Origin of the sequence: Nocardioides flavus (ex Wang et al. 2016) (assembly GCF_014653115.1) — a bacterium.
Taxonomy (GTDB): Bacteria; Actinomycetota; Actinomycetes; order Propionibacteriales; family Nocardioidaceae; genus Nocardioides; species Nocardioides flavus.
Genome location: NZ_BNAD01000004.1, coordinates 1 through 115044, shown reverse-complemented (window position 1 = coordinate 115044; position 115044 = coordinate 1). Strand labels below are relative to the sequence as shown.

Below are 115044 nucleotides of genomic sequence, written 5' to 3'. Positions count from 1 at the left end.
TCGGGCCACGCGTGCAGGTCGCGCGAGGAGAACTCCCACGACCCGTTGGTGGCGCGATCGGGTTCCAGGAAGCCCACCGCGACGCGGCTCGGGATGCCGATCACGCGCGCCATGATGGCCATCGCGGCTGCGAACTGCTCGCAGTAGCCGACGCGCTCGTCGAGGAAGGCCAGCAGGTCGGCGCCGCCGTCGCCCGCCGACGGCACCTGGCCGAGGTCGTAGCGGAAGCCGCCGTCCTCGCGGAACCACTGCTGCAGCACCTGCGCCTTCTGGAAGCGGGTCGGCGCCTCGGCGGTCACGCTCGCCGCCAGCCGCCTGATCTCGTTGTTGAGGGTGCTCGGCACCTCGCTGAAGATGCCCGCCACGGCGCCCGCACCTGAGACGGCGGAGTTCATCGAGTCGGCGTCGTAGGTGAGCTGCACGCCGGTGAAGTCGTACGTGCTGTCGGCGGTGGTGACATCCTCGCGGGCGGCGATGACGTCGCGGGTGTTGACGTCGTAGCGCCAGTCGGTGCCGGCGGCGATCCGGGTCGTCTGCGCCGCGGTGGGCAGCCACGCGGAGGAGAAGTCGGGGCCGACGCGCACGTCGTACTTGAACTCGCGGCGTGGCACCTCGAGGCTGACGCCGTCGAGCGGCGGGAGCGCACCGGTTGCCGACTGCGACTCCGGGATCTCGCGGTCACCGGGGGTCCACTCCGACCCGCTGAAGCGGGAGAGGACCGAGATGCGGAGGTACGACGGCTTCGGCCCGGACGTCGTGACCCACAGCAGCGGCACGTCCTCGCCGCGACGCAGGTCGCGGCGCAGGTCGACCATGGGGTCCTTGACCTCCACCTCGCGGGTGCCGGGCCCGTTGCCCTCGAACACGCTCATGCTCATCGTCGGCACCGCCACGGGGACCACCACCGCCAGCGCGATGGCCGTCGCGCCGAGGGCGAGCGCGGTGTTGCCGATCGCCCCGGTGCGGACGGAGAACGAGCCCTTCTCGCCGTCGGGGGCGCGTCCCCAGCCCGCGACGTAGCTGCTGTGCTGGAGGAAGACCAGGGTGAGGAACAGGCCGGCGACCACGGCGAACAGCCACCACGAGACCGCGTTGCCGGTCACCGCGACCGGGAGGGTGTAGGCCGCGAGCAGCACGAGACCGGCCACCGGCGCGCGACGCAGCGTGCAGGCGACGACGTCGACCAGCAGCACGACCAGCGTGCCGCCGATCAGCAGCAGGGGGTGCACAGGTGGTACGCCGAGCTGGACCGGCGCGGCGTAGGCGCGGGAGCTCTCCAGCGCGCCCTGCAGCGCGGCCGCGAAGACGTCGACGTTGTCAGGGGTCAGGACGGGCGAGCCGGTGGTCGTCCCGAGCACCAGGAGCGCGCCGATCACGAGCTGGGCGGCGACGATGCCGGCCGCGGGCAGCCGTTGCCAGCGGGCCAGCGCGCCCGACCCGGCGAGGACCACACCGATGAGCAGCAGGGGCATGCCGACCTCGGCGAAGCCCTCGGTCAGCACCCGCCAGGACAGGACCGTGGCCCAGGCGGCGAGCAGCGCGACGCCGGCCAGCCGGAGCTGCTGGGGGAGCGTGCTCCACGGGGCGTTCATCGTGCGGCCCCCGCGGAGGCGGTCGCCCGGCTCTGCAGCAGCCCGAGCTCCTGCCAGGCGGTGTCGAGCCGGTCGCGCGGTCCGACCGTGACGGACCGCCATCCCGTGGACGTGAGGTGGGCGGCGGCACCCGGGCCGGGCTGGGCGGGCAGGTGCGGTGCCCACGCGTCGACGTCGAGGGCGATCGCCAGGCTCGAGGAGGCATGGTGCTGCAGGCGCCGCAGGAACGGCAGGTCGGTCTCCCCGAGACCGCCGAAGACACCGATCGTGAGTCCGCCGTGCCCGGGCTCGGCGAGCCACTGGGTGTCGGGGGCGGGGGAGTGGTCGAGCTGCACGACCGCGAGGGACTCGAGCAGCGGGATCGTTCCGGCCTCGGCGGTGTGCGAGTGCCACTCGGTCTCGCGGCTGTCGCCTGAGGCGGTGACCAGACGCACGGTGTAGCCGTGGTGGGCGAGGTGGACGGCGATCGAGGCGGCCGCCGACACCGCGCCCTCCAAGGAGCTGGCCGCGCCCTGACCACGGTGCGAGGTGCCGCGGTTGTCGAGGAAGACGGTCGCCCGCGACTGCCACGGCTGCTCCTCGCGACGCACCATCAGCTCGCCCACGCGTGCCGAGCTGCGCCAGTGGACCCGACGCAGGTCGTCGCCGCGGCGGTACTCGCGGACCGTGACGTCCTCCGCGCTGCCGGTGGCGAACGCGCGGGGCCGGTTGTCGCCCGACCCGGTCCACGCACCGCCCAGCGGGATGCTCGGCAGGGAGATGGTGCGTGGCGTCACCGTGAGCCGGGCGGTGGCGTGGAACGTACGTCCGAGCTCGACGAGGCCGAACGGGTCGGTGACGCGCACCGACATCGGTCCGATGTCGAACTGCCCGCGCAGCTCCGAACGCACCTGGTAGGTCGCGTGACGGCGCCAGCCGTGGCCGAGCCCCTCGAGGACGAAGCGGGGACGCGTGCCGAGGACGTAGGGGAGCCGCTCCTCCAGCAGCAGCACACCGGTCGGGGTGCGCGACTCGTTGGAGACGGTGAGCTCGACCGTGGCCGGCTGGCCCGCGACGACGAGCTGCGGCGAGACCGTACGCACGAGCGAGAGGCGGTAGCGGGACCGGCCGACCCACCACGCGGTGAGAAGGGGCAGCACAGCGACGAGCACGCCGATGCGCACCACGGACGAGTGGCCCACGACGATGGCCGCGACCACGGTCGTGATGCCCGCGGCCAGGAAAGCCCGTCCGCGGACGGTCAGGGCGCCGAGTGCCTCACGCACGGCTGCCGCGGGAGTCGGATGCCGAAGGCACGGGCACGGACTCCACGATCCCCGACAGGATCGAGGAGGTGGTGCGTCCGCTCATCGTCGCCTCGACGTTGGGGAGCAGCCGGTGCGCGAGGACAGGCGAGGTGATCCCGTGGATGTCGTCGGGCAGGACGTAGTCGCGCCCCTGGGTCGCGGCCACGGCCTTGGCGGCCCGCACCAGGTGCAGCGTGGCACGGGGCGAGGCACCGAGGTGCAGGTCGTTGCTGGTGCGGGTCGCGGTCGTGAGCGCCACTGCGTAGCGGTGCACGGCCGACGACACGTGCACCCGGCCGACGATCTCGATGACCTTGCGGACCTCGCCGGCGTCGGTGACCGGCTCGAGGTCGTCGAGCGGGTTGTGGGAGGTGTGCCCCTCGAGCATCGCGATCTCCGCCGACTCGACGGGGTAGCCGACCGAGACCCGGGCCATGAACCGGTCGCGCTGGGCCTCCGGCAGGGCGTACGTGCCCTCCATCTCGATCGGGTTCTGCGTCGCGATGACCATGAACGGCTTCTCGAGCTGGTAGGTCGCGTTGTCGACGGTGACCTGGCGCTCCTCCATGCACTCCAGGAGCGCCGACTGCGTCTTGGGCGACGCACGGTTGATCTCGTCGCCGACCACGACGTTGGCGAACACGCCACCGGGCCGGAACTCGAACTGACGGGTGTCCTGGTTGAACACCGAGACCCCCGTGACGTCGGAGGGCAGCAGGTCCGGGGTGAACTGGATGCGGCGCACCGAGCAGTCGATGCTGCGGGCGAGCGCCTTGCTGAGCTGGGTCTTGCCGACGCCGGGCACGTCCTCGATGAGGAGGTGGCCCTCGGCGAGCAGGACGACCAGGGCCGCGTTGACGACGTCGGGCTTGCCGGCGATCACCCGCTCGATGTTCTGGCGCACGGCTCCGGTCACCCGGCGCACGGTGTCGAGGTCGGGTGCCTGCCCGGAGAGCCCTGTCGTCACGTCTGTCCGTTCCCCTCGCTCGTGCTGCTCACGCTCGCCACCACGGTATGTGGTGCGCGCAACATACCCGTCCGGGCGCCCGCTTCCTCCACTTCGCTCCACCAGCGATGGCCGTCCCTCCCCACCGGCGCTCCACCCGCGCCCCCCACGACGCGTCCTGAGCGTGGATCCGGCGGGTTCCACGCCTGTGACCGCTCGGTGGTGGCGACCGCTGTGCGGCGCCGATCCGCGCCGGACGATCGAAATTCGTGCGTGAAACACGCGTGATCTGGTTGACGGTGGAGTGAAGTGGAGTACTGTGGTGCGAAGTGGGGGACAGGGTCGATCTGCCCGCCGAGCAAGGGGAGGTGCCGGATGTTCTTCGGCACCTACACGCCCAAGCTCGACGAGAAGGGCCGGCTCTTCCTCCCGGCGAAGTTCAGGGACGAGCTGACGGAGGGACTCGTGGTGACCAGGGGTCAGGAGCGCTGCCTCACCGTCTGGTCGATGGAGGACTTCGCCAAGCTCACCGACCGGCTCCGCGAGGCGCCGGTCACGCAGAAGAACACCCGCGACTACGTCCGCATGCTGTTCGCCGCCGCCAGCCAGGAGGTGCCGGACAAGCAGGGACGCATCAACATCCCGGCACCGCTGCGGGAGTACGCCTCGCTCCGCAAGGAGTGCGTCGTCATCGGCTCGATGAACCGGATCGAGATCTGGGACCCGACCGCCTGGGCGACCTACTCCGAGGAGCAGGAGCAGAAGTTCTCCGAGCTCAGCGACGAGGTCTTCCCCGGCATCTGAGCACCACCCGAGCGTCACCACCCGAGCGTCACCACCCGAGCGTCACCACCGACAACTCCACAGCTGACATCGCGACCCGCATCACCAGGTCTCGAGCCCGCTCCTCGCGTGGCCATCTGGGGCACTTCCCCGGCACCAGAGGGCCATCCCATGCAGGGAGCGGGCAGGGACCTGGTGCGGCGGCTCACCCCGTGCCACACGACGGGGGGTGTCAGCCGCACCGCCAGCCAGCACACGTCAGCAACCAGCAGCAACAAGTGGGGTCGAGACCATGAGCACCACCCAGCCCTTGGGACGCAGCGCAGCGGCACCGCCGCTGCGGGTGCGCGACCAGGCGCGCGAGGCGGCCGCGCTGATCGCGTTCTCCGCAGCCACGGCGTGCAGCCTCGCCCTGGCACTCCTGCTGCTGACGCACCTGGGCTCCCAGGGCTGAGCAGATGACGACTCCTCGCCACGCCCCGGTGCTCCTCGACCGGGTCGTCGCCCTGCTGGCGCCTGCGCTCGAGGCACCCGGCTCGGTCTACCTCGACTGCACGCTCGGTCTCGGCGGCCACAGCGAGGCCGTCCTCGAGCGCCTGCCGCACACCCGCGTCATCGGGATCGACCGCGATCCCGAGGCCTTGCGGATGTCGTGCGAGCGGCTCGCCGACCACGGCGAGCGGTTCACCGCCGTCCACGCGGTCTACGACGAGCTCCCCGAGGTGGTCGCCTCCCTCGGCCTCGACCACGTCGACGCCGTCTTCTTCGACCTCGGCGTCTCGTCCATGCAGCTCGACGTCCGTGAGCGCGGCTTCGCCTACGCCGAGGACGCCCCGTTGGACATGCGGATGGACCCCACGACCGGCATCACCGCCGCCGAGCTCCTCAACACCGCGACCGCCCAGGAGCTGACCCGCATCCTGCGCGAGTACGGCGAGGAGAAGTTCGCCAGCAAGATCGCCCGCGAGGTGGTCCGGCGACGCGAGACCACGCCGTTCAGCACGAGCGCCGACCTCGTCGAGCTGCTCTACGCGACCATCCCCGCACCGGCACGGCGAACGGGCGGCCACCCGGCCAAGCGCACCTTCCAGGCGCTGCGGATGGCGGTCAACGACGAGCTCGCCGTGCTGCGCCGCGCCATCCCCGCCTCGCTGGAGGTGGTCGGCGTCGGCGGTCGCGTGGTCGTGGAGTCCTACCACTCGCTGGAGGACCGCCTGGTCAAGCGCGCGTTCGCCGACGCCACCCGCCTCGACGTCCCGCCGGACCTGCCCTTCGTGCCCGAGGGGGCGGAGCCGGCGTTCCGGCTCGTCACCCGCGGTGCCGAGCAGGCCGACGAGTACGAGATCGCCGAGAACCCTCGCGCCGCCTCCGTGCGCCTGCGCGCCGTCGAGCGCGTCCGCCCCCGATCCGCCACCCGCTCCACTTCCCCAGGAGTCGCCCGATGAGCAGCCCCGCCCTCCAGTCACGCACGCGTGTCACCCGCATCGCCCAGGAGGCCGTCGACCGGGCCCGGCTCACGGTCGTGCCGCGGGTGCGGACGCGGGCGCCGCGGGTGCCGTTCGTGACGCTCGTCAGCCTCGTCCTCGTCGGTGGCATCGTCGGCCTGCTCCTGTTCAACACCTCCATGCAACAGGCCTCCTTCACGGCGTCGTCGCTGGAGACCCAGGCCGACACGCTCGCCGCGCGCGAGCAGACCCTGCGCCTCGAGCTCGACGAGCTCCGCGACCCGCAGCGCGTGGCGCTGCAGGCGCAGCAGATGGGGATGGTCATCCCCTCGGCGCCGGTGTTCCTCGACCTCGCGTCGGGCACGACGAGCGGCGTGCGCACCCCCGCCACCCGGGAGAACGCCATCCAGCTCCAGCCGCCCGCTCCGATCAAGCCGGCCAACCTGGCCCCGGCGCCCGTCGTCGTCGAGGTGCCGGCCGCCCCGGAGGCGACCGCCGCCACCACCCCCGCCGCCCCCGCCGCCCCCACGACCAAGCCGCGCAAGAACCGCAACCGTTGACGGCGCGCTCACGCCGACAGGCGTGGTTGCGGCCCTAGATTGTCGAGCAGGCCGGCTCCAGGCGGAGCCGTCCGGAGAAGAGGGAGACCAGTGTCGAGCACCCGCACCAGGCGTGGCGCCTCGCGCGGCGCGCCTATGCTGCGACTGCGGATCGGCTTCGTGCTCATCGCGATGGTCCTCTCGTTCTTCGGCGCCCGGCTGGTCCAGCTCCAGGGGGTCGACCCCCAGTCGTACGCCGCGATGGCCGCGGCCGAGGGCGCGGCGCGGGTGACGCTGGTGGCCGAGCGGGGCGACATCCTCGACCGCAACGGCGTCCCGCTGGCCGACTCGATCAAGGGCAAGATGGTCATCGCGGACCCGGCCCTCACGGCGGACCGGGCGCCCGAGCTGGCCCGGCTGCTCTCGGAGCGGCTCTCCGTCGACTACTTCAAGGCCCTCACCGCCCTCCAGGGGCGTACGGAGGGCAGCCGCTACGAGTTTGTCGCCCGCCGCGTGCCCAGCACCCTCGCGACCGACACGCTCGCCGCCGTCCAGGAGGCCGGGTTCGAGGGCGTCTTCCTCCAGGACGACCCGATCCGGGCCTATCCGGCCGGCGACGTCGCGGCCAACCTGCTCGGCTACATGGGCACCGACGAGCCCCTCGGCGGGTTCGAGCGCACCTTCGACGAGCAGCTCGCCGGCGTCGACGGCGAGGCCACCTGGCAGTCCAACTCCGGCAAGGGCGTCCGGATCCCGCTGCGCGAGAGCACCCTCGAGGCCGCCCGCAACGGCGAGCCCCTGCGCACCACGATCGACCGCGACCTGCAGTGGTTCACGCAGAAGGTGCTGGCCCAGACGGTCCAGCAGTACCGCGCCGAGAGTGGTGCTGCGGTGGTCATGGACACCCGCACCGGTGAGGTCCTCGCCCTCGCGGACGTCCCGACCTTCGACGCCAACGCGCCCACCGAGGCGCAGTCCACCGACGACCTCGGCTCACGCGCGATGAGCAACACCTATGAGCCGGGCTCGGTGGCGAAGGTGCTCACCGCCGCCGCGCTCATCGACGCCGACAAGGCCTTCCCGCGCCAGCGGTTCCGGGTCCCGCCCAACCTCGCGCGCCAGGACCGCGTCATCGGCGACTGGTTCGACCACGGCAACATCCGGCTCACCCTGGCCGGCATCATCGCCAAGTCGTCCAACATCGGCACCGTGCTCGCCGCCGACGCGTTCACGCCGGTCCAGCTCGTCGACTACCTGAACAGGTTCGGCCTCGGCCGGCGCACCGACATAGGCGTACGGGGTGAGACGCCCGGCATCCTCACGCCCGGCGAGGCGATGACGTCGCAGACCAAGGACCGCGTCGCCTTCGGCCAGTCGCTGTCGGTCAACGTCGTCCAGATGGCCGCCGCGGTCAATACGATCGCCAACGACGGCGTCCGGGTCTCCCCGAGCGTCATCTCGGGCACGGCCGTCACCGACGACGGCGTCACCGTCGGCACCGACGTCGCGACCCGCGAGCGCGTGGTCAGCAAGCAGGCGGCCCGGGGCACGGCGAAGATGATGGAGAAGGTCGTCGACCCCGAGGACGGAGTGGCTCCCCGCGCGCAGGTGCCGGGCTACCTCGTGGCCGGCAAGACCGGCACCGCGCAGCGCGTCGACGGCGACTGCGGCTGCTACGACGGCAGCACGTCGGTGTCCTTCGGCGGGTTCGCGCCCGCGGACGACGCCCGCTTCACCGTCTACGTGGTGGTCCACGCACCCAAGGTCGACGGGGGCGGCGGCTCGGTCGCCGGGCCCGTCTTCTCGCGCATCATGGGCTACGTCCTGGGCCGCTACGGCGTCGAGCCGACCGGCGGCACACCGTCGCGGCTCCCCGTCGAGTGGTGAGCCGATACGCTCGGCCGGTGGACGACAAGCCAGCCGACCCGGCCACCGCGACGCGCCCGCGCACGGCCCCGTCGATCCCTGCGGCCGAGCTCGCCGACTGGCTCGACGGCACGCTCGGGCACGGAGCGGAGGTCGCCCGGCACGGCGACCTGTCCGTCGTCGTCTCCGGCCTGTCCCTCAGCACCGCCCGGCTGCGCCCCGGTGACCTGTACGCCGCCCTCCCGGGTGCCCGCGCCCACGGCGCCGACTTCGCCGGCCAAGCCCTCGCGGCCGGCGCCGTCGCGGTGCTGACCGACGCCGCGGGTGCCGACCGTCTGCCGGCCGGGACGCCGGCGATCGTGGTGCCCGACCCGCGTCGCGTCCTCGGTCGTCTCGCGGCCCACCTGCACGGCGATCCCGCCACCGCGCTGCGCGTCATCGGTGTCACCGGCACGCAGGGCAAGACGACCACGACCCGCGTCCTCGAGCAGGGCCTCACCGCCACCGGGATCACGTCGGCGGTGATCGGCACGGTCGGCACGCGGATCGCGGGGGAGGACGTGAGGACGCAGCTCACGACGCCCGAGGCTCCCGACCTGCACGCCCTCTTCGCGGTGATGCGCGAGCGCGGCGTCGAGACGTGCGCGATGGAGGTGTCGAGCCACGCGCTCGTGCTGGGCCGGGTCGACGGCGTGGTGTTCGACGTGGCCACCTTCCTCAACCTCGGCCGCGACCACCTGGACTTCCACGCCGACCTCGACGACTACTTCGCCGCGAAGGCCAGCCTCTTCACGCCCGAGCACGCGAAGCAGGGGCTCACCAACGTCGACGACGAGTTCGGCCGGCGGCTCCTCGACGTCGCCGCCATCCCGATGTCGACCTACTCCTCCGCCGGCGCCGACGCCGACTGGCGCGCCGTCGACGTCGACCTCTCGCCCGGCGGAGCCACCTTCACCGTGCTCGGCCCCGGGGTCGAGGTCGCAGCCGCGGTCGGCATCCCCGGAGAGTTCAACGTCTCCAACGCCCTCGCCGCCATCGCGTCGGCGGCCCTTGCGGGCCTCGACCCGGTCAAGGTCGCCGACGGCGTCGCGCGGGTCGGCGGGGTGCCCGGCCGCCTCGAGCCGGTGTCGGCCGGCCAGGACTTCACGGTGGTCGTCGACTACGCCCACAAGCCCGATGCGCTCGAGGCCGTCCTGGCCACGCTGCGGCCGTTGACCGACGGCCAGGTCATCGCGGTCGTCGGCGCCGGCGGGGACCGTGACACGGCCAAGCGGCCGATGATGGGGGAGATCGCGGCCCGGCTGGCCGACGTCGTCATCGTCACCGACGACAACCCCCGCACCGAGGACGCTGCCTCGATCCGCGCCGCCGTGCTGGCCGGCACCCGCGGCGGCTCCGCCGAGGTGCTCGAGATCGGCGACCGCCGCCTGGCGGTGCGCGAGGCCGTACGTCGCGCCCGTCCCGGCGACGTCGTGCTGATCGCCGGCAAGGGCCACGAGACCGGCCAGGAGGTCGACGGGGTCGTGCACCCCTTCGACGACCGGGTCGTCGCCGCCGAGGAGATCGCGGCGCTCGGGGGTGCGCGATGATCGAGATGACCCTGGCCGAGGTGGCCGACGTGGTGGGTGGCGTCGCCCACGGCACGGCCACCGTCACGGGCGGCGCCTTCGTCGACACCCGTACGCCGGAGCCGGGCGGCCTCTTCGTCGCGATCGCGGGGGAGCGGGTCGACGGGCACGACTTCGCCGAGGCGGCCGGTGCCGCCGGCGCCGTCGCCGTCCTCGGCAGCCGGCCGACCGCGTTGCCGACCGTCGTGGTCGAGGATGTCACCGCGGCACTCGGCGTGCTCGCGCGCCACGTGCTGGACCGGCTCCCCGACGTCGTCGTCCTGGCGATGACCGGCTCGCAGGGCAAGACCGGCACCAAGGACTACCTCGCGCACGTGCTCTCCGAGGCCGGGCCGACGGTGGCGACCCGTGGCAACTTCAACAACGAGCTCGGGGTGCCTCTGACGGTGCTGCGCGCGACGCCCGAGACCCGCCACCTCGTCGTGGAGATGGGCGCGCGCGGTGTCGGTCACATCGCCGAGCTCTGCCGGATCGCGCCGCCGCACGTCGCAGCCGTCCTCAACGTCGGGACGGCCCACATCGGCGAGTTCGGCGGCCGCGAGGCCATCGCCCGCGCCAAGGGTGAGATCGTGGAGGCGCTGCGCCCGGACGGGACGGCCGTCCTCAACGCCGACGACGACCTCGTCGCCGCCATGGCCGCCCGCACGAACGCGACGGTCGTCACCTTCGGCGACGGCTCCGGGGGTCGCGCCCCCGACGTCGCCGTCGGGGAGCTGACCACCGACGAGCTCGGCCGCCAGTCCTTCGAGCTGTCCCACCGTGGGTCAGGGGCCACGGTGCACCTCGCGCAGGTCGGTGCCTTCCAGTGGCGCAACGCCGCGGCTGCCGCCGCGATGGCCTTCGCCGCCGGGCTCGACCTCGACACCGTCGCCGAGTCGCTCGCCGATGCCGGCCCGGCCAGCCGGTGGCGCATGGAGGTCACCGAGCGCGCCGACGGCCTCGTCGTCGTCAACGACGCCTACAACGCCAACCCCGAGTCGATGCGCGCGGCGCTCGACACCCTCGCCGGGATCGGCTCCGGCAGCGGACGGCGTACGGTCGCCGTGCTCGGCGAGATGCTCGAGCTCGGCGACGAGGCGCCCGAGGCCCACCGGGGCGTCGGGGCGTACGCAGCCGGCCTCGGCATCGACGTCGTGGTCGTGGTCGGGCCAGCCGCCGCGCCGATCGCGGAGGGTTTCGACGCCGGCACGTCGGGCGGGGTGACCATCACCACGGCGGGCCGTGCCGAGGCCGCCGACTGGCTGCGGCACAATGTCTCGGCTGCTGATGTCGTCCTGGTGAAGGCATCACGGGGAGCGGCGCTGGAACTGATCGCCGACGACCTCCTCACCGGGAGCGGCAACGAAGGGAGAAGCACGAGATGAGAGCCATCCTGTTCGGAGGAGGACTCTCCCTGCTGATCTCGCTGCTCGGCACGCGCTACGCGATCCGCTTCTTCACCCGCCAGGGCTTCGGCCAGCCGATCCGTGACGACGGCCCGACGACCCACCACGTCAAGCGGGGCACGCCCACCATGGGCGGAGCGGTGATCATCCTCGCGACCGTGGTCGGCTACTTCGCCGCCAAGCTGATCACCCAGACGCCCCCGACAGCCTCCGCGCTGCTGCTGCTCTTCCTGCTCGTGGGCATCGGCGCGGTCGGGTTCCTCGACGACTTCCTCAAGGTCAGCCGCCAGCACAACCTCGGCCTGCGCAGCCGCGCCAAGATGATCGGCCAGACCGTCGTCGGGCTCGTCTTCGGCTTCCTCGCGCTCTCGCCCGTGCTCGAGGACGAGCGCGGCTGGCGGCCGGCCTCCGACCACCTGTCCTTCATCCGTGACTACGAGGGCATCACGCTCCCCACGGTCGTGGCGATCCTGCTGATCTGGCTCATCGTGACCGGTGCGAGCAACGCGGTGAACCTCGCCGACGGCCTCGACGGCCTCGCGGGCGGCGCCTCCATCCTGGTGTTCGCGGCCTATACGCTGGTCAACATCTGGCAGAACAGCCAGTCGTGCGCCCTCGAGGCCGGGCCCAAGTGCTACGAGGTCCGCGACCCGCTCGACCTCGCCGTCGTCGCCGCCGCCATCACCGGAGCGTGCTTCGGCTTCCTGTGGTGGAACGCCTCGCCGGCCCAGATCATGATGGGCGACACCGGCTCGCTGGCGCTCGGCGCGGCGATGGCCGGCTTCGCGATCATGACCCGCACAGAGCTGCTGCTCGTGATCATCGGCGGGCTGTTCGTCGCGATCACGGTCTCGGTGATGATCCAGGTCTCGGTCTTCAAGCTGAGCCGGGCCAGCGGTCTCTTCCGGAGCGTCTTCAGGGTGCAGCCCGGGCACCGCGTCTTCCGGATGACCCCGCTGCACCACCACTTCGAGATGCTCGGCTGGGAGCAGGTCACGATCGTGATCCGCTTCTGGATCGTCACCGGGCTGGCCGTCGCCACCGGTCTCGGCATCTTCTACGCCGAGTGGGTCGCCGGAATTGGCTGAGACACCTGACGTCGGCTCGCTCGGTCGCACCAGCGACTGGTCGGGCGTACGCGTGGTCGTCGCCGGCTTCGGCGTCTCCGGGTTCGCCGCCGCCGACAACCTGCTCTTCCTCGGCGCGCAGGTGACCGCCCTCGACGAGCACACCTCCGCCGAGAAGACCGAGAAGGCCGAGCTCCTCGAGACCCTCGGCGCGACGATCCGGCTCGAGCCGGGCGCCACCGCCGTGCTGCCGGACGGCACCGACCTCGTGGTCACCTCGCCGGGCTGGCGCCCCGACGCGCCGCTGCTGGCGCAGGCCGCCGATCGAGGCGTGCCGGTGTGGGGCGAGGTCGAGCTCGCCTGGCGGCTGCGCGACCCGGAGCACGCAGCACCGTGGCTCGCGGTGACCGGCACCAACGGCAAGACCACGACCGTGCAGATGCTGCAGTCCATCCTCCTCGCGGCCGGTCTGCGTGCGGTCGCCGTCGGCAACGTCGGCCTGCCGATCGTGGAGGCCGTGATGGACCCCGAGCCCTACGACGTCCTCGCCGTCGAGCTGTCGAGCTTCCAGCTGCACTACGCCCACTCGATGTCGGCCGAGTCCGCCGTCGTGCTCAACCTCGCCGAGGACCACCTCGACTGGTACGACGACGACCCCCACGACCAGCCCGGCGCGCGCACCGGGATGGAGAAGTACGCCGCCGACAAGGCGCGCATCTACGAGCGCGTCCAGCGCGCCTGCGTCTACAACCTCGCCGACCCCGCCACCGAGGCGATGGTCCGCGAGGCCGACGTCGTCGAGGGTGCGCGCGCGGTCGGCTTCACCCTCGGCATGCCCGGCCCCGGCAACCTCGGCGTCGTCGAGGACCTCCTCGTCGACCGCGCGTTCATCGAGGAGCGGGCGACCAGCGCCGCCGAGCTGTGCACGCTGGGCGACCTCGCCTCGCCCGCGCCCCACTTCGTCGCCAACGCCCTCGCGGCCGCCGCGCTCGCGCGCGCCCACGGCGTCAGCCAGCAGGCGGTCCGCGACGGCCTGCGGGCCTTCCGCCCCGACGGCCACCGGATCGCCCACGTCGCCGAGGCCGACGGGGTCACCTGGATCGACGACTCCAAGGCCACCAACCCGCACGCGGCACAGTCCTCCCTCGCGGCCTTCGAGGACGTGGTCTGGGTGGCCGGCGGGCTCGCCAAGGGCGCCCGCTTCGACGACCTCGTCCTCGCGGTCCGCGACCGGCTGCGCGGTGTCGTCCTGCTCGGACGCGACCGGCACGTGGTGGCCGACGCACTTTCGCGACACGCGCCCGATGTGCCGGTCATCGATGTGGGTGCCGACGAGACTGGGGACCCGATGGAGCGCGTGGTCGACGCGGCCGCCGGGCTCGCCAGGTCCGGTGACACGGTGTTGCTCGCGCCGGGCTGCGCCTCCATGGACATGTTCACCGACTACAGCGCTCGCGGCGACGCGTTCGCCGCGGCCGTGCACCGCCGGATCGCCCGCACGGACTGACCACCGCCATCGACAGAGGGGAGCGCGACCGATGACCACCGCGAACCCCGAGGACGTGCAGGTCGGGTCCTCCGCCGAGGCCGGTCCCGTCCCGGTGCCGCTCAGCGGTAGGCCGCCGCTGGGCTCGGGCGTCGCCGCCGCCTGGCAGGGCGGGCGCGACGGCGTCGTCGGCAGCTGGCGCGCGCTGCGCGAGGCCGTCGACAAGCCCCTCGCCTCCTACTACCTGCTGCTCGGCGCCTCCGCGCTGCTGCTCACCATCGGCGTGATCATGGTGCTCAGCGCGTCCAGCGTCCGGTCCTACCTGCTCTACGACGACTCCTACGCGGTGGTCAAGCGCCAGCTGATGTGGGTCGTGCTGGGCGTGCCAGCTGCGTGGGTCGCCTCGCGGATCCCCGTACGACACGTGCGCCGCCTGGCCTATCCCGGCTTCATCGTGGCGCTGGTGCTGCTCGGCCTCGTGGCCCGGTTCGGCGTGCTCATCAACGGCAACAAGAACTGGCTGGCTCTCGGCCCGGTCAACATCCAGCCCGCCGAGATCGCCAAGCTCGCGATCGTGCTCTGGGCCGCCAACATCTACGCCCACAAGGAGCGGCGCCTGCGCGAGCTCCACCACCTGCTGGTGCCGGTCGTGCCCGGGCTCTTCGCCGTCATCGCGCTCGTGCTGGTGGGCCGCGACCTCGGCACCGCCCTCGTCCTCGCCGCGATCCTGCTCGGGATGCTCTGGGTCGTGGGCGCGCCCCTGCGGCTCTTCGGGCTGAGCCTGTCGGTCCTGGGTGTCGCTGCCGTCGCGCTCGCCGCCACCGACCCCGAGCGGCTCAACCGCATCACGCACTTCACCGACCCGTTCAAGGACTACACCGACGCCGGGTGGCAGCCCGCCCACGGCCTCTACGCACTCTCCAGCGGCGGCTGGTTCGGACAGGGGATCGGCGCCTCCACCCAGAAGTGGGGCGACCTTCCCGAGGCCCACACCGACTTCATCTTCGCCGTCCTCGGCGAGGAGCTCGGCCTGGTCGGCACCCTCCTGGTGGTCGGGCTGTTCTTCACGATCGCCTACGCCGCGATCCGGGTCGCGCTGAGCACAGCGGACCCCTTCGTGCGCTACGCCACCTTCGGCATCGTGGTGTGGATCCTGGGCCAGATGATGATCAACGTCGGCATGGTGCTCGCCGTGCTGCCCGTCATCGGCATCCCGCTGCCGATCGTGTCGTACGGCGGCTCGGCGCTGCTGCCCTCGCTGGTCGCCCTGGGCCTGCTGATCGGCTTCGCCCGACGCGAGCCCGAGGCGGCCGCCGCCCTCGCCGCGCGCCGTCGCGACCGGTCCGCTGGCCTCTCCGCTGCTCCGTCCCACGACCGCTCTCGATAGATTCCTCCCCGATGCGCGTACTCCTCGCCGGCGGCGGCTCCGCCGGCCACACCTCGCCCCTGCTCGCCACCGCCGACGCCCTGCGTCGCCTGGACCCGGCGACCGAGATCACCTGCCTCGGCACCCGTGAGGGCCTCGAGGCCCGCCTGGTCCCCGAGGCCGGCCTGCCGCTGGAGGTCGTCCCGCGCGTGCCGCTGCCGCGGCGCCCGGGCCCCGACCTGCTCCGTACGCCGACTCGCCTGCGTGCGGCGCGTGCCGCGGCGCTCGAGGTGCTCGACCGCGTCCGCCCCGACGTGGTCGTCGGCTTCGGCGGCTACGTGTCGGTCCCGGCCTACCTCGCCGCCCGTACGCGCAAGGTGCCGATCGTGGTCCACGAGGGCAACGCGATCCCCGGCATCGCCAACAAGCTCGGCGCGCGCATGACGACGCACGTCGCCACGAGCTTCCCCGACACCGCGCTCCCGCACGCCGTCTGCACCGGGCTGCCGATCCGTCGGCTGGTCTCGACCATGGACCGTGCCGCCCTGCGCGCCCAGGCCCTGGCTGCCTTCGGCCTGCGCGACGACCTGCCGACGCTCCTGGTCACCGGCGGCTCCCAGGGCGCGGCGCGCATCAACGCCGCCGTGTCCGGTGCGGCACCCGCCCTCTCCGCCGTCGGCGTGCAGGTGCTCCACGTCATCGGACCGCGCAACGAGCTGGAGGTCCCCTCGGGCGAGGTGCCCTACGTCGTGGTGCCCTACGTCGACCGGATGGACCTCGCCTACGCCGCTGCCGACGCGGTGCTGTGCCGCTCGGGCAGCAACACGGTGACGGAGGTCTCCGGCGTCGGGCTGCCCGCGATCTACGTCCCGCTCCCGATCGGCAACGGCGAGCAGGCGCTCAACGCACGTCCCGTGGTCGACGCCGGGGGAGGCCTGCTGGTCGCCGACGCGGCGCTGACCCCGGAGTGGGTCGCCGCGAGCGTGCCCGGCCTGCTCACCGACGCCGTCCGGCTGGAGGCGATGGGTGCCGCGGCGAGGGGCGTCATCCCGCTCGATGGCGACGACGAGCTCGCCCGCATGGTCCTCGACGCAGCGGCGGACAGGACCGCGCCGTGAGGATCCCGGTCCCCGACGAGATCCTCCCGGCCGCCGACCTCGGTCGCGTCCACTGCATCGGCATCGGCGGGGCCGGCATCTCGGCGATCGCGCGGATCATGGCCCGGCAGGGCGTCGAGGTCACCGGCAGCGACGACCACGACACCCCGTTCCTGCCGGCCCTGCGCGAGCTGGGGGTGACCTGCCACCTCGGCTACGCCGCCGCCCACGTGGGTGACGCCGACACCGTCGTCGTCACGACGGCCGCCCGCGAGGACAACCCCGAGGTCCTCGAGGCCCGGCGCCGCGGCCTGCGGATCCTGCCCCGCTCGGCCGGTCTCGCCGCGGTCATGGCGGGCTCGCGCGTGCTCGCCGTGGCCGGCACGCACGGCAAGACCACGACCACCGGCCTGCTGACCTCCGCCTTGCTCGCGGCGGGCGTCGACCCGTCGTACGCCGTGGGCGGGGTGCTGACCGCCACCGGCCGCAACGCCGACGCCGGCGCCGACGACCTCTTCGTCGCCGAGGCCGACGAGAGCGACGGTGCCTTCCTCCACTACCGCCCGTTCGCGGCGATCGTGACCAACGTCGAGGCGGACCACCTCGACAACTGGGGAACCGAGGAGGCCTACCACCGCGCGTTCGAGGAGTTCGCCGACACGATCGACCGGTCCGGCTTCCTCGTGTGCGTCCTCGACGACCCCGGTGCCGCCGACCTCGCCCGGCGGGCCCGCGCCGAGGGGCTCGAGGTGGTCACCGTGGGGGAGTCGCCCGGCGCCGACCTCCGCATCCACGACCTCGCGCTCGACGGCGCGACCTCCTCGTGCCGGGTCTCGCGCGACGGCACCGACCTGGGCGAGCTCCGGCTGCGGATCCCCGGGCGCCACTACGTCCTCGACGCGGTCGCCGCGCTGGCGACGGGCCTGCGTCTCGACCTTCCCTTCGACGCGCTCGTCGACGGGCTGGGCCGCTTCACCGGCACCGGTCGCAGGATGGAGCTCAAGGGCGAGGTGGGCGGCGTGCGCGTCTACGACTCCTACGCCCACCACCCGGTCGAGATCCGCGGCGACCTCGAGGCTGCTCGCGCGCTGGCCGGTGCCGGCCGCGTCGTGGCGGCCTTCCAGCCGCACCTGGTCTCCCGCACGCGCATCTTCGGCGAGGCCATGGGCGCCGAGCTCGGTGCCGCCGACGAGGTCGTGGTGCTCGACGTCTACGTCGCGCGCGAGGAGCCCGACCCCGCCGTGACCGGTCACCTCGTCGCCGACGCGGTCCCGCTCCCGGCCCAGCACGTCGCCTACGTCGACGGGCTCGACGCCGCCGCCCGGGCGCTGGCGGAGCGCGCCCGTCCGGGCGACCTCGTCATCACGCTCGGCGCCGGCGACGTCACGACCGTCGGGCCGCAGGTGCTCGACCTGCTCGGGGGTGCGTGAGTGGCAGCGGGGACCCGGTCCGACGCCGGCCCGGAGCCGACGGGGCAGGTGCCGGACCGGCACGACCGTACGACCACGCGCACCCGGCGTCGCTTCGCCAGGCGCCAGTGGGCGCGCCGCTGGCTCTCCCTGCGCTACGTGCTGGCACTGCTGCTCGTCGTCGCCCTCGCCGGCACCGCGGTCCACATGCTGCTGTTCTCCGCGACGATGCAGGTCAAGCGCGTCGAGGTGGTGGGCAACGCGCTGCTCAGCGACGGGCGGGTCCGGGAGATCGCCGACGTCCCGCTCGGTGACCAGCTCGCCCTCGTCGACCTCGGCCGTGCCGGTGCCCGCGTCGGCTCGCTGGCCGAGGTGAGGTCGGTCGACGTCACGCGGACCTGGCCCGACGCCGTACGCATCGAGGTCGTCGAGCGCACCCCCGTCGCCGTCGTCGAGCTGGCCGGGCGTCTGCGCGGCCTGGACGCCGACGGGATCGTGTTCCGCGAGTACGACCGCGTGCCCGACGGCATGCCGCGCATCCGGCCCGGCGCAGCAGCCGGCACCGACGCGCTGAAGGAGGCGGCCACCGTCGTGTCCGCGCTGCCCGAGGACCTCGCGACCCGGGTCGACCACGTCGAGGTCACGACCATCGACCAGATCACCCTCGTCATGCGCGACCGCCGCCAGGTGCTGTGGGGGAGCGCGGAGGACTCCGAGCTCAAGGCGCAGGTCGTCGACCGGCTGCTGGCCGCGCAGCAGGCGTCGTCGTACGACGTCAGCGTCCCGGGGAACCCGACCTACCGTCCCTGACCGGCTGCGTACCACCGAGGCAGCTCGCGCCGCATCGAGAAAACTGCACGACGCGCCGCCCTCCGGCGTGTCCGGCGGAGTTTCGCGACGCGTGCTCCCTATGGTCTAGCGAAAGGCGAGGTTGACATAACTATAACCCTCAGGCTCACGGTTAGGGTTCCGCGAGGCCCGGGGGACAGACCGATCGGCCCGCACACCCCTACGTGACACAGACACACAGACCCCACTCAAGGAAGGCCCCGGAGCCGTGGCAGCAGCGCAGAACTACCTGGCGATCATCAAGGTCGTGGGCATCGGCGGCGGTGGCGTCAACGCCGTCAACCGGATGATCGAGGTCGGCCTCAAGGGCGTCGAGTTCATCGCGATCAACACCGACGCCCAGGCGCTCCTCATGAGCGACGCCGACGTCAAGCTCGACATCGGCCGCGAGCTCACCCGCGGCCTCGGTGCCGGCGCCAACCCCGAGGTGGGGGCGAAGGCGGCCGAGGACCACGCCGACGAGATCGAGGAGGTCATCAAGGGCGCCGACATGGTCTTCGTGACCGCTGGCGAGGGTGGCGGCACCGGCACCGGCGGCGCGCCCGTCGTGGCCCGCATCGCCCGCTCGCTCGGCGCGCTGACCATCGGTGTGGTGACCCGCCCCTTCGCCTTCGAGGGCCGTCGTCGGGCCAACTCCGCGGAGGAGGGCATCAGCCAGCTCCGCGAGGAGGTCGACACCCTCATCGTCATCCCCAACGACCGGCTCCTGTCGATCACCGACCGCAACGTGTCGATCCTCGACGCCTTCAAGCAGGCCGACCAGGTGCTGCTGCAGGGTGTCTCGGGCATCACCGACCTGATCACCACGCCCGGCCTGATCAACCTCGACTTCGCCGACGTGAAGTCCGTCATGGCCAACGCCGGCTCCGCCCTGATGGGCATCGGGTCGGCGCGTGGCGAGGACCGCGCGGTCGCCGCCGCCGAGATGGCCGTCTCCTCGCCCCTGCTCGAGGCGAGCATCGAGGGCGCCCACGGCGTCCTGCTCTCGATCGCCGGCGGCTCCGACCTCGGACTGTTCGAGATCAACGAGGCCGCCGCGCTCGTGTCCCAGGCCGCGCACGCCGAGGCCAACATCATCTTCGGTGCGACGATCGACGACGCCCTCGGCGACGAGGTGCGCGTGACGGTCATCGCGGCCGGCTTCGACGGTGGCATGCCCAAGCGTCGCTCCGACGGCAACGTGCTGCGCCAGGGCCAGCCGGCCCAGACGCAGGAGCAGACCCGCGCGGCCGCCCAGCAGATCGCGTCGAAGCCCACGTCCCCGGCGCGGTCGGAGTCGCCGGCGTCAGGCACGACGACCTTCGCCCCGTCCTCGCCCCAGCAGCCCGCGCAGCAGCCGGCTCCGTCCCAGTCGTCCCAGTCGTCCCAGTCGTCGCAGCCCGCCCAGCAGCCCGTGCAGGCGCGCCCGGCGCGCCAGGTGCAGTTCGACGACGACGACCTCGACGTGCCCGACTTCCTCAAGTGACCCTGCTCCGCCACCGCGACCGGATCGAAGGCGACCTCGTGATCGAGGTCGCCTTCACCGACGTCTCCCTCGAGCTCGGTGACGCCGCGCCGGATGACGTACGGAGCGCCGCGCTGGCCGGGGTCGCCGCGGAGACCGGGGCCGTCCCGGTGCTGATGCACCAGGTCCACGGAAGGGTGGTGCACCACGTCGCCGACCCCGGCACGGACGGTACGGCGACCTGCGACGCCATGATCACCTCCCGGGCCGGCGTGGCCCTGTTGGCCCGCGCCGCCGACTGCGTGCCCGTGCTGCTGGCGGATCCCGCCGGCGGGTGGATCGCGGCGGTCCACGCCGGCCGCCCCGGGCTCGCCGCGGGCGTGGTGCCGGGAGCCGTCGCCCGCCTGCGCGAGCAGGGGGCCCGACCGAGCGTGGCGTGGGTCGGCCCGCACGTGTGCGGCTCCTGCTACGAGGTGCCGCAGGACTTGCAGGACGAGGTGGCAGCGATCGTGCCCGAGGCCCGCTCGACCACCTCGTGGGGCACGCCCGCGCTCGACCTCGGCGCCGGGGTCCGCGCGCAGCTCGCAGCGGCGGGCATCACGGACGTGCGCGTCGTCGACGCCTGCACCCGCGAGGACGTCTCCTGGCCGTCCTACCGTCGTGACGGAGCCCGGGCCACCCGCTTCGCGGGCGTCATCTGGAGCCACCCGTGACGAGTCGCGGCGACGAGGTCGCCGCCAACCTCGAGGTCGTGCGGCGTCGCATCCGCGAGGCCTGCGCCGACGCCGGGCGTGCAGAGGACGACGTCTCCCTGGTGGTCGTCACCAAGTTCTTCCCCGCCTCCGACGTCCGCCTGCTGGCCGACCTCGGCGTCACCGACGTCGGCGAGAACCGCCACCAGGAGGCCGAGGCGAAGGCCGCCGAGTGCGCCGACCTCGGGCTGCGCTGGCACTTCATCGGGGGCCTGCAGTCCAACAAGGCCGCGGCGGTCGCGGCGTACGCCGACGTGGTCGAGTCGGTCGACCGCGCCAAGCTCGTCGCGCCTCTCTCGCGCGGCGCGACCGCGCGTGGGGCGCAGGTCGACGTGCTGCTGCAGGTCAGTCTCGACCCGCCGGGGGCGGACCACCGCTCGGGCGCGGCGCCGGGCGAGCTCCCCGACCTCGCGCGCCGGGTGGTCGAGGCCGAGTCGCTGCGGCTGCGGGGCCTGATGGCCGTCGCGCCGCTGGGGGAGGACCCCCGTACGGCCTTCGCCAGGCTCGCCGAGGTGCACCGCGAGCTCGAGCGCGAGCATCCCGACGCCACCGTGCTGTCCGCGGGGATGAGCGGAGACCTCGAGGCGGCCATCGCGTGCGGTGCGACACACGTGCGTGTCGGCTCCGCGGTCCTCGGTCCGAGGCCTGCGGTCCAGTAATGTCCACAACAGTCAACAGGTGTCCCGGACGGGGCGCCAGGTCTAGCGGAGGAACAGTCTCATGAGCGGCGCGATGCGCAAGATCGGCGAGTACCTCGGCCTGCTCGAGGACACCGGCCACTACGACGACTACGACGGTGACACCGAGACCACGACGCACGACGCTGTCGACCAGCGCCCCGTCGCCCGGGAGCGTCGCCCAGCCCCAGTGTCCGACCTTGCCGAGCGCCGTCGACCGGCGCCGGTCCAGACGGGAGTCGTGGCCGAGTTGAGCCGCATCACCACCCTGCACCCCCGCAACTACAACGAGGCCCGCCTGGTCGGTGAGAACTACCGCGACGGCACGCCCGTGATCATGAACCTCAGCGAGATGGACGACAACGACGCCAAGCGCCTCGTCGACTTCGCCGCCGGCCTGATCTTCGCCACTCGGGGCTCCATCGAGCGCGTGACCAACAAGGTCTTCCTGCTCTCGCCGCCCAACGTCGCGGTCTCGGCCGAGGACAAGCAGCGGATCGCCGAGGACGGCTTCTTCAACCAGAGCTGACGGATACTCGTCTCGTGCAAGCCATCGGTCAGATCCTCTACATCCTCCTGTTCCTCTTCATCGCGCTCCTGTGGGTGCGCTTCGTCGTGGACTGGGTGCAGGTCTTCGCGCGCCAGTGGGAGCCCCGTGGCGTCCTGCTGGTCGCGCTGGAGGGCGTCTACACGACCACCGACCCGCCCATCGTGGCGCTGCGCAAGGTCGTGCCCCCACTGCGCATCGGCTCGGTCGCGCTGGACCTGAGCTTCCTGCTCGTGATGGTGGCAGCATGGCTGCTGCTCAACGTGGTCGCGACCATCTTCGGGCTCTGAACCATCCGCCACACGGGTCACTGTGCCCCGTGGCTTCCCGGGCGCTATTGTCTCCTGACAGCAGAGCCACCGTGAATCGAAGAGTGAAAGTTTGGTGACGTCATGCCGCTGACGCCTGAGGACGTGAGCAACAAGCGCTTTACGCCTGTCCGCCTCCGTGAGGGCTACGACATGGGCGAGGTGGACCAGTTCCTCGACGAGGTCGAGGCGGAGCTCGCCCGGCTGACCAAGGAGAACGACGACCTCCGGTCCAAGCTGGCGGCTGCTCAGTCCGGCGGTGGTTCGACGTCGGCGCCCGCTCCCGTGTCGTTCGCACCCGAGCCGGAGCCCGAGCCCGAGCCCGAGCCGGAGCCCGTCGCCGCTGCCCCGGTCGCTGCCGCACCCGTGCAGACGATGCGCGTGGAGACCATCGCCGACGCGTCCAACGCGGCCGCCCGCCTGCTGGAGATCGCCACGCGCAACGCCGACGAGCTCGTCGAGGACGCCAAGAACGAGGCCGACCGCATCGTCGGCGCCGCGCGCACCAAGGCCGAGCGCCTCGAGGCCGAGTCGAAGACCAAGGCCGACCGCATGGAGGCCGACGCCCGTCAGCGCTCGCAGATGCTCGACTCCGAGACCGCCGAGCGCCGCCAGCAGATGTTCGGTGACCTGGAGAAGGAGCGCGACAAGCTCAACAGCGACGTCGAGACCCTCCGCCAGTTCGAGCGCGAGTACCGCTCCCGCCTGAAGACCTACTTCACGCAGCAGCTGGAGGCGCTCAACACCGGCAGCGAGACGCAGGCGCCCGTCGACAGCGGCAACGCGCCCAAGCGGCTGCGCTCGGTCCTCGGCGACGACGAGGGCTGACGCCCGACGGGGCCCGTGCCCCCGGCCTTCGAACAGGCCTGTGAAAAGCGAGAACGACCGCCCGTGAGGGTGGTCGTTCTCGCATTTCGGCGAGCCACGGTTGGCTCGTCAGGCAGCAGCGGCTAGCCTCCCTGCCACCGTGTGGTTCCCGCCACACCCGACGCATGCTGGAGGCCCTCGGATGGCTCGCACCACGCGCAAGTCCCTGGCCGGTACGGCCGCCGCCGCGGCCAAGCGGGTGATCGGCCGCAGGGGTGCGGCCGCGGAGGAGCCGAGTGCGCCGGAGGCCCCGGCCGCGAAGGCGGCTGCGAAGAAGGCGGCCGTGAAGAAGGCTCCGGCCACCAGGACGGCTGCCAAGAAGGCCCCGGCCACGAAGGCTCCCGCGAAGAAGGACCCCGCGAAGAAGGCAGCCGCGAAGAAGGCGCCTGCGAAGAAGGCCGCGCCGGCTGACAGGGCTCCGGCCACGAAGACTGCGGCGAAGAAGTCCGCACCGGCCGCGAAGGCCGCCACTCCGACGAAGAAGGCTGCATCCGTGACCAAGGCTTCTCCTGCGCCGGCCAAGAAGGCCGCGCCCGCCAAGAAGGCCCGCAAGGCCACCCCGTCCACCCTCGTCGTCCTCGAGGGCGAGGATGCCTGGACCCGTGGCGAGCTCAACGAGGTCGTCAAGGAGCTCAAGGAGCACCAGGAGCGACTGGCCACCATCGTCGGCCAGTCCGAGCAGGAGCTCGCCGGGCTGATGCGCGACGCCGGCGACGGCGCTGGCCAGGACCAGGCCGACGTCGGCGCGACCAGCTTCGAGCGCGACCACGAGTTCACCGTGCTGGCCAAGGAGCGGGAGACGCTGGCCCAGATCGAGCGGGCGCTGTCGCACATCGACGACGGCACCTACGGGGTGTGCGACTCCTGCGGCACCGCCATCGGCAAGAATCGGCTGATGGCGGTGCCACATGCCACACTGTGCATGTCATGCAAGCAGCGCGAGGAGCGTCGCTGAACCCCAGCGACCAGGCCGATCCCGACCCGGACCGCCGACGCGTCGACACGCGTCTGGTCCTCGCAGGGGTGGCGCTCGTGGCGTACGCCGCCGACCTCGGCACCAAGCAGTGGGCCCTGTCCGCGCTCGCGGACGGTGACATCCCGGTCCTGGGTGACTGGTTCACCTTCCACCTGACCTTCAACCCGGGTGCGGCGTTCAGCACGGGGACCGACTTCACCATCGTGTTCACCGCCCTGGCGATGGTCGCCGTGGTGGTCGTCCTCTGGCTGGGCCGCCGGGTCGCGAGCACCGGGTGGGCCCTTGCGCTGGGCCTGCTGCTCGGCGGGGTGGGGGGCAACCTCACCGACCGCATCGTGCGTCCGCCCGAGCCGTTCCACGGCCACGTGGTCGACTTCCTGATGCTGCCCAACTGGCCGGTGTTCAACATCGCCGACGTCTGCATCAACGTCGCGGCGGGGCTGATCATCCTGCAGACGTTCCGCGGCATCAACCTCGACGGCACCCGCGAGGGCGCCGAGGACGCCGCGGGCGAGGACTCCGGGGCGGCGGCATGAGCGCGCGGGCCGAGCAGCGCACCGTCTTCGTGCCCGATGGCCTGGCCGGCGAGCGGGTCGACGCCGCGATGGCGCGGATGTTCGGGTTCTCGCGCACCAAGGCGGCCGACCTGATCACCCAGGGCCATGTCCACGTGGACGGGTCCGCCGTCGGCAAGAGCGACCGCGTCGACGCCGGCGCGATGCTCGACGTGACGATCCCCGCGGAGAGCGACCCCCTCGAGGTCGTCCCGGAGGTCGTCGAGGGGATCCGGATCATCCACGACGACGACGCCATCGTTGTGATCGACAAGCCGGTGGGCGTGGCCGTGCACCCGTCCCCGGGCTGGCGCGGCCCGACCGTCGTGGGCCACCTCGCCGGTGCCGGCTTCCGCATCTCCACCAGCGGCGCCAGGGAACGCGAGGGCATCGTCCAGCGCCTGGACGTCGGCACGTCCGGCGTGATGGTCATCGCCAAGTCCGAGCACGCCTACTCCGTGCTCAAGAACGCCTTCCGCCACCGCACCGTCGACAAGACCTACCACGCGCTGGTCCAGGGCCACCCGGACCCGCTCTCGGGCACCGTCGACGCGCCGATCGGCCGCCACCCGCACCACGACTACAAGTTCGCCGTCATGGCCGACGGGCGGCACAGCATCACCCACTACGAGACCCTCGAGGCCCACCGGTTCGCCAGCCTGCTCGAGGTGCACCTCGAGACCGGCCGGACCCACCAGATCCGCGTGCACATGAGCGCCCTCAAGCACCCCTGCGTCGGTGACCTGACCTACGGCGCCGACCCGACGCTGGCAGCGCGGCTCGGTCTCCAGCGGCAGTGGCTGCACGCGATGCGCCTGGGCTTCGAGCACCCGGAGACCGGCGAGTACGTCACCTACGAGTCCACCTACCCCGACGACCTCGCCCGCGCGCTCGAGGTCATCCGGGACGAGCACTGAGGCACGGGCGCTGAGGCGAGCGATGGACGCTGACGTCGAGCTCCGGCGGGCCTCCCCGGCCGACCTGCCGGCGATCGCCGAGGTCCACCTCGCGGCACGCGCCGGCGCCGGCGCCGCGTTCCCGCCGGGGGTCCACGGCGACGACGAGGTGCGGGCGTGGGTGTCGGGCTGGGACCTGGCGGCGTACGAGGTGTGGCTGGCCGAGCGCCGCGGCGAGCTGGCCGGCTACGCGCGCTGGACGGCGACCTGGCTCGACGACCTCTACGTCCACCCTCGCCACCAGGGGCACGGCGTGGGGGCGGCGCTGTTCGACCTGGTCACGTCGATGCGCCCTGGGGGCTTCTGCCTCTGGGTCTTCGAGTCCAACGCGCCGGCGCGCGCCTTCTACGGCCAGCGCGGCTGCATCGAGCTCGAGCGCACCGACGGGTCGGCCAACGAGGAGCGGGCGCCCGACATCCGGGTGGCCTGGCCGGGCGCGGAGCCGCTGACCTTCCTGCGTGGCCTGATCGACGAGACCGACCTCGTGCTCGGCGACGTCCTGGCGCGGCGCACGGCCCTGACCCGCGCGGTGCAGGCGGTGAAGCCGACCGCGCAGCGCGACCCCGGGCGCGAGGCGGAGGTCGCGCGCCGGGTGGCTGCCGTCGTGCCGGAGCTCGGGCCCGAGCGGGTCGCGCGCATCGTCGACGTGATCATCTCCGAGTCGCTCGACGCGGCGCGCTGACGTGCTGCCGCGTCGCGGGGAGGTCCTCCACTTCAGCGAGGACCCGTCGATCACGCGGTTCGAGCCGCACGTGGCCGCGACGGCGCAGCAGCCGGAGGCGTACGTCTGGGCCGTCGACGCCACCAACAGCCCGTGCTACTGGTTCCCGCGGCACTGCCCGCGAGTGTGCTCCTGGGATGAGGGCGTGCCCCGGATCCATGCGATCGAGGACCGCTGGCTGGAGGCCGTGCGGACGACCCGGCTGTACGCCTACCGCTTCGCCGCCGACGACTTCGAGCCGTTCGGTGAGCGCCCGCACGCCCACGTCGCCACTCGGCCGGTGTCCCCGCTGGCACCACCCGAGGAGGTCGGCGACCTCGTACGACTCCATGCCGAGCACGGCATCGAGCTGCTGGTCCTGCCCGCCCTGGGCGACCACTTCGCCGATGTCCGCGCGCGCGGGCTGGAGTTCTCCGCGATCCGGATGGGCAACGCCGGCATCGGGCCTGCCGGCCCGTTCCCCACGCGCCGCTGACGACGGTCGGGACGCGCCGGGGCAGGATGGGCCCATGCTGCTCCACGCCGACGTGATCGAGGAGTACCGCGACTTCGCGTCGTACGCCGCCGGCGACTCGCCCTGCTTCGAGGAGTGGGCGCTCGCGGTCGCGGAGGACGCCGAGGTGCTCGCCTGGCTCGGCACGCTGCCGACGATCAAGCGCCAGCCCAACCTCGTGTTCGCCGCCGCGCGCTGGCACGGAGCGCCCGCTCCGGGACCGTACGACGGCTTGCGCCGCGTGCTCCGAGAGCAGGAGCCGGCGGTGCGCGAGACCGTCATGACGCGGGCGACGCAGACCAACGAGGCGGGACGGCTCGCCACGCTGGCCCCGGTGCTCGGCCTCGTCGACGGCCCGCTCGCGCTGGTGGAGGTGGGTGCCAGCGCGGGCCTGTGCCTGTTCCCCGACCGGTACGACTACGACTGGCCGTCCGCGGGCACGCTGCGGGGGAGCGGCGGGCCGCGCCTCACCGCGCGGGCGACGGGCCGGCTTCCCGTGCCGACCGCCCACCCGGACGTCGCCTGGCGCGGAGGGGTTGACCTCAACCCGCTCGACGTCACCGACCCGGACGCGACGGCGTGGCTGGAGAACCTCGTGTGGCCCGAGCAGGACGAGCGGCGCGAGCGGTTGCGCGCGGCGATCGAGGTGGCCCGACGAGAACCACCCGAGGTGCGGCGCGGCGACCTGTTCGACCACCTGCCCGGCCTCCTGGGCGAGGCGGCTCGGCACGGCACGCCCGTGGTGTTCCACTCCGCGGTCGTCGCCTACCTCGAGGAACCCGGTCGCGAGCGGTTCCACGACCTCATGACGGACCTCGTGGCAGCCGGCAGGTGCCGGTGGATCAGCAACGAGGGACGCCGGGTCCTGCCCCGGGTCTCGGGCGACAGGGACGTCCCGGCGGGGCGCTTCGTGACCGCCCTCGACGGCGTCCCGGTGGCCCACAGCCACGGCCACGGCCACACGATCGACTGGCTGTGAGCGCCTCCCGGGGAGGCGAGTGTCCTGTCGGTGGGGCCCGGCACACTGACGTAGGCTGGCTGCTCTTCCCCGCTTCCTGATCAGCACGGCCCCGCTGAGCAGTCAGCACCATCCGGTCGATCTCCGATCGACCTCTGATCGACCCTGTCAGCGACCCCACGAAAGGCGCGGAAGTCTCCTCCATGTCGGCCGGCTCCTCCACCAGTTCCACGGGTGACTTCGTGCACCTGCACGTGCACACCGAGTACTCCATGCTCGACGGCGCGTCGCTGCTCGACGGGCTCTTCAGCCGGACCAGCGACCTCGGCATGCCGGCCATCGCGATGACCGACCACGGCAACCTGCACGGCGCCTACGACTTCTACTCCAAGGCCCGTCGCCACGGGGTGAAGCCCATCATCGGCATCGAGGCCTACATCACCCCCGGCACGCAGCGCGGCGAGCGTCGCCGCGTGCGGTGGGGCCAGGGCGACCTGGCCGAGGAGGGCGGCAACGACGTCGCCGGCGGCGGCGCGTACACCCACATGACGATGTGGGCCGAGACCACCGAGGGCATGCACAACCTGTTCCGGCTGTCCTCGCGCTCGAGCCTCGAGGGCTACTACTTCAAGCCCCGCATGGACAAGGAGATCCTCGCCGAGCACAGCAAGGGAATCATCGTCAGCACCGGCTGCCCCAGCGGGGCGATCCAGACGCGGCTGCGCCTGGGCCAGTACGACGAGGCGGTCCGTGAGGCCGCCGAGCTCCAGGACATCTTCGGGCGCGACAACGTCTTCCTCGAGCTCATGGACCACGGCATCGACATCGAGAAGCGCGTGCGCGACGACCTGCTGCGCCTCGGCAAGCAGATGGGGCTCCCGCCCATCGCCACCAACGACTCCCACTACAACAACCCCGAGGACGCCGCCGCCCACGACGCCCTCATCTGCGTCGCGTCCGGCAAGCGGCTCGCCGACACCGACCGGCTCAAGTTCGACGGCGGCGGCTACTACATCAAGTCCGCCGCCGAGATGCGCGAGCTGTGGGCCGACCGGTTCGGGATGCCCGAGGCGTGCGACAACACCCTCGCCATCGCCGAGCGCTGCGAGGTCGAGTTCACCGAGTCCACCGGCGGCTACATGGCGCGCGCCGACGTGCCGGCCGGCGAGACCGAGGAGAGCTGGTTCCGCAAGGAGGTCTGGCGCGGCATCGAGGCGCGCTACCCCGGCGAGCGGACGACCCAGGAGGTGCGCGACCGGGTCGAGATGGAGCTCGCGATCATCTCCCAGAAGGGCTACTGCGGCTACTACCTGGTGGTCGCCGACTTCATCAACTGGGCCAAGGACAACGGCATCCGCGTCGGTCCCGGTCGTGGCTCCGGTGCAGGATCGATTGCGGCCTACGCGCTGCGGATCACCGACCTGTGCCCGCTCGAGCACGGGCTGTTCTTCGAGCGGTTCCTCAACCCCGAGCGCCCCTCGATGCCCGACTTCGACATCGACTTCGACGACGCCCGCCGCGGCGAGGTCATCCACTACGTCAGCGAGAAGTACGGCGCCGAGCGGGTCGCGCAGATCGCGACGTTCGGCCGTCTCAAGGCCAAGGCCGCCATCAAGGACGCCGCTCGCGTCCTCGACCACGGCTTCGCCATCGGCGACCGGATCACCAAGGCCTACCCCGCCGACGTGATGGGCAAGGGGGTCGCGCTCAAGGACATCTTCAACCCCGACCACAAGCGCTACAACGACGGCGGCGAGTTCCGCGCGCTGCACAGCCAGGACCCCGACGTCCGGACGATCTACGAGACCGCGGTCGGCCTGGAGGGCCAGATCCGCAACTGGGGCGTGCACGCCGCGGGCGTGATCATGTCGAGCGAGCCGCTGATCGACATCGTGCCGATCATGGCCCGTCCCCAGGACGGCGCGGTCATCACGCAGTTCGACTACCCGATGTGCGAGTCGCTCGGGCTGGTCAAGATGGACTTCCTCGGCCTGTCCAACCTCCGCATCCTCGACGACGCGGTCAGCAACATCGAGGTCAACCGGGGCGAGAAGGTCGTCCTGGAGGAGCTGGGCTTCGAGGACCGCGCGACCTACGAGCTGATGGGCCGCGGTGACACCCTCGGCGTCTTCCAGCTCGACGGTTCGGGCATGCGCTCGCTGCTCCGGTCGCTGCAGCCCGACGCCTTCGCCGACATCACCGCCGTCAGCGCGCTCTACCGCCCCGGCCCGATGGGCGCGGACTCCCACAACAAGTACGCCCGCCGCAAGAACGGGCGCGAGGAGATCGAGCCGATCCACCCGGCGCTCGCCGAGGCGCTCGAGCCGGTGCTGGGGGAGACCTACGGCCTGATCGTCTACCAGGAGCAGGTGATGGCGATCGCGCAGGTGCTCGCCGGCTTCACCCTGGGTGCCGCCGACAACCTGCGCCGCGCGATGGGCAAGAAGAAGAAGGAGGAGCTCGACAAGCAGTACGCCGGGTTCCAGGCCGGCATGCTCGAGCGGGGCTTCCCCCAGAAGGCCATCGACAAGCTCTGGGAGATCCTGCTCCCGTTCTCCGACTACGCCTTCAACAAGTCGCACTCCGCCGCCTACGGCGTCATCACCTACTGGACCGCCTACCTCAAGGCCAACTACCCGACCGAGTACATGGCTGCGCTCCTCACCTCGGTGAAGGACGACAAGGACAAGATGGCGATCTACCTCAACGAGTGTCGCCGGATGAAGATCCAGGTCCTGCCGCCCGACGTCAACGAGTCCCACGCCAACTTCACCCCGGTCGGCACCGACATCCGCTTCGGTCTGACCGCCGTGCGCAACGTCGGCCACAACGTCGTCGCCGGCATCGTGGCCGCTCGCGAGGAGAAGGGCCGCTATGCCGACTTCAACGACTTCATGGAGAAGGTCCCGGCGCTCGTGTGCAACAAGCGGGTCGTGGAGTCGCTGATCAAGGCCGGCGCGTTCGACGACATGTCGCACAAGCGGCGCGCGCTCGCTGCGGTCCACGAGACGGCGGTCGACCAGTTCGTCGACCTCAAGAAGAACGAGGCCATCGGCCAGGACTCGCTCTTCGGCGGCCTCGGCGACGGTGACGACGACGCGGGCTTCGGCGTCAGCGTGACCATCCCCGACATCGACGACTGGGACAAGATGACCCTGCTCGGCCACGAGCGGGAGATGCTCGGGCTCTACGTCTCCGACCACCCGCTCCTCGGCCTCGAGCACGTGCTGTCCCAGGGCACCGACTGCACCATCGGCCAGCTCCTGCTCGACGAGGAGCGCGCCCACAACTCCACGCTCACCGTCAGCGGTCTCATCACCTCGGTCTCCCGCAAGATCACCAAGCGCGGCGACCCGTGGGCGACCATCACCCTCGAGGACCTCGACGGCGCGATCGACGTGCTGCTCTTCCCCAGCGCCTACACGCTGGCCTCGACCCTGCTCGTCGAGGACAACATCGTCCGGATCAAGGGCCAGCTCTCCCGTGACAAGGACCAGCCGGAGCTGCGCGCCCAGGAGGTCACCGCCCCCGACCTCACCCAGGGCCCGGCCGGTCCCGTGGTCATCAGCCTGCCGTCGACGCGCTGCACGCCGCCGGTGGTGGCCCAGCTGCGCGACGTCCTCGGCACGCACCCGGGGATGACCGAGGTCCAGCTGCGACTGCTGACCCGGAGCTCGACCAAGGTCCTGCGCCTCGACGACAACCTGCGGGTCAGCCCCAGCCCGGCGCTGTTCGCCGACCTCAAGCAGCTGCTGGGCCCGGGATGCCTGACGGGATGAGCGAGGTCGCCGACGTCCGTACGACGCCGCTGCGTCGGGTGCTGGCCGTGCTGGCGCTCTTCGTCGCGGGAGGCGCTGGCGGCGGTGTGCTGTGGGAGCGGCTCTGGCAGGCGCCGACCGGGCTGGCCTTCGAGGGCCGCTGGTACCTCGAGCCCGCCGGGCCCGACGTCTCCTTCCAGGCCATCGCGCTGTTCGTCGTGATCTCCTTCCCGCTGGGACTGGTGCTCGCGTTGCTCTCGGGGATGTGGCGCGGGCACGAGACGGCGACGCTCGTCAGCGTGGTCGTGGGGGCCGGCGTGGCCGCCTTCGTGATGTACGCCGTGGGCCACGCGCTCGGGCCCGGCGACCCGCAGGTGCTGGCAGCCGGGCAGCCCGACTACACGCCGCTCCCCGCCGACCTCGGTCTGACCGCACCCGACCCCGGTCGTGTGGCCTGGCACTCCTCCGCCCTGCTCGCGCTGCCCGCCGGTGCGATGACCGGGCTGGTCGCGACCTACCTGTTGGGAAGTCGGGGGTTGGAAAGGCGCCCACGCGGGTAGGCTCAGCACGCCCACAGGGGGGCAACCCCGGCGTCTGCCGGGAACCGCGCGACGGGGGAGCAGGACCAGATGAGCATGACACCGGGTGGCCCGACCAACGGTCCGGAGTACCTCGACGGGCCCGGGCCCGCCGACATGGCGCCCGCCGACTCCGGCGTGCCCGCCGACGACACCAGGAAGCGGCTGATCGCCCTCGGTGCCGTCGTCGCCGGCGGCGCCGTCATCGCGGGCGGCGCCTGGGCCGCCACCAGCTTCTTCGCCACCGGCGCGCAGCCGGCCGAGGCGCTGCCTGCCTCGACGGTGGGCTACCTCAGCGTCGACCTCGACCCGAGCGGCGGGCAGAAGATCGAGGCGATCCAGACCCTGCGCAAGTTCCCCGGCCTCCGGGAGGAGATGGACCTCCAGGCCGACGACGACCTGCGCGAGCGACTGTTCGAGGAGGTCCTCAAGTCCAGTGCGTGCGAGGGCATCGACTTCGCCGACGACATCGAGCCGTGGCTCGGCTCCCGCGCAGCGTTCGCCGCGGTCGACCTCGGGGACGACGAGCCGGCCCCGGTCGGGGTCATCCAGGTCAGCGACGCGGGTCAGGCAGAGGACGGCGTGTCCAAGCTGGTCGAGACCTGCGGCGCCGAGACCGACGGTGACGCCGGCGGTTGGGTCGTCGACGGCGACTGGATGGTCGTGGCCGAGACCGAGGAGATCGCCCAGCAGGTGGTCGACGCGGCCGAGGGCTCGACGCTGGCAGCCGACTCGTCCTTCCAGCGGTGGACCGGCGAGGCGGGCGACGACGGCTTCATGTCGATGTACGTCGCCAAGGGCGTCACCAAGTACGTCGAGGACCTCGGCGGCATGGGCCTGATGGGCCTGCCGGGCGCGTCCCTCGGGATGACGCCCGATGCCGCAGGTTCCGCGGCCTTCGACGAGGAGTGCCTCGAGGAGGCCACCACGGCCGAGGAGATCGACGCCTGCTTCTCGGCGACCGACGACACGTCGTCCGACCCGGGCGCCGAGGAGGTCCCCGAGGAGCTCCAGCAGATGATCAACGACTTCGACGGGGCTGCCGCCACGGTCCGCTTCGACGACGGCGCGGTCGAGGTCGAGTACGCCATGTCCAACTACAACAGCGACATGACGCGCTTCATGGACAGCGCGGAGGGCGTGGACATGCTCGCCGGCCTCCCCGACGACACCGTCGCCGCCTTCGGGTTCGCCCTCGAGGAGGGCTGGGCCGAGGCGATGCTCGACTACGTGAAGACCCTCGCGCCCGACGAGGCGGCCACGATCGACGAGCAGCTCGCCCAGTTCGAGACCGAGACCGGTCTCGCCTTCCCGGAGGACGTCGAGACCTTGCTCGGCGACGGAGTCACCGTGTCGATGGGCGGCGGTCTCGACCCCGACGCCGTCGCCAACGGCGGCCCCGAGGAGGTGCCGGCCGGCATCCGGATCAAGGGCGACGCCGACGAGATCCAGGCCGTCCTCGACAAGATCAGCGCCCAGGCCGGGCCCGAGGCCGCCGAGTTCCTCCAGGTCACCGAGGGCGACGGCTTCGCCGTGCTCGCCCTCCAGGACGACTACCGCGGCGCGCTCGAGTCCAGCGGCAGCCTCGGCGACAGCTCGGCCTACTCCGAGGTCGTGGAGGACGACGAGGCGCAGTCGGTCCTCTACGTCGACTTCAACGCCGACGACGACTGGCTCGTGCGCCTCACCGGTGACTCGCCCGACGTCAGCGAGAACCTCGAGCCGCTGGGCGCCTTCGGCGTCAGCGGCTGGGTCGACGACGAGGTCGTGCACGGCCTGGTCAAGCTGACCACCGACTGATCCGAGGGCGCCTCAGCGACCGATGGTGGCGGTCACCGCTCCGGTGACCGCCACCAGGTCGCGCGGCGCGAGCTCGATGTCGAGGCCGCGCCGACCGCCCGACACCAGGATCGAGTCGTGGTCGAGGGCGGAGGCGTCGAGGACGGTCGGGTGCGGCCTCCTCTGCCCGATGGGGGAGATCCCGCCGGCGACGTAGCCGGTCGCCCGCTCTGCCGCGCCGACGTCGGCCATCACCGCCTTGCTGCCGCCCAGCGCCCGGGCCAGTGCCTTCAGGTCGAGGTGCCCCGACACGGGGACGATGCCGACGACGAGCTCGCCGTCCAGCGAGGCCATCAGTGTCTTGAACACCCGGGTCGGATCGGCGCCCAGCGCCTGCGCCGCCTCCATCCCGTACGACTCCGCACGGGGGTCGTGCTCGTAGGCGCGCAGCTCGAAGGCGATGCCGGCACGGGTGAGCGCGACGGTCGCCGGCGTACCCCCAGCCGCGCGCGACTTCTTGGCCATCCCGAACCGCGTCAGTTGGGCGACCAGGCCGTACGGGCGACCTGGGTGGCGGGCAACGACGGGATGACGTTGATGGCGCGGAGCTCATCGGTGAGCAGCTGGGTGACCAGGATGAGCCGCTCGGTGGCGCCCTCGGCCTCCAGCAGGGACTGCCGCTCCGCCACCGGCAGGGGCGCAAGGGCCGACAGCGTCCAGGCGAGGTAGTCGGGGTCGCGGGGGAGCGTCCCGCTGTAGGGGTCGCCCTGGAGCTCGGTCATCGCGGCGCGGAAGGCGGTGAAGGTCGCGCGAGCACGGTCGAGCAGGTCCTCGGGCACCTCGACCTCCGGCTCCGGCAGCACGCTCGCCACGCCCTGGGGATAGTCGGCGCCGCGCTGCATCTCCTCGAGCACCAGCCGCTCGCGGGCCACCGCGACGATGTCGAACGTGCCGTCGTCACGTCGCTCGACGTCGGTGAGCTGCAGCATGCAGCCCACGCGGTAGACCGACTGCGCGCCGTGGTCGCCGACCTCGTAGCCCTCGCGGATGGCCACGGTGCCGAACACCCGCTGGACGGGGTCGTCGACCTCGAGCAGGTGGCGCACGAGCATCCGGTAGCGGTCCTCGAAGACGTGGAGCGGCACGCTCATCCCGGGGAACACCACGGTGCTCAACGGGAACATCGGCAGCGGCTCGCTCACGTCTGTGACACTACCGAGCGCTGTCCACCCTGCACCCGCGACTTCGGCCCGACCCGCCGGGGAACCTAGAATCAGGAGCATGTCCCTGATCCGTCGCATCGACCTGAGGGGCGCCGACGCGGCGTCCGTCGACTACCGCACGAGCGTGCCTCGCGCCGAGTTCGACGTCGAGGCCGCCACGCATCAGGTGCAGCCGATCATCGACGCGGTGCGCGCCCGCGGGGTGGAGGCCATCGCCGAGCTCTCCGAGCGCTTCGACGGCGTGCGTGTCGAGGACATCCGGGTCCCGCGCGAGGCCCTCGACCGCGCCCTCGCCGAGCTCGACCCGGCCGTGCGCGCGGCGCTGGAGGAGTCCGTACGCCGGCTGCGGGAGACCAGCGAGGCCGAGCTCGAGCGCGACGTCACCACCGAGGTGGCGCCGGGCGCGACCGTGACCCACCGCAAGGTCCCGATCGACCGCGTCGGGCTCTACGTCCCCGGCGGGCTCGCCCCGCTGGTGAGCAGCGTCGTGATGAACGTCGTGCCCGCCCAGGTGGCCGGCGTGCGCTCGATCGCCCTGGCCAGCCCGCCCCAGAAGACCCGCGGCGGCCTGCCGGAGCCCACGATCCTGGCGGCGTGCGCGCTGCTCGGCGTCGACGAGGTGTACGCCGTGGGTGGCGCCCAGGCGATCGCCATGTTCGCCCACGGTGCCGGTCCGTGCCGTCCGGTCGACCTCGTCACCGGTCCCGGCAACATCTACGTCGCGGCCGCCAAGCGGCTGGTGCGCGGCGTGGTCGGCATCGACTCCGAGGCCGGCACGACCGAGATCGCGATCCTCGCCGACGACTCCGCGGACCCGGCCTTCGTCGCGGCCGACCTGATCAGCCAGGCCGAGCACGACCCGATGGCCGCCTCGGTGCTGGTCACCGACTCGCTCGCGCTGGCCGACGCCACCGAGGTCGAGCTCGACAAGCAGGTCTTCGCCACCCGCCACACGGAGCGGGTCCGGACCGCCCTCGGTGGGCCGCAGTCCGCGATCGTGCTGGTCGACGACGTCGACCAGGGCGTGCAGGTCGTCGACGCCTATGCCGCCGAGCACCTCGAGATCCAGACACGCGACGCAGCAGCCGTCGCTGCCCGCGTGCGCAACGCGGGTGCGATCTTCGTCGGGCCCTGGGCGCCGGTGTCGCTCGGGGACTACGCCGCGGGCTCCAACCACGTGCTCCCGACCGGAGGGTGCGCGTGCCACTCCAGCGGGCTGTCGGTGCGTGCGTTCACCCGGTCGATGCACGTCGTCGACTACTCCCGGGCCGCGCTCGCCGACGTCGCCGACCACGTCGTCACGCTCGCCGAGGCCGAGGACCTGCCGGGTCACGGCCAGGCCGTCGGCGTGCGCTTCGAGCCGGGCCGGTCGGCGCAGTGAGCGCCGCCTTCCCACCCCTGCGCCAGGAGCTGCAGGGGATCGAGCCCTATGGCGCGCCGCAGCTGTCGCTGGAGCAGGCCCCGGTGCAGCTCAACGTCAACGAGAACCCGTACGGCCCCTCGCCGGAGGCGGCGGCCGACATCGCGCGATCGGTGGCGGAGGCGGCGGCGTCGTTGAACCGCTACCCCGACCGCGAGTTCGTCGAGCTCCGCTCCGCGCTCGCGGCGTACCTCGACACGTCCGGCGGCACTGGGATCACCCCCGACATGGTGTGGGCCGCCAACGGCTCCAACGAGGTGATGCTCCAGCTGCTGCAGGCCTTCGGCGGTCCCGGGCGAGTGGCGCTCTCGTTCGCCCCGACCTACTCGATGTACCCCGAGTACGCCCGCGACACGATGACCGAGTGGGTGGCCGGCCACCGGGCCGAGGACTTCTCCCTCGACCTCGACGCCGCGCGTGACCTGGTGCTGGAGCGGCGCCCGTCGGTGGTCCTGCTGCCCAGCCCCAACAACCCGACCGGCACGGCGCTGCCGCCGGAGGCGGTCACGATGCTGTGCGAGGCGGCCGCGTCCTACGAGCCGGGCGGGCTGGTGGTCGTCGACGAGGCGTACGGCGAGTTCCGTCGCGCGGGCACCTCGAGCGCGCTCGAGCTGCTGCCGCGCCACCGCAACCTCGTGGTGACCCGCACGATGAGCAAGGCGTTCGCCGCGGCCGGCCTGCGGCTGGGCTACCTCGCCGCGGACCCCGCGATCTGCGACGCGATCCGCGTCGTCCGCCTGCCCTACCACCTCTCGAGCGTCACGCAGGCGACCGCGCTGGCCGCGCTGCGCCACGCCCCCGAGCTGCTCGGCCGTGTCGACGACCTCCGCGCCGAGCGCGACGCCACCGTCACCTGGCTGCGCGAGCAGGGCTTCGAGGTCGCCGACTCCGACGCCAACTTCGTGCTGTTCGGCCGCTTCGCCGACCGGCACGCGGTCTGGCAGGGACTGGTCGAGCGCGGCGTGCTGATCCGCGAGACCGGCCCCGACGGGTGGCTGCGGGTCTCGGTGGGCACGCCGGAGGAGATGACAGCATTCAAGAAGGCACTCACGGACGTGACCAAGGAGCAAGCATGAGCCGCACCGCCAGGATCGAGCGCACCACCAAGGAGTCGACCGTCCTCGTCGAGGTCGACCTCGACGGCACGGGCCGCGCGGAGGTGTCCACCGGCGTCGGGTTCTACGACCACATGCTCGACGCGTTCGCCCGTCACTCCCTCGTCGACCTCGTGGTGCGCACCGAGGGCGACACCCACATCGACGCCCACCACTCGGTGGAGGACACCGCGATCGTCCTCGGCCAGGCGCTGCGCGAGGCGCTGGGCGACAAGTCCGGCATCCGCCGGTTCGGCGACGCCACCGTCCCGCTCGACGAGGCGGTCGTGCAGGCCGTCGTCGACGTGTCCGGCCGGCCGTTCTGCGTCCACTCGGGTGAGCCCGAGGGCCAGCAGTACGTCGCCATCGGCGGGACGGGCGCGGCCTACATGGGCTCGCTGACCCGCCACGTCTTCGAGTCGATCTCGTTCCACGCACACCTCGCGCTGCACGTACGGGTCCTCGGTGGCCGCGACCCGCACCACATCGTCGAGGCCCAGTACAAGGCCTTCGCGCGCGCGTTCCGCGACGCGATCGCGTTCGACCCCCGGGAGACGGGTGTGCCGTCGACGAAGGGTGCTCTGTGAGCAAGGACGTCGTCGTCCTCGACTACGGGTCGGGCAACCTCCGCTCGGTGGTGCGCGCCGTCGAGCGGGCCGGGGCCTCGGTGACGCTGACGAGCGACTTCGACACCGCGCTCGCGGCCGACGGGCTCGTCGTCCCGGGCGTCGGGGCCTACGCCGCCTGCATGGCCGGGCTGCGCGCGATCAAGGGCGAGCGGATCATCGGCCGACGTCTCGCCGGCGGCCGCCCGGTGCTCGGCATCTGTGTCGGGATGCAGATCCTCTTCGCCGGCGGCGTCGAGCACGGAGTGGAGACCGAGGGCTGCGACGAGTGGCCCGGCCTGGTGACCCGGCTCCAGGCCGACGTCGTGCCCCACATGGGTTGGAACACCGTGGAGGTGCCGGCAGGCACGCGCCTGTTCGCCGGCGTCGAGCACGAGCGGTTCTACTTCGTGCACTCCTACGCCGCGCGCTCGTGGGACCTCGTCACCAACGACCGGACGACCGCCCCGCTGGTGACCTGGGCCGAGCACGGGGGCGACCGGTTCGTCGCCGCCGTGGAGAACGGTCCGCTCTCGGCGACGCAGTTCCACCCGGAGAAGTCCGGCGACGCCGGCGCGGCGCTGCTGCGCAACTGGGTCTCCTCGCTGACCTGACGGGGAGGGGGCCGGGCACGGACAATGAGCCATGCCGAATCCCGCCGGCACCGGTGCCGTGCCGTACGTCACCGCGTCGGCGGTGCTCGTGACGGGCGTGCTCGCGGTTCGTGCCTGGCAGGCAGACCTGTCCGTCCCTGGAGCGACGGCCGGGCGCGCGGCACTCGACGTCGGCGTGGGCGTCGGACTCGCCTGCGCAGCACTCCTCCTGCGCTCCCACCCTGTCCGAGCGGCGCTCGTGGGCCTGACGGCCGCGACCTGGCTGCTGGGGTCTGTGCACGCGCTCGGGACGCTGCACCACGGGTTCCTGGTCCTGGCGCTGGGGACGACGACGGCGTCGAGGCCGTGGACGGGGCGGTCGCTCACCGCCGCCGCCGCCGCGGCGGTGTGCGCGTGGGGAGGCGGCGGCCAACTGGTCTCGGGCACGCTGTGCGTCGTCGTCGCAGCGCTCGTGGCCACCGGTGCCGGGCGAGGACGCGAGCGAGCCCTCACGGCGGCCGGCGGGATCGTGCTGGGGATCGTCCTCCTCGCGTCGTGGGCCCTCGAACGCTTCGCCTGGGCACGGATCGACCCGCAGGCGCTGCCGATCACCCATGACCTTGCGGTGGTGGCGGTCGCGGGTTGCCTGGTTGCTGCGAGCCGTGGCTCGGGTGACCCCGTGTGGCGCGTGCGACGAGGTCTCCTCGCGCCGGTCCCGCCGGGACAGGACCGGCGACAGGTGCTGGTCGAGGACCTGTTGCGCACCGCACTGCGCGACCCGGACCTCTCCCTGGTCCTCCACGGACCCGGCGAGCCGCCGGTGGAGGGTCGGCCCGTGCACGTCGTGCGTGCCGAGTCCGGCGAGGAGGTCGCCGTCGTCCTGTCGTCCTCGCCCCTGCTCGAGGACGCCGGGGTGGCGGCGGCCGTCGCGGAGGCCGTACGCCCGGTGGCCGCGTCGGCACGGCTCCAGCACGAGCAGGAGCACCAGCTGGAGGAGCTGCGGCGCAGCCGGACCAGGCTGATCGCGGCCGTCGACGACGAGCGCGCGGCGATCGTCGAGCTCCTCCGCAGCGACGCTCTCCGGCGTCTGGACGAGGTCATCGAGGCGCTGGCGCCGCTGACCGGCGCCCGAGCGGTCTCGGCGGACGTCGAGACGGCGCTGGAGCAGCTGGCGCGGGCGCGCGCGGACGTGCTCGCTGTCGCACAGGGGGCTCCGCCGGCCGACCTCGGCGACGGAGCGATCGAGCACGCCGTGCGGGCGCTGGCCGAGGCCAGCCCGCTCGACGTCGACGTCATGGTCGACGGCTCGGTGGCGGCTGAGCGCTCGATCGAGGCGGCGGCGTTCTACGTGTGCTCGGAGGCCTTGACGAACGCCGCGCGGCACAGCGGGGCCGGGCAGGTCCGGGTCTCGCTCTCCGAGCAGGGCGGTTCGCTGGTGCTCGAGGTGAGCGACGACGGACGGGGAGGGGCGGACCCGTCCGGTTCGGGCCTCCGCGGGCTCGCCGACCGGGTCGAGGCGGCCGGAGGGTCTCTCACCGTCACGTCGCCCGAGCTCGGCGGGACCACGGTCGTCGCGCGGCTGGGTGGCGTCAGTCCTCGATCCGCTGCCACGGCTTGACGACGTACTGCCAGGTGCCGATGTCGGCGACCAGGTCCGTGAGGGTGAGCCGCGCGCCGTCGAAGGACCACCGGACGCGGTCCACGGTGCGTGGGTAGCACGACTCCCGGTCGAGCTGGATGCCCGCTGGGAACGTGCAGTCGCTGCGCGCCCGGGCGAGCTCCGGGTCATGGACGAAGTACGCGACATCGCCGTCACCACTGACGCGTCCCGCCATCATCGGGTTGACGTCGAAGCCCGTGCCGTGGAGGCCCTCGGTGTTGTCGCAGTCGGTCCCGGTGCTGTCCCTGTGCGGCACGCAGTCGAGCTCGTACGTCCCGTCGGCGACGCGCAGCGTCCAGACCCCGGCCGTCGACTCCTTGCCCGGACCGAGCGCGGCGAGCACCTCCTCGGTCGAGACCGAGACCCGATAGGTCCCGTCAGGGATCGCGGAGACCGTGCCGGGAACGCGGATGTCGGACCGCACCTCGTAGGTGGCACGGGGCACACAGGCCGCTGCCTCCAGCGAGGCGGGCTCCGGGTGCCGCTCGGCGACCGCCTGCACGTCGGCCCACAGTGGGTCGTCGGCGAGGTCCGCGAGGACGGGCCTCAGGGCACGGACCATGCGCCCGCGCGCCCGCTCGCCGGCCGCGTGCCCCCGGACCCCGCGCGAGCACAGCTCGCTGAACGCGGCACGATCGTCGTGGTCGGCCTGCACCGAGGCCTCGCGCGCGAGCTCGGCGGCACGCGTCACCCACCCCCGCTGCAGCTCGGTCATCGAGTCCCATCGGGCCTGCGACAGGACCGGCACGAACACCTTGGGCCACAGGACCACGCCGGTGGTCAGGTGTCCGGCCTCGGTGCTGTGGCCGTTGGCGTGGTACTGCGCGACGTCCATCTCGACCGCGTCGAGCTCGCCCTGCCCGACCATGCGGAGCCAGCCGGTCCCGGCCCGCACCGGGGTCGCGCCGAGCGCCTCGAGGGCCGCGTCCTGCACCGGTGAGTTGTACGAGCGCACCCGTCTGCCGGCCCACGTCTCCGGACCGAGGAGCGGCTCTCCAGTGGCGAAGGGACGACGGAGTGGCCCGGCGGTCAGGCTCAGGCCGACGACCCCGGACCCCCCGAGACGCGCGAGCAGGTCGTCGGCGACCGGCGAGGTGACCAGGTCCCGCACGGCGGCGTGGCTGGTCAGCGTCATCGGGGCCTCGACGACCTCGAGCCCCGGGATCCCGGCCGCTGCGAACGCCCGGGTGGCCGGCCAGCCCCCGTCGACGTCGCCGGCGGCGATGGCCGCGACCAGGTCGGACTCCTCGTCCGCGGCGTGGTCCGCGAAGGACTCCGTGTCCAGCTCGACCCGGATCCGCCCGTCCGAGACGACCTCGAGCTGCTCGGCGAACGTGGCGGGGCCGACGTACTGAGGGTTGTCGGCGGGATCGCCGATCGCGGCGAGCCGGAGCACGACGACCTGGCTCCCGGACTTCCCGCCCGTCCCGACGCCGGGCGTGCACGCGGCGAACGCCAGCGCACCCGCCAGCGCCAGCACCACTGGGAGCAACACTCTGCGTGCCATGGCTCAACGACCTCGAGGCCGACTCTACCTGCGCGCGCGGTCGGCGACGTCGCGCACGGCTGCCGCGATCTCGTCAGGCACGAACGGCTCCATGAAGTGCGGGGCGTCCACCCATCGCAGCTCGCCCGGCGCGAAGCGCCCCACGTAGCCCTCGAGCGCCGCGATGATGTTGTCGTCGTACTCCGGTATGCCCAGGCCGCCCCACGGTTCCTGCGCCGATGCGAGGTAGGTCACCGGGATGCGGGGCTCTCTCCCGATGTGGCGCGCCGCCTTCTTCATCGCCTTCCAGTGGCTGATGCGCTCGACCTCGCAGCACATGTCGGAGCGGTGGAAGGACTGGTAGCGGTCGAGGCGCGGGAAGTACCGGTCGAACTGGAGCTCGTCGGGGAACATCGAGTCGAGGAGCACCATGCCCGCGACCTGGTCGGGGTGCTCGTTGGCGTACAGGTAGGACAGCAGGCCGCCGAACGACGCGCCGAGCAGGACGTACGGCGGTTCCACGCCGGCTGCGCCCAGCAGGCGCTCGAGGTCGCGCAGCGCGTCCTTGGGCTGCTGGACGGCGTCGACGGTCTCGCTCAGCCCCACGTTGCGCCGGTCGTAGAGACACACGTGGTGGTCCTCGTCGAGCAGGTCGCGGATCGCGAGGGCATTGGCGTGGGGGACGGTGTCGGCGTCCCAGACCGCTCCGTGCATGTAGACCACTGTGGGCGAGCCGGAGCCGGAGCAGGTCAGGAAGAGTCGGTGCCCGCCGACGTCGTGGAGACCCTCGACGACGGTGTCCTGCGCACCTGCCGCGGACGGGGTGGGCGTGGCGAGGGCCGTGCTCGCAGCAGTGACGAGCGCGAGGGTGACGGCGGCAACACGCGGAGCGATGTTCTTCATGGTCGACCTCCTGGGTGGGGGACTCCACGGTCCGGCGACGGACTGTCCGAGCGCCATCGAGCCAGCACCAGGTCGTTGCGGATGACCGCAGGGCAGGACGGGAGCACAATCGGTCCATGCACCCGGACGTGATCGCCTCGCTGGTGGTCGCGGGCCTGTCCGGCGCCGTCGGACTGGCGGCCGTGGCGTGGGCGGTGAGCAGGCGCGCCCGGCTGGTCGGCTGGGCGCTCGTCCTGCTCGTGGTCTGCGGTGCCTCACCCGTCGCGGCGGGGCTGCCCCAGGTGCCGGCAGAGCTGGTCGTGCCACTCCTGGCGCTGGCCCCCCTGCAGTCCGTCGCTCCCGTGCTCCTGCTCGACGGGTGGCTCGGTGGCGGCCCGTCCCGCGCAGCGCTGCTCGTCGGCCTGCTCGCCCTCGCGTCGGCCGTGGTGGTCGCTCTCGCGTACGCCACCTTCGAGGACCCGCGGTGCGTGATCGCGTGCGACGCGCGGGGCGAGCCGCTGGTGGGGACCGCCGTCGAGGCCGCCGCGAGGACCAGCACCGGCTTGCTCGCGGGCGCCGCGGCCGTCGCGCTCGCGGCCGTGACCACCAGCGAGGGACCTGGCCCGGTCCGTGCGGGCGCGATGACGGCCACCCTGGGGGTCCTGGCCGTCGCGGCCGCGCGCTGGACGTCGTGGGGAGTGGGCCCCCGGCTGGTCGAGAGCGCGGGGTGGCTGCTCCTCCCCGCGGCCGGGGCAGGGGCCGGTGTCCTCCTCGCCGCTCTGCGGACGAGGGTGGTGCGGCGACGGCTCGAGGCGGCGGCCCGCCGTCTCGAGGACCTGGTGGTCTCGCCCGTGCCGTCGAAGCAGCCCGAGGTCCCGCTCCCGCCCCCGGACGACGGACCCGGTGCGTCACTCGTCGACGAGATCCTGCGCGACAACCTGCGGACTGCTGCGGGCATCGCGGCGCGCAGCCTCGAGGTGCGCCAGTCCCAGGCCCGCGTCGTGGATGCGGCCGACCGCGAGAGGCGCCGCATCGAGCGGGACCTCCACGACGGGACGCAGCAGAGGCTGGTCGCGGCGACGTTCTGCCTCGCGCTTGCCGAGGGCAGGGCGACCCCGGACGATCGGGCGGTCCTCCGGTCGGCCGTCGAGCAGCTGCAGGGCGTGCTGGACGGGCTGCGCGCAGTGGGGCAGGCGGTCTTCCCGCGGCTGCTCGAGTCGGACGGCCTGGTCGCTGCTCTGCGGGGTCTTGCTGCCACGGCTCCCGTCCCCGTGCGGCTGGTCCCACCACCCGAGCTGCCCGCCGTGCCGCGGGCCGAGGCGATGTCCGCGTACGCCTGCGTGCGCGCGCTGGCCGTGCCGGACGCGCGGCACGTCGAGGTCGAGGTCGACGTGAAGGAGCGTGCCGACCTTCGGCTTAGCATCCTCTCGGGGTTCACCGCCGAACGCGCCCGGTCCGTGGTCGACGCGGTGCGGGACCGCGTGGGTGCGGTCGGGGGGAGGATCGACGTCACGGCTGCTGACGAGGGATCGGTCGTCGAGGTGGTGATCCCGTGCGGGTCGTGATCGCCGACGACGTCATGCTGATCAGGTCCGGCCTCTCGCGGCTCCTCCAGGAGGCGGGCGTCACGGTCGTCGGTGAGGCGCGCGACGCCGAGGAGCTCCTGCGGCTCGTCGGCCTCGAGCAGCCCGACGTGGCGATCGTCGACATCCGCATGCCGCCTCGCCAGACGGACGAGGGCCTCGTGGCGACGCGCCGGATCCGTCAGGAACATCCCGCGACGGGCGTGGTCGTGCTGAGCCAGCACCTCGAGCCGCTCTATGCCAAGCAGCTGCTGACCGAGCAGCCCTACGGTGTCGGCTACCTCCTCAAGGAACGGGTGTCGGACATCGCCGTGCTGGTCGACGCCTGTCGGCGGGTCACGGAGGGAGAGTGCGTCATCGACCCGACGATCGTCACCATGGTGCTGCGCCAGCAGGCCCCCGACTCACCCGTGCAGTCCCTGACCGATCGTGAGCGTTCGGTGCTGGCGCTGATGGCGGAGGGCTGCTCCAACGCCGCGATCGCCAGCCGGCTGCATGTGAGTGAACGCACGGTCGAGGCTGCGTGCGCTGTGGTCTTCCGCAAGCTCGGGCTCGAGCCCTCGTCCGAGGTGAATCGACGCGTGCTGGCCGTTCTCGCCGTGGTGCGTGGCTGACCGTACGTCCCACGAAATGGGGTCGTCCCCGGCCGGGCGCCGCGTCTACCGTCACGTCATGGCCGACACGCTGAGCATGAACCAGGTCATCCACGCCGCGGTGCGCCGGGACGTGGCTCGGACCGAGCGGGCACTCCGTGACCTGCGGGCCGGCGACGTCGTTCGCGCCCGGCAGGTCCGCACCGCCTGGCGGAACCTGGTCCGCGAGCTGACCCACCATCACGAAGCGGAGGACAGCATCGCGTGGCCGTTCCTGGCCGCGCGTGGCTTCGACGCCTTGCTCCTCGAGCAGATGGAGGCCGAGCACGTCGCGATGAAGCACGCGCTCGCCGCGTCGTCGGCTGCCATCGACGACGTCGTCGCCGCGCCGACCGAGGCGACGGCCGCTGCGGCCGCCGACGAGGTCGCCCGCGCGAGTGAGGTCATCAACGGCCACCTCGCACACGAGGAGGCCGACGTCGAGGGCATCATGGGAGAGCTCGAGGACGATCCCGAGTGGAAGAAGGCCGCCGGCAAGATGCGCCCCGCGAGCATCGTCGACGCCGCGAACGCCTTGGCGTGGATGCAGGACGGTGCGGGGCAGCGGGAGCGGTCGTCGCTGCGCGCCACCGTCCCCGGCCCGGTCGTGACGGTCCTGACGCTGCTCCTGGCGCGCCGCTATCGCCGCGAGGTCGCACCGGTCTGGCGTTAGCGACCCGCCGCGTCGCGCTCAGCCAGTGCCTTGAGGGTCAGCAGCTGCTTGCGCGCCATCACGAGGTCGCCCACCGACAGCAGGGGCGCCAGCCAACGGCTCGTCGAGGCGACGATCTTCAGCAACAGCCGGGTGTCGCGCGCGCCCGGCACCACGGCGTACGACATGTGGGCGCCCATGATCTCGGCGGTCAGCTCCCGGCCGGGGTCGACCGCCACCACGCGGCCCTGGTCGCGGCCGAACGCGCGGGTGAACGGGTCCCCGACCCGCGGGTCCGGCACGTCGAGCAGGGCGCGGGGAGAGCGCCGCCCGAGGTTGTCGACCAGGTCGTAGGAGTACGGCGCCACCCGTACCTGCCGCACCCGCTCCCACACGGCCTCCGCCGGGGCGTGGACCGTGACCCCGCGCCAGGCCTCCAGCGTCGGTTCCGGGACGAGGTCGTCGCAGCCGTAGCGACGCTGCACCTCCGCGTCGCTCACGCCCCACTGGTCCCCGATCACAGTGCCACGCTAGCCCGGCCGTGGAACGGCGAGCGAAACTCTTGTTGGCCGCACCCCGTTGGTCGAGGAGGGACGGAGTCCCGTCACGGGACCCGATCCCCGCTGGTCGCGTATCCCCTTCTCGCTGGTCGAGTAGCCCGCGAGGAATGAGCGGGCGTATCGAGACCCCCTCCACGCGCTGGTCGAAGAGGGACGGAGTCCCGTCACGAGACCGCCCCCGGGAGCCACGAACATCATCAGTGTCGGTGGGCTCCCGTATGGTCGAACACATGATCGAAGTAGCGGCAGGACCCGGGACCGTTGAGGCAGAGGACCTCACCGCCTCCGGCCTGCTCGCCGCGATCCGCTCCGCCCGCGAGGCCGAGAACCAGGCAGCCGCCGAGCAGCTGGACCTGGCCGCGCGGTGGGCCGACCTGCACCCGCCGGAGTCCATCCACTCCGCCGCCTCGTTCACCGTCCCAGGATGCGAGCACGAGGAACCCATCGCCGGCGAAGGCACGCCCCTGGTCGCGGAGTTCTGCATCGCCGAGCTCGGCACCGTCCTCGGCATCTCGACGGTCGCGGCGAAGAAGCTCATCGGCCACGCGCTCGAGCTGCGCCACCGCCTCCCCCGCCTGTGGGCGCAGGTGCACGCCGGTGCCATGCCGGCGTGGCGTGCCCGTGCCGTTGCAGAGACCACCATCCACACCAACCCCGTCCTGACTCGTGAGGCTGCCGGGTTCGTCGACGCCCAGGTCGCCGCCGTCGCCGGCAGGATCGGGCCCGCGCAGCTCGACCGCCTCGTCGCCGAGACCATCAAGCGCTACGACCTCGCCGTCGCCGACCCCACCCAGGACCCGGAGGACGGGTACCTGTCGGTGGACCCGCGCCACGTGACCATCCATGACGACGACGTCCACTTCGCCGGCACGATGCGCATCGAGGCCGAGGTCGACCTGGCCGACGCCCTCGACTTCGAGCGCGCGGTCGCCCACGGCGCCGAGGCCCAGAAAGCCCTCGGGTCCGACCTGCCGCTCGACGCGCGGCGGGCCAAGGCGCTCGGTGACCTCGCGCGTACCCAGACCGCGCTCGATCTTGCCGGTCCCGGTGCCGATCGCGAGGACCTCCCGGCCGCACGGGAGGTCGTGATCCACGCCCACTTCGACGCGTCCGTGTCCGGTGACGCCACGGTCTTCGGCCCGACCGGGCGGCTCGAGAACGGCCGACGCCTCATCCTGCTCGAGCAGCTCCAGTCCTGGTGCGGCGACACCCGCACTCAGGTCACCGTGAAGCCGGTGATCGACCTCAACGTTCCGCTGACCGCGCAGGGCTACGCGATCCCCGACCAGATCCGCGAGCAGATCATCCTGCGCGATCGCACGTGCGTGTTCCCTCATTGCCCCCGCCCGGCTCGGGGCTGCGACATCGACCACGTCGTGCCGTGGGACCCCGACGCCGAAGCCGAGGGCAGACCCCAGCCCGGGCACACGACCACCAGCAACCTCGCCGCATTGTGTCGGTTCCACCATCGCGTCAAGACCCACTCACCTTGGCACTACGAGACCACAGCGCCCGGGGTGTTCGAGTGGACGTCGCCCCACGGTTACCGCTACCGCTGCGACCACACCGGCACCACCGAGGTGCCGTCCGACATCCCACCCGGCATCCCGCGACCCCGCCGACGATGACCCCGCCCCACACCCCGCCAGGCCACGCGCTGACGGGGCCACAGGCATGCTCGTCGGTCAGCTGTGTGGTGCGACCGCGTCGAGCGCGGCGCGCACCTGCGCGGCCAGCCAGTCCGCATCCACCGCGCTCGTCGTGTCGACCCGGATGACGTAGCCGAGGCCCATCGGGCCGCGGGCACGTGCCGGCAGGCGACGGAACGACTCGTGCACCTCGCGGGGTGACCGTGTGTCGTCGTGATGGCCGGGATGGCGACTACGCGAGACGAACCTCGATGCCGCCGTTTCGGTTGGACAGGCGCAGAACACCTCCACGACCGGCAAGCCGATGTCGCGCAATCTCGCCGGAGCCGAAGCGTGATCCCACCAGTTCACCAGGATCGCAGCCGAAGAGGTGGCTGCCAGCACGTAGAGCACCTCGTCGCTCGCCCGGCTGAGTCGGGCGCGCTCCTGCGTGTCCGGGCAGCCGAGGTTGTCGAACAGCGCCTCGAGAACTGCGTCCTTGTCGATGAGCGGCAACGACAGTCGCTGGCTCAGGAGCGTGCCGACCGTCGTCTTGCCGCTCGCCGGAAGACCGGACACCACCACTAACCGCGACCTCACCGTGACAGCCTTCCATCCGGCACGGGGCAGACGCGACGACCCGACCCGCGCGCCGCGCCCCCGAATGGTCGGCCCTGGTGAGCCCCGTCTCGCCGCGCCACCGCGAGGTGGGGGAGACACCGGACCACTCCTAGGATCGACCCATGCCCAGCACCCCCGAGCAGCCCTACCTCGAGCTCCTGCCCGCCGTCGACATCAAGGGCGGCCAGGCCGTCCAGCTGGTGCAGGGCGTGGACGGGTCCGAGAAGCGCTTCGGCGACCCCGTCGAGGCCGCCCTGCGCTGGCAGGACGCCGGCGCGGAGTGGATCCACCTCGTCGACCTCGACGCCGCGTTCGGCCACGGCCACAACCGCGAGCTCCAGGCGAGGATCGTCGGCACGCTCGACATCCAGGTCGAGATGAGCGGCGGGATCCGCGACGACGAGTCTCTGGAGGCCGCGATGGCCACCGGCTGCCGTCGCGTCAACATCGGCACGGCGGCGCTCGAGCAGCCCGAGTGGTGCGCCCGCGCCATCGCGACGTACGGCGACCGCGTGGCCGTGGGTCTCGACGTCCGTGGCACCACCCTCGCGGCGCGCGGGTGGACCCGCGAGGGCGGCGACCTGTACGAGACGCTCGCCCGCCTCGACTCCGAGGGGTGCGCGCGCTACGTCGTCACCGACGTCAACAAGGACGGCATGCTCCAGGGGCCCAACCTCCAGCTCCTGCGCGACGTCTGCGCCGCCACCGACAAGCCGGTCGTCGCCAGCGGCGGCGTCACCACGCTCGACGACATCCGCGCCCTGATGACCCTCGTCGACGAGGGAGTGGAGGGCGCCATCGCCGGCACGGCGCTCTACGAGGGCCGCTTCACCCTCGAGGACGCGCTGGCGCTGACGAGGCCGGCGTCATGAGCCTCGCCATCCGTGTCATCCCCTGCCTCGACGTCGACGGCGGGCGCGTCGTCAAGGGCGTCAACTTCACCGAGCTGCGCGACGCCGGCGACCCCGTCGAGCTGGCCCGGCTCTACGACGCCGAGGGCGCTGACGAGCTGACCTTCCTCGACATCTCCGCCTCCCACGAGGGCCGCGCCACCACGATGGAGGTGGTCAGCCGGTGCGCCGAGGAGGTGTTCATCCCCCTCACCGTCGGCGGCGGGGTCAGCAGCGTCGCCGACGTCGACCGCCTGCTGCGCGCCGGTGCCGACAAGGTCGCGGTCAACACCGCGGCCATCCACCGTCCCGAGCTCGTCGCGGAGATCGCCGACCGCTTCGGCAACCAGGTGCTGGTGCTGAGCGTCGACGCGCGCCGCACCACCGGTGAGGAGCGCACGACCAGCGGCTTCGAGGTCACCACGCACGGCGGCCGCAAGAGCGCCGGGCTGGACGCGGTCGAGTGGGCCGTACGGGCCGCCGAGCTCGGCGCAGGCGAGATCCTCCTCAACGCCATGGACGCCGACGGGACGACCGACGGCTTCGACCTCGAGCTCATCAGGGCCGTGCGGAGCGAGGTGAGCATCCCGGTGATCGCGAGCGGGGGAGCGGGCGCCGTCGAGCACTTCCCGCCGGCCGTCGAGGCCGGCGCCGACGCGGTGCTGGCAGCAACCGTCTTCCACTTCGGCACGCTCAGCATCGCCGACGTCAAGGCCGGTCTGTCCGCGGCCGGTCACCCCGTCCGCTGAGAGCGGGCGGAGTCGTAGGATTCCGGCATGCTGAAGACCACCCGGCGCGCCCCGAAGCGCCAGCTCGCCGCCGCCGCCCTCGCGGCCGCCACGCTCGCGCTCACCGCCTGCGCCCCGACCGACGAGGCCGACACCGCCGACGACACGTCCAGCGACACGTCGGCCGACTCGTCCTCGGAGACGCCCGCCGCCGAGGAGTGCACCCCGGACTCGCTGGAGACGATCGCCGACGGCACGCTCACCATCGCCACCGACGACCCGGCCTACGAGCCGTGGTTCGTCGACAACGACCCGACCAACGGCGAGGGCTACGAGTCGGCCGTCGCCTACGCGATCGCCGAGCAGCTCGGCTACACCGCCGAGCAGGTCACGTGGGTCAAGGTGCCCTTCAACAAGGTCGTCCAGCCCGGCCCCAAGGACTTCGACCTCGACATCAACCAGGTCTCCATCACCGAGGCCCGCCGCAAGGCCGTCGACTTCTCCTCCGGCTACTACGACGTCGTGCAGACCGTGATCACCAACGCCGGCAGCTCGATCGACGGCGCGACCACGCTGGCCGAGCTCGCCGACGCCAAGCTCGGCGCGCAGGTGGGCACCACGAGCTACACCGCGATCACCGACCAGATCCAGCCCTCGGAGGAGCCGGCCGTCTTCGACACCAACGACCAGGCCGTCCAGGCACTCAAGAACGGTCAGATCGACGGCATCGTCGTCGACCTCCCCACCGCCTACTTCATGACCGCCGTGCAGCTCGACGACGGCGTGATCGTCGGCCAGCTGCCGCTCGCCGGTGGCGAGCCCGAGCAGTTCGGCGCCGTCCTGGCCAAGGACAGCCCCCTCACCGACTGCGTCTCGCAGGCCGTCGACACGCTGCGCGAGGACGGCGTGCTCGACCAGATCGGCCAGGAGTGGCTCGCCCAGCAGGGCGCTCCCGAGCTGTCTTGATGCCGCACCAGCTGGACACCGCCTGGCAGCCGTCGGAGGTCCAGCGCGAGCGTGACGAGTGGCGTCGTCGCCGTACGCTCCGCAGCGCGGCGATCGCCGCGGTCAGCACCCTGCTCCTGGTGGGGGCGCTGGCCGTGGCGGTCGTCAGCTCGCCGGGGTGGGAGCGGGTCCGCGAGACCTACTTCGACTGGGACAAGGCGGTCTCGTCCTTCCCGGCCGTCGTCGACGGGCTCTGGCTCAACATCCGCGTGATGCTGGTCTGCTGGGTGTTGATCCTGCTGCTCAGCCTCACGATCGCGATCGTGCGCACGCTCCGCGGTCCGGTGGCCTTCCCGCTGCGCCTGCTCGGCACGGCGTACGTCGACGTCTTCCGCGGCCTGCCGCTGCTGCTGGTGATCTTCCTGCTCGGCTTCGGCGGGCCGGCGTTGAGCCTGCGCGGGGTGCCGACCTCGCCGCTGTTCTGGGGCGGCGCGGCGCTGGTGCTGTCCTACTCCGCCTACGTCGCGGAGGTCTTCCGCGCCGGCATCGAGTCGGTGCACCCCAGCCAGCGCCTCGCGGGACGCTCGCTCGGGCTCTCGTATGGCCAGACGCTGCGCCACGTGGTGATGCCCCAGGCGTGGCGCCGGGTCATCCCGCCGCTGATGAACGACCTCGTCTCGCTGCAGAAGGACTCCGGCCTCATCGCCGTCCTCGGCGTCTACGACGCGATCCGCCGGGCGCAGATCGAGACGTCGCTCGACTTCAACTACACGCCGTACGTCGTGGCGGGCTTCCTGTTCTGCTGCCTGACCATCCCGATGGCGCGGCTCACCGACCGGTACGCCCGCAAGCGCGGCTACCACGGCGCGGGAGGACACCTGTGAACGAGCCTGTCGGCGACACCGCGACCGAGCTGCTGCGCCTCCAGGGCGTGCGCAAGTCCTTCGGCGACAACGTCGTGCTGCGCGAGGTGGACCTCACCGTCGAGCCCGGCCAGTGCGTGGTGCTCATCGGCGCCTCGGGCTCGGGCAAGTCGACGCTGCTGCGCTGCGTGAACCTCCTCGAGGTCGTCGACGACGGCGTGATCACCTTCGACGGCCGCGACATCACCGACCCGCGGGTGGACGGCGACGAGGTCCGTGCGCGCATGGGCATGGTCTTCCAGGCCTACAACCTGTTCCCCCACCTCGACGTCATCGGCAACGTGACCCTCGCGCTGCGCCTCGTCCACGGCGTGGGCGCGGAGGAGGCGCGTACGCGGGGGCTGGCGATGCTCGACCGCGTCGGTCTGGCCGAGAAGGCCGGCGCCCGGCCCGACGACCTGTCCGGCGGCCAGCAGCAGCGCGTCGCCATCGCCCGTGCCCTCGTGGCCAACCCGCGGCTGATGCTGCTCGACGAGGTGACCAGCGCCCTCGACCCCGAGCTCGTCGGGGAGGTCCTCGACCTGCTCACCGAGCTGAAGGGCGAGGGGGTCACCATGCTGCTCAACACCCACGAGATGGGCTTCGCCCGCGACGTCGCCGACCAGGTCTGCTTCCTGCACGACGGCCGGATCCACGAGCAGGGCCCCCCGGCCCGCGTGCTCGGGGACCCGCAGGAGGAGCGCACCCGCGCGTTCCTCTCCCGCATCCGCGCCTGAGCCGCTCGAGGGCAGGGGCTCCCGTGCGATTCGCCCGCTGTCGGTGCCGAGGAATAGCCTGACCGGGAGGTTGGTTGCGCTCGGCAACCGACGGGGCCGTCACCGGCCGTACGACGAGGAGGCGGGCGACACCTGTGGGCACGGACGCGGGGCTGCGGGGCACCACCACACGCGACGGCTTCCGGGTCCTGTGGGTCGGCATCAAGCGCGAGCCGCGGGTGTTCACGATCGCCACGCTGGGCGCGGTGCTGTTCGGCGTGCTCACCGTGGCCGACGCCTGGGTGCTCGGCTGGTCCACCGAGCACGTCCTGATCCCGGCCTTCGAGACAGGCGAGGTCCGCACCAGCCTGCTGGTGTGGGTGGTCGCGCTCTTCATGGGCGTGGCGATCCTGCGGGCGGTCGGCATCGTCGCGCGCCGTCTCGGCGGCGGCATCATGTACTACCGGATGCAGTCCCACACGCGCCGCGGCGTCACCCGCCAGTACCTCACCCTGCCGATGGAGTGGCACCAGCGCCACCCGACCGGCCAGCTGCTCTCCAACGCCTCCTCCGACATCGAGGCGGCTTGGTCGCCCATCATGCCGCTGCCGATGGCGCTGGGCACCGTCGTGATGATGGTGATCGCGGTGGTGCAGATGTTCGTCGCCGACGTGGTCATGGCCCTGGTGGGACTGCTCGTCTTCCCGGCGGTCGTCGGTGTCAACCTGCTCTACCAGCACTACTCCTCGCCGCTGATGACGCGCGCGCAGGGCCTGCGCGCCGAGGTCAGCGAGATCGCCCACGAGTCCTTCGACGGCGCGATGGTGGTCAAGACCCTCGGCCGGGAGGTCGAGGAGACCGACCGCTTCCGCGCCAAGGCCCACGAGCTGCGCGACGTCAACATCCGCGCGGGCCGGATCCGCGCGGTGTTCGACCCCGCACTGGCCAGCCTCCCGAACCTCGGCGTGCTGGTCGTCCTCGCGGTCGGCGTCTCCCGCGTGGCCAGCGGCGCGACGGAGCCCGGCGACGTCGTCACCGTCGCCTACCTCCTGACCATCGTGTCCTTCCCGATCCGCGCCATCGGCTGGTTGCTGGGCGAGTTCCCGCGCTCCGTCGTGGGCTACCGCAGGGCCAAGGCCGTGCTCGACGCCACCGGCAGCATGGAGTTCGGCGACGACCGGCTGCCGCCCAGCACGACCGGCGCGCTGCTCGAGGTCGACGACCTCCACTACTCCTACGACCCCGACGCGCCCCTGCTGCGGGGCGTGGACTTCGACGTCCAGCCCGGTCGCACCGTCGCGCTCGTCGGCGCCACCGCCTCCGGCAAGAGCACGCTGACCAGCCTGATGACGCGGCTCGTCGACCCCGACTCCGGCGTGATCCGCGTCGACGGCCACGACGTCAAGGGGCTGCGCAAGGGCGAGCTGCCGCGCGCCGTCGCCCTCGTCCCGCAGACCGCGTTCATGTTCGACGACACGGTCCGGGGCAACGTCACCCTCGGCGCCGACGTCCTCGACGCCGACGTGTGGGCCGCGCTGCGCACCGCGCAGGCCGACGGGTTCGTCGCCGCCCTCCCCGAGGGCCTCGACACCCGCCTGGGGGAGCGCGGCACCTCGCTGTCCGGGGGACAGCGCCAGCGGCTCTCGCTCGCCCGCGCCCTCGTACGCCGCCCCCGCCTGCTGATCCTCGACGACGCCACCTCCGCGGTGGACCCCGAGGTCGAGGCGCGGATCCTCGCCTCGCTGCGCGACGACCGTGACGGCGGCGCGGCCGCGTCGCTGGTGGTCGTCGCCTACCGCAAGGCCACGATCTCGCTGGCCGACGAGGTCGTCCACCTCGACGCGGGGCGCGTCGTCGGTCGCGGCACGCACGCCGACCTGCTCGACTCCAGCCCCGCCTACGCGCAGCTGGTCAATGCCTACGAGACCGACGCCGACGCTCCGGGGGGCCGCGCATGACCGTCACGACCGACCCCACCGCCGCGACGTCCGGCACCCGGATGGACTCCGGCGAGACCATCGGCGCGATGGCCACCATCCGCCTCGGCATGAAGTACTCACCCGAGCTCCGCGAGGGCCTCCGCGCCACTCTCGTGCTGGCCGTGCTGGCCTCGTGCGGCCAGATCGTCGTGCCGATCGCGGTGCAGCAGACCCTCGACCGCGGGCTCAACGCCCCCGGCGGGCCCCGCCTGGACTACGTGCTCTGGATGGGGGTGCTGGCGGCGCTCGCCATCGCCGTCACGAGCTGGGCCTCCTACCTCATGACCGCGCGCCTCTTCACCACCTCCGAGCGCGGGCTCGCGACGCTGCGCACCAAGGCGTTCCGCCACGTGCACGACCTGCCGCTCCTCACCCAGAACACCGAGCGCCGCGGCGCCTTGGTCTCGCGCGTGACCAGCGACGTCGACCAGGTCAGCCAGTTCCTGGTGTTCGGCGGGCTGATCTTCGTGGTGAGCATCGGCCAGATGCTGGTGGCCACCGTCCTGATGGTGGTCTACAGCTGGCAGCTCGCGCTCGTCGTCTGGCTGGCCTTCGCCCCGCTGTTCGTGTCGATCCGGTGGTTCCAGCGCAAGCTGTCGGCCGCCTACACCGTCGTGCGCCGCCAGGTCGGCGTCCTGCTGGGAGCCATCTCCGAGCCCGTCGTCGGCGCGGCGGTGGTCCGCACCTACGGCGTCGAGGCCCGCACCCAGGAGCGCATCGACACCGCGATCCAGGACTGGCAGGACGCCTACACCCACGCCCAGACCTACACGGTCACCTCGTTCTCCCTCGGCGGCCTGTCGGCCGGACTGGCCAACGCCGGCGTGATCGTGATCGGCGTGCTGCTCGGGTTCACCGGCGACATGACGCCCGGCAAGGTCCTCGCCTTCGCGTTCCTCGTCACGCTGTTCGTCGGGCCGGTGCAGATGGGCACCCAGATCCTCACCGACGCCCAGAACGCGATCGCCAGCTGGCGTCGCGTCCTCGGCATCCTGGAGACCCCGGCCGACCTCGTCGACCCCGGCCCGGACGGGGAGGTGCTGCCGCGGGGGCCGATCGACGTCAGGTTCGCCGACGTCGGCTTCTCCTACCCCGACGGACCGCCGGTGCTCCGCGAGATCGACCTCACCATCGGTGCCGGCACCCGCGTCGCGATCGTCGGCGAGACCGGCTCCGGCAAGTCCACCTTCGCCAAGCTGCTGACCCGCCTGATGGACCCCGTCGACGGCGCCGTGCTGCTCGACGGTGTCGACGTGCGCCGCATCGACGCCCGTTCGCTGCGTCGCAGCGTGGTGCTGGTGCCGCAGGAGGGCTTCCTGTTCGACGACACCATCGCGGCCAACGTGCGCTACGGCCGGCTGGACGCCTCCGAGGACGAGATCCGCGCCTCGGCGGTCGAGCTCGGCGTCGACGACTGGCTCGCAGCGCTCCCGAAGGGCCTGCACACCCAGGTGGGCCAGCGCGGCGAGTCACTCTCGGCGGGTGAGCGCCAGCTCGTCGCCCTGCTGCGCGCGCACCTGGCCGACCCCGACCTGCTCGTGCTCGACGAGGCCACGAGCGCGGTCGACCCGGCCCTGGAGATGCAGATCGGTCGCGCGCTCGAGCGACTGATGCAGTCGCGCACGTCGGTGACCATCGCGCACCGGCTCTCGACGGCCGAGAGCGCCGACGAGGTGATCGTGGTCGACAAGGGTCGCGTCGTGCAGCGCGGCCCCCACAGCGAGCTCGTCACCCAGGCGGGCAGCGTCTACGCAGGCCTGCACGCCAGCTGGGTGTCCCAGCACTCGCGGGCCTGAGACACCCCGTACGGCTGCCGCAGGCGGGGCCTCAGGATGCCAGGAGCTGGGTGATCAGGAGGTCGGCGTCGAAGGCGTCGGACTCCGCACCGGGTGCCACCACGGCCGCGGTGCGGGCGAGGAAGTCGCTGACGTCGCCCGCGCGCGCCATCAGCACGAGGTGTCCGTCGGGCGAGGTGAGCTCGATGGCGACCATCGCGCGGCCGCTCAGGCCGATGGCCGGCGAGACGTGCACGTCACCGTCGCCGACGGGCGCCTCGGCCCCGCGGATCAGCAGGTCGCGCCCGAAGGTCCACACCAGGTCCCCGTCGGACGTGACGAAGGTCATGGCCACGGCGAAGGGGTCGGAGCCGGCATAGCTGAGGACGGTGTCGATCTCGTGGCGGATACCGCGGTCGTCCAGGCACTCGACGGTGACGTCCAACGCCACGTCGGACAGGGTGTGCCCGCTACCGGACAGGTTCATCGAGAGCTCCTTCGGGTCGCCCGGGGCGGGGGAATCCCCGGGTTGCGTTGCTCATGAGACGGCATCCGGACCCGACCGTGATGCCAAACGGCAAAATATGACCCGAACCGGTCCAGACCGGATCTTGAGCCCCGCTCATGGCGGACTTGACGGTAACCCGTGCCTTCGCCGGTCGCGAAGTCTCTGGTGCGGCCCGATAGGTTCTTCCCATGACGGGGGCAGCCAAGCGCATCGGTCTCGAGATCCTGGGGTGGACCCTGCTGCTGCTCGGCGTGGCCGCGATCTTCCTGCCGGGGCCGGGCCTCCTCGGGATCTTCGCCGGCCTCGCGCTGCTGTCCCAGCAGTACGACTGGGCGGAGAAGCGGGTCGAGCCGGTCCGGCTGCGCGCCCTGCTCGGCGCCGCGGAGGGTGTCGAGACCTGGCCACGGATCGTCGCCTCGGTCCTCGGGGCCGTCGTGCTGGCCGCCTGCGGGGTGCTGTGGATCATCAAGCCGCCGGCGCCCGGGTGGTGGCCCTTCGACGAGGCGTGGTGGCTGCCCGGCGGTGTGTGGACGGGAGTCACCCAGGTCGCCTCGGCGTTCATCGCCGTCGCGCTCATCGTGTACAGCTACCGGCGCTTCCACGGTCACCCCGAGAAGGCCGACGAGCTCCGGCGCGAGATCAAGGGCGACCGGACCAGCGAGGACCGGCCCGGCATCGGGGCCGACACCTGACCCGATTCCGGATCGCAGCAGGGGATGGGATACGGTTCTGCCGAGCTCGGGCGATTGGCGCAGTGGTAGCGCGCTTCGTTCACACCGAAGAGGTCACTGGTTCGAACCCAGTATCGCCCACCCGAGTAACTGCAGGTGAGAGGCCCTTTCCCATCTGGGGAAGGGCCTCTCGTGCAACATACGTGCAACAAGGCCGACGCTGATCCGGCCGATGATTGGCATGACTTGTTGTGTCGTTCGGCGGTCCGGCCGCTTTCAGCGGGGCCCACCGATCGTCAGGAATGCCCGGCGGGAATTTGCCGAGGGGTGGCCTCGAGGTCCTCGAGCTTGATCCGGATGGCGCGCTTGCCACAGCGGTACGCCGGGAGGGTGCCGGCGGCGATCCAGCGGCGAATGGTCTTGGTCGAGACCGACATGGCCTCGGCGGCTTCCTCGAGGCTGAGGTAGACGGGGATGGTGCGTCGTTCAGCCATCGGAGCCCACCTCCGTGTGCGTGACGGTGGCTGAGGCGAGGAAGCGTCGGGCTTCGGCGACGGTTATGTAGAGCCGCCCGACGCCTTGGAAGCGGGTCCACCTGGGGCCGACGCCACGTCGGCGCCAGTCGCGGACGGTGCGTTGGGGTGTGCGGATGAGGTCGCAGAACTCTTCGAACAGGATCAGGTTGTTGTCGTCCCAGTCGTCGGGGATGCCGATGGGTGTCACCATCACGTCGCCTCTCGTCGTGGCCGTCGACGGATTCGAGGGCCTTCTCCCGGAAAAGCAACGGCCTGCTGTGCGGATCGGACATCTGCTGGCCATCCGTTGGTCATGCGATGGTCATCCGTGTCGAGGTCGGCGTCTCCGTAGTCACCTATGTCGTCGCTGGTCCCTTGAGCGATCACCCTGGGGGAACCGGGTCAGCGACCGATCCCGCGGGACGGCGGCACGGTGGATGGGACCGGCGGGGTTGGGCGCCGCGGCCCGTCGCGCAGTGCCGCAGCCTGCAGTGCGGCCGCGGGTGAGGGCGCCGGTGTGGTTGCGGGTGGGGGCGTGTTCGGTCCATACCGGTCGATGTTTTCCGCGGCCCTCTGGGCGGCGTGGGCGGGTCCGAGGTCGGCACGGTCACGGCTGAAGACCTCAACCCACTGGCTGCGGGCGTCGTCGATCGTCGCGGCGACGAGGTGGGCGACGTTGTTGTGACGGCCCCGGGTCATAGCGACGTACGCCGACGCCGCGCCGGTGGTCTCACCGAGGGCGAAGTGTGCCGAGTCGACGGTCTCGCCCTGAGCCCCGTAGGCAGTGGTGGTGAACGCCAGCTCGACGTGCTTGCGGACGTACTCGGCGGGAAGCGCGCGCTGCCCGGCGCGACCGACCACCAAGAGGCTGCCGTCCTCACCGACACCGGCGACGGTCCAGGTGTCGCGGTTGGCGACCTCGAGGTCGCGGTCGTTGCGTCGGGTCGCGACTCGGTCGCCGAGACCGATCCGCTCACCACGACGCGTGACAGGCTCGCCAGCGCTGTCCCCAGCCCGCTCACCAGATGGCTCACCAAATCGTGCGTCAGAGTCGTGCCGCCGGTCGCGGATGGCTGCGTTCAGGGCACTCACTTGGTCGCGGGTGTCAGCGATAACGAGTCGGTCACCATCACCGCTACTGACATTGGCACGGTCGGCGCCAATGTCGGCCAGGGCTGCGGTGCGTTCGACCTCGCTGGCGTGGAGGACGATCTGGCCTCGCTCCAGAAGGTCGTCGAAAACTTCACCAGAGCGCTCGCCGGTGCGCATGAGAAGCGAAAGGTCGGCGTATGCGGGGTCGGTGAACCGGTGGACCGACTCGAGCTCCAGGTGGGCTGCGGGTGACACCCACCTTATTGCGAGGTCGAGGACGCCGCCACGCCCAACAGCTGGGAGCTGGTGGCGGTCACCAAGAAGCGCCACCCTGGCGTGTGCTCGGTCGGCGATCGCGAACAGTGCGCGAGCGGTGTCCTGGTCCAGCATCCCAGCCTCGTCGACGAGCAGCACGTCACCGGGAGACAACCGCGCACGCAGCGCATTACGAAGCTCGGGTACGGCGTCCGGGCCAGTGTCGACTCGCGTCCAGCGGCCGTCCTCATCCCACCGGTACCCGTGCTGGTGGACCATCCAGGCTGCGGAGAACGCGTCGGCACCGACCTGATCCTGCGCCGCCTGAGCGGCCTTGAGGGTGGGGGTGACGACCACGAGTCGACGGTCGTACGCGTCGAGTACGTCGCGTGCTGCGGCCAGCGTGGTGGTCTTCCCGGTGCCGGCGGCGCCCTCGATGACGATCAGACTGGTGTCGCTGGCCAGGGCGGCGACGACGTGCTGTTGTGCGGGGTCGAGGTGGTCGATGCCCCGGAGTCCGACGGCGACGGTGGCTGGCTGCGCTGCGCGCTCGTCGATGCTGTCGACAAGGTCGGCCTCAACCGCAAGGACCCGCTCGGACGTCAGGCTCCGGACATGCTCGGGGGCGTCGTCGCGTTCCAGCAATGGCACGCATCGTGTTTGGGCGCGCTCGGCGATGTCTTCGACCAGCTCGTGCCGGACCGCACGGTCGGCGACGACGCCGACGGAGGCGATCAGTCGTTCGACCTCGCCACGGATGTCGGGTGCGTTCCACGCCGACCGCTTGGACCCGAGCCGGGTGAGCACGAGATCGGCGGCGGCGTCGCGGTTGATCCGCCCGATCTGTAGCCCTGGTTCGGTCGCGGAAGCGGTGGGCGGGGTGAAGCCAAGGTCGTGCAGCTCGGTGTTCCACGCCGCGACGAGGTCGGCGCCGCTGCGGGGCACGACCTTGTCCGGTCGCGCGTCGGCCCACGCACAGCGGTCCCACGTCTGGCGCAGTCGCGGACCCGGCTCTTGGACGGGGTGCTCGGCCCGCCAAGCGGCCTCGTAGCGGTCGACGTTGCGACCGATCTGCGCGGCGCGCTGGCTGAACCGTCCGACGTACGGCGCGAGCTGCTCGATCTCGCCGTCGTTGTCCAGCGTGTACCCACGCGCAGCGAGAGCCGTCCGGAACTCCGGGTCGCACATCACCGCCGCGTGCCCGATCCCGTTGAGCGCCTCGATGCTGTCCACCACACCGACCGAGTGCAGACCACGCCACGCCCCGGACGCGAACACGCGAGCGTTGATCTGCACGTGCAGGTGACGGTGCGGGTCACCTGCACGCGAGGTGTAGTGCCGCACGACAGCTGCCTCGAGCTTCTCCACCGGGACCTGCACCTGCCGCCCACGTGGCCCGACGCGGGTGGTGGCGTGCTCGCCCATCCACCCGATGACCTCACCCGTCGCGCGGTCCATTGCCGCGTCGTACGCCATCGCAATCTCGGGGTGGAGTGCCGCGGCGAGCGACCAGGACTTCGGCCCGTTCACGACGACCTCGACGAACCGCAACGCACGCGCGTCGTCGCGCAGCCGACCCCTCGCTGCGCCTGTCTCGACGTCGTAGCCGGCGACCCACCGTTCGTAGGCGTCACCGTCGAGCGTCCCCCCGCCCTGAACTGCGGTAACACCGCGTCCCCCCTCTACCAGCGAAGTCGCGGCGACGTACCGCTCGGCCACCCCTGTGCCCTCTGCGAGGTAGTAGTCGTCGACTCGGGAACGGTCGGCCTCGACGTAGGAGCGCGCGGCGGACGCCGATCCGCGGTAGAACTTCACCCCACCGCGCATCCCTCGTCACCTCCCGTCAGCACTCGTCACCTAGCCTCGAAATGACGCTCGGCCCGCCCCGAGGGGCGGACCGATCTACGAACCTTCGTAGCATGCGTGCCGCTCAGTATTGAAGGTCTTCGGAGGCGTCCAGGGGGAGCGGATCTTGGACTCGTCACTCTTCGTCATCGCATGACAATGAGGTTGGAAATGAAGCGGTAACGAGTCTGACTGGAGACGTCGGGCTCGAGGGTTCGCTACTCGGCTGCGTACTCCATCTCATCGACGAGGTTCGGCTCGACCGTTCAGTACCGGAAGTCCGCATTTCCGGCGGCGGACCCAAGAGGTGGGCCTCGCATTCTCGCTGCTGCATGTTCCGCGCGACGCCCCCGTCCCGGGGACGCCTCCGGACAGGGCTAACGGGACGAACCCGTCATCGCCACTCAGGGTCAACAGGGCTCGCCGCATACGGTTCCCGCTGCGGTCATTCCATGCGTGGGTATGCGACGCCGGCAGCGCCGCGTTGGTCGACGTACCTCGAGGCGAGGATGGCTGGGCTACGAGTGGTCGATTGACCCGGGCGACGCGGTGGCGTGGATTGCAACTTGGCTCACGTCCATTTGACATGCGCGGTAGGATTCGCGTGATTTGCTACGCATTGGAAGTGAGTTCAACACTGTGCCATCATCATTCCGGCCTGCATCTCCGCCCCAGTTTTCCGCCTCGACCGATCGACGTCGGGAGGACCTTACGAGACCGTCAGGAGCAGTGTCGATGTCCTTTTCGATCCGGCCAGTCAGGCAGCGCCAGTTGCCTGCGAGGATGGCAGTACTCATCGGCACCCGGACAGAGCTTGCCGCGCCGCTGATCGCGGACCGCCATTGCCTATCAGCGGCCGGGCGCGCTCAGAGTCTTGCTCTCAGCCTGTGAGCGCAGTCGACGTCGCTCTTGTGGCGATCGGGCTGGTCATCTTGGTCGGTGGCGGTGAGCTTCTGGTGAGGGGGGCATCGGATCTCGCGGCTCGTGTCGGCCTCTCCTCGCTGGTCATCGGGTTGACGGTGGTGGCCTTCTCCACGTCGTCGCCAGAGATGGCCGTCACTGTCGGCGCGGTCTTGGAAGGGCAACCCGACCTGGCGGTCGGCAACGTTGTGGGCAGCAACATCGTGAACGTCCTACTGATCCTGGGTGCCTCCGCGCTGCTCCTACCGTTGACGGTGCGCGCACAGTTGATTCGTCTGGACGTGCCGGTGATGGTCGGGGTGTCAATGTGCTTGTTGCTGCTGTCGCTGGACGGCCGCCTGAGCCTTGCTGACGGGTTCTTTCTGGTCACGGTGATAGTCGTCTACACCGCGGTGTCGGTCGTTGTGGGGCGACGCAGTGCGCCGTATGTCCGCGAGTCAACAGTGGGCGAGAAGGAACGACCGGTGTGGCTGCTCCTCCTGGCGGTGCTCGGCGGGGTGGCGCTGTTGGTCGTCGGAGCGCAGCTGCTGGTCGAGGGTGCGGTCGGCATCGCTGAGGGGTTTGGGGTGAGTGGCCTGGTGGTCGGGCTCACGGTGGTTGCGGTAGGTACCTCGCTCCCTGAGCTGGCGACGTCCCTCATTGCTGTTCGACGCGGTGAGCGCGACCTGGCGGTCGGCAACATCGTCGGCAGCAACATCTTCAACATCGCTGCTGTGCTGGGCGTCGCCGCCTTGGTGGCCGATGACGGGGTACCGGTCGCAGACGCGGCCGTGGCCCTCGACATCCCGCTCATGATCGCCGCAGCGGTCGCGCTGCTGCCCGTGGCTTTCACCGGGATGGCTATCGCCCGTTGGGAGGGCGCGCTGTTCGTCGGGTTGTACGCCGCGTTCACCGCTTACGTGGTGCTGGCAGCCACCGAGCACGACGCGCTCGGGGGCTTCACGGCCGTGATGATCTGGTTCACCTTGCCGTTGGTCGCGATCACCTTGGTCGTCCTCGGGGCCTACGAGATTGGTCGGCGTCGCGCGGCTCGCGAGCCGCTGGCGCCGTCCTGAGGCTCCGGATGTCCGACGAGCGTCACGACCCGAGGAGGCCGACGTGCTGCTCGCCCTGAGCGCCTTGACGGTCTTGGCCGTCCTGGCTCCGCTCCTTGCCCGCTTGGGCTTGGGCCGGGAGCTCGGCTACGTGTTCGCCGCTGGTTTCGCGGGGGTCGCGATCCTGATCGCGTTCCACGTGCCGCAGATCCTTGACGGGGGCACGGTCGAGACCTCCATGGACTGGTTGCCGTCGTTGGGGGTCTCGTTCGCCCTGCGGCTCAACGGACTCTCGTCGCTGTTCGCGTTGATGGTGCTCGGCGTAGGCGCCTTGATCATGGCCTACTGCCCTCGCTACTTGAGCTCGCACGATCCCCATGGGGCCATCTACGGACTGCTCACGCTGTTCGCGGCCGCCATGCTGGGGCTGGTGCTTGCCGCCGATGTTGTGCTCCTCTTCGTGTTCTGGGAGGCCACCACCTACTGTTCCTTCCTGCTGCTCGGGCTGGCCGGGGGCCGGGCCACCCGGCCGGCCCGGCGGGCTCTGCTGATCACCGCAGCCGGCGGTCTGGCCCTGCTGGTAGCCGTGGTGCTCCTCACCGTGGTCACCGGGAGCACGGCAATCAGCGACATCCTGGCCGACCGCGAGGTGATCCTCGCGTCACCGCTGGCATTGCCGATCGGCGCCCTGATCGCGTTCGCCGCGTTTACCAAGTCGGCCCAGGTGCCGCTGCATTTCTGGCTACCCGGTGCGATGGTGGCGATGACCCCGGTCAGCGCCTTCCTGCATGCGGCGACGATGGTCAAGGCCGGTGTGTACCTGCTGATGCTGGTCTCGCCCATCTTCTCGGGCGTGCCCGCATGGTCGGCGCTCCTGGTCTCGATCGGATTGACCTCGGCGTTGTGGGGCGCCTTCATGGCCCTGCGCCAGCACGATCTGAAGGCCATCCTCGCCCACTCGACCGTCAGCCAGCTCGGGCTGCTGGTTGCCGCCATCGGCGTCGGCACCCCGATCGCTCTTGCCGCCGCTATGCTCCACACCATCGCCCACGCGCTGTTCAAGGCGACGTTGTTCATGCTCGTCGGAATCATCGACAAGGAGGCAGGTAGTCGCGACATCCGGGAGCTGTCCGGGCTGTGGCGGGTGATGCCGGTGACCGCGACGATGACAGCGCTGGCCGGACTCTCGATGGCCGGCATCGTGCCGATGCTCGGCTTCGTGAGCAAGGAATACCTCTTCCAAGGAATCTTCCAGGCCGACTTCGCCCCAGCGGCGGGGCTGGTCGCCGGCTCGATCGCAGTCGCCGCATCGGCGCTGACCACGGCCTACGGGCTGCGCATCGTCTACGGCGCTTTCGGCGGCAGCATTCACCAACCCGGCCTCTACGAGCCGTCGCCGGCGTTCCTGGCCCCTGCGGCGATCGCGGCGTTGGCCGGGTTGGTCCTGGGCGCCGGCATCGACTTGTTGAACCCGCTCGTGGCACGAGCCGGCGCCGATGTCGTGCCTGGCGAGCCATTGGGGGCGTTCCAGTTCTGGCACGGACTCAGTCCTGAGATCGTCATGTCCGTCATCGCATTCAGCTCTGGGCTGATGCTCTTCCTGCGTCGACACCAGGTGGACCGACTGCTCGACCGGGTCGTGGTTCCCGACGCCGGGGCAGCGTTCGACCGGGCCCACGCCGGACTGATTGCGTTCGGATACCGGGTCGGGCAGCCGGACCGCGCGGGCGGGACGATGAGCCACCTTGTCCGGCCCCTTGGTGGCGTCGTTTTTCTCGCGGCAGTCGGATTCGTGACGCTGCGCAACCTCCCGCCGGTGCGACCCGCCGACACGGTGGGTGACTGGGTGGTGGTCGGCTTGTTCGCTCTCGGCGTCGCGGCCGCCGTGGTCGCCCGTGACACCCTCGCGGCCGTTGCTGCGCTCGGGTTCGTCGGCTTGCTGATGGCGGCCCTGTTCGTGACCGCTGGCGCGCCGGACGTCGCGCTGACCCTCGTGCTGGTCGAGGTGTTGACCGCCGTCGTCGTGGTCTGGGTGCTGCGTCGGCTGCCGGCGCGGTTGCCCACCGGGGACGGGCCGCGAGTGCCGTGGTCGGTGCTGCTCGCGCTCGCCTGCGGGCTCGCCGCCGCATCGGCGACGTACGCCCTGACCGGGCGGCGAGGTCCGTCAACCGCCTCGTCGTTCTTTCTCGACAACGCCGAGGCGGCGACCGGAGGCACCAACGTGGTCAACACCATCCTGGTGGACTTCCGGGCGATGGACACCCTTGGCGAGGCAGTCGTTCTCGGCGCGGTCGCGCTCGGGCTGCTCGCTCTGCTCGGCTCCACCGCCGCAGATGATCACACCCCGGAGCCACCCGCCGACGCCGACCATCTCAGCGCCGCCGCATCGGTGTTCCTCCAAGTGAGCGCACGGCTGGTCGTGCCGGGCGCGGCGCTGGTGGCTGCCTACCTGCTCTACGTCGGCCACGACGCCCCCGGCGGAGGATTCATCGCCGCCCTCGTCGCAGGCGCCGCGGCCGCGACCCACCAGATCGCACACGGACGGCTACCGAGGTGGTCGCGACCTGAGCTGCTAGTCGGGAGTGGGATCTTGGTCTCCCTCGGCACCGGACTGCTGGCGAGCGCCAAGGGCGAGGCTGTGCTGGCGCCGTTCAAGCTGCCCGGACTGGACGCGGTCGGTGTCGGCTCGGCACTGCTGTTCGACATCGGTGTCATGCTCATGGTCCTCGGTATGCTGACGGCCGCCCTCGACCGCTTCGCGGCGCGCACCCACCGGCCCGAGTCGTCAAGGGTGCACCCGTGACCGCGGCGATCATCGTCGGCCTGCTGGTGGCCGGCGGGGTGTGGTTCCTCGCACAGCCCGGGCTCCTGCGCGTGATCCTCGGATTCGTGCTCCTGGGCCATGGCGTCAACGTGCTGTTGCTGGCGTCGGGTGGTCTCGATCGCCGCCGGGCGCCCTTCGTCGGCGATGGTGCCGGGGACCCCGCCGCCTTGGCGGACCCGCTGCCCCAGGCCTTCGTCCTGACCGCCGTGGTGATCACGTTCGGGGTCAGCGTCTATCTGCTGGCGATCCTGCGCGCGGAGTCCGTCGAAGACCCGGACGTGAGCGCAGCAGATGACATGGACGAGACGGACGAACCGAGCGCGGGCCGATGAGCCCGATGCTGCTGGCGCTGCCGGTCTTCGCTCCCTTGGCAGGCGTCGGAATGGTCCTGCTCCTGTCCCGACGCGGCGCGGGCTCGGCGGGTGCCCCGCCAAGGATCGCTCGAGCGGTCGGGTGGGGCGTCACGGTCGTTGTGCTGGTGGCGTCCATGGTGTTGCTGACCTCCGCCCTCGACGGGGACATAGCGACCCTGCGGCTCGGGGGCTGGCCGTCCGGCATCGCGATCGTGCTCGTCGCCGATGTCCTCGGCGCCCTCATGATGGCGGTCACGTCGCTGCTGGTGCTGCTGAGCCTCGTTTTCGCGGCTGCGACAGGCGAGGACGACGGCCACTTCGTCGCGTTGGCCCTGGTGCTCTCCACCGGTGTGTACGGCGCGATGCTCACCGGCGACCTGTTCTCGTTGTTCGTGTTCGTCGAGGTGATGCTGGTTCCGAGCTACGTGCTCCTGATCCGATCCGGAGGGCGGCGTCGGCTGGCGGCCGGACAACGCTACGTCAGCGTCAACCTGCTCGCCTCCACCCTGTTCCTGGCTGGCGTCGGCCTGCTCTACGGCGTCACAGGCACCGTCGACCTCGGCGAGCTGGCAGGTGCTGCCCGCAACCCGGCGGCTGCGCTCGCGACCGCAGTGGTGCTGTTGGCCCTGGGGATCAAGGCCGCGATCGTGCCCCTGCACAGCTGGCTCCCGAGCAGCTACGCCGTAGCCGGCCCCGCCGTGGTCGTACTCTTCTCCGGTCTTCTCACCAAGGTTGGTGTCTATGCGCTGTTCCGGATCTATGCCGTCGTGTTCGACGGCGACCGACGCTGGTTGTGGATCTTCCTCGTCCTCGGGCTGCTCACCATGGTGGTCGGCGTCCTCGCTGCACTGGGGGAGCGCTCCGTTCGATCTGTGTTGACCTTTCACATGGTCAGCCAGATCGGCTACATGCTGCTCGGCCTGGGGTTGTTCACCACCGCCGGGTTGGCGGCCGGCATCTTCTTCCTCGTCCAGTACGTCCTGGTCAAGGCAGCGCTACTGATGTGCGCCGGCGCCATCGAGGTCCGCCACGGCACCGACGAGCTGCGTCTCTTGGGCGGAATCGGCCGCACGGAACCCGTGCTCGCGGGGGCATTCGGGATCTCCGCACTGGCACTGGTCGGTGTCCCGCCGCTCTCCGGCTTCGTCGCCAAGCTGAAACTCGTGCAGGCAGCCGTCGCCGAGCACCAGTACGCCGCAGTGGCAGCGGTGGCGGTCGTCAGCCTGCTCACCTTGGTCTCGATGCTGAAGTTGTGGAACGCCATCTTCACCCAGCCCGAGCCCCAGCCCGAGTCCCAGCCCGTGACGAGACCGGGTGCTGGCCCGTCGACCGAAGCAACGATCATGGTGGTCCCGTCGCGCTCTGGTCCGATCCTGCCCCCGGCCGGTGCGATCGCGTCGCGGCCGCTGCTGCTGGCCCCCGCGGTCGTCCTGGCCGGGGTGGCGGTGTCGCTCGGCCTCGCTGCGGAGCCGCTGCTCGTTGTCTGCGAGCGGGCGGCCGATGGTCTGGTCGACGTCGGAACGTATGTCGAGGCGGTGACCTCGCCATGACCGGGGCCCGTGCTCCTCGTCCTGTCCGCATGGCTCTGTTCGTGGTGGTCTACGGGTGGCGCTACCTGAAGGCCAACGTGCAGGTCGCAGCGACCATCCTGACGGGCCGGCCCCGGCTCGCGCCGGCCCTGGTCGAGGTGCGGCTGCGGTGCCGGACCGACGCAGAGGTGGCCGCCTACATGGGCTTGATCACCCTGACTCCCGGCACTATGGCCGTCTCCCTCAGTCCTGACCGCGCGCGGCTGATCGTGCACGGCATGCACGCCTCCGACACGACGGCATTTCGCGCAGACCTGGCGCGGCTCGAGGCGGAGCTGCTTGACGCCGTCCGCCGGCTGGAGCGGGGCGGCACGGCCCCCAACGGAATGGAAGAAGGGTGAGTGACGTGGAGCCGTCTCTGGGCTCGGTGCTGGACCTTGCGCTGTTGGTGCTCGCAGGCACGCTCGTCGCGGCCATGGTGCGGATGGTGCGCGGCCCCACCGACGCCGACCGGGCACTGGCGGCCGACGTTGGCTTCGCGGTTCTCATCGCCGCCGTGGCGCTCCTGGCGGCGCGACTCGACGAGCCGACCCTCTACAGCCTCGTCATGGTGGCAACCCTGGCCGGATTTCTCACCACCGTCGCGCTTGCGCGGCTGGTCGATCGGCGTTCGCCGTGAGTGCCCAGGAGCTGGCCGCTGGAGTGCTGGTGCTCGTGGGCGTCGCGCTGTTCGCGAGCGCCGCGGTAGGACTGCTGTGGCTGCCCGACGTATACGCCCGAATCAACGCGGCCGCGAAGGCCGCCGGACTTGGCGTGGTCAGTGTGTTGCTCGGTGTCCTGATCCTCGACCCGAGTCCGGCCTCGGTGATCACTCTCAGCCTCGCGATCGTGCTACAGCTGCTCACCGTGCCTATTGCCGGCATCGCCATCGCCGAGGCGGCCTGGCTCTCGAGAGCCCCTCGGACACCAAGCACCCAGGACGAGCTCGAATCTCCACCCTGAAGGTCGTGCAGCCCGTGAGGGGCGAGTTGGTGGTCGACGAGCGAGTGGGCCAGCGCGGGAACTGACGTAGCCACGCTCGCGGAGTGCCGTGATGACTTGGCCGTCAATCGCTGACCTGGGTCAGGTTGGGTACGACAGCCGAGTCCTTTCGGCGGCCAGGACGGAGAGCACGATTTTGAACGAACCAGAGTTCGTGATAACGTTGTCGCATGTGGGCTTGGGGGGTCCATCGCTGGATGAGACGCTCCTGACGCGTTGAACGTGCCCGGCTCGGGCTTCACTCCGGTGGCGGCTCGACCCGTTGATCCGGTTCCCGGCCGGCGCCCGCGCCTACTGCGACGGTGGTGATCTGCATGGTTGACCTTCGTGTCCTCGGCTGGCGAGCGATCCGGTCTCGTCGGTGGTCTGCTCGTGTCCTTGGTGTTGGGCGGGGATGGACCTGACATGAGCACAGACGAAGTTCTGATGGTCGCCGTGGGCTGGGTGCTCTTCGGGCTCGCCGTCGGGCTGTGGATGGCTCGTCGCGGACACGACCCCAGGTGGGCGGTCATCGCGGTGGCGTTCGGTCCGATCTTCGTCCCGATCGCGTTCGAGCGGGTCGAACGGCGTCCCCGTCTGGTCGTGCCGGGCCCGGCGTCACCCGGACAGGAGGCTGAGGCCGCGGACGGGCCCCGGGTGCTAATCGGTCTGGATGGCTCGGTGGAGGCGCAAGCGGCTCTCGACCGGGCGAACGATCTCCTCGGGTCTCATCTCGGACTGCTCGTGCTGGCGGAGGTGGTGTGCCACGACGCGACCGAGGATGCCAGCTACGCAGACATCGATGCCGCAACGCATCGGTTGAGGTCGTCAGCCGCACGGGTCCGCGGCGTCGGTGGCCAGGTAGGTTTCGCGGTGTTGGCCGGTCCGCCTGGTGAAGCCCTGCTGTGGTTTGCCGAGGACCGGGGCATGGATCTGATCGTGGTGGGACGCCGGGGTCGTGGACTGTCCACACGCCTGCTCGGCAGCGTCTCGTCGTGGTTGGTTCGCCACTCCCGTCTGCCGGTCCTGGTGGTCGAGTCTCGCTCACAGGCAGGCCGCGCCCGCTGGCAACGGCAGCGGCCGGGGGGTGCTCGTCGAGGTCGCTTGGGGTAGGCCGCTTGGGATGGGGGTGCGACCGGTGACCCCCTGGATTGGCGCGTGGGCTGCGTCCCGAGGCCGGCGCGCGTCTCTCGACTTGATCTGTCCGTGCAGCGACGTCCCGCTGGCATGATGAGATTTCTCCGACCCACGACAAGCCGCCCGATACGCTGGCAGGCTTCTGGCGCCGCTCAGTGCTCTCGCGGCCCCTGTGGTCATTGAAGGCCTTTCGCCGATGATGCGGTGGCAAGTGCGTCGTCGCACGGCGGCACCGTCAAGCCGATCCACGGCGCACCCCTTTGCAGCAGTCCGTATTCCGCCGCACCATCCTCAACCCCTGGTTTCGAGTCGTCCTCAGGTCGAATCCTTCCGTGCCGAACCCTTGAAAACGATGACGAAAGCATGAATACTGGTTCGTGCAATGGGGAGTATCCCCGTGGCGGGCTTCGTCAACACGGTGCCAACGGCTCCCGGAGCCCGGTCCCGCCAGGGACGGGAGAGACCATCCGCAGCGAGACGTAGGAACGGCTCGCCGAGATTCGGGGGGCGTCCATGATGTTCAAGATTCAGGTCTCCGGTCGGACCCAAGGGGCGTGGCCAACCTGGTTCGCCTCTCCAGGTGGTCGTCTCGTCAGTGCGGTCCGACGCATGGTCGTAGCGACCAAACCGCGGACGCCCCGCCAGCGGTGGATGTGACCGCCCCGGCGAGCGGCTCCGTCATCCTTGGCGTCACTGGCGGGCGAGGGCCGAGAGGGGTACTGCGATGGCCTGGACCCTGATGGCGTGGGCCGTCGTCCTCCTGCACCTGGCGTTCCTGGTCTTCCAGATGCTCGGCGCCCTGCTTGCCCTCGTGTCGCGGGTGTGGTTCGTCCCGCACCTCGCCGTGGTGTCGTGGGGGGTCGGCATCGTCATCACTCAGGGCAGCTGTCCCCTGACGGTGCTCGAGAAGGACCTGGTCGAACGCGCCGGTGGCACGCCGTACTCCGGTTCCTTCCTCGACCACTACGTCTTCGGGATCCTGCTCCCCGACGGCACCCAGACCTTCGTGTACGCGACCCACCTGGTGGTCATCCTCGCGACGTACGCCTACGTGGTGTTGCGGCTCCGACGGCGTGCGGAGCAGGGTGCCGGCGAACGAGCCGCGACGGCGAGCGCGAGCTCACCAGGAGCCGAGCCCGGGTGATGGACACCGCGCTGGCGGACCGCCCGGCAGCGCCCGGTCCCGCGAATCGGCCCGGTCGTTCGTACGACGAGCGCGTCACCACGCGTGTCCTGTGGCTGACCTGTGCGGCTGTAGTGGCGGTTCGCTCGGTCTTCGTGGCCCAGCCGATTCGTTCCGATGAGGGTGGGTACCTGCATGCTGCGCGCCACTGGGCGCCGGGCGAGGGCGAGTTCATCTACGGCGACTTCCACGTCGACCGGCCGCCGTTGCTGATGGCGTTCTTCCGCCTGGCGGCCCTGTGGGACACCGACGCGGCGATCCGGGTCATCACGATCCCGGTGGTCGTGGCGATCGTGCTGGCGACCGCTCGCGCCGCCGGCCTGCTGGCCGGCCCGGTCGCGGCGAGGTGGGCAGCGGTGGTGACGGCGGCTCTGATGTGCTCCCCGGCGCTGGCGGCCGATCAGGCCGACGGCGTGATGTTCGCGCTCCTCTTCGTCACGGGTAGCATCGCCGCGATTCTGCACGGTTGGCGAGCCGGTGACCTCCGCACGACCGTCGGCTGGGGGCTGGTCGCCGGTGTGCTCGCTGCCGCTGCGCCGTTGGCGAAGCAGAACTTCGTCGACGCGTTCGCCTTCGCCGGGGTGCTGATCGCGGTCTCGGCGCTGCGGCATCCGGGGTCTCGGACGCGGCTCGGCACGCTGGCCGCCGGCTTCGGTGCGGGCACCGTCGTCGTCGTCGCAGCGCTGGCGGCGTGGGCCCACCTCAAGGGGGTCGCGATGGACGTGATGTGGGAGGACGTGATCGCCTTCCGTGTCGAGGCGGGACAGGTGCTGGCCGCGTCCCACCACTCGGCACCGATGGAGCGCGCTCGGCTCCTCGTGCTCGCCGCCGTGGCCAGTGCGGCTGTGCCTGTCGTGATGACCTGGCTGGTTGGGTTGCTGCGTCGGCCTCGCCCTCTCGCGGCCGAGCAGTGGGCATTGCTCGCCCTGCTCGGGTGGAGCGCGATCGGCATCGTGGTCGGGGGGAGCTACTGGCTGGACTACCTGCAGGCGTTGGCTCCCGCTGCGGGCCTCGCGGCGGGTCTGGTGAGCGCCGGCCGTGGCGCCGGGCGGCGGCTGATGCGCGGCTTGGCGCTGTGGGCGGCGGTCGCGTCGCTGGGGGCAGTGGCCACCACCACGCTCGCCTACCAGGCCTCGCCGCGGCTGTGGTACCCCCAGCTCATCGGCGGGTGGGTGGCCGACTCCGCCGAGGAGGGCGACACGATGGTGGTCGCGTACGGGAACTCGCAGGTCGTGGAGGCGGCCGACCTGCCCACTCCCTACCCCTACCTCTGGAGCCTGCCGATGCGGACCCTCGACCCGGACCAGCAGCGCCTCGAGCGCCTGCTCGACGGACCCTCGCGGCCGACCTGGTTCGTCGTGTTGAACGGGGTGAACTCGTGGGACATCGATGACGACGGCCGACTCCGCTCCATGATCGAGGAGCACTACGAGCCGGCCGCCACGATCTGCGGGTACAACGTCCTGGTCCGCGCCGACGTCGAACGGCGACTCGCCGACGCTCCGAACTGCGGCAGCAGCCAGTGGTGAGCTCCAGTGGTGAGGTCAGCTGGCAAGGGTGCCGGCGAACACCTGCCAGGACAGCGCTGACTTCGCGACGAGGCTGAGCAGGATGTAGACCCGTTCGCCGAACAGGTAGTCGCGCCACCGTCCGAGGCCGCGGTACTGCAGCCATTGGTTGAGGGCGAAGACGTTGAAGAAGGCGAAGAGCGACACGAAGATGCCGTAGACGAAGGCGGGCGGCTCGGCCCCGGAGGTGGACTGCGGTGACACCAGGTAGACCGTGATCGCGAGCCACGGCACGATCCCGGCGGCACACCCGAAGATGAACGGCAGCCAGCCGCGCGAGCCCGGGTCCTCGTAGTGCTCTTGGAGCCACCCGAACAGGATCATCGAGGCGTTGACGCCGAACAGCGCCAGCAGGGCCGCGACGTCGGAGATCCCGACCAGCTGGGCGATCAGCACGATCATCAGCGACGAGGACACGGAGTACTCGATCCAGCGAGCCCGGTTGCGGCGTCGGGCGAGGTCGGCCCGGTAGCCGGCCCCCCAGGTGGTGGTGACGACGACGTGGGCCAGCGCGGACAACAGGAGGAACGCTGCCACCGCGGCACCGGTTGGGACGTCGAAGAGAACGACCTGCTCCTCCGGCGTCGTTCCGGGTGGGCCGGCGAGGTAGGTCCCGGTGACTGGGAGTGCGAAGCTGGTGGCCAGGGCGAGGACCGCGACGGCCTGGGCGAGGTGGAGCACGGCTGCTACCAGGTTGTCGCGTCGCAGTTTCGGAGCCAAGGCTTCCACCTCGGGAGCAAGCGGATCGGGAGATGGTTCGCGGTGCTGGCCGGACATGGTCGCTCCTCGTGTGCGGGACTTGACTTCCGAAGTGTGCTTCGTGAATACTGTAGCGCATGAGGGGAGTACCCCACCCTCGCTGACATCGACAGTTCGACCGGCCCTGCCCGGTCCGGTGCGGCGGTCGCCAGGTCCACGGACCGGGCGGCGGGGGAGACCTCCAACGTCACGCTCGGCTGTTGGTCGAGTGGTCACGCTGGAGGTATAGCTGTCATGGATGTTCCCTTCTGGGCCTGGGCGGCGGTGCTGGGCGTCATCGTCGTGATGCTGGCGATCGACCTGTTCGCCCACCGCACCGCTCACGTCGTCGGTGTCAAGGAGGCTGCCGCCTGGTCCGCGGTCTGGGTCAGCCTCGGCCTGACGTTCGGCGGCATCGTCTGGTGGGCCTACGGCGCCCAGGCCGGCGGCGAGTACTACGCCGGGTACCTGATCGAGAAGTCGCTGGCGGTCGACAACGTCTTCGTCTTCGCGCTGATCTTCACCTACTTCGCCGTGCCGCGGGAGTACCAGCACCGGGTCCTGTTCTACGGCGTCCTCGGGGCACTGGTCTTCCGGGCGATCTTCATCGCCGGTGGCGCGGTCCTGATCGAGAACTTCGCCTGGATCCTCTACCTCTTCGGCGCCTTCCTCGTATACACGGGCTGGAAGATGTTCCGCCACCGCGACGACCAGATGGACCTCTCGCGCAACAAGCTGCTGGCACTGGCCAAGAGGAAGATCCCCTCGACGGAGGAGTACCACGGGCAGAAGTTCTGGGTGAAGCAGGCGGGCAAGTGGGTGGCCACGCCGCTGTTCTTCGTCCTCATCATGGTCGAGACCACTGACATCATCTTCGCCGTCGACTCCATCCCCGCGATCTTCGCCGTCACCCAGGACCCGTTCCTGGTCTTCACCAGCAACGCCTTCGCCATCCTGGGCCTTCGAGCGATGTACTTCCTGCTCGCCGATCTCATCGACCGCTTCATCTACCTCAAGGCCGGCCTCGCCGCGATCTTGGTCTTCGTCGGCATCAAGATGCTGCTCCTCGACGTCTACAAGGTTCCGATCTGGCTCTCCCTCGGCGTGATCGCCAGCTGCATCGCCGTTGCGGTCATCGCCAGTCTCCGCGCGACTCGTGACCAGGCCACCGTCGCCCCCCACGCGACGCCGGCCCACGCGTCCGACGAGGACGAGGTGCTGCGATGAGCCCCCGCACGCGTCCCAAGGCGGGCGGTTCGCCGGTGGCGCTGAGGACCAGGGACATCGCCGACCTGGCGATCACCTCCGGCTTTCCGTGCATCTCGGTCCTCCTGCCGACGAAGCCGTCCCCGCGCATGACCAGGGAGGACCGGTCGAGGTTGGACGACCTGGTCCGAGACGTGGAACACACGCTCGCCGAGCGTGGCGTGATGAACCGGTCCGCGCTGCTGGACAAGCTGGCCGAGCAGGTCGACCGCGCGGGAGACCAGCCGACCGACCTGGGGCTGTGCATCTACGTGAACCGGGCCGTCGCCCGCTCGTTCCGGCTGCCACAGTCGGTGACCGCCCGGGCGGTGGTGGAGAGCACCTTCGCCACTCGGCCGCTCATCGCGGCCCTGCACCGCATGCCACCCCACGCCGTGCTGCTGCTACACCCCACGTGCGCCCACCTGTACGCCTCCGAGGACGGCGGACTGCGCCCAGTGGGACGGTCCGAGCCGTTTGGCTCGGGGCGGCCGATCCGGGTGCCGGGTGCCGGACAGCCGGGCGCCGCCGAGGCCCGAACGGAGCTGATGGCCAGGTTCCTGCGCAAGGTCGACCGGATGCTGGGCGACTACCGGGCCGACCACCCGAGCCCGCTCGTGCTGGTGGGTCCGCCGCGGTTGCTCGAGGAGTTCTGCTCCCTCAGTGCCAATCTGGAGCGGCTCGCCGGGCGGGTTGATGACCGCGACTGCGCCACGGCCCTCGACCTGGCCCTGGCCGGCATCACGTCCGTCGAGGCGTACCTGCGGACACGACGCGACGACGCACTCGCGCTGCTGCGCCAGGCAGAGTCGGATCGACCCACGGACGTGGCCTCGGGCATCGAGCAGTGCTGGCGGGCCCTCGGGCGACGCCTGCCCGCGATGCTGCTGGTCGAGGAGAACTTCATCAGTCCAGGCACGACGGCACCCGGACGCGGGGCTCCTGCGAACTCCTCAGGGAACGCCTCCGGGGATGCCTCCGGGGCCGGCGACGTGCATGACTTGGTGGACGACCTGATGGAGCAGGTGATCTTGATGGGCGGCCAGCTGGCGCTGGTGGCCGACGGCGACCTCGCGAACCATGACCGGATTGCGCTGGTCCTGCGGCGCTAGTGCCAACCTTGACACCGCAGCACGATTCACGTAATCTGATGCGTAAGAAACCCTTGAAGGGGAGTACCCCACCAACCGGCCATCGTCACTCCGGTCGTCCTGCGACCCGGTGGCCGACCACACCTCCCGGGGTGTGGCGGGGAAGACCTTCCGACCACTGTCGGGAGGCATTCTCCGTGAATACTCAGCTACTTCGTGACCGGCTGAAGGATCGGCGCCGTCCGCCCGGGCGGGTCGGCCCTGCGGGGTGGCGGCGATGACGGCCCTGACCGCGACCCGGACCGAGCTGCTGCGGCGTCGCTCGGCGATCGCCTTCGCGGCCCAGGGCCGTGACCTTCTGGTCGACAAGCGGATGGCCCTGGTGCGCGAGTTGCACCGTCTCGACGCAGACGTGTCCGCCCAGCGTGAGGCCGCCGCCGTCCTCGCCCGGGAGGCTCGCGCGCTGCTCGCCGAGAGCACCGCCGACGAGGGCCCGGCCGCCGTCGCGGCGGTCGCGTCGGGTGCGGCCAACGGCGTCGTCGCCGAGCGCGAGGACCGCATGGTGGTCGGCGTGCGGGTCGTGACGGTGCAGGCCAACGACCTGCGACGGACGGCCGAGGAGCGCGGCGCGGCACCGGTGCTGGTGGCCCCGTCGATCGAGGCGGCGGCGGAGGCCTACGAGCGGTACCTCGAGCACGTCCTGCGCTTCGTGGCCCTCGAGGCCACGGTGCGCCGGCTCACCGAGGAAGTGGCCCGCACCACGCGCCAGGTCAACGCGCTCGAGAACGTCGTCATCCCCGGACTCGAGGAGGAGGCCGCCCACATCACCGCGGTCCTCGAGGAGCGCGAGCGTGAGGAGCACTCCCGCCTGAAGCGGGCGCGGGAGCGACGTCGCGTCCCGCAGGACCGACCGGCACCGGACCATCCTCCCGTGCCGCGACCCGACGAGGAGGAACGGCGATGACGCAGATGCAGGATCCGGCCGCGATGCGCCAGGTGCGCGAGCTAGAGCGGCTTATCGAGGCCCGTCTCGAGGAGGCGCGGCAGAGCAACGCCCGCGTTGTCGCGGCCCGGGAGCAGGCGGAGCTCCTCGTGGGGGAGTTCGCCGCGGAAGCCGCCGCGGAAGCCGACCGCCTGTCCGCGCGTATCTTGCAGGAGGCACGCGAATGGGTACAGGCCGACGAGGCCGAACAGCAGCGGATCGGCGTCGAGGTGACGCAGCGGGCCGTGCGCCTGCGGGAGGAGCTCGTCGCCGCCACCGTCGCCGCCGTCCTGACCGTCGCCCCGACCGTGACCCCGCCCGTGGCCCCGACCGTGGCCCCGACCGTGGCCCAGCGGGCCGACCGGACCCCGAAGGCGAGCCGATGATCCGCCGACTGCACCACGTCCAGCTCCTGGGCCGACGCGAGCAGCTGCTCGAGACGGTCGAGTCGCTCCAGCGAGCCGGGGTCGCCGAGGTGACGCCATCCGGGGCGCCGACCGGCAGTGCGGACAAGGCTGCGGACCCGGTTGCAGACCCGGCTGCGAACAAGGGTGAGGACCGTATGGCCAGGCGGGACCTGCTGGCCCGGGTGCAACGCCTGCTGGAGTGGGCGCCGTCAGATGCCTCGTTGGCACGCGAGTCGCCACGCCGGAGCGCGGACGCCGCACCGGTGGACCCGCGCGACGCCGACGTCAACATCGCGACGCTCGAGCTCGAGGTCGAGTCCCTGCGCGGGGCCCAGGCCTCGCTGGAGGAGGAGCGCGACGCGCTGGCGCGCTACGTGGACGTCCTCGCCCAGCTCGAGACCCTCGTGCCGGAGCTGACCTCGCTCTCCGATGCCGAGCTCGAGCTGCTGGGACTGGCGATGACCGCGCTGGTGCTCGACGACCCGGCCGGGGCCGTGGTCGGACTGCTCGAGACCCAGCTGCGGCAGCTCGCCGGCAACGGGTTCATGCTCCGCAGTACGGACGCCGGCCGCGCCCGCGGCTGCCTCCTGGTGGTGGCCCGCGACCGGCTGCCCGAGGTCCTCGGTCTCATGGGCGCGGATGAGATCAGCCGGGTCGAGGTACCCGAGGACTACGCCCACCTGTCCCTGCACACCACGCTCGTGCGGATGCGCGCCCGGCTCGTCGACCTCCAGGCCGACCTCGACGCCGTCCGCGCCGACCTCGACGCGCTCTGGCTCCGCGAGGCCCCCGGGCTGCGCGCCGCCGCGCGTGCGCTGCTCGTGCTGACCGAACGCGACGCCGCGGTCGCGGCCGCCGCGCTCTCCGAGCGCACCTTCCTCCTGCGCTGCTGGGTGCGGGCAGACCGTCGCCGCGAGGTGCGCGAGCAGCTCGACCGCGACGGCCTCGCCGACGTGGCCGTCGTCGACGCCCCGGCGGGCGAGGTCCCCGGCCCCTCCCCGGTGGAGCTGACCGGACGCGCCGCATGGTCCCCCTACCGCCGCCTGGTCGGGTTCCTCTCCTGGCCCTCCCCGAACGGGCTGGACCCGACCGGACTGATGGCGATCTTCTTGCCGTTCCTCTTCGGTGTCATGGTCGGCGACGTCGTCTACGGCGCCGCGCTCGCCGGCATCGGCTGGTGGCTGCGCCACCGGGCACGCACGCACGACCGCGGCGGTGTGGAAGGCGGGGTGATGGACGACGCCGGCCGCGTCCTGATCGCCGGCGGTGCGTGGGCGGTGCTGTGGGGCGTGATGTTCGGCGAGGCGCTCGGCAGCCTCGGCAACATGTGGGGGATGCCGGCGCTGTGGTTCTACCGCGGCGGACCCGAGGCCCTCGAGCCCCTCCTGCTCTTCGCCGTCGCCCTCGGCTGGTCCCACATCGTGCTCGGCCTGACCCTCGGCCTGGTGACCGCGCTGCGCCGTGGCGACCGGCACCGCACCCTCGAGGTGGGCGGCACCCTGGCCGTCCTGCTCGGCGCGACCGCGGCCATCGCGGCCACCATCCTGAACGCCCCCTCGTGGGTCACCCTCGCCGCGCTGGTCCCCGCCGTCGTGGGACTCGTGGCCACCAGCTCCGTGCACGGCCCCATCGGCGCCCTCCTCGGCCCACTCGAGCTCATCGGCACGGTCGGCAACGTCTTGTCCTACCTCCGGGTCGCCGCGGTGGGACTCGCCTCGGTCTACCTCGCCAACGTCGCCAACGAGCTCGCCACCGAGCTGCCCCTCCTCATCGGACTGTTCGTCGCCGTCCTGCTGCACCTGCTCAACCTGGGTCTGGCGGCGTTCAGCCCGATGGTCCAGGCCCTGCGACTGCACTACGTCGAGTTCTTCAGCAAGTTCCACGACGGCGAGGGCCAGGCCTTCCAACCCCTCGGCGCCCACGGGGCCCTCAACCCCCGCGCACTCCTGACCCCACCCCGCGACCGACCGCTCGGCCCACTCCTCACCCCAACCTTCGACCCGGTCGGCGTCCCGCCGCACGGCACCACCAACGGCGTCCGCATCGCCGACGCCACCCACGAAAGGTGACACACATGGAAACCGGACTCATCGCCCTCGGAGCAGGACTCGCCGTCGGCCTCGCCGCCCTCGCCACCGGCTACGCCCAGGCGCGGATCGGCGCGGCGGCCATGGGAGCCATCGCCGAGAAGCCCGAGCTCGCCGGTCGGGCCATCCTGCTCGTGGCCATCCCCGAGACGCTCGTCATCCTGGGCTTCGCGGTCGCGGCCATGATCGTGCTCCTGCTGGGCGGCTGACATGACCCTCCAGGCGCTGCTCGAGACCATGGAGCACGACGGTCGTCGCGACCTGGCCGACGTGCTCGCCCGGGACGAACATCGCGCCCGCGAGATCCTCCGGGAAGCCCACCAGGCGGCCGAGCGCGACCGCCTCGGCATCCTCACCCGAGCCGAGTCGACCGCCCGCGACCAGGCGCTCCGCGTCCGCTCCACCGGGGCAGCCGCGTCCCGCGCCCACGTTCGCGAGGTGGTCGACGCCGAGCTCGAACGGGTGCGCACGGCTGCCGGAAAGGAGCTGCAGGAACTGGTCGGCACAGGCCACGGGACTGCGGCCACGCTCGACCTCCTCGACGAGGCGATGGCTCTCCTGCCCTCGGCCACCTCCTGCACGGTCGATCCGGCCCACCTGGACGCCGTACGCCGCCACCGGCCCTGCCTCGTCGTGGAGACTGGACCCGTGGGGGTCGGCGTCGTGCTGCGCGACGCCCAGGGGCGAGCGGTGCACAACACCGCCGAAGGACGCCTTGACGCGGCGTGGCCGCTGCTGCGCCCGGTGCTGCGCGACGCGGTGTGCGAACCGCACCCGGAAGTGGACCCCGAAGCGGACGCGAAAGCTGACGCGGAAGTGGTCCCGGAGGTGGACCCGCGATGACGGCACCGCTGTACGTCGCCGGCTCGACGGCCCTGCGGGCCCGGATGTCGCGCCTGACCCCGGACGGAGCAGGCCAGGGTGATCGCGAGGAGAGCGAGGAGATGCGTCGGCTGCCGCAGCTGTTCGTGGGCGAGGCACGCGCGGTGGCACAGGTGCTGACGGGACGACACGACCTGCGCGACGCCCTCGCGCTGCTGCGCGGCGCGGCCTCGGGCCTCCCGCCTGAAGACCGGCTCCGGGGGGTGCGCGCGGTCGGTGCCATCACCCCCGAGCGGGCCGCCGAGCTCGCCCACACGCGGGACGAGGCGGGCGTCGTGGCCCTCCTCGAACGGCTGCGGCTGCCGACGCCGATCACGGCGGCGGCCCTGCCTCGGCTGTGGTCACGCTTCGAGCTGCACCGCGACGTCGAGGAGCTCGAGCTCGCAGTGACGGCCACGGCGCACGCCGAGTGGGGCGAACGCGCGGCCCACCCGCGTTCGCGTCCCGTCGCGGACCTCCTCGCCCGCGAGCGGGACCAGCGCAACCTGCTCATCGCGCTGGCCCGGTCGGACGTCGACCCCGGCCGGCTGATGCCGCTCGGGCGCCTCGGCGTCCGCGACCTGGAGCACGCGATCACTGGCCGCTGGGCTCCCGTTCTCGGCGTCTACCCACGCTGGCGGGCCGCCGCAGCGGCGTACGAGTTGCACGGGGATCTCGGCCATGTCGACCGGGACCTGCACGACGAGGCCACCGCCGGCGCCGCCGCGCGGCTGCGCCGCGGCGACGCCGAGAGCGCCGACCCGCTGGTGGGCTACGTGCTGCTGCTCGAGGAGCGCGCGCGCCGACACCGCCGAGCCGGACTGATCCTCGTCACCGGCGGAGCGGACCGGAGGACCCCGTGACGAACGCGCTTACCCCCTCAGCGCCACGGATGGACTCAGAAGTGGACTCGGAGGTCGTCGTGGTGGCTCCGCGAGACGTCGACGCGGGCTTCCGCCTCGCGGGCGCCGCGACGGTGGTGCCCGAGCCCGGCCCGGACGGGGAGATCGGAGCCGACGCCGTCAACAGAGCTGTCGAGACAGCTGTGCGCCTGCCCGGCGACGGCCGCGCGGTGGTCTTGGTGCACCACGACGCGTGGACTCGACTGCCACTCGCCGCCCGCGATGCCTGGGCCGAGCGCACCGACGTCCTCGTGGTCGGCCTCCCGCCCGACGCCCCGGCCGTGGACACCGAGCCCCACGACCAGCTCCAGCGACTGCTCGGACGAGCGGTCGGCTACGAGATCAGCTTCGTCCCCGAAGGAGACCACCCATGAGCACGACACCCACCACGATGCCGAGCACGACACACGGCGGCGCGCCGGCCGGTTCCGGCGACCAGGTCGGGACGGTGGTGCGGGTCTCGGGCCCAGTCCTCGAGGTCGCTGGCCTACCCGCGTGCCGGCTCTACGACGTGGTCAAGGTCGGCCCGCAGGACCTGCCCGGGGAGGTGATCCGCCTCGACGGCGCCCTGGCCACGGTACAGGTCTTCGAGGACACCTCGGGGCTGCGCGTCGGCGACCCCGTGACCGGCACCGGGGGACCGCTGACCATCGAACTCGGCCCCGGGCTGCTCGGCACCGTGTTCGACGGCACCCAGCGCCCGCTCGCCGCCCTGAACGCCGAACACGGCATCTACATCCCGCGCGGCGCCGACCTGCCCGGCCTCGACCGCTCCCGGACCTGGGAGTTCGTGCCGTCCGTGGTGGCGGGCGACCGCGTGGAGGCGGGCGACGAGCTCGGGACCGTGCAGGAGACCACAGCGCTGCGCCACCGCGTCCTGGTGCCGCCGGGCGTCCGCGGCGTGGTGGAGCACGTCGCGGAGGGGTCGCACCGCGTCGACGAGGTCATCGCCCGCGTCCAGGGCCACGACGTGCAAATGCTGCAACGCTGGCCGATCCGCAGGCCCCGTCCCGTGCGGGGACACCAGGCCCTGCACCGCCCGCTGCTCACCGGCCAGCGGGTCCTCGACAGCCTCTTCCCGATCGCCCTCGGCGGTGCCGGCATCATCCCCGGCGGATTCGGCACCGGCAAGACGGTGCTCGAGCAGGCGATCGCCAAGCACGCCGAGGCCGACGTGGTGGTCTACGTCGGCTGCGGCGAGCGGGGCAACGAGCTGACCGAGGTGCTCGAGGAGTTCCCACAGCTCTCTGACCCGCGCACCGGTCGCCCCCTGATGGAGCGGACCGTGCTCGTGGCCAACACCTCCAACATGCCGGTCGCGGCCCGGGAGGCCAGCGTCTACCTCGGCATCACGATGGCCGAGTACTACCGCGACCAAGGCCTGCACGCCGTCCTGCTCGCCGACTCCACCAGCCGCTGGGGCGAGGCACTGCGCGAGGTGTCGGGTCGTCTCGGCGAGATCCCGGCCGAGGACGGCTACCCCGCCTACCTCGCCACCCGCCTCGCGGCCTTCTATGAGCGCGCCGGGCTCGTCGACTGCCTCGGCTCCACCCCGCGTAGCGGGTCGGTCACCGTCGTCGGCGCCGTGTCGCCCGCAGGCGGGGACTTCTCCGAGCCGGTCACCCAGAACAGCCTGCGCGTGGCCGGATGCTTCTGGGCGCTCGATGCGAGCCTGGCCCGCAGCCGCCACTTCCCGTCGATCAACTGGACACGCAGCTACACCACCTACCGGCTGGGCGAGTGGTTCGACGAGCACGTCGCCGAGGACTGGTCGCGCCTCAGCGCCTGGGCCGTCCGCACGCTGCAGGAGGAAGGGAGCCTGCAGGAGGTGGTCAGCCTCCTGGGCGTGGAGGCGGTAGCGCCGCCCCAGCGAGTCACCCTGCGCGTGGGTCGCATGCTCCGCGAGGACTACCTGCAGCAGAACTCCTTCGACCCCGCCGACGCCAGCTGTCCGCCGGCCAAGCAGGTCACGATGCTGCGACTGATCAAGTCGGCCGAGGAGGCCATGACCGCTGCGGTCACCGCCGGGCGACCCGTCGCCGACGTCGTCGCCCACCCCGTCCTGCGCACGGTCGCCGCAGCACGTGGCTGGCCGGTCGACGACACGCTCGAGCGACACCTCGACGACGCCGTCTCGACCATGCACGCCGCACTCACCACCAAAGAGCGCGCTACTGAGGAGCGCGCGGCACTCACCACCGACGAGGAGGAGCAGCGATGACCACGCTGGACAGCTCCAAAGACAGCCCGGAAGACACCGCGGACACGATCACCCGCGCGCGGGACGCCGTCGCCGTCGCACCCGTGGGCATCCTGCCCACGATCGAGATGCGCGACGTACGCCGGGTGGCCGGGCCGCTGCTGCTGGTCGAGGGCGCCGAGGCCGTAGCGTTCGGCGACGTCGTCACCGTCGTCACCGACGACGGCACGGAACGCGACGGCCAGGTCCTCGAGGTGGACCGCTCCCGCGCGGTGGTTCAGGTGCTCGGCGGCACCGAGGGCATGGGCCGGGCCAACGTCGCCGTGCGCGCGCGGTTCCGCGCAGCGGTCACCGGCGTCGGGACCGACGTACTGGGACGCGTCCTCGACGGTGCCGGGCGTCCGCGGGACGGCCGGCCGGAGCCCACCGCCGAGGCGTACCGGCCGGTGAACGGGCTGCCGCTCAACCCCGTCGCGCGGATCCACCCCGACCAGTTCATCGAGACCGGCTTCTCGGCCATCGATGGCCTCAACACCCTGGTCCGTGGGCAGAAGCTGCCCGTCTTCACCGCGGCCGGGCTGCCCGCCGCTGAGGTGGCCGCCCGGATCGCCATCCAGGCCCGGGTGCCCGGCGAGGCCAGACACGACAACCAGGCCGACGGGACCGAGGGAGTAGTGGTCGTCTTCGCAGCGATGGGCGTCACGCGCCGCGAGGCCGACTTCTTCCGGGACCAGTTCGCCACCAGCGCATCAGGGCACCGCAATGTGCTGTTGCTCAACCTGGCCGACGACCCCACCATCGAGCGGTTGCTCACCCCCCGGGTGGCGCTGACGCTGGCCGAGTACCTCGCCTTCGAGAAGCACCTGCACGTCCTGGTGATCCTCACCGACATCACCGCGTACTGCGAGGCGCTGCGCGAGATCGCCGCGGCCCGCGAGGAGATGCCGGGGCGGCGCGGCTACCCCGGCTACATGTACACCGATCTGGCCTCCCTCTTCGAGCGGGCGGGACGGGTGCACGGCTCGACCGGCTCCTTGACCCAGCTGTCGCTGCTGACCATGCCCGACGGCGACATCACCCACCCGATCCCGGACCTCACCGGCTACATCACCGAGGGACAGGTGGTCCTCTCGCGCGACATGGCCGGACGCGGCGTCGACCCGCCCTTCGACGTCCTGCCGTCGCTGTCGCGGCTGATGAACGCCGGCGTCGGCGCGGGGCGTACGCGGGCCGACCACCGGGGTCTGGCCGACCAGCTCTACGCCTGCTACGCCCGCGGCGTCGAGGTACGGCGCCTGGTCTCGATCGTCGGCGAGAGCGGCCTGACGGCCGAGGACCGCCGCTACCTCGCGTTCGCCCGTCGCTTCGAGGAGGAGTTCGTCGGCCAGGGCGAGGCCCGGCGGACCATCACCCAGACCCTGGACCTGGGCTGGGAACTGCTCGGCGACTTCGAGCCCGACGAGCTAGGCCGGGTCGGGGCCGACCACGTCGCCCAGCACCACCGCACCACCACCACCACCGAGCGCACCGAGAGCACCGCCAAGAGCACCACCTGGAGCCAGCCATGACCGCGGCACCCGTCCCCAGCACCACCCCGCACAGCACCCCACTCAGCAACCCGCACGCCGCCAGCGCCGAGGAAGTGGCCATGACACTGGAGGTCGACCCCGCCCAAGGCCTGAGCAGCGAGGAGGCCCGGACACGGCTCGACCGGTTCGGCCCCAACCAGCTGGCCGAGCCCGTACGCCGACCGGTGCTGCTGCGCTTCCTCGACCAGTTCCGCAGCGTCCTGATCCTGGTGCTCATCGGTGCCGCGGTCCTCGCGGGCCTCGTGGGTGAGATCAAGGACACCATCGTCATCGCCGTGGTGCTCCTCATCAACGCCAGCATCGGGTTCTTCCAAGAGCAGCGAGCCGAGAAGAGCCTCGAGGCGCTACGCAACATGCTGAGCCCCTCGGCGCGGATCCGGCGCGACGGGCGAACCCTCGTCGTCGACGCCGGCGACCTCGTGCCCGGCGACGTCGTCCTGCTCGAGGCGGGCGACCGGGTGCCCGCGGACGCGCGCCTAATCCTCGCCTCCTCGGTGGAGGTCGACGAATCGGCCCTGACCGGTGAGTCCCAGCCCGTCCCCAAACGGGCCAACTCGACCGTAGAACACGACGCCCCCCTCGCAGATCGCGACGGCATGGTCCACATGAACACCGCGCTCACCCGCGGACGGGCCGAAGCGGTCGTGACCGCCACCGGCATGGAGACCTCCGTCGGCGCCATCGCCGAGATGCTCGCCACTGGCGAGGAGCCGCAGACCCCCCTGCAGCGGCAGCTCGACACCCTGGGCAAGCGGCTGGCCGTGATCGGGCTCGTCGCCGTGACGGTGTACGTCGCGCTGGCCCTGGCGCGGGGCGAGGCCCCCTCCGAGATCGCCCTGCGAGCCGTGGCGCTCGCGGTGGCGACCGTCCCGGAGGGCCTGCCGGCCGTACTGGCGCTGACGCTCGCGCTCGGCGTGCACCGGATGGCGGGCCGCAACGCGATCGTCAAGCGGCTGGCCTCGGTCGAGACACTGGGCTCGGCCACCGTCATCTGCAGCGACAAGACCGGCACCCTGACCCTCAACGAGATGACGGTCCGCGAGGTACGCGTGGGCGAGAACGTGCTCACGGTCCACGGCCAGGGATACGACACCGACGGCGAAATCCTCTACTCCGACGGCGCGCAAGCAAGCCTGCCGCCGCTGCTGCTCGACGCACTCGCCCTGTGCAGCGACGCCGAACTCAAGGCGGACGGCGACGGGGATGGGGATAGCGCCGGCATCATCGGCGACCCGACCGAGGGTGCGCTGGTCGTGCTGGCGGCCAAGGCGGGGCTCGACGTGACGGCGCGCCGTCAGGAGTGGCCGCGATCGGCGGAGATCCCCTTCGACGCCGACTACAAGTACATGGTCACCTACCACGACGAGGGTCCCGCTTCCCGCGTGCTGGCCAAGGGCGCGGCCGACGTGCTGCTGCGGCGTTGCGACTCGTGGCTGCTCGGCGGCGAGGAGGTTGCGCTCACCGCGTCCGACCGAGAGCGACTCGACGACGCCATCGCGGCAATGGGCGAGCGCGGACTGCGCGTGCTGGCCGTGGCCACCCGCCTGGTCGAGTCACCGTCATCCGAGCCACACTCCGACGTTGCGTCGCTGACCCTGCTCGGCCTGCTCGGGATCGCCGACCCACCGCGGCCCGAGGCGACCTCGGCGGTGGCCCTGTGCCACCGGGCCGGTGTGGGGGTGAAGATGATCACCGGCGACCACGTCGCGACCGCCGTCGCCATCGCCCGCGAGCTCGGCATCGAGGGCCGCGCGATGACCGGCGCCGAGCTCTCCGAGCTGTCGACCGAGGAGCTGGCCGACGTCGTCGACGAGGTGGCGGTGTTCGCCCGGGTGTCTCCCGAGCACAAGGTCGCCATCGTGAAGGCGCTCACCGCGCGGGGCCATGTCGTGGCCATGACTGGTGATGGCGTCAACGACGCCGCGGCGCTGCGCTCGGCGCACATCGGCGTGGCCATGGGTCTGACGGGAACCGAGGTCACCAAGGAGGCGGGCGACCTCATCCTCACCGACGACAACTTCACCACCATCGTCGGCGCCGTCGAGGAGGGTCGCTCGATCTACGACAACGTGGTGAAGTTCGTGCGCTTTCAGCTCTCCACCAACATGGGCGCCATCTCGACCTTCCTCGGCGCCTCGGTGATGGGGCTGCCGGCCCCGTTGACGGCCGTGCAGATCCTGTGGGTCAACATCATCATGGACGGCCCGCCCGCAATGGCGCTGGGCGTGGACCCGGCCCGGCCGGGGATCATGTCCGAGCCCCCGCGACGCAGCGGCGATCAGATCCTCTCCCCGGCGCGACTGATCAGGCTGGCCCGCGTGGGCCTGGTGATGGCGATCGGCACCCTCGCGGTCCTCATCCTCGCCCGCGAGGAGTGGGGCGAGGCCGTCAGCCTGACCATGGCCTTCACCACCTTCGTGCTCTTCCAGCTCGTCAACGCGCTCAACGCACGCGCGGAGCACGTCACCGTGTTCGCACCGCACACCTTCACCAACCGGTGGCTGTGGGTGTCCCTGACGACGGTGGCCCTGCTGCACATCGCAGCCGTGCACACGACGTGGGGCCAGGCGATCTTCGACACCGTCGCCCTCACACCCGAGCAGTGGGGAATCTGCATCGGAGTGGCGCTGTGCGTGCTGTTGGTCGAGGAGCTCGTCAAGCTCGGCCACCGCTGGGGCACGCGTCGACGAGAAGGCTGAGGACGACCCGGGACATACGAAACCAGAATCGCGTACCATGGCTCGTCATGACCCGCGACGACTGGACCTTCCTCTCCAACCACGGCCACGTCCTGGTCGCCCTCGCGCGCGACCCGGACGCGCGGACCCGCGACATCGCCGACGCCGTCGGCATCACCGAGAGGGCGGTGCAGCAGATCGTCGCGGACCTGGTCGAGCACGGCTACGTGGACAAGGAGAAGGTGGGTCGGCGCAACCGGTACCGGGTCACCCGCGACTCCCACTTCCGCCACGACCTCGAGTCCGGAGTCACCATCGGCGCCTTCGTCGACCTCGTCAACAAGACCACCGCCACCCCTTGACATGCGAAGAAAACTTCGTGATACGATCTACGTACATCAGGGTTGGGGAGTACCCCACCTCCGGTCGCACGTCACCACGGCTGTCACCCCGACTGATCGGCCCGGCGACCGGGTCCCATAACCGGGACGGGAGAGACCACTCCTGATCACCATTCCGGGCAACGAGGCCCGGACCGACGACAACGGTGGTGATCAGCATGGACGACCTACTCATCCTCCTCGGACTGGCTCTCTGGCTCGGCCTCTGGGCGGCGCGCGAGCTCGGCTGGTGCGGTGTCAGGCGCGGGCAGGCGAGCGCAGCGGCACGTCGCAACCGGCGACACTCGTCCCACGGGTCCGTGCCCGAGGGTGGCTCCGACGGCCCGTACGTCGACGCGGCGGGGAGGCGTCCATGATGCTCCTCAGGCTGCCGGTTGCTGCGATGCCCGAGAGCGGCGACCCGTTCCACCCCCACGTGCGACTCCCTGTCTCGGGTGCCTGGTCGCGCACGGATCTCGACGAGGTCGTACGTCATCTCCAGGCAGGGTGCTGCGTGCACGTGACCCTGACGATCCCGCACCGCAGACTGCTCTCGTTCGTGCGACGGCGCAGCACTGCCACGGCGGACAGCAACCTTCGCGACCGTCTCGAAGACCTCGCGGGGGTTGCGGGACCCGACGCGAGTCGCGTGACGGTGAGGTTCGAACACGAGCCGAGCGCGTTGAGGGGGGCCTGGGGGGCCTGGGGGGCTTGGGCATGGCGGCGCGGCATCGGAGGACCTGGACACACGCGCTCGAACGAATGTGCGCTCGACACACTCCTGGCTCCGGCCGAGCCCCACCCCGCTGAAACGACGGCCCATCGGGCGAATCGACGCTGCGAGGGCAGGCCCCACGTGCGCGCCGACGCAGGAATGCCACTGTCATGGGACGTCGTCGATGAGCTCCACCGCTGGGTGTCCGTCGGCGACGAAGCCCACCTGGTGCTGACGGTGCCCCACTCCCCGGTCTCGCGCGACCCAGACCTCCACCTCCTGTGGGAACGACGCATGACACTCGACGTCGCCGACCGCGAAGGGGAGATTGCCCAGCTGTGGCCGGGAACCCCGCTCGTGCGGATCGACATCGTCAGGACCCACCCCACCGCGGGCCGCGTTCGAAGGGCACGCCGGTTCGCCCGGCGGACGCCATGACGGTCAGCGAGCGGCGTACCGCCGCAGTGCAAGGTCCGGAAGGAGAAGGATCATGATCCATAGTGACCGGCGCGGCGCCTCAGTCCACGCTCCCGATATGGAGGATTCGCCCCTCACCACGGATGCCGACCACGTCGGCGGGGGCGGCCGAGCCATTCCCCGGGACCTCACACCGGAGGCTGCCGCGCATTTGACCGCGGCCGGTGGTTACCCCTGCATCTCCGTGCTGATGCCGACGACCCCGGCTGCACGGATGGCGATCGCAGACCGCGAACGCCTCGAAGGCCTGCTCCTCGACGCCGAGCGACGCCTCGACGACCAACCGTTGGGCGACCGCGAGCGGTTGATGTACGAACTGCGACGACAGGCCCGCATCGCCCAGGACTCGAGCACGCAGAACGCTCTCGCGCTCTTCGTCAGCCACAGCGTGTCGCGAGCCTGGACGCTTCCGGTGGCGGTCCACCAGAAGGTCGTGGTCGAGTCCACCTTCGCCACCCGTGACCTGCTCCGGGCGCTGCACCGGACCCCACCGCACCTGGTCCTACGCGTCGACGAATTCGGAGCTCGCGTGTACTGGGTTGCCGCACGCGTCACGCTGCTCGACACGATTGAGCGTCTCCCCGTAGGCAGTGCGCGGCTGGTGGCCTCGCCGAATCTCGAAAGGCCCTACCCGGAGTCGGGGCTCGGGCTCGGCGCGGAGCGCGAGGCCGACGACCGCAGCGACCTGCTCGCCCGGATCGACCCCTGGATGGCAGGCCTGCGAGCAGAGCGCCCGGCTCCGCTCGTCCTGGCCGGCGACGCGGTGCTCGTGAACGAGCTGAGGAGCAGTGCGCGGTGGCTGCATCGGCTCGCGGGGGCCGTCGTCGGCCCCACGGCCAACAAACCTGACCAGCTGTTCACAGCGACAGCATTGTGTCTGGAGGACTACCTGCACCGACGGGGTCAGCAGACTCTGGAGACTCTGCGCGAGGCTGCCGTCAACGATCCCGAACAGGTAGTGGCCGGGCTGGACCAGTGCTGGACGGCCGTGGCAAGCCGGACCCCGGGCACCCTTGTCGTCGAGCAGGGCTACGTCCACCCTCGACCGCCCGGAGAAGGTGGGGGGCCTGTGTCCCACGACCTGATTGACGACCTCATCGAGCACGCAATTCAAGCCGGCAACCTCATCGCCTTCGTCGACGACGCACAGCTGCATGAGTTCGGGGGAATCGCCCTCCTGAGGTCCAGGTGAATGGAGGCCGCAACGGTGTTCGCCCGTCACGAACGCAGCGCACGAGGTGCGACACACGTGCGCCTACATCCGACATGCCACACGAACAGGAGGCCACGTGAGCGTCAGCCGATCGGGAGCTGATGGCAGTCACCCCACCGACCCCCGACGGCAGTCCACGGCACGCGAGGACTTCCCACCACTGGAACCATCTCGAGACATCGGATGGCTGTTGACCCTGCTGAGCGCAGTGGGAGCGCTGTGGTCCTCGTGGGGGCTGTTCCCCAACGATCCGGTGGGTAACGCCGCTGGGTATTGGGTCTCCGCCGCAACGACCATCGCCATCATCGGCACCATGTGGTTGCGCGCGACCGACGCCTCGTCGGCAGTAGCAGTCACGGCGCTAGCAGGTGGAACACTGCTACTCCTTGGCGCGCTTCGCGACTACCCCACCTCCGTCACCGTCACCATGGTGGGCGGTGGCGCCGGCATCGTCGTGGGCGCGATCATGCAGGTTCGTCACGCCCCCGGAACGCGTTAAGCTCACGCAAGGCCCACGCATTGCTGATCGCCGGGGACAGCCCACCCGCCGCAGACGGAACGCCAGGGCCCACGAGACATCCGCACCCACTGATCAGCCGCCAGGCATGACCAACCTCCAGCCCTGCGGCGCGTCCTGGAATCGACGCAGTATCTGGCCATTTTCGCTTGAGCAGGCGGAAGGCCATCCAGTTCATGGCAGCCGTGAACTTCGCACTGGCCCACGGGAGGACCCCTTGGTCTACCTCTTCGAGAGCATCGACACGGTCCTCGCCGGTGTTGTGCTGCTCCAAGTGGGCTTGGGATTGTGGGAGCTCTGTGTCGGCGACCTGGTTTTGCCGGAGAGTCTGGCAACCCACACCTTCGACGAACTAGAAGCCAAGGTCGCCGGAACTTTGGTGCTTGTGCTGGTGGTGCGCTTCCTGGAGGAACTCGTCCAGCACCCAGAGCCGCAACAGTTGCTCGGACGGCATCGCGGTCACTCTCGTCCGCGGGCTCCTAGTTCCTCTTCAGGCGCTGGCGCCACTGACCGGCGCCCACCGCCGTTCCAGCTGGAACTGTCCCGATGAGCGATCCCGCACCGGGTCGCTCCGCGAGCCCATCCCTCTGTGGCACGCTCCGCGTGCCGATCCATAGAGGGGACGGACAGCCGCTTCCGTGTTGCAAAGTTGGGGCGAGCGCTTGCGTGGCGTCACCACGTGCGGGACGGCGCGGGGGCGTGTCTTCTTGGCGCCCTGACGTTGGCTGTCGGTCAGCGGCTTTTGGTTGCCAGGTTCGACAGGGCCTGGGCGATGACCTTGTCGCGGTCTTGTGCGGCGTGTTGGTACCGCAGGGCTGCGCCGGCAGTGGAGTGTCCGAGGCGGGCCATGAGTTCGGCCAGGGTGGCTCCGGTGCTCGCGGCCAGGACGGCGCCGGTGTGGCGTAGGTCGTGGAACCGAAGATCGGGTCTGCCTGCCTCTTCGCGTGCCTTGTAGAAGACGCGGTAAAGCGTGGCCGGAGCCAGGTGTTTGGTCGGGTCGCCTGCGGACGGGAAGAGCAGACCGTCTCGACCGCCGGTGATGTTGTCGGCCAGGTGCGCCTTCACGACGGGGCACAGGTGCGGCGGGATCGCGACGTCGCGGCTGCCTGCGTCGGACTTCGGCGCACCGATGATGACCTCACCGTCGACGCGGACCACGGCTCGGCGGATCTTCACGACGCCGTTGGTCATGTCGAGGTCGTGGCGGCGTAGTTCGGTGATCTCACCGAAGCGGAGTCCGCACCAGGCGGCCAGAAGGATCATGAGTTGGTAGCGCTCGGGCATTGCCAGGGTCAGGGCCTCAAGCTCGGGCAAGGTGGCGGGGCCAATCTGTTTGACCCGTTTGGTGTTGCCCGCGCCTCGAATGTGGCAGGGGTTGTAATCGATCAGTCGGCGTTGCACGGCGTCGCTGAGGATCGTCCTCATGAGGCCGTAGGCGTGTGCGTTGGCGGTCGGGGTGGTCTCGCCCATCCGGTAGTACCAGTCGTCGATCAGGTCGGCGGTGACGTGCTTCAAGGCGACGTCGCCGAAGGTCGGCAAGATCCGCGCGTCGAGAATCTTGCGGTAGTGGTAGCGCGTGCGCGGCTTCAACTGGCGGTGCGTGAGCCAGCGCTCGGCGTGCTCGCCGAAGGTGAGTGGCTTCTTCGTGGTCGGCGGTGTCCAGTCCTCGTTCTTGATCTCTCGACGTCGATCCGTGAGCCACGCCTCGGCATCCTCTGCCGTCTCAAACGTGAAGGGGGCCATGTGTCGGAGGGTGTCCGGACCGAGGTAGGACGCTTGGTAGCGCTTGCTGGGAAGCTTCCTGATCGCACCGAATCCGCGCCTGCGTGGCATGTCCGCTCCCTATTTCGTGCAACAACGTGCAACAAGGATGGCAAAACATGTGTGGTTCTGTCCACGCGCCCGAGCGATGCTGGACGGTGTCTTCGCAGGTCAGGGCCGTTCTGTCCACCTGTGTCCAGTATCGCCGCATGTGCTGAAGTAAGATTCGAACCCAGTATCGCCCACCGAGATCATCCAGAGCCGCGCTGTCGCCAGCGCGGCTCTGTCGTCGTCAAGCCACTGTCAGGCCGACCGCGCCGCCGGCGGGAGGTCGGCCGCGTCCGCAGCTGCGGCGGCCGTCGGGTCGGCCGGCAGCTGGGCGACCTGCTCGCGGCACCACACCGAGACGGTCCGGCGCCCTGCGAGCACGTCCTCGCGGAACGCCGCCCACGGCTCCCACCGAGCCGCCTCCACCTCATCGGGGTCGCGGCGTACGTCCCCGTGCGCCGTTCCGACGAAGACCGGGCACATCTCGTTCTCGACGACACCGTCCTGCTCGGCGCGGTAGCGGAAGCGCGGCAGCACCAGGCGCAGGTCACCCACGGTGGTGCCGAGCTCCTGGGTGACCCGACGGCGCACGGCGTCCTCGAGCGACTCGCCCGGCGCGGGGTGTCCGCAGCAGCTGTTGGTCCACACACCCGGGAAGGTGCGCTTGTGGAGCGCGCGCTGCGTGACGAGGACGTTGCCGCGGTCGTCGAAGAGGTAGCAGGAGAATGCCAGGTGGAGCGGGGTGTCACCGTGGTGCACACCGGCCTTGTCGGCGGTTCCGGTGGCCCGGCCCTCCTCGTCGAGCAGGACGACGAGCTCGGCTGTGCCGGTCTCGATCGGTCGGGTGTCGGTCATGCGGGCCTCCCCACGGGTCGGGCGAGCTGGTTGACGGCGGTGTCGAACAGCCACGGCAGGCGGGCCGCCGCGGGGACGAGCCGGCGGCGCACGGGTGCGTGGGCGGTGGCGCGCAGCAGCGCGTGGGTGAGCAGCTCGTGGCGCAGGCCGAGTCGGCGTGCGAGGCGGTCGTAGCGCTCGGGCCGGCCGGCGGCCAGGCACTCCACGGCCACGCGCGCCTGCGCCAGCCCGAGCGCGAGCCCCTCGCCGGTGAGGGCGTCGACGTAGCCTCCGGCGTCGCCGACCAGCAGCACCCGCCCGGCCGAGCGCGAGCGCGAGCGCTGGCGCAGCGGCCCCGCACCCCGGACCCGTGTGCGGTCCCCGGTGAGCCGCTCCTGCAGCACCGGGAAGTCGTCGAGCAGGTCCTCGAAGCGCGAGCCCGCTTCCGCGAGCACCGCGACGCCGACGAGGTCGTCGTCGACCGGGGTCACGTAGGCCTCGGCACGCGGCGACCAGTGCACCTCGACGTAGGGCGTCCAGGGCGCCTGCTGCACGTGGCAGCGCAGGCCGAAGCGGCGCCGGCCGGCCGCGGGGGCGTCCAGGCCCACGAGGTGTCGTACGGGGGAGTGCAGCCCGTCCGCGCCGAGGAGGTGCCGAGTGGGCTCGCCGTCGACGAGCAGGTGGTCGCCGCGGTCGACGACGGCGGTCACCGGCCGCGGGTCGAGGGGGATGCCGGCAGCGGTGACCTGCTCGGCGAGCGCGTCGTGCAGCACGGTGCGGCGTACGCCTCGGCCCGGTCCGCGGGTGAAGCGGGCCGTCGCGGCGCGCCCCGCGCCCGAGCCGTCGAGGTAGCGGATCCCGGCGAGGTCGTGCCCGCGCGGGTGCACCCCGAGGGCGGCGAGCTCGGCGAGGGCACCGGGCATGAGGCCCTCGCCGCACGCCTTGTCGATCGGGCCGGTGCGGGGCTCGCGCACCACCACCGACAGGCCGGCGCGGTGGGCGTGGAGCGCGGCGGCGAGGCCGACCGGGCCGCCGCCGGCCACCACCACGTCATGCACGACGTCAGGCACGGGCCGTCTCCGTGTCGGGCAGGGTGGCGAGCGCCGCGTCCTCGACCCGGATGCGCACGGTGAGCAGCGCGGCGTTGAGGACGGTGAAGACGACGGCGGTGATCCAGGCGGCGTGCACGAGGGGCAGGGCGATGCCCTCGACGACCACTGCGACGTAGTTGGGGTGGCGCAGGAAGCGGTAGGGGCCGGAGCGGACGGGCGGCAGGCCGGGCACCACGATCACCCGGGTGTTCCAGCGTCGCCCGAGGGTAGCGATGCACCACCAGCGCAGCGCCTGCGAGGCCACGACGACCGCCAGCATCGACCACGCGAGCACCGACGGCACCTGCGGCTGTCGGATCCAGGCCTCGGCGAGCGCGCCGACGAGCAACGCGGTGTGCAACACGACCATGAACGGGAAGTGGCCCAGCCCGTGCTCGACGCCGCCGCGCTCCATGCTCCACCGCGCGTTGCGGGTGGACACGACGAGCTCGGCGACCCGCTCGAGGCCGACCAGCGCGACGAGGACCGTGAAGGCCACCAGCCCGGTCACGACGCCGCCCGCAGCAGCACGAGCTCGGAGCAGAAGCCCGGCCCCATCGCCATCAGCACGCCGTGGCTGCCGGGTGCGGGCGGGCGCTCGCGCAGCGTGTCCTCGAGGACGTGGAGCACCGACACCGACGACAGGTTGCCGACGCGGGCCAGCGAGTCCCACGTGAGCTGCACGGCCTCCCGCGGCACCTCCAGCGCGTCCTCGAGCGCCTCGATCACCTTCGGTCCCCCGGGGTGGCAGACCCACCAGCCGATGTCGTCGCGGGTGAGACCGTGGTCGGCAAGGAAGGCGTCGACGTCCCCGCGCACGAAGCGGCCCACGAGTGTCGGGACCTCGGCGTCGAGCACGATGCGCAGGCCGTTGCCGGTGACGTCGAAGCCCATCGTGCGCTCGCTGTCGGGATAGAGCCGGCTGCGCGAGTCGAGGACCTCGACGGGTCCGGGGCGTCCGGACGACCCGACGGCGACGACGGCCGAGGCGCCGTCGCCGAACAGTCCGCTCGCGACGAGGTTGGGCACGGAGGCGTCGTCGCGCTGCACGGTGAGCGAGCACAGCTCGACCGCGACCAGGACCGCGGTGTGGCCGGGGTGGCCGAGGAGGTAGTCGTGGACGCGGGCGATGCCGGCCGCCCCGGCCACGCACCCCAGCCCGACGAGCGGCATGCGGCGTACGTCCTCGCGCAGGCCGACCTGGGCGGCGATGCGGGCGTCGAGGGACGGCACGGCCAGGCCGGTCACCGTCGCGGTGACGACGAGGTCGACGTCGGAGGGGGTCAGGTCGGCGGCCTTGAGGGCGTCGACGAGGGCGCGGGACCCGAGCTCGACCGCGTGCTCGATGAACAGGTCGTTGGCGTGACCGAAGTCGCCGAGGCCGGCGTACTCGTCGAGCGGCAGCACCGTGTGGCGCCGTTCGACGCCCGCGTTGGCGTGGAAGCGGCGCAGCAGCGACCGGTCGAGGCTGCGCTCGGAGATGAACTCCGCGAACGCCTCGGTGATCTCGGCCTGCGGGTGGGAGTGCGCGGGCAGTGCGCCTCGTGCGGAGAGGATCCTCATGTCAGCCACCTCTGGTCGGGGTCGGGGAGCGGTTCGCGGGACGGTTCGGTTGGTGGGGTCGGTCTGGGTCGAGCCATGCTGCGGAGCAGGCCGCCGGCCAGCCGGGCGTCGATGCGGCCGTCGCCGAGGCCGAGCTCGACCAGTGTGTCGAAGGCGTGGCGGTCGCGGCCGGCTGCGCGGATGCCGGCGTCGACGATGCGCGGTGACTGCGCGAGGCGGGAGGCCGCCCATGTGTGCCGCAGGTGTGTGCCGAGCAGGGCACGCACCGCGCGGCGGTGCCGGGCACCCGCGTCCCCCGGGCGACCTGCGGCCACGGCACGGGCGGCCGCGCGGCCGGCCGAGATGCCCGTGGCGACGGCGTAGTAGATGCCCTCACCGGTCATCGGGTTGACCAGGCCGGCGGCGTCGCCGACCAGCAGGACCGGTCCGTCGGGCTGGTCCCAGCGCCACGAGCTGAGGGGGAGGTGGTGGCCGCGCCAGTCGCCGCCGGTGCTGGCGGCGCCGGGCACGAGCTCCTCGAGCTGCTTGAGGAGCAGCCGGCGGCTCGGCGTGCCCGTCCCGTCGCGCTCGCCGGGCAGCAGCTCGCCGTAGCCGACGTTGGCCAGCCCGTCGCCGCGGTCGAAGGCCCAGGCGTACGAGGGCTGGCGGCGGGTGCCGTAGCGGATGACCTGACGACCGGCGAGCTCCGGCGTGGTGGGGGCGTAGCCGCGGATCGCGATGGCGCGCGTCTGGCGGCGCGGTCCCAGCAGCGCCGTGCGCACCAGTGAGTGGGCGCCGTCCGCCCCGACCAGCACGGAGGCCGACACCGACCCCGACACGACGGGCAGGCCGGGGACCCGGGGTGCGTGGAGGTTGGCGAGGGACGTCACGCGGTGGGTCCGCAGGACCGCCCCGGCGGCGACCGCACGCTGGACCAGACGGGCGTCGAGGACCGCGCGGGGGACGACGTGCACCTCGCGTCGCATCGGACCGCTGACGGTGACGTCGCCGTGCGAGAGCTCGAGGTCGCGCAGCGGCGCCCACCCGTCGACGACGTCGGCGGCACCGACCGGCGCGAGGGCGTCCAGCACGTGCGGGGCGATGCCGTCGCCGCAGGACTTGTCCCGAGGGAACTCGCTGCGGTCGAGCAGCAGCACCCGCAGGCCCGGGTCCTCCGCGAGAGCCCCGAGGGCGGTCGCGGAGCCGGCCGGGCCGGCGCCCACGACGACCAGGTCCCAGTGCTCGAGCGCCGCGCTCATCGGGCCACCACCAGCAGCACGGCGTCGACCAGCGCGATGCCGACCGCGGCGACGAAGGGCGCCCGCCCCGAGCCCGCGACGACGACAGCGGCGAGCACGAGCACCGCCGCACCGGCCGCGAGGCTGAGGGCGAGCGGGGGAGCGGCGCCGAGGAGGACGACCGCGGACGCCACGACCAGCACGGCCGCCGCGACCGGGGCGATGCGCCGCGGACCCAGCCGGTGCGGCAGGCCGCGGACGCCCGTGGCGGCGTCGTCGGCGAGGTCGGGCAGCACGTTGAGCAGGTGGGCCCCGACGCCCAGGAGCGCGGCGCCGACGGGCCACCACCAGGGCGGGGCCTGTCCGTCGGCCAGCGTCACCACGGCGGTGAGGCCGCCGAAGGACAGTGCGTAGGGCACCCACGACCAGGCCGTGGCCTTGAGCCCGAGGTTGTAGGCCCACGCCGAGGCGACGGTCGCCAGGTGGACGAGGCCCGCCGCAACGCCGAGGGCCAGGGACAGCACGGCGCACGCCACGACCGCCACGCCGCAGGCGACGCGTACGACGGTGACGGGAGACCCGTCGGCCGCCAGGGGCTTGTCGGTGCGCCCCGCGGCTCGGTCGCGCGAGCGGTCCAGGAGGTCGTTGCTCCACCCCACGGTCAGCTGGCCGGTGAGCACCGCCGCCACCACGAGGACGGCCGTGGCCGGCGCCAGGCCCTGGGCCGCGGCGAGCAGGCCGGTCAGGACGGTGACAGCGAGGGCGGGCCCCGCGTGGGACGCCGCGACGAGGGTGCGGGCGACCCCCGTGGCCGGTGTGCCGACGGTCGCAGGGCCGGTCATCGCGCGACCTCGCGGTCCGTAGGACGCCGCGGACCGCGGCGGACCAGCCGCGCCGCAGTCACGCCGACGGTGGCGACGAGCCAGCCGGCGAGCACGTCGACGACGTAGTGCTCGCCGGTGTAGACGAGGGTGAGGGCCATCGCGAGGGCGTACGCCGCGAGGAGCACGCGCGAGACCCGCGACACCGACGGCAAGAGGAAGGCGGCCGCCAGGAGCGCGGCGCCGGCGTGGAGGGACGGCATCGCCGCGACCGGGTTGCTCCCGCCCTGGCCCAGCTCGACGAGCCGGCCGACCGGGGCGAGCCCCAGCGCCTCCCACCCGAGGTGGGAGATCCGGTCGACGGCGCCGATGTCGCCGCGCTCGGCGGCGAGCCACGGGGGCGCGGCCGGGTAGGCCAGGTAGCCCGCGATCCCGACCAGTGACATGGTCAGCACGGCGGCGAGCCACTCGCCGAACCGGTCGCGCACCCGGAACCAGACCACGGCGGTGATGAGCGGGATCGTCACGAAGTGGGTGACGTAGACCAGCGCGGCGACCGCGTCGTACCAGTCGGGCGACCCGTCGACGAGGCGGGCCTGCAGCCAGACGGTGGGCACGGTCCCGGCGAGCGCCTCGTCGCCGCGCGCCGGCCCCAGCACGTGCAGCGGCGCGCCCAGGCGGTTGGTCCCAGCACCGTCCCCGGTCCCGAGCGGCGCGGTGATCCACTGCGCGATCCAGTAGGCGACGAGGATGGTGCTCAGCGGCGACCAGGCGATGAGCAGCTGCGCGACGGGACCGTGCCGGGACTGCCCCGACGCGTCGTCGGTGACGACGGGCTCGGCAGCCCGATCGGTGGCCGTCGTTGCACTGCTCACGCGGTGCTCCGTCGACGGGACAGCCGCTCGAGCACCGCCTGGGTGCGGAAGCGGTTGTAGCGCTGGATCGCGATGAAGGGGAGGTTGACCAGCACGCCGTAGGCGACCAGCAGGGCCGATGCCAGCGGCGGGTTCCAGAGGACGAAGAGCGGGCTGCACCACAGCGCCCACCAGTGCGCCAGCTCCGCGCGGCGGGTCTCCCGCACGAAGACCTGCAGCCCGTCGGCGTCGAGGGCCGGCAGCTCCCGCTTGCTGATGCCTCCGTCGAACAGCGCCCCCGCCTCGGGCACCCGGTCCTTCCACCGGTGGATCCGCAGGCGGCGGCGGTACCAGTGGCCGCCGGTCTCGAAGCGGCGGGCGCGGAGGCCCCAGCCGTCGCGGGCCAGGCGCTCGTCGCGCAACCGGTGCGCGGCGTACCCCGTGGAGGCGTGGACGACACCCCACGCGAGGACGTCGACCACGATCGTCACGGTCTGCGGCATCGCGAGACTGAGCATCAGCCCACCCCTTCCGGCGCCTCGGCGAGCGGGACGTCGCGACCGCGCCACGACACCGAGCCTCGCACGACAGTGAGGGCGAGCGAGCGGGCGAAGACCAGGTCGAAGGCCAGGAGCGGGACGGGGAACAGCGCCCACGCCCACCACCGGAAGGACCCGGTGCGGCGCAGCACCCAGCGCAGGTGGAGGGCTGTGGCGACGTAGGCCACCGCCCACAGCAGGGCGCTCCCAGCCACGAGGCCGGAGCCGCTGCCGGTGGTCGCCGCGACGAGCGAGCCGAGGGCGCCGACGGCGACGGCGTGGTGGGCGCTGATCCACCCGACCGTCGCCGCGGTGGCGGCGGGGGCCGCGGACGACGCCCCCGAGGCGATGTTCTTGGTCCAGCCGGCGACGAGCTGCCGCAGCCCGCCGGGATAGCTGCGCATCCGCACCGCGTCGCCGCCGATCGCGCACCGGACGGGAAGGCCCGCGCGGTCGTAGGCCGCGGCGAGCGCCGCGTCGTCGAGGATCTCGGCGCGTACGGCCGCGTGGCCGCCGACCGCCTCGTAGTCGGCGCGCGAGGTCAGCAGGCAGGGCCCGAACGCCATCGGGACGTGGCGCTGCCGGGCAGTGCCGGCCGCGCGGGTGAAGGCGCCGCTGGCCATCACGGCGACGACGTTGAAGTAGGCCGAGAGCTGCTCGTAGGGGCGCACGACGGCGTGGTGCGGCTGCACCGAGACCAGCCCTCCGTGCCGGGCGTGCACGTCGAGCAGGCCGGCCAGAGCGTCCGCGGCGAGGACGGTGTCGGCGTCGAGGAAGAGCAGCAGGTCGCCCGTCGTCGCGTCGACGCCGGTGCGGCAGGCCCAGGCCTTGCCGGTCCAGCCCGGCGGCGGGCTCCCGGCGGGCACCACCTCGGCGCCGCCCGTACGGGCGACCTCCGCCGTCGCGTCGCGTGACGCGTCGTCGACCACGACGACCTCGAGCGGGGCCGGGTCCTGGTCACGGACGGCGGCCAGCAGGTGCGGCAGGGTCTCGGCCTCGTCGCGGGCGGGAACGACGACCGACACGGTGCGCGGGCGTGCACCGGGACCGGAGCCGGCGCGAGGGAGCGTCCGGAGGTCGGCGACCAGCCGCTGCGCGCACACGGCCGCGAGGAGCAGCAGCAGCGCGAGGACGAGGTCGACCGCGAGACCGTTCATCGCGGGCCCAGGGACTGCGTGGACAGCCGTCGCACGACGAGGGGCATCCCGCCGCGGGGGTGCACCGCGACCTTGGCCTGGGCGACGGGACGAGCCCAGCCGGCCGGCAGGTCGATGCGGTGGTCGCGCAGCAGCTCGGCCAGGACGAGCACCATCTCGCCCAGCGCGAACTCCCTCCCGATGCACAGCCGCGGCCCCTGGCCGAAGGGCAGGTAGCCGGTGCGGGCGCCGGTGTCGAGGAAGCGCTCGGGCCGGAACGACTCGGGCTCGGGCCAGAGGTCGGGGCGGCGGTGGACCAGCCACGGGCTGATGATCGCCAGGGTGCCGGCAGGCACCGTGCGCCCGCCCACGACGTCGTCGCGGTGCGAGCGCCGCGAGATCGCCCAGGCCGGCGGGTAGAGCCGCAGGGCCTCGTCGACGACCGCGCGCGTCCAAGGGAGTCGGTCGCGGTTGCCGACGAGCGGGACGGGACCGGCGTGGGCGTCGAGCTCGGCGCGCACCCGCTCCTGCGCGTCGGGGTGCTCGGCCAGCAGCATCAGGGTCCAGGCCAGCGCCGCGGCGACGGTCTCGTGGCCGGCGATGACCATGGTGACGAGCTCGTCGCGGACCTCGTCGTCGCGCAGCCCGCTGTCGAGCAGGAGGCCGAGCAGGTCGTCCCCGTGCGCAGTGCCCGTCGCCGAGCGGGCGTTGCGGGCGCGACGCTCGGCGATGATCGCGGCCGCACCCGTGTCGAGGCGTCGGCGCGCGGCGCGCAGCCGGAGGTTGGTGCGCGTGGGCGTCCACTCAGCGCGAGGGAGGATCGAGCGGCCGAGCCGCACCACCAGGTCCGCGGACTCGCTCGTCGCCCGGAGCAGGTCCTGGGCGTGGTCGGAGAGATCGGTGCTGAAGAGCGCGCGACCGACGGCGTCGAGGCCGATGGTGTGCGTCAGGGACGCGACGTCGACGACCTCGCCGCCCACGGTCGGGCGGTCGCGGTCGCGGTGGGGGCCGAGCCGAGCGTCGATCGCCGTACGGGCCGCGGCCCGCACCTCCTCGCCCACGGCCTCGAGGCGTTGGTGGTGGAAGGCCGGCGCCGCGAGCCGGCGGTGCTCGATCCAGCTCGGCTCCGCGGAGGCCAGCAGGCCGGGACCCGTGACCCTCGCCAGCGCGGCGTACTGCACGGTGTCCTTGCCCCAGCTGCGCGCCGAGGTCTGGAGCACGTGCCGTACGTCGGCGGGGTCGTTGAGCAGCAGTGCGGGCGCACCGGGCACCGGGAAGGAGACGGTGTCGCCATAGTGTTCGGCGACCCGGCCGAGGAAGGTGAGCGGGTCGGCACGGACCGACCGGAACGCGCGCGCCATGTCCCGCGGCGTGGGGCCGGGCACGCCGACGTCCGTCGGCTGCATGGCCTGCAGGCGGGTCGCGACGCTCATGCTCCCGCCTCGTCCGGCGCCCTGCGGCGACCCAGCCACGTCCAGGCCACGCAGCTGCACAGCACCAGCCCGAAGCCGAACATCAGGTCCTCGACCGGGGCGAAGACGAGCCGACCGTCGCCGAGGAAGCGGATCTCACCGCTGCCGAGGATCGCGTCGCCGGAGTAGCGCACGATGCCGCGTCCGGTGAGCCAACCGTTGGTGAGGAGCTGGAAGAACACGATGATCGCGTAGGCGAGCCACCAGTCGCGGGTCGCGGTCACCCGCGTGCGGGCGATCCAGCGGTCGAGCACGAGGGCGAGGACGACGCAGAGAACGGCGAGCGCGGTGTACGTCATCGGGCCTCCTCGCGCCGTCGCGGTGCACCCGGTCGCACCCCGCGGCGTGCCGCCCGTACGCCCTCGAGGGTCAGCACCGAGACGACCGGGATGACCACGAAGAAGCCGATCTCCTCCAGGGGCAGCCCGGCGACGCGCCACGGCAGCGTCTGGTCCTCGTCGAACCACCAGTGTCCGACGTGCGTCGCCCACAGGTCCCACAGGAGGAAGGGGGTGCCGGCCAGCGCGATGGTGAGCAGCAGCCGCCGCGGCTGTCGCAGGACCTGCAACCGGAACGCCGGCACCAGCGGCAACGTGCCCGCCAGGCAGAAGGCCAGCATGGCGACGTAGGCCCAGCTCTGGAGCGTCATCCGCCCACCGGGAGGACCGAGCGGTCGCCGCTGATCCGCTTGAGCACGAGCTCGGCGCTGATCAGGCACATCGGCAGCCCCACGCCCGGCACGGTGGTCGCGCCGGCGTAGTAGAGGCCGTCGACCTTGGACGAGGTGTTGCCGGGACGGAAGAAGGCGCTCTGGCGCAGGGTGTGCTCGAGGCCCAGAGCTCCGCCGCGCCACGCGTGGTAGCGCGCGGCGAAGTCCTGCGGTCCGACGGTGTGGCGCACCCGGATCCGCTCGCGCAGGTCGGGGATGCCGGCCCATGCGGCGACCTGGTCGATCGCGGCGTCCGCAGCCCGCTCGACCTGCTCGGCGCCCCGGCCGTCGTCGCCACCGGCGCCGATGCTCACGTCGGCCGGCACCGGCACGAGGACGAAGAGGTTCTCGTGGCCGGCGGGCGCGACCGAGGGGTCGGTCTCCGACGGCTTGCAGACGTAGACCGACGCCGGGTCGGGGATCCGGGCGTCGTCGCCGAAGATCGAGCCGAAGTTGGCCTTCCAGTCGGAGGTGAAGAACAGCGAGTGGTGCGGCAGCTGCGGCAGCTCGCCCTCGACGCCGAGCATCGCCAGCACCACGCCGGTGCCGGGGGAGCGGTCCTTCCAGGCTGGCTCGGGGTGGGTCTGCAGCTCGCGCGGCAGCATCGTGGTCTCGAGGTGGTGGAGGTCGCCGGCGCCGACGACGACGTCGGCGTCCAGGGTGCGCGGCCCCTCGGGGGTGTCGTGCTCGACGCCGGTGACGACCGCGCGGCCCTCGCGCTCGGAGGTGAGGATCCGGCGCACCTCGGTGCCGGTGTGCAGGCGTGCGCCATGTCGGCGGGCCACGTCGGCGATCGCCGCGATCAGGGTGGTGAACCCACCCTGTGGGTAGAGCACCTTGTCGCCGAGGTCGAGGTGGCTCATCAGGTGGTACATGCTCGGCGCCCGGTCGGGCGAGGAGGCGAGGAAGACCGCGGGGTAGCCGAGGATCTGGCGGATCCGCGGGTCGGTGAACCGGGCGGCGACGTGCGACTCCAGCGAACGCGTCAGCAGCCGGCCGAGCGTCGGTGTGCGGCGGACGACGGCCGGGTGGAGGAACGCCGAGGCGGAGTCGAAGTTGGTGTAGAGGAAGCGCTGGAGGGCGACGTCGTAGGTCTCGGCGGCGCTGGCCATGTAGGCGTCGAAGCGCTCCCCGGCACCGGGCTCGAGGGACTCGAACAGCGCGCGGTTGTGCGCCACGTCGGGACGTACGTCGACCGGGTCGGGGTGGCCCTCGAAGAACACCCGGTAGCTCGGGTCGAGCTGCACGAGGTCGAGCTCGGCCTCGGCGGTGGTGCCGAGGAGCTCGAAGAAGTGCTCGAAGACCTCGGGCATGAGGTACCACGACGCGCCGGTGTCGAAGCGGAAGCCGTCGCGTTCGACGCTGCCGACGCGCCCGCCGAGGTCGTCGTTCTTCTCGAGCAGGTCCACGGAGTGGCCACGTGAGGCGAGCAGGGCCGCCGTGGCGAGCCCGGCGATGCCGCCGCCGACGACGACCACGTTGCGCGGGCTGCCGTCGCCGGTGTGGCGCGGCGCGGAGCCGATGCGGCTCAGTCGCTCAGGGAGTCGCAGCGTCATGAGCGTGCCTCCCGCAGCGCGCTCGCGGCGAGCCGCAGCTTGACCGGCGCGGGCACGCGGACGCGCGTGCGACGGATCTCGCTGGCGGGCGCGGCACGCAGCCGGCTGGCCAGCTCGGCGAAGGTGGCGTGCGCGGCCCGGACGGCCCGGCGGCTGCTGGGCGGGAGGTCGGGCACGACGGCCGCGGCCGCGCGGAGGTCGGCGTCGATGTCGTCGAGGATCCGGTCGCGGTCGGCGTCGCAGAAGGCCTCGACGGTCAGGCCGGGGAAGTAGTCGCGGCGCAGCAGGTCGTGGTCGTCGGAGAGGTCGCGCAGGAAGTTGAGCTTCTGGAAGGCGGCGCCGAGGCTGCGCGCGCCCGGGGTGAGCCGCTCGTACTGTCCCTGGCGGTCGGGGCCGGCGTCGGGGGCGGCGAGGAAGGCGCGCAGGCACATCAGGCCGACGACCTCGGCCGAGCCGTAGACGTAGCGGTCGAGGCTCTCCTGGGTGTGGGTGCGGGTGTCGAGGTCGGTGCGCATCGAGTCGAAGAAGGGCGTGACGATGTCGGTCTCGATCCCGACCGCGATGGCGGTCCGGGCGAAGGCGTGCACGACCAGGTTGCCGCTGTAGCCGGTGCGCAGGGCGTGGGCCACGTCGCCCTCGAGCCAGTCGAGCATCGTGGCACGGGCGGAGCGGTCGAGCGCGGGGTCGGGGTTGTCGACGATCTCGTCGGCCACCCGGACGAGGGCGTAGATGTTGCGGACCTGGGTGCGTACCGGCTCGGCGAGCAGCCGCGAGGCGAGCCCGAAGGAGCTGGAGTACTCCCGGATCACGACGGCCGAGCTGGCCTCGGACACCGAGTCGTAGAGGCTGCGAGGGGCGCCCCGGCCCACGAAGAGCGTCATGCCGCGACCCCGTTGCCGTCGGCGAGCACCCGCGGGCGTACGCCCAGCCCGTCGACGAGGTCGGCCGGGATGCCGAGCCCGTCGAGCACGGAGCGTGCCTGCTCGAGGTGTCGCTCGGCGAGGTCCTCGACGAAGCGGCGCGACCCCGACGCGGTGAGCAGCTCGCGCACCTCGGCGAGCTCGGTGGCGTCGAGCTCGCGACCGAGGAAGGTGCGGACCTGCTCCCACTCGGGGGTGGTGCGGGCGTGCACCAGGAGCGGGGTCTGCTTGCGGGTGCGCAGGTCGCAGGTCGTGCTCTTGCCAGAGCGGGCGGGGTCGCCGAACACCCCGATCAGGTCGTCGGCGAGCTGGAAGGCGATGCCCATCGCACGGCCGGCGTCGCCGAGCCGGGCGATGGTGTGCTCGTCGGCGCCGGCGAGCACCGCGCCGGCCTGCAGCGGGAGGGAGAACGAGTAGGCGCTGGTCTTCTGCGCCTCCATCTCCAGGCTCTGCACGAGGGAGGCGTGGGTGAGGTCGAGCGAGAGCCGTACGTCGGCCAGCTCGCCGGACGCGGTCCGGTGCAGTGCGACGTCGAACAGGTCGAGCAGGCGCGCCACGGCCGGCGCCGGTGCACCGCAGAGGGCGACCGCGCGGACGGCGGCGGCCAGGGCCAGGTCGCCGGCGAGGATCGCCGCGGTGAGCCCGTAGCCGGCGCTGGCGTCGGCGCGGGCACCGTCGATGCGCGCCAGGGCGCGGAAGGTGCCGCTGACGTTGGGGCGTCCGCGCCGTACGTGGTCGTCGTCGATCACGTCGTCGTGGATGACGAACGCGGTGTGCAGGAGCTCGACGGCGGCGCCCACCTCCGCGGCCGGGCCGTGGCTGTCACCGCCCAGGGCGGCGTGCGTGGCGACCACCAGCGCGGGGCGGAACCGCTTGCCGCCCTCCGTGGCGGCGCACAGCGCCTCCCACATCAGGGCGTGGTGGGCGTCGACCGTCCCCGCCCGCCTGCGCCCGTCCTCGAGGATGCGGCTGAGGGCCGCATTCGTGTCCGCCCCTGTGCCGTCGTCCGTGTCGACCATCTGGTACCTCCCGCGAGCTCGCCGTTCGTTGTCACCGAATCTATGCAACACTTCCAACTAAATCTACGCACGATGTCGAGGAGTGGACGAATTTGGACCCCAGTTCCCGCGCCACCCTGTCGATCGGCGACCTGGCCGACAGGACTGGAGTACCCATCTCGACGCTCCGCAGCTGGGAGAAGCGTTACGGGTTCCCCCAACCGGCCCGACAGGGGGGTGGGCACCGCCGCTACGACGAGGCCGACGTGGACGCCGTGCTCGAGGTGCTCGCGCGCCGCCGGGGAGGACTCTCGCTCGCTGCGGCCGTCCAGGGTGCGGACACCCAGCCGACGCGCTCGGGCTCGATCTTCGCCGAGCTCCGTCGTCGTCACCCCGAGCTGCGCCCGCAGGTCCTGTCGCGTCGCACGCTCGTGTCGATGAGCCACGCGATCGAGGACGAGTGCTGCGCGCGGGCCGCCGACCCGTTGCTGTTCGGCGCCTTCCAGCGCGAGCGCTTCCTGCGCGCCTCCTACGAGCGGTGGCGCGAGCTCGCGCGTACGGCCCGCCAGGCCGTCGTGTTCGCCGACTTCGACCTGCCGGCCGGTCCGGCGGCCGGGATGCCGATCGAGGTCAAGGTGCCGCACGAGTCGCCGCTGAACCGCGAGTGGGCGGTGGTGTGCGACGCCGCCGACCTGCCCGCCTGCCTGGCCGCCGTCGAGCGGCCGGGCCAGCGGCCGGGGTCCGACCGCACCTTCGAGGCGGTCTGGTCGGTCGACCCGCAGGTGGTGCGAGACGCCAGCAGGATCGCGGCCTCGCTCGCGGACGAGCTGCGACCCGGGTGGCGCGAGACGGCCGACGCCGCGCCCCTGCCCGAGCCCACCGGCGCGTCGGAGGACCTGCGCCGCGCCTCGGAGCTGTTCGACCGGATGGTGGCCTACATCGACGCTGCGCGGTGAGCGTCCCCCGGTGACCGACCGCTCCTCCTGAGTCCGCGCGCCTCCTTCACGAGGCCGTCGACGACGACCAGCACGACCGCGGCCGCGGCGGCGGCCAGCCACCCGGTGCCGGTCGGCCACGAACCGCCCAGCAGGTGGGCGAGCGGCGCGAAGCCCAGGAACAGCACGAGCAGCAACACCTCGACCGCGACGGCCGCCAGGACCAGGCGGTTGGTGCCGGGTCGGATCCTCCAGGCCGGCGAGACCGTGCTCCGGCAGGCGAACGCGTTGGCCATCTGCGCGAGCGCGATGGCGGCGAAGGCGGTGCCCGACGCGGTCGCCAGCAGCGCGGCCGACGGGGCCCCGCCCCACGACCACCCACCGTCCACGAGCACCCAGGTGAACGCCGCCATCGCCATCACGGCCTCGGTGAGGCCCAGCACGGCGAAGGCACGCGCCAGCAGTGCGCGGTCGACCAGCGAGCGGGTCCGTCGGTTGCCCATCAGGCCGCGCCGCGGGGGCTCGGCGCCCAGCGCGAGCGCAGGCAGCATGTCGGTCCCGATGTCGAGGGCGAGCACCTGCAGGACCGTGAGCGCGAGCGTGAACTGCCCGCCGCTCATGGCCCACAGCGCGAACGGGGTGAGCTCGGCGACGTTGTCGGTCAGGTGGTAGGTCAGGAACCGCCTCACGTTGGCGTACGTCGCGCGCCCGAGCTCGATGGCGGTCACGATCGTCCCGAAGTGGTCGTCCAGCAGCACGAGGTCGGCGGCCTCCCGGGCGACGTCGCTCCCGCTCGCCCCCATCGCGACGCCGACGTCGGCCTCCCGCAGCGCGGGCGCGTCGTTGACGCCGTCGCCCGTCATGGCGACCACGTGGCCGCGCCCGCGCAGCGCGTACGCGATCCGGAGCTTGTCTGCCGGCGTCACGCGCGCGACGACCGCGCCGGCCGGGTTGTCGAGCAGCTCGGCGAGCTCGGCGTCGCCCTGCGGCAGCTCGCTCCCGTCGACGACGACACCGCCCTCCCGGAGCAGCCCGACCTCGCGCCCGATCGCGGCGGCGGTCGCGGGATGGTCCCCGGTCACCATGGCGACCCGGATTCCGGCGTCGCGGCACGACCGGAGGGACTCGCCCACGTCGCCCCGCGGCGGGTCCTCGAGGCCGATCAGGCCGAGGAGCTCCAGGTCGTGCTCCATCGCCTCGCCCGGGTCGTCGCGCCACGTGCGCCGGGCGACGGCGAGCACCCGACGCCCGCCGCCCGTGAGCCGGACCAGCTCGGGCGCCATGAGGTCAGGCACGGAGACGCAACGGCGGAACACCGCCTCGGGTGCACCCAGGACCGAGACCTCGTCGCCGCGGAGCGCGGAGCTGAGCAACCGCTCGGCCGTGTAGGGCCGTCGACGCACCGACGGCCCGGCCTCGACGTCCTCGGCGGTCCGCAGTGCCAGGCAGTGCACCGCCGCCTCCGTCGGGTCCCCGACGGCACGCCACGCGCCGTCGCGGCGCACCGCGCGGCCCCCGACGCACGTGGCGGCCGCCCGGGCGATCACCGGCACGAGCACGAGGGCCTCGTCCGGACCGGCCAGCCGGGCGGTGGGCTCGTAGCCCGAGCCCTCGACCGACACGCGTCCCGCCGTGGTGACCACGTCGACGACGTTCATCCGGTTCTGCGTGAGGGTGCCGGTCTTGTCGGTGCAGATGAAGGTGGTCGAGCCGAGGGTCTCCACGGCGTCGAGGCGGCGGACCAGGGCCTGCTGCGCGGCCATCGTCTGGGCCCCGCGGGCCAGCGAGAGCGTCACCGTGGGCAGCAGACCCTCGGGCACCAGCGCCACGGCGACGCCGACGCCGAACAGGAACGCCTCGGTCGGCCCGAGCCCGAGCGCGAGCGCGACGGCGCCCAGCCCGGCGCCGGTCAGCGAGGCGATGACCGCGACGATGCGCACCACCCGGTCGAGCTGGGCCGTCAGGGGGCTGCGCGGCCGCGTGGCGGACGCCGGTCGCCTCGACCACGGCGCTGCCCTCGCCCCGGACGACGAAGGTCCCCGCCAGCAGCTGCCCACCGGCCTCGCGGGGCACGGCGCGGCTCTCACCGGTGACCATCGACTCGTCCAGCGAGAGGTCGTGGGCGAGCACGACGCGCGCATCGGCCCCGACGCGGTCGCCCGCCTGCAGGACGAGCAGGTCGCCGACGACCAGCGAGGAGACGTCGACCGCCTGCACCACGCCGTCCCGCACGACCCGGGTGGCGGCCGGGAGCAGCTCGCCCAGCCGTTCGGTGGACCGGTCGGCGCGGTGCTCCTGCCAGAACGCGAACACGCCGTTGAGCAGGACGACGACCACGATGGCCACGGCCAGCGCGGGCATCCCCGCGAGGAGGGCGAGGACGGCGGCCGCCCAGAGCAGCAGCGCGAGCAGGTGCGTGAGCTGCCGCGCCAAGTCACGCCACAGCGGCGTGTGCGTGGTGTCGGGCAGGACGTTGGGTCCGTCGGTGGCGAGGCGGCGCGCAGCCTCGTCCGCAGAGAGTCCCTGCACGACTCCACGCTCCGTCGCGCCGGCGGCTCCCTGCTAGGGCCGAACGTCCCGACGGCCCGCCCGGGGGCGTTGGGAGCGGGCCGACGGGGTACGGGCCGTCATGCCCACCCATGACAGGTTCCCCCGCGTCGTCCTCGTCACAGGTGCCTCCAGCGGCATCGGCGAAGCCACCGCCCACGCGGCCGCCCGCCGCGGCGACCACCTGGTGCTCGTCGCCCGGGGGCGCGACGCGCTCGACCGGGTGGCGGGGGAGTGCGACAGGCTGGGCGCCGCGTCCACGACGGTCGAGCCGTGCGACATGAGCGTCGACCGGGAGGTCGCGGCGGTGGTGGCTGCCACGCTGGAGCGCCACGGATGGCTCGACGTCGTCGTCGGCAGCGCGGGCGTGGTGGCGTACGGGCGGGTCGAGGAGGTGCCGGTCGAGGTGTTCGACCAGGTGGTGTCGACCAACCTGCTCGGCTCGGCCAACCTCGCGCGACACGTGCTGCCCGCCCTGCGGTCTCAGGGAACCGGCAGCCTGGTGCTCGTCGGCTCGCTGATCGGGCACATCGCCGTGCCGGACATGGCGCCCTACGTCATCAGCAAGTGGGGCGTGCGCGCCCTCGCCCGCCAGCTCCGGGTCGACAACCGCGACCGTCCCGGGGTCGCGGTCTCCTACGTGGCGCCCGGCGGCGTCGACACCCCGATCTACCGCCAGGCAGCGACGTACGGCGGATCGGTCGGTCGCCCGCCGTTCCCGGTCGCGACCCCCGAGGCGGTCGCGGCGCGGGTGATGGCGGTCGCCGACGGTCGACGGTCCGGCGGGCAGGTCGGGCTCGCCAACGACGTCATCCGGTTCGGCTTCACCGCCCTGCCGTGGGCCTACGACCGGCTCGTCGGGCCGCTCTTCGCGCTCGCTGCCCAGGACCAGACCGTGCCGTCGCCGTCCGGGCCCGGCAACGTGCTCGCCACCCGCCAGCACCACAACGCGCTGCGCGGCGGGTACGGCAACGCCCTGGCCGCGGTCGGTGCCAACGCCGTCGCGCTCCTGCGGCGCCGGGCGCGTGGGCGTCGGTCCGGCGAAACCGGGGTGAGGGCGGCCGCCGCCGGCCGATAGCATCACCGGCAGCCGGGGACGTCCCGTCCCCCGTCGTCACACTCAGCCACACTTCCCAGCCGCACCTCCCGAAGGAGCTCTCGTGTCCGACATCCAGGTCGTCCGCATCCACGCCGATCAGCGTGCGGAGACCACGGTCACGACGGGCACCAAGGCCTGGGAGCTGTTCCGCGACGACGCCGACGTCATCGCCGCGCGGGTGGGCGCCCCCGGTCAGCAGAGTCTCAAGGACCTCTCCTACGAGCTGACCGACGGCGACGAGGTGGAGGGCGTGGCCATCGACAGCGCGGACGGTCGCGACATCCTGCGCCACTCGACCGCGCACGTCCTGGCGCAGGCCGTGCAGCAGATCTGGCCCGAGGCCAAGCTCGGCATCGGCCCCCCGGTCGAGAACGGGTTCTACTACGACTTCGACGTCGAGACCCCGTTCGTGCCCGAGGACCTGGTCAAGATCGAGTCCGCGATGCGGAAGATCATCAAGGAGAACCAGCGCTTCGAGCGCCGCGTCACCACCGACGCCGACGCGCTCGACGAGCTCAAGGACGAGCCCTACAAGATCGAGCTGATCGGCCTCAAGGGCGGCGCGGGCGCGGCGGACACCGAGGGCGCGAGCGTCGAGGTCGGGGCCGGCGACCTCACCATCTACGACAACATCGGTCGCAACGGCGAGGCGAAGTGGTCCGACCTGTGCCGGGGCCCGCACCTGCCGACCACCAAGCGGATCCCCGCCTTCAAGCTGATGCGCAGCGCCGCGGCGTACTGGCGCGGTGACGAGAAGAACAAGCAGCTCCAGCGCATCTACGGCACCGCGTGGGAGTCCAAGGAGGCGCTCGAGGAGCACCTGCACCGCATCGAGGAGGCCGAGCGCCGCGACCACCGCAAGCTCGGTCGCGACCTCGACCTGTTCAGCTTCCCCGACGAGATCGGGTCCGGCCTGGCGGTCTTCCACCCCAAGGGCGGCGTGATCAAGAGGGTGATGGAGGACTACGTCCGCCAGCGGCACATCGAGGAGGGCTTCGACTACGTCGGCACCCCTCACATCAGCAAGGAGGGGTTGTTCCACACCTCCGGGCACCTGCCGTACTACAAGGACACGATGTTCCCGCCGATGGAGTTCGAGGGCTCGGACTACTACCTCAAGGCGATGAACTGCCCGATGCACAACCTGATCTTCCGCTCGCGCGGACGGTCCTACCGCGAGCTGCCGCTGCGGCTGTTCGAGTTCGGGTCGGTCTACCGCTACGAGAAGTCCGGCGTCGTCCACGGCCTGACCCGCGTGCGCGGTCTCACCCAGGACGACTCGCACTCCTACGTGACCCCGGAGCAGGCCCCCGCCGAGGTCAAGCACCTGCTCGACTTCGTGCTCGGGCTGCTGCGCGACTTCGGCATCGACGACTTCTACCTCGAGCTGTCGACGCGTGACGACTCCAAGCCGGAGAAGTTCGTCGGCACCGACGAGGACTGGCAGGTCGCGACCAAGGTCCTCGAGGACGTCGCGGTCGGGTCCGGTCTCGAGCTGGTGCCGGACCCGGGCGGCGCTGCGTTCTACGGTCCGAAGATCTCCGTGCAGGCGCGCGACGCCATCGGCCGCACCTGGCAGATGTCGACCATCCAGTACGACTTCAACCAGCCGAAGGGCTTCGAGCTCGAGTTCGCCGCCGCTGACGGCTCGCGCCAGCAGCCGGTGATGATCCACTCGGCGAAGTTCGGCTCGCTGGAGCGGTTCTTCGGCGTCCTCGTCGAGCACTATGCCGGCGCCTTCCCCCCGTGGCTCGCGCCCATCCAGGTCCAGGGCATCCCGATCGCGGAGCGCCACCACGACTACCTCTTCGACATCGCCCGGCAGATGAAGGCCCAGGGCCTACGGGTCGAGGTCGACGACTCCGACGACCGGATGCAGAAGAAGATCCGCAACGCGCAGCTGCAGAAGGTGCCGTTCATGATGATCGCCGGCGACGACGACGTCGAGAAGGGTGCCGTGAGCTTCCGCTACCGCGACGGCCGCCAGGACAACGGCGTGCCGCTCGCCGAGGCGATCGAGCGGGTCGCCGCTGCGGTGGCCTCACGCGAGCAGGTCTGAGCCGGCGGTGTCGGGCGAGCGCCGCCCGGTCGTCGACCTCACCGACGAGCAGGCGCGGCGTGCCCTGCCGCTCAAGTGGGGCACCGTCCCGCGTGACGTGATCCCGGCGTGGGTCGCGGAGATGGACTACGCCCTCGACCCGGTCGTCCTGGAGGCCGTGCAGCGGGCCCTCGCCGACGGGATCACCGGCTACCCGCTGTTCGGCCATGACCCCGCGCTCGCCGAGGCGTACGCCGGCTGGGCCGACCGCCACTTCGGGTGGGCGCCCGAGCCCGAGGCCGTGATCCCCGTCGTCGACGTGACGGCCGGGGTCCGAGTGGCGATCGACGTCTTCTCCGGCCCGGGCGGCGTCGTCTTCCCCACGCCCGGCTACAACGCCCAGCTCGGGCTCGCGAGCATCACAGGTCGGGACGAGGTGCGCCTGGAGGTGCCTGCCTCCGCCGAGCGCGCGGAGATCGATCTCGACCGGCTCGACAGGATGTTCGCCGAGGGCGCGCAGACGCTGCTGCTGACCCAGCCGCACAACCCGTGGGGTCGAGTCTTCACCCGCGCGGAGCTCGAAGGCATCCGCGACGTGGTGGTGCGGCACGGTGCGCGTGTCGTCAGCGACGAGATCCACGCCCCGCTCGCACTCCCTGGTGTCGAGCACGTCTCCTACCTCGCCATCGAGGGGACCCACGACCACGCCGTGGCCGTCGTCGCGGCGTCCAAGGCGTTCAACACCGCTGGGCTCCGGTGCGCGCAGCTGGTCGTCCCCGACGCCGCGTCCCGGCGGCTGCTCGCCGACCAGCCGATGGCGCGCAACGACTCGCACTCGCCGCTGGGCGCCATCGCCGCGCGCACGGCGTACGCCGAGGGCGACCCGTGGCTCGCCTCGCTCGTCGAGCGCCTGGACCAGCAGCGTGCCCTGCTCGGCGACCTGCTCGCCACCCACCTCCCGCTCGTGCGGATGCGTCCGGTCGAGGCGACCTACCTCGCCTGGCTCGACGCGTCCGCCTACGGACATGACGACGCCGCCGCGGTCGCTCTGGAGCGTGGCCGGGTGAAGGTCAGCCCGGGGGAGTCGTACGCCCCCGGCACCACCGGCCACGTCCGGCTCAACTTCGCCACCTCGCCCGAGAGGCTCACCGAGGTCGTCGAGCGGCTGGCGCGGGCCTGGGCCTGAGGACGCCTCGCCTCCGCCGACCGGCCCCCGTTGGTCGAGGAGCGACGGAGTCGCGTCACGAGACCGACCGCCCTGCTGGTCGAGGAGGGACGAAGTCCCGTCACGAGACCTCCCCGACCTTGTTTCGTGACGGTCGCTGCGCGACCCCTCAACCATCGAAGCCCGCTGGTCGAGGAGCGACGGAGTCGCGTCACGAGACCCCTGACCCCGGCTTCGTGACGGTCGCTGCGCGACCTCCTCAACCACCGGGCTCGCTGGTCGAGGAGGGACGAAGTCGCGTCACAAGACCCCCGCCCCCGGCCGGTCGAGGAGCGACGAAGTCGCGTCACGAGACCCCCCAGAAGTCGTGGGCCACCTACCGTCCACAGCCGGCGAACTCAACCGGTTGTTGCAACTCGATCGTGAGTGAGAGGTTGCGGCGCGTGCCGGGTGTGAGGTTGACCGCGGATCAGCGGTTGGTGATTGAGCGGGCGTACATGGCGGGGTTGCCGCAGGCG

General features: G+C 71.9%; 107 protein-coding genes and 1 tRNA gene (1 of these 108 only partly in view). 77 read left to right on the top strand and 31 right to left on the bottom strand.

Translation table 11 applies throughout. The features are described from left to right. The 3 genes in view from IE200_RS09200 to IE200_RS09190 are tightly spaced (each overlapping or abutting the next) and all read right to left on the bottom strand, a layout consistent with a single transcriptional unit that may run on beyond the window. A protein-coding gene (locus tag IE200_RS09200; RefSeq protein ID WP_191279178.1) for a transglutaminase family protein crosses the window boundary here: on the bottom strand, positions 1-1592 show its 5' portion. The gene continues 769 nt to the left of window position 1, outside the view; 1592 of the gene's 2361 nt are visible here — the first part of the coding sequence; it begins with the start codon at positions 1590-1592; its stop codon lies beyond the left edge, outside the window. Further along, positions 1589-2857 (bottom strand): DUF58 domain-containing protein, encoded by a 1269-nt coding sequence (locus tag IE200_RS09195; protein ID WP_191279177.1) that lies wholly within the window; start codon positions 2855-2857, stop codon positions 1589-1591. The genes IE200_RS09200 and IE200_RS09195 overlap by 4 nt, the downstream gene beginning before the upstream one ends. Further along, entirely contained in the window at positions 2850-3845 is a 996-nt protein-coding gene (locus IE200_RS09190) for an AAA family ATPase (RefSeq protein WP_191279176.1), read from the bottom strand. Before IE200_RS09190 ends, IE200_RS09195 begins: the two co-directional genes overlap by 8 nt. Before the next feature lie 354 nt (positions 3846-4199). Here IE200_RS09190 and mraZ point away from each other — a divergent pair, with 354 nt between their 5' ends. From mraZ to IE200_RS09050, 28 genes are all read left to right on the top strand, one after another. Beyond that, complete coding sequence (gene mraZ / locus IE200_RS09185; protein WP_191279175.1) at positions 4200-4628, top strand: division/cell wall cluster transcriptional repressor MraZ; 429 nt, start codon at positions 4200-4202, stop codon at positions 4626-4628. A gap of 271 nt (positions 4629-4899) precedes the next feature. Further along, on the top strand, positions 4900-5061 hold the full coding sequence (locus IE200_RS09180) for a hypothetical protein (protein ID WP_191279174.1): 162 nt from the start codon (positions 4900-4902) through the stop codon (positions 5059-5061). Positions 5062-5065: 4 nt separating this feature from the next. Then, on the top strand, positions 5066-6052 hold the full coding sequence (gene rsmH, locus IE200_RS09175; RefSeq protein WP_191279173.1) for a 16S rRNA (cytosine(1402)-N(4))-methyltransferase RsmH: 987 nt from the start codon (positions 5066-5068) through the stop codon (positions 6050-6052). Next, positions 6049-6612 carry a hypothetical protein gene (locus IE200_RS09170; RefSeq protein WP_191279172.1) on the top strand — a complete coding sequence of 188 codons (564 nt, stop codon included), beginning with the start codon at positions 6049-6051 and terminating at the stop codon, positions 6610-6612. Before rsmH ends, IE200_RS09170 begins: the two co-directional genes overlap by 4 nt. A gap of 90 nt (positions 6613-6702) precedes the next feature. Continuing rightward, positions 6703-8478 carry a peptidoglycan D,D-transpeptidase FtsI family protein gene (locus tag IE200_RS09165; RefSeq protein WP_229856325.1) on the top strand — a complete coding sequence of 592 codons (1776 nt, stop codon included), beginning with the start codon at positions 6703-6705 and terminating at the stop codon, positions 8476-8478. A 17-nt stretch (positions 8479-8495) separates the two neighbouring features. After that, on the top strand, positions 8496-10046 hold the full coding sequence (locus tag IE200_RS09160; RefSeq protein ID WP_229856323.1) for a UDP-N-acetylmuramoyl-L-alanyl-D-glutamate--2,6-diaminopimelate ligase: 1551 nt from the start codon (positions 8496-8498) through the stop codon (positions 10044-10046). After that, entirely contained in the window at positions 10043-11449 is a 1407-nt protein-coding gene (locus IE200_RS09155) for a UDP-N-acetylmuramoyl-tripeptide--D-alanyl-D-alanine ligase (RefSeq protein WP_191279171.1), read from the top strand. Before IE200_RS09160 ends, IE200_RS09155 begins: the two co-directional genes overlap by 4 nt. Then, a complete protein-coding gene (gene mraY, locus IE200_RS09150) occupies positions 11446-12558 on the top strand; it encodes a phospho-N-acetylmuramoyl-pentapeptide-transferase (protein ID WP_191279170.1) in 1113 nt (370 codons plus the stop codon). Before IE200_RS09155 ends, mraY begins: the two co-directional genes overlap by 4 nt. After that, a complete protein-coding gene (gene murD, locus IE200_RS09145; RefSeq protein WP_191279169.1) occupies positions 12551-14044 on the top strand; it encodes a UDP-N-acetylmuramoyl-L-alanine--D-glutamate ligase in 1494 nt (497 codons plus the stop codon). The genes mraY and murD overlap by 8 nt, the downstream gene beginning before the upstream one ends. Positions 14045-14075: 31 nt before the next feature. Next, complete coding sequence (ftsW, locus tag IE200_RS09140) at positions 14076-15410, top strand: putative lipid II flippase FtsW (RefSeq protein ID WP_191279168.1); 1335 nt, start codon at positions 14076-14078, stop codon at positions 15408-15410. A gap of 11 nt (positions 15411-15421) precedes the next feature. Further along, positions 15422-16507 carry an undecaprenyldiphospho-muramoylpentapeptide beta-N-acetylglucosaminyltransferase gene (gene murG, locus IE200_RS09135; protein WP_191279167.1) on the top strand — a complete coding sequence of 362 codons (1086 nt, stop codon included), beginning with the start codon at positions 15422-15424 and terminating at the stop codon, positions 16505-16507. Then, positions 16504-17916, top strand: a complete 1413-nt coding sequence (murC, locus tag IE200_RS09130; protein WP_191279166.1) for a UDP-N-acetylmuramate--L-alanine ligase — start codon at positions 16504-16506, stop codon at positions 17914-17916. Before murG ends, murC begins: the two co-directional genes overlap by 4 nt. After that, positions 17917-18705, top strand: coding sequence for a cell division protein FtsQ/DivIB (locus tag IE200_RS09125; protein WP_229856322.1), 789 nt, complete (start codon positions 17917-17919; stop codon positions 18703-18705). It begins immediately after the preceding gene. A gap of 247 nt (positions 18706-18952) precedes the next feature. Further along, on the top strand, positions 18953-20209 hold the full coding sequence (gene ftsZ, locus IE200_RS09120) for a cell division protein FtsZ (RefSeq protein ID WP_191279165.1): 1257 nt from the start codon (positions 18953-18955) through the stop codon (positions 20207-20209). Further along, positions 20206-20901, top strand: a complete 696-nt coding sequence (locus IE200_RS09115) for a polyphenol oxidase family protein (protein ID WP_191279164.1) — start codon at positions 20206-20208, stop codon at positions 20899-20901. The genes ftsZ and IE200_RS09115 overlap by 4 nt, the downstream gene beginning before the upstream one ends. Then, positions 20898-21599 (top strand): YggS family pyridoxal phosphate-dependent enzyme, encoded by a 702-nt coding sequence (locus tag IE200_RS09110; protein ID WP_191279163.1) that lies wholly within the window; start codon positions 20898-20900, stop codon positions 21597-21599. The genes IE200_RS09115 and IE200_RS09110 overlap by 4 nt, the downstream gene beginning before the upstream one ends. 61 nt (positions 21600-21660) lie before the next feature. Then, entirely contained in the window at positions 21661-22146 is a 486-nt protein-coding gene (locus tag IE200_RS09105) for a cell division protein SepF (protein ID WP_191279162.1), read from the top strand. A gap of 14 nt (positions 22147-22160) precedes the next feature. Next, complete coding sequence (locus IE200_RS09100; protein WP_191279161.1) at positions 22161-22454, top strand: YggT family protein; 294 nt, start codon at positions 22161-22163, stop codon at positions 22452-22454. A gap of 102 nt (positions 22455-22556) precedes the next feature. Then, positions 22557-23300 carry a DivIVA domain-containing protein gene (locus IE200_RS09095; protein ID WP_191279160.1) on the top strand — a complete coding sequence of 248 codons (744 nt, stop codon included), beginning with the start codon at positions 22557-22559 and terminating at the stop codon, positions 23298-23300. A gap of 181 nt (positions 23301-23481) precedes the next feature. Continuing rightward, positions 23482-24294 carry a TraR/DksA family transcriptional regulator gene (locus IE200_RS09090; protein WP_191279159.1) on the top strand — a complete coding sequence of 271 codons (813 nt, stop codon included), beginning with the start codon at positions 23482-23484 and terminating at the stop codon, positions 24292-24294. Further along, complete coding sequence (gene lspA / locus IE200_RS09085) at positions 24267-24851, top strand: signal peptidase II (RefSeq protein ID WP_191279158.1); 585 nt, start codon at positions 24267-24269, stop codon at positions 24849-24851. Before IE200_RS09090 ends, lspA begins: the two co-directional genes overlap by 28 nt. Then, complete coding sequence (locus IE200_RS09080; RefSeq protein ID WP_191279157.1) at positions 24848-25786, top strand: RluA family pseudouridine synthase; 939 nt, start codon at positions 24848-24850, stop codon at positions 25784-25786. Before lspA ends, IE200_RS09080 begins: the two co-directional genes overlap by 4 nt. Positions 25787-25808: 22 nt before the next feature. After that, positions 25809-26507 carry a GNAT family N-acetyltransferase gene (locus tag IE200_RS09075; RefSeq protein WP_191279156.1) on the top strand — a complete coding sequence of 233 codons (699 nt, stop codon included), beginning with the start codon at positions 25809-25811 and terminating at the stop codon, positions 26505-26507. Between the two features lies 1 nt (position 26508). Beyond that, positions 26509-27021, top strand: a complete 513-nt coding sequence (locus IE200_RS09070; RefSeq protein WP_191279155.1) for a DUF6886 family protein — start codon at positions 26509-26511, stop codon at positions 27019-27021. 34 nt (positions 27022-27055) lie between these two features. Further along, the gene (locus IE200_RS09065) at positions 27056-28018 is read left to right on the top strand and encodes a DUF2332 domain-containing protein (RefSeq protein ID WP_191279154.1); all 963 of its coding nucleotides are present in this window, start codon (positions 27056-27058) and stop codon (positions 28016-28018) included. A gap of 182 nt (positions 28019-28200) precedes the next feature. Beyond that, the gene (gene dnaE / locus IE200_RS09060) at positions 28201-31776 is read left to right on the top strand and encodes a DNA polymerase III subunit alpha (RefSeq protein WP_191279153.1); all 3576 of its coding nucleotides are present in this window, start codon (positions 28201-28203) and stop codon (positions 31774-31776) included. Then, positions 31773-32315 (top strand): hypothetical protein, encoded by a 543-nt coding sequence (locus tag IE200_RS09055; RefSeq protein ID WP_191279152.1) that lies wholly within the window; start codon positions 31773-31775, stop codon positions 32313-32315. Before dnaE ends, IE200_RS09055 begins: the two co-directional genes overlap by 4 nt. 69 nt (positions 32316-32384) lie before the next feature. Next, positions 32385-34133, top strand: a complete 1749-nt coding sequence (locus IE200_RS09050; protein WP_191279151.1) for a DUF3352 domain-containing protein — start codon at positions 32385-32387, stop codon at positions 34131-34133. Between the two features lie 12 nt (positions 34134-34145). On the opposite strand, the gene ybaK is transcribed toward IE200_RS09050, so the two are convergent. Together ybaK and IE200_RS09040 are read right to left on the bottom strand one after the other, a co-directional pair. Beyond that, complete coding sequence (ybaK, locus tag IE200_RS09045; RefSeq protein WP_191279150.1) at positions 34146-34637, bottom strand: Cys-tRNA(Pro) deacylase; 492 nt, start codon at positions 34635-34637, stop codon at positions 34146-34148. Positions 34638-34648: 11 nt separating this feature from the next. Continuing rightward, the gene (locus IE200_RS09040) at positions 34649-35314 is read right to left on the bottom strand and encodes an LON peptidase substrate-binding domain-containing protein (protein WP_191279149.1); all 666 of its coding nucleotides are present in this window, start codon (positions 35312-35314) and stop codon (positions 34649-34651) included. An 85-nt stretch (positions 35315-35399) separates the two neighbouring features. Between IE200_RS09040 and hisD the strand changes: the two genes are divergently transcribed. From hisD to IE200_RS09015, 5 genes are read left to right on the top strand one after another with little or no spacing between them, the layout of a single operon-like run. Then, positions 35400-36716 (top strand): histidinol dehydrogenase, encoded by a 1317-nt coding sequence (gene hisD / locus IE200_RS09035; protein WP_191279393.1) that lies wholly within the window; start codon positions 35400-35402, stop codon positions 36714-36716. Then, positions 36713-37831, top strand: a complete 1119-nt coding sequence (locus IE200_RS09030; protein WP_191279148.1) for a histidinol-phosphate transaminase — start codon at positions 36713-36715, stop codon at positions 37829-37831. Before hisD ends, IE200_RS09030 begins: the two co-directional genes overlap by 4 nt. Next, a complete protein-coding gene (gene hisB, locus IE200_RS09025; RefSeq protein WP_191279147.1) occupies positions 37828-38436 on the top strand; it encodes an imidazoleglycerol-phosphate dehydratase HisB in 609 nt (202 codons plus the stop codon). Before IE200_RS09030 ends, hisB begins: the two co-directional genes overlap by 4 nt. Then, entirely contained in the window at positions 38433-39068 is a 636-nt protein-coding gene (hisH, locus tag IE200_RS09020) for an imidazole glycerol phosphate synthase subunit HisH (protein ID WP_191279146.1), read from the top strand. The genes hisB and hisH overlap by 4 nt, the downstream gene beginning before the upstream one ends. A gap of 31 nt (positions 39069-39099) precedes the next feature. After that, positions 39100-40665, top strand: a complete 1566-nt coding sequence (locus IE200_RS09015; RefSeq protein WP_191279145.1) for a sensor histidine kinase — start codon at positions 39100-39102, stop codon at positions 40663-40665. Here the strand turns inward: IE200_RS09015 and IE200_RS09010 are convergent. After that, entirely contained in the window at positions 40637-42214 is a 1578-nt protein-coding gene (locus tag IE200_RS09010) for a TRAP transporter substrate-binding protein (protein WP_191279144.1), read from the bottom strand. The genes IE200_RS09015 and IE200_RS09010 overlap by 29 nt on opposite strands. Positions 42215-42238: 24 nt before the next feature. Further along, positions 42239-43096, bottom strand: a complete 858-nt coding sequence (locus tag IE200_RS09005) for an alpha/beta fold hydrolase (RefSeq protein ID WP_191279143.1) — start codon at positions 43094-43096, stop codon at positions 42239-42241. A 116-nt stretch (positions 43097-43212) separates the two neighbouring features. Between IE200_RS09005 and IE200_RS09000 the strand changes: the two genes are divergently transcribed. From IE200_RS09000 to IE200_RS08990, 3 genes are read left to right on the top strand one after another with little or no spacing between them, the layout of a single operon-like run. Beyond that, positions 43213-44640: a histidine kinase gene (locus IE200_RS09000; RefSeq protein WP_191279142.1), complete on the top strand. Its 1428-nt coding sequence runs from the start codon at positions 43213-43215 to the stop codon at positions 44638-44640. Further along, positions 44628-45272 carry a response regulator transcription factor gene (locus tag IE200_RS08995; RefSeq protein WP_191279141.1) on the top strand — a complete coding sequence of 215 codons (645 nt, stop codon included), beginning with the start codon at positions 44628-44630 and terminating at the stop codon, positions 45270-45272. Before IE200_RS09000 ends, IE200_RS08995 begins: the two co-directional genes overlap by 13 nt. A gap of 58 nt (positions 45273-45330) precedes the next feature. Then, on the top strand, positions 45331-45963 hold the full coding sequence (locus tag IE200_RS08990) for a hemerythrin domain-containing protein (RefSeq protein WP_191279140.1): 633 nt from the start codon (positions 45331-45333) through the stop codon (positions 45961-45963). Here the strand turns inward: IE200_RS08990 and IE200_RS08985 are convergent. Next, complete coding sequence (locus IE200_RS08985) at positions 45960-46463, bottom strand: polyketide cyclase (RefSeq protein ID WP_191279139.1); 504 nt, start codon at positions 46461-46463, stop codon at positions 45960-45962. The genes IE200_RS08990 and IE200_RS08985 overlap by 4 nt on opposite strands. Before the next feature lie 269 nt (positions 46464-46732). Between IE200_RS08985 and IE200_RS08980 the strand changes: the two genes are divergently transcribed. Then, positions 46733-48130, top strand: coding sequence for an HNH endonuclease signature motif containing protein (locus IE200_RS08980; protein WP_191279138.1), 1398 nt, complete (start codon positions 46733-46735; stop codon positions 48128-48130). A gap of 57 nt (positions 48131-48187) precedes the next feature. Here IE200_RS08980 and IE200_RS08975 read toward each other — a convergent pair whose 3' ends face one another. Further along, positions 48188-48715, bottom strand: coding sequence for an AAA family ATPase (locus IE200_RS08975; RefSeq protein WP_191279137.1), 528 nt, complete (start codon positions 48713-48715; stop codon positions 48188-48190). A 158-nt stretch (positions 48716-48873) separates the two neighbouring features. Between IE200_RS08975 and priA the strand changes: the two genes are divergently transcribed. The 7 genes from priA to IE200_RS08940 all read left to right on the top strand — a co-directional run bounded on the left by priA (position 48874) and on the right by IE200_RS08940 (position 56707). Further along, positions 48874-49623, top strand: a complete 750-nt coding sequence (priA, locus tag IE200_RS08970; RefSeq protein WP_191279136.1) for a bifunctional 1-(5-phosphoribosyl)-5-((5-phosphoribosylamino)methylideneamino)imidazole-4-carboxamide isomerase/phosphoribosylanthranilate isomerase PriA — start codon at positions 48874-48876, stop codon at positions 49621-49623. Beyond that, on the top strand, positions 49620-50390 hold the full coding sequence (gene hisF, locus IE200_RS08965; protein ID WP_191279135.1) for an imidazole glycerol phosphate synthase subunit HisF: 771 nt from the start codon (positions 49620-49622) through the stop codon (positions 50388-50390). The genes priA and hisF overlap by 4 nt, the downstream gene beginning before the upstream one ends. Positions 50391-50417: 27 nt before the next feature. Next, positions 50418-51335, top strand: coding sequence for an ABC transporter substrate-binding protein (locus tag IE200_RS08960; protein ID WP_191279134.1), 918 nt, complete (start codon positions 50418-50420; stop codon positions 51333-51335). Continuing rightward, the gene (locus IE200_RS08955; protein ID WP_191279133.1) at positions 51335-52198 is read left to right on the top strand and encodes an amino acid ABC transporter permease; all 864 of its coding nucleotides are present in this window, start codon (positions 51335-51337) and stop codon (positions 52196-52198) included. The genes IE200_RS08960 and IE200_RS08955 overlap by 1 nt, the downstream gene beginning before the upstream one ends. Further along, a complete protein-coding gene (locus tag IE200_RS08950) occupies positions 52195-52953 on the top strand; it encodes an amino acid ABC transporter ATP-binding protein (RefSeq protein ID WP_308432998.1) in 759 nt (252 codons plus the stop codon). Before IE200_RS08955 ends, IE200_RS08950 begins: the two co-directional genes overlap by 4 nt. Positions 52954-53087: 134 nt before the next feature. Then, positions 53088-54890 carry an ABC transporter ATP-binding protein gene (locus tag IE200_RS08945; protein ID WP_229856320.1) on the top strand — a complete coding sequence of 601 codons (1803 nt, stop codon included), beginning with the start codon at positions 53088-53090 and terminating at the stop codon, positions 54888-54890. Further along, on the top strand, positions 54887-56707 hold the full coding sequence (locus IE200_RS08940) for an ABC transporter ATP-binding protein (RefSeq protein WP_191279132.1): 1821 nt from the start codon (positions 54887-54889) through the stop codon (positions 56705-56707). The genes IE200_RS08945 and IE200_RS08940 overlap by 4 nt, the downstream gene beginning before the upstream one ends. A 31-nt stretch (positions 56708-56738) precedes the next feature. On the opposite strand, the gene IE200_RS08935 is transcribed toward IE200_RS08940, so the two are convergent. Further along, positions 56739-57173: an SsgA family sporulation/cell division regulator gene (locus IE200_RS08935; RefSeq protein ID WP_191279131.1), complete on the bottom strand. Its 435-nt coding sequence runs from the start codon at positions 57171-57173 to the stop codon at positions 56739-56741. A gap of 209 nt (positions 57174-57382) precedes the next feature. On the opposite strand from IE200_RS08935, the gene IE200_RS08930 reads away from it, so the two are divergent. Beyond that, on the top strand, positions 57383-57886 hold the full coding sequence (locus tag IE200_RS08930) for a PGPGW domain-containing protein (protein WP_191279130.1): 504 nt from the start codon (positions 57383-57385) through the stop codon (positions 57884-57886). Positions 57887-57934: 48 nt separating this feature from the next. Further along, positions 57935-58006, top strand: a tRNA-Val gene (locus IE200_RS08925). Positions 58007-58161: 155 nt separating this feature from the next. On the opposite strand, the gene IE200_RS08920 is transcribed toward IE200_RS08925, so the two are convergent. From IE200_RS08920 to mobF, 3 genes are all read right to left on the bottom strand, one after another. Then, on the bottom strand, positions 58162-58359 hold the full coding sequence (locus IE200_RS08920) for a helix-turn-helix domain-containing protein (RefSeq protein ID WP_191279129.1): 198 nt from the start codon (positions 58357-58359) through the stop codon (positions 58162-58164). Next, positions 58352-58591, bottom strand: a complete 240-nt coding sequence (locus IE200_RS08915; RefSeq protein WP_191279128.1) for a hypothetical protein — start codon at positions 58589-58591, stop codon at positions 58352-58354. The genes IE200_RS08920 and IE200_RS08915 overlap by 8 nt, the downstream gene beginning before the upstream one ends. 191 nt (positions 58592-58782) lie before the next feature. Further along, positions 58783-61554 (bottom strand): MobF family relaxase, encoded by a 2772-nt coding sequence (mobF, locus tag IE200_RS08910; protein WP_191279127.1) that lies wholly within the window; start codon positions 61552-61554, stop codon positions 58783-58785. Positions 61555-62459: 905 nt separating this feature from the next. On the opposite strand from mobF, the gene IE200_RS08905 reads away from it, so the two are divergent. The 10 genes from IE200_RS08905 (at position 62460) to IE200_RS08860 (ending at position 73102) form a co-directional block, all read left to right on the top strand. After that, positions 62460-63548, top strand: a complete 1089-nt coding sequence (locus IE200_RS08905) for a calcium/sodium antiporter (RefSeq protein WP_068324862.1) — start codon at positions 62460-62462, stop codon at positions 63546-63548. A 43-nt stretch (positions 63549-63591) separates the two neighbouring features. Then, positions 63592-66330 (top strand): hydrogen gas-evolving membrane-bound hydrogenase subunit E, encoded by a 2739-nt coding sequence (gene mbhE, locus IE200_RS08900; protein WP_068324861.1) that lies wholly within the window; start codon positions 63592-63594, stop codon positions 66328-66330. After that, positions 66327-66683 (top strand): sodium:proton antiporter, encoded by a 357-nt coding sequence (locus tag IE200_RS08895; RefSeq protein WP_068324860.1) that lies wholly within the window; start codon positions 66327-66329, stop codon positions 66681-66683. Before mbhE ends, IE200_RS08895 begins: the two co-directional genes overlap by 4 nt. After that, a complete protein-coding gene (locus IE200_RS08890; protein WP_068324859.1) occupies positions 66680-68254 on the top strand; it encodes a monovalent cation/H+ antiporter subunit D family protein in 1575 nt (524 codons plus the stop codon). Before IE200_RS08895 ends, IE200_RS08890 begins: the two co-directional genes overlap by 4 nt. Next, positions 68251-68634 carry a Na+/H+ antiporter subunit E gene (locus IE200_RS08885; RefSeq protein ID WP_082807516.1) on the top strand — a complete coding sequence of 128 codons (384 nt, stop codon included), beginning with the start codon at positions 68251-68253 and terminating at the stop codon, positions 68632-68634. The genes IE200_RS08890 and IE200_RS08885 overlap by 4 nt, the downstream gene beginning before the upstream one ends. A 5-nt stretch (positions 68635-68639) precedes the next feature. Further along, positions 68640-68912: a monovalent cation/H+ antiporter complex subunit F gene (locus IE200_RS08880; RefSeq protein ID WP_218005560.1), complete on the top strand. Its 273-nt coding sequence runs from the start codon at positions 68640-68642 to the stop codon at positions 68910-68912. Next, entirely contained in the window at positions 68909-69235 is a 327-nt protein-coding gene (gene mnhG / locus IE200_RS08875; RefSeq protein ID WP_068324857.1) for a monovalent cation/H(+) antiporter subunit G, read from the top strand. Before IE200_RS08880 ends, mnhG begins: the two co-directional genes overlap by 4 nt. A 444-nt stretch (positions 69236-69679) precedes the next feature. Further along, positions 69680-70366: a universal stress protein gene (locus IE200_RS08870; protein WP_068324856.1), complete on the top strand. Its 687-nt coding sequence runs from the start codon at positions 69680-69682 to the stop codon at positions 70364-70366. A 748-nt stretch (positions 70367-71114) separates the two neighbouring features. Continuing rightward, a complete protein-coding gene (locus IE200_RS08865) occupies positions 71115-71534 on the top strand; it encodes a DUF2784 domain-containing protein (RefSeq protein ID WP_068324855.1) in 420 nt (139 codons plus the stop codon). Continuing rightward, positions 71534-73102: a hypothetical protein gene (locus IE200_RS08860; protein WP_191279126.1), complete on the top strand. Its 1569-nt coding sequence runs from the start codon at positions 71534-71536 to the stop codon at positions 73100-73102. Before IE200_RS08865 ends, IE200_RS08860 begins: the two co-directional genes overlap by 1 nt. A 15-nt stretch (positions 73103-73117) precedes the next feature. Here IE200_RS08860 and heR read toward each other — a convergent pair whose 3' ends face one another. Further along, entirely contained in the window at positions 73118-73870 is a 753-nt protein-coding gene (heR, locus tag IE200_RS08855) for a heliorhodopsin HeR (protein ID WP_068324853.1), read from the bottom strand. A 264-nt stretch (positions 73871-74134) separates the two neighbouring features. On the opposite strand from heR, the gene IE200_RS08850 reads away from it, so the two are divergent. The 17 genes from IE200_RS08850 to IE200_RS08770 all read left to right on the top strand — a co-directional run bounded on the left by IE200_RS08850 (position 74135) and on the right by IE200_RS08770 (position 91773). After that, on the top strand, positions 74135-75106 hold the full coding sequence (locus IE200_RS08850) for a TerC family protein (RefSeq protein WP_068324852.1): 972 nt from the start codon (positions 74135-74137) through the stop codon (positions 75104-75106). Then, complete coding sequence (locus IE200_RS08845) at positions 75103-76236, top strand: baeRF3 domain-containing protein (protein WP_169701887.1); 1134 nt, start codon at positions 75103-75105, stop codon at positions 76234-76236. Before IE200_RS08850 ends, IE200_RS08845 begins: the two co-directional genes overlap by 4 nt. A 256-nt stretch (positions 76237-76492) precedes the next feature. Next, complete coding sequence (locus IE200_RS08840; protein WP_191279125.1) at positions 76493-77179, top strand: V-type ATP synthase subunit D; 687 nt, start codon at positions 76493-76495, stop codon at positions 77177-77179. Next, positions 77176-77583 (top strand): hypothetical protein, encoded by a 408-nt coding sequence (locus IE200_RS08835; RefSeq protein WP_068324849.1) that lies wholly within the window; start codon positions 77176-77178, stop codon positions 77581-77583. Before IE200_RS08840 ends, IE200_RS08835 begins: the two co-directional genes overlap by 4 nt. Next, complete coding sequence (locus tag IE200_RS08830) at positions 77580-79673, top strand: V-type ATP synthase subunit I (RefSeq protein ID WP_068324848.1); 2094 nt, start codon at positions 77580-77582, stop codon at positions 79671-79673. Before IE200_RS08835 ends, IE200_RS08830 begins: the two co-directional genes overlap by 4 nt. 5 nt (positions 79674-79678) lie before the next feature. Further along, the gene (locus IE200_RS08825) at positions 79679-79900 is read left to right on the top strand and encodes an ATPase (protein ID WP_053208071.1); all 222 of its coding nucleotides are present in this window, start codon (positions 79679-79681) and stop codon (positions 79898-79900) included. A 1-nt stretch (position 79901) separates the two neighbouring features. Further along, positions 79902-80534: a V-type ATP synthase subunit E family protein gene (locus IE200_RS08820; protein WP_056886718.1), complete on the top strand. Its 633-nt coding sequence runs from the start codon at positions 79902-79904 to the stop codon at positions 80532-80534. Then, positions 80531-81415 (top strand): V-type ATPase subunit, encoded by an 885-nt coding sequence (locus IE200_RS08815; protein ID WP_068324847.1) that lies wholly within the window; start codon positions 80531-80533, stop codon positions 81413-81415. Before IE200_RS08820 ends, IE200_RS08815 begins: the two co-directional genes overlap by 4 nt. A gap of 29 nt (positions 81416-81444) precedes the next feature. Beyond that, on the top strand, positions 81445-81828 hold the full coding sequence (locus IE200_RS08810) for a hypothetical protein (RefSeq protein WP_191279124.1): 384 nt from the start codon (positions 81445-81447) through the stop codon (positions 81826-81828). After that, positions 81825-83675 carry a V-type ATP synthase subunit A gene (locus tag IE200_RS08805; RefSeq protein ID WP_169701885.1) on the top strand — a complete coding sequence of 617 codons (1851 nt, stop codon included), beginning with the start codon at positions 81825-81827 and terminating at the stop codon, positions 83673-83675. The genes IE200_RS08810 and IE200_RS08805 overlap by 4 nt, the downstream gene beginning before the upstream one ends. Continuing rightward, complete coding sequence (locus tag IE200_RS08800) at positions 83672-85222, top strand: V-type ATP synthase subunit B (protein ID WP_207081787.1); 1551 nt, start codon at positions 83672-83674, stop codon at positions 85220-85222. Before IE200_RS08805 ends, IE200_RS08800 begins: the two co-directional genes overlap by 4 nt. Next, a complete protein-coding gene (locus tag IE200_RS08795; protein WP_191279123.1) occupies positions 85219-87942 on the top strand; it encodes a cation-translocating P-type ATPase in 2724 nt (907 codons plus the stop codon). The genes IE200_RS08800 and IE200_RS08795 overlap by 4 nt, the downstream gene beginning before the upstream one ends. A gap of 47 nt (positions 87943-87989) precedes the next feature. Next, a complete protein-coding gene (locus tag IE200_RS08790) occupies positions 87990-88283 on the top strand; it encodes a helix-turn-helix transcriptional regulator (protein ID WP_191279122.1) in 294 nt (97 codons plus the stop codon). Positions 88284-88480: 197 nt separating this feature from the next. Continuing rightward, positions 88481-88678 carry a hypothetical protein gene (locus tag IE200_RS08785; protein WP_191279121.1) on the top strand — a complete coding sequence of 66 codons (198 nt, stop codon included), beginning with the start codon at positions 88481-88483 and terminating at the stop codon, positions 88676-88678. An 828-nt stretch (positions 88679-89506) separates the two neighbouring features. Continuing rightward, the gene (locus IE200_RS08780) at positions 89507-90685 is read left to right on the top strand and encodes a hypothetical protein (RefSeq protein WP_191279120.1); all 1179 of its coding nucleotides are present in this window, start codon (positions 89507-89509) and stop codon (positions 90683-90685) included. A 211-nt stretch (positions 90686-90896) separates the two neighbouring features. Beyond that, positions 90897-91205 (top strand): hypothetical protein, encoded by a 309-nt coding sequence (locus tag IE200_RS08775; protein WP_191279119.1) that lies wholly within the window; start codon positions 90897-90899, stop codon positions 91203-91205. A 106-nt stretch (positions 91206-91311) separates the two neighbouring features. After that, the gene (locus IE200_RS08770) at positions 91312-91773 is read left to right on the top strand and encodes a YqhA family protein (protein WP_191279118.1); all 462 of its coding nucleotides are present in this window, start codon (positions 91312-91314) and stop codon (positions 91771-91773) included. A 182-nt stretch (positions 91774-91955) separates the two neighbouring features. On the opposite strand, the gene IE200_RS08765 is transcribed toward IE200_RS08770, so the two are convergent. The 16 genes from IE200_RS08765 to IE200_RS08690 all read right to left on the bottom strand — a co-directional run bounded on the left by IE200_RS08765 (position 91956) and on the right by IE200_RS08690 (position 106763). Next, positions 91956-92966: a tyrosine-type recombinase/integrase gene (locus tag IE200_RS08765; RefSeq protein ID WP_207081783.1), complete on the bottom strand. Its 1011-nt coding sequence runs from the start codon at positions 92964-92966 to the stop codon at positions 91956-91958. 321 nt (positions 92967-93287) lie between these two features. Then, complete coding sequence (gene idi / locus IE200_RS08760; RefSeq protein WP_191279116.1) at positions 93288-93887, bottom strand: isopentenyl-diphosphate Delta-isomerase; 600 nt, start codon at positions 93885-93887, stop codon at positions 93288-93290. Next, positions 93884-94936 (bottom strand): NAD(P)/FAD-dependent oxidoreductase, encoded by a 1053-nt coding sequence (locus tag IE200_RS08755; RefSeq protein WP_229856318.1) that lies wholly within the window; start codon positions 94934-94936, stop codon positions 93884-93886. Before IE200_RS08755 ends, idi begins: the two co-directional genes overlap by 4 nt. Further along, positions 94929-95468: an isoprenylcysteine carboxyl methyltransferase family protein gene (locus IE200_RS08750; RefSeq protein ID WP_191279115.1), complete on the bottom strand. Its 540-nt coding sequence runs from the start codon at positions 95466-95468 to the stop codon at positions 94929-94931. Before IE200_RS08750 ends, IE200_RS08755 begins: the two co-directional genes overlap by 8 nt. Further along, the gene (locus IE200_RS08745; RefSeq protein ID WP_191279114.1) at positions 95465-96520 is read right to left on the bottom strand and encodes a type III polyketide synthase; all 1056 of its coding nucleotides are present in this window, start codon (positions 96518-96520) and stop codon (positions 95465-95467) included. The genes IE200_RS08750 and IE200_RS08745 overlap by 4 nt, the downstream gene beginning before the upstream one ends. Further along, a complete protein-coding gene (locus IE200_RS08740; protein ID WP_191279113.1) occupies positions 96517-97758 on the bottom strand; it encodes a geranylgeranyl reductase family protein in 1242 nt (413 codons plus the stop codon). Before IE200_RS08740 ends, IE200_RS08745 begins: the two co-directional genes overlap by 4 nt. Then, positions 97755-98579: a UbiA family prenyltransferase gene (locus IE200_RS08735; protein ID WP_191279112.1), complete on the bottom strand. Its 825-nt coding sequence runs from the start codon at positions 98577-98579 to the stop codon at positions 97755-97757. The genes IE200_RS08740 and IE200_RS08735 overlap by 4 nt, the downstream gene beginning before the upstream one ends. Then, on the bottom strand, positions 98576-99433 hold the full coding sequence (locus IE200_RS08730; protein ID WP_191279111.1) for a phosphatase PAP2 family protein: 858 nt from the start codon (positions 99431-99433) through the stop codon (positions 98576-98578). The genes IE200_RS08735 and IE200_RS08730 overlap by 4 nt, the downstream gene beginning before the upstream one ends. Then, entirely contained in the window at positions 99430-99930 is a 501-nt protein-coding gene (locus tag IE200_RS08725) for a glycosyl-4,4'-diaponeurosporenoate acyltransferase CrtO family protein (RefSeq protein ID WP_191279110.1), read from the bottom strand. The genes IE200_RS08730 and IE200_RS08725 overlap by 4 nt, the downstream gene beginning before the upstream one ends. Further along, complete coding sequence (locus IE200_RS08720) at positions 99930-101108, bottom strand: glycosyltransferase family 2 protein (RefSeq protein WP_191279109.1); 1179 nt, start codon at positions 101106-101108, stop codon at positions 99930-99932. The genes IE200_RS08725 and IE200_RS08720 overlap by 1 nt, the downstream gene beginning before the upstream one ends. Next, the gene (locus IE200_RS08715) at positions 101105-102520 is read right to left on the bottom strand and encodes a cytochrome P450 (RefSeq protein WP_191279108.1); all 1416 of its coding nucleotides are present in this window, start codon (positions 102518-102520) and stop codon (positions 101105-101107) included. The genes IE200_RS08720 and IE200_RS08715 overlap by 4 nt, the downstream gene beginning before the upstream one ends. After that, positions 102517-102858, bottom strand: coding sequence for a lycopene cyclase domain-containing protein (locus IE200_RS08710; RefSeq protein ID WP_191279107.1), 342 nt, complete (start codon positions 102856-102858; stop codon positions 102517-102519). Before IE200_RS08710 ends, IE200_RS08715 begins: the two co-directional genes overlap by 4 nt. Next, a complete protein-coding gene (locus IE200_RS08705) occupies positions 102855-103208 on the bottom strand; it encodes a lycopene cyclase domain-containing protein (RefSeq protein ID WP_191279106.1) in 354 nt (117 codons plus the stop codon). Before IE200_RS08705 ends, IE200_RS08710 begins: the two co-directional genes overlap by 4 nt. Continuing rightward, positions 103205-104824, bottom strand: a complete 1620-nt coding sequence (gene crtI, locus IE200_RS08700) for a phytoene desaturase family protein (protein WP_191279105.1) — start codon at positions 104822-104824, stop codon at positions 103205-103207. Before crtI ends, IE200_RS08705 begins: the two co-directional genes overlap by 4 nt. Then, on the bottom strand, positions 104821-105705 hold the full coding sequence (locus IE200_RS08695) for a phytoene/squalene synthase family protein (RefSeq protein WP_191279104.1): 885 nt from the start codon (positions 105703-105705) through the stop codon (positions 104821-104823). The genes crtI and IE200_RS08695 overlap by 4 nt, the downstream gene beginning before the upstream one ends. Continuing rightward, positions 105702-106763: a polyprenyl synthetase family protein gene (locus IE200_RS08690; RefSeq protein ID WP_191279103.1), complete on the bottom strand. Its 1062-nt coding sequence runs from the start codon at positions 106761-106763 to the stop codon at positions 105702-105704. Before IE200_RS08690 ends, IE200_RS08695 begins: the two co-directional genes overlap by 4 nt. Before the next feature lie 92 nt (positions 106764-106855). Between IE200_RS08690 and IE200_RS08685 the strand changes: the two genes are divergently transcribed. Continuing rightward, positions 106856-107698: a DICT sensory domain-containing protein gene (locus tag IE200_RS08685; RefSeq protein ID WP_191279102.1), complete on the top strand. Its 843-nt coding sequence runs from the start codon at positions 106856-106858 to the stop codon at positions 107696-107698. Here the strand turns inward: IE200_RS08685 and IE200_RS21100 are convergent. Beyond that, on the bottom strand, positions 107677-110214 hold the full coding sequence (locus IE200_RS21100) for a cation-translocating P-type ATPase (RefSeq protein ID WP_407940974.1): 2538 nt from the start codon (positions 110212-110214) through the stop codon (positions 107677-107679). The genes IE200_RS08685 and IE200_RS21100 overlap by 22 nt on opposite strands. Positions 110215-110306: 92 nt before the next feature. Here IE200_RS21100 and IE200_RS08670 point away from each other — a divergent pair, with 92 nt between their 5' ends. From IE200_RS08670 to IE200_RS08660, 3 genes are all read left to right on the top strand, one after another. Further along, positions 110307-111302: an SDR family NAD(P)-dependent oxidoreductase gene (locus IE200_RS08670; RefSeq protein ID WP_191279100.1), complete on the top strand. Its 996-nt coding sequence runs from the start codon at positions 110307-110309 to the stop codon at positions 111300-111302. A gap of 82 nt (positions 111303-111384) precedes the next feature. Next, the gene (gene thrS / locus IE200_RS08665; protein ID WP_191279099.1) at positions 111385-113382 is read left to right on the top strand and encodes a threonine--tRNA ligase; all 1998 of its coding nucleotides are present in this window, start codon (positions 111385-111387) and stop codon (positions 113380-113382) included. Between the two features lie 7 nt (positions 113383-113389). Next, positions 113390-114547, top strand: coding sequence for a MalY/PatB family protein (locus IE200_RS08660; RefSeq protein WP_191279098.1), 1158 nt, complete (start codon positions 113390-113392; stop codon positions 114545-114547). The last annotated feature ends 497 nt before the right edge of the window (positions 114548-115044 follow it).

Bases quoted from the DNA above. Each gene is read 5' to 3' on its own strand.
- mraZ (WP_191279175.1), top strand. From the start codon at position 4,200: ATGTTCTTCGGCACCTACACGCCCAAGCTCGACGAGAAGGGCCGGCTC.
- IE200_RS09180 (WP_191279174.1), top strand. From the start codon at position 4,900: ATGAGCACCACCCAGCCCTTGGGACGCAGCGCAGCGGCACCGCCGCTG.
- rsmH (WP_191279173.1), top strand. From the start codon at position 5,066: ATGACGACTCCTCGCCACGCCCCGGTGCTCCTCGACCGGGTCGTCGCC.
- IE200_RS09170 (WP_191279172.1), top strand. From the start codon at position 6,049: ATGAGCAGCCCCGCCCTCCAGTCACGCACGCGTGTCACCCGCATCGCC.
- IE200_RS09155 (WP_191279171.1), top strand. From the start codon at position 10,043: ATGATCGAGATGACCCTGGCCGAGGTGGCCGACGTGGTGGGTGGCGTC.
- mraY (WP_191279170.1), top strand. From the start codon at position 11,446: ATGAGAGCCATCCTGTTCGGAGGAGGACTCTCCCTGCTGATCTCGCTG.
- ftsW (WP_191279168.1), top strand. From the start codon at position 14,076: ATGACCACCGCGAACCCCGAGGACGTGCAGGTCGGGTCCTCCGCCGAG.
- murG (WP_191279167.1), top strand. From the start codon at position 15,422: ATGCGCGTACTCCTCGCCGGCGGCGGCTCCGCCGGCCACACCTCGCCC.
- IE200_RS09105 (WP_191279162.1), top strand. From the start codon at position 21,661: ATGAGCGGCGCGATGCGCAAGATCGGCGAGTACCTCGGCCTGCTCGAG.
- IE200_RS09095 (WP_191279160.1), top strand. From the start codon at position 22,557: ATGCCGCTGACGCCTGAGGACGTGAGCAACAAGCGCTTTACGCCTGTC.
- IE200_RS09090 (WP_191279159.1), top strand. From the start codon at position 23,482: ATGGCTCGCACCACGCGCAAGTCCCTGGCCGGTACGGCCGCCGCCGCG.
- lspA (WP_191279158.1), top strand. From the start codon at position 24,267: ATGCAAGCAGCGCGAGGAGCGTCGCTGAACCCCAGCGACCAGGCCGAT.
- IE200_RS09080 (WP_191279157.1), top strand. From the start codon at position 24,848: ATGAGCGCGCGGGCCGAGCAGCGCACCGTCTTCGTGCCCGATGGCCTG.
- IE200_RS09075 (WP_191279156.1), top strand. From the start codon at position 25,809: ATGGACGCTGACGTCGAGCTCCGGCGGGCCTCCCCGGCCGACCTGCCG.
- IE200_RS09065 (WP_191279154.1), top strand. From the start codon at position 27,056: ATGCTGCTCCACGCCGACGTGATCGAGGAGTACCGCGACTTCGCGTCG.
- dnaE (WP_191279153.1), top strand. From the start codon at position 28,201: ATGTCGGCCGGCTCCTCCACCAGTTCCACGGGTGACTTCGTGCACCTG.
- IE200_RS09055 (WP_191279152.1), top strand. From the start codon at position 31,773: ATGAGCGAGGTCGCCGACGTCCGTACGACGCCGCTGCGTCGGGTGCTG.
- IE200_RS09050 (WP_191279151.1), top strand. From the start codon at position 32,385: ATGAGCATGACACCGGGTGGCCCGACCAACGGTCCGGAGTACCTCGAC.
- ybaK (WP_191279150.1), bottom strand. From the start codon at position 34,637: ATGGCCAAGAAGTCGCGCGCGGCTGGGGGTACGCCGGCGACCGTCGCG.
- hisB (WP_191279147.1), top strand. From the start codon at position 37,828: ATGAGCCGCACCGCCAGGATCGAGCGCACCACCAAGGAGTCGACCGTC.
- IE200_RS09015 (WP_191279145.1), top strand. From the start codon at position 39,100: ATGCCGAATCCCGCCGGCACCGGTGCCGTGCCGTACGTCACCGCGTCG.
- IE200_RS09010 (WP_191279144.1), bottom strand. From the start codon at position 42,214: ATGGCACGCAGAGTGTTGCTCCCAGTGGTGCTGGCGCTGGCGGGTGCG.
- IE200_RS09005 (WP_191279143.1), bottom strand. From the start codon at position 43,096: ATGAAGAACATCGCTCCGCGTGTTGCCGCCGTCACCCTCGCGCTCGTC.
- IE200_RS09000 (WP_191279142.1), top strand. From the start codon at position 43,213: ATGCACCCGGACGTGATCGCCTCGCTGGTGGTCGCGGGCCTGTCCGGC.
- IE200_RS08990 (WP_191279140.1), top strand. From the start codon at position 45,331: ATGGCCGACACGCTGAGCATGAACCAGGTCATCCACGCCGCGGTGCGC.
- IE200_RS08980 (WP_191279138.1), top strand. From the start codon at position 46,733: ATGATCGAAGTAGCGGCAGGACCCGGGACCGTTGAGGCAGAGGACCTC.
- priA (WP_191279136.1), top strand. From the start codon at position 48,874: ATGCCCAGCACCCCCGAGCAGCCCTACCTCGAGCTCCTGCCCGCCGTC.
- hisF (WP_191279135.1), top strand. From the start codon at position 49,620: ATGAGCCTCGCCATCCGTGTCATCCCCTGCCTCGACGTCGACGGCGGG.
- IE200_RS08960 (WP_191279134.1), top strand. From the start codon at position 50,418: ATGCTGAAGACCACCCGGCGCGCCCCGAAGCGCCAGCTCGCCGCCGCC.
- IE200_RS08955 (WP_191279133.1), top strand. From the start codon at position 51,335: ATGCCGCACCAGCTGGACACCGCCTGGCAGCCGTCGGAGGTCCAGCGC.
- IE200_RS08940 (WP_191279132.1), top strand. From the start codon at position 54,887: ATGACCGTCACGACCGACCCCACCGCCGCGACGTCCGGCACCCGGATG.
- IE200_RS08935 (WP_191279131.1), bottom strand. From the start codon at position 57,173: ATGAACCTGTCCGGTAGCGGGCACACCCTGTCCGACGTGGCGTTGGAC.
- IE200_RS08930 (WP_191279130.1), top strand. From the start codon at position 57,383: ATGACGGGGGCAGCCAAGCGCATCGGTCTCGAGATCCTGGGGTGGACC.
- IE200_RS08920 (WP_191279129.1), bottom strand. From the start codon at position 58,359: ATGGCTGAACGACGCACCATCCCCGTCTACCTCAGCCTCGAGGAAGCC.
- IE200_RS08915 (WP_191279128.1), bottom strand. From the start codon at position 58,591: ATGGTGACACCCATCGGCATCCCCGACGACTGGGACGACAACAACCTG.
- mobF (WP_191279127.1), bottom strand. From the start codon at position 61,554: ATGCGCGGTGGGGTGAAGTTCTACCGCGGATCGGCGTCCGCCGCGCGC.
- IE200_RS08890 (WP_068324859.1), top strand. From the start codon at position 66,680: ATGAGCCCGATGCTGCTGGCGCTGCCGGTCTTCGCTCCCTTGGCAGGC.
- IE200_RS08885 (WP_082807516.1), top strand. From the start codon at position 68,251: ATGACCGGGGCCCGTGCTCCTCGTCCTGTCCGCATGGCTCTGTTCGTG.
- IE200_RS08870 (WP_068324856.1), top strand. From the start codon at position 69,680: ATGAGCACAGACGAAGTTCTGATGGTCGCCGTGGGCTGGGTGCTCTTC.
- IE200_RS08865 (WP_068324855.1), top strand. From the start codon at position 71,115: ATGGCCTGGACCCTGATGGCGTGGGCCGTCGTCCTCCTGCACCTGGCG.
- IE200_RS08860 (WP_191279126.1), top strand. From the start codon at position 71,534: ATGGACACCGCGCTGGCGGACCGCCCGGCAGCGCCCGGTCCCGCGAAT.
- IE200_RS08850 (WP_068324852.1), top strand. From the start codon at position 74,135: ATGGATGTTCCCTTCTGGGCCTGGGCGGCGGTGCTGGGCGTCATCGTC.
- IE200_RS08845 (WP_169701887.1), top strand. From the start codon at position 75,103: ATGAGCCCCCGCACGCGTCCCAAGGCGGGCGGTTCGCCGGTGGCGCTG.
- IE200_RS08840 (WP_191279125.1), top strand. From the start codon at position 76,493: ATGACGGCCCTGACCGCGACCCGGACCGAGCTGCTGCGGCGTCGCTCG.
- IE200_RS08835 (WP_068324849.1), top strand. From the start codon at position 77,176: ATGACGCAGATGCAGGATCCGGCCGCGATGCGCCAGGTGCGCGAGCTA.
- IE200_RS08830 (WP_068324848.1), top strand. From the start codon at position 77,580: ATGATCCGCCGACTGCACCACGTCCAGCTCCTGGGCCGACGCGAGCAG.
- IE200_RS08825 (WP_053208071.1), top strand. From the start codon at position 79,679: ATGGAAACCGGACTCATCGCCCTCGGAGCAGGACTCGCCGTCGGCCTC.
- IE200_RS08820 (WP_056886718.1), top strand. From the start codon at position 79,902: ATGACCCTCCAGGCGCTGCTCGAGACCATGGAGCACGACGGTCGTCGC.
- IE200_RS08815 (WP_068324847.1), top strand. From the start codon at position 80,531: ATGACGGCACCGCTGTACGTCGCCGGCTCGACGGCCCTGCGGGCCCGG.
- IE200_RS08810 (WP_191279124.1), top strand. From the start codon at position 81,445: ATGGACTCAGAAGTGGACTCGGAGGTCGTCGTGGTGGCTCCGCGAGAC.
- IE200_RS08805 (WP_169701885.1), top strand. From the start codon at position 81,825: ATGAGCACGACACCCACCACGATGCCGAGCACGACACACGGCGGCGCG.
- IE200_RS08800 (WP_207081787.1), top strand. From the start codon at position 83,672: ATGACCACGCTGGACAGCTCCAAAGACAGCCCGGAAGACACCGCGGAC.
- IE200_RS08795 (WP_191279123.1), top strand. From the start codon at position 85,219: ATGACCGCGGCACCCGTCCCCAGCACCACCCCGCACAGCACCCCACTC.
- IE200_RS08790 (WP_191279122.1), top strand. From the start codon at position 87,990: ATGACCCGCGACGACTGGACCTTCCTCTCCAACCACGGCCACGTCCTG.
- IE200_RS08785 (WP_191279121.1), top strand. From the start codon at position 88,481: ATGGACGACCTACTCATCCTCCTCGGACTGGCTCTCTGGCTCGGCCTC.
- IE200_RS08780 (WP_191279120.1), top strand. From the start codon at position 89,507: ATGATCCATAGTGACCGGCGCGGCGCCTCAGTCCACGCTCCCGATATG.
- IE200_RS08770 (WP_191279118.1), top strand. From the start codon at position 91,312: ATGACCAACCTCCAGCCCTGCGGCGCGTCCTGGAATCGACGCAGTATC.
- IE200_RS08765 (WP_207081783.1), bottom strand. From the start codon at position 92,966: ATGGCCCCCTTCACGTTTGAGACGGCAGAGGATGCCGAGGCGTGGCTC.
- idi (WP_191279116.1), bottom strand. From the start codon at position 93,887: ATGACCGACACCCGACCGATCGAGACCGGCACAGCCGAGCTCGTCGTC.
- IE200_RS08745 (WP_191279114.1), bottom strand. From the start codon at position 96,520: ATGAGGATCCTCTCCGCACGAGGCGCACTGCCCGCGCACTCCCACCCG.
- IE200_RS08740 (WP_191279113.1), bottom strand. From the start codon at position 97,758: ATGAGCGCGGCGCTCGAGCACTGGGACCTGGTCGTCGTGGGCGCCGGC.
- IE200_RS08735 (WP_191279112.1), bottom strand. From the start codon at position 98,579: ATGACCGGCCCTGCGACCGTCGGCACACCGGCCACGGGGGTCGCCCGC.
- IE200_RS08725 (WP_191279110.1), bottom strand. From the start codon at position 99,930: ATGCTCAGTCTCGCGATGCCGCAGACCGTGACGATCGTGGTCGACGTC.
- IE200_RS08720 (WP_191279109.1), bottom strand. From the start codon at position 101,108: ATGAACGGTCTCGCGGTCGACCTCGTCCTCGCGCTGCTGCTGCTCCTC.
- IE200_RS08715 (WP_191279108.1), bottom strand. From the start codon at position 102,520: ATGAGCGTCGCGACCCGCCTGCAGGCCATGCAGCCGACGGACGTCGGC.
- IE200_RS08710 (WP_191279107.1), bottom strand. From the start codon at position 102,858: ATGACGTACACCGCGCTCGCCGTTCTCTGCGTCGTCCTCGCCCTCGTG.
- IE200_RS08705 (WP_191279106.1), bottom strand. From the start codon at position 103,208: ATGACGCTCCAGAGCTGGGCCTACGTCGCCATGCTGGCCTTCTGCCTG.
- crtI (WP_191279105.1), bottom strand. From the start codon at position 104,824: ATGACGCTGCGACTCCCTGAGCGACTGAGCCGCATCGGCTCCGCGCCG.
- IE200_RS08695 (WP_191279104.1), bottom strand. From the start codon at position 105,705: ATGACGCTCTTCGTGGGCCGGGGCGCCCCTCGCAGCCTCTACGACTCG.
- IE200_RS08690 (WP_191279103.1), bottom strand. From the start codon at position 106,763: ATGGTCGACACGGACGACGGCACAGGGGCGGACACGAATGCGGCCCTC.
- IE200_RS08670 (WP_191279100.1), top strand. From the start codon at position 110,307: ATGCCCACCCATGACAGGTTCCCCCGCGTCGTCCTCGTCACAGGTGCC.